This window comes from Sphingomonas sp. AOB5, from assembly GCF_029433115.1.
Taxonomy (GTDB): domain Bacteria; phylum Pseudomonadota; class Alphaproteobacteria; order Sphingomonadales; family Sphingomonadaceae; genus Sphingomonas.
The window spans coordinates 1-95,188 of the sequence record NZ_JARNTV010000011.1 but is presented as its reverse complement, the minus strand read 5'-3'; the positions used below and the strand labels follow the sequence as shown (position 1 = coordinate 95,188).

General features: G+C 65.5%; 111 protein-coding genes, 1 pseudogene and 1 riboswitch. Of the genes and pseudogenes, 50 read left to right on the top strand and 62 right to left on the bottom strand.

What is annotated here, in order from left to right:
* Positions 1-213, bottom strand: a 213-nt coding sequence (locus P1X14_RS07505; protein ID WP_277314711.1) for a GcrA family cell cycle regulator, incomplete at its 3' end; no start/stop codon positions are given.
* Positions 214-264: 51 nt separating this feature from the next.
* Between P1X14_RS07505 and P1X14_RS07500 the strand changes: the two genes are divergently transcribed.
* Positions 265-1,110, top strand: coding sequence for an ABC transporter permease (locus P1X14_RS07500; RefSeq protein WP_277314710.1), 846 nt, complete (start codon positions 265-267; stop codon positions 1,108-1,110).
* On the opposite strand, the gene P1X14_RS07495 is transcribed toward P1X14_RS07500, so the two are convergent.
* From P1X14_RS07495 to P1X14_RS07480, 4 genes are all read right to left on the bottom strand, one after another.
* Positions 1,107-1,826: a hypothetical protein gene (locus P1X14_RS07495; protein ID WP_277314709.1), complete on the bottom strand. Its 720-nt coding sequence runs from the start codon at positions 1,824-1,826 to the stop codon at positions 1,107-1,109. The genes P1X14_RS07500 and P1X14_RS07495 overlap by 4 nt on opposite strands.
* Positions 1,827-1,911: 85 nt before the next feature.
* The gene (locus tag P1X14_RS07490; protein ID WP_277314708.1) at positions 1,912-2,526 is read right to left on the bottom strand and encodes a tail fiber protein; all 615 of its coding nucleotides are present in this window, start codon (positions 2,524-2,526) and stop codon (positions 1,912-1,914) included.
* Positions 2,527-2,566: 40 nt separating this feature from the next.
* On the bottom strand, positions 2,567-3,178 hold the full coding sequence (locus P1X14_RS07485) for a tail fiber protein (RefSeq protein WP_277314707.1): 612 nt from the start codon (positions 3,176-3,178) through the stop codon (positions 2,567-2,569).
* A gap of 65 nt (positions 3,179-3,243) precedes the next feature.
* Entirely contained in the window at positions 3,244-3,846 is a 603-nt protein-coding gene (locus P1X14_RS07480; protein ID WP_277314706.1) for a tail fiber protein, read from the bottom strand.
* 281 nt (positions 3,847-4,127) lie between these two features.
* Between P1X14_RS07480 and P1X14_RS07475 the strand changes: the two genes are divergently transcribed.
* The 10 genes from P1X14_RS07475 (at position 4,128) to queE (ending at position 10,826) form a co-directional block, all read left to right on the top strand.
* Positions 4,128-5,324, top strand: a complete 1,197-nt coding sequence (locus tag P1X14_RS07475) for an aspartate aminotransferase family protein (RefSeq protein WP_277314705.1) — start codon at positions 4,128-4,130, stop codon at positions 5,322-5,324.
* A gap of 37 nt (positions 5,325-5,361) precedes the next feature.
* A complete protein-coding gene (locus P1X14_RS07470) occupies positions 5,362-5,535 on the top strand; it encodes a hypothetical protein (RefSeq protein WP_277314704.1) in 174 nt (57 codons plus the stop codon).
* The gene (gene argF / locus P1X14_RS07465) at positions 5,532-6,452 is read left to right on the top strand and encodes an ornithine carbamoyltransferase (protein ID WP_277314703.1); all 921 of its coding nucleotides are present in this window, start codon (positions 5,532-5,534) and stop codon (positions 6,450-6,452) included. The genes P1X14_RS07470 and argF overlap by 4 nt, the downstream gene beginning before the upstream one ends.
* A 5-nt stretch (positions 6,453-6,457) precedes the next feature.
* Positions 6,458-6,916 carry a hypothetical protein gene (locus tag P1X14_RS07460; protein WP_277314702.1) on the top strand — a complete coding sequence of 153 codons (459 nt, stop codon included), beginning with the start codon at positions 6,458-6,460 and terminating at the stop codon, positions 6,914-6,916.
* A 49-nt stretch (positions 6,917-6,965) separates the two neighbouring features.
* The gene (locus P1X14_RS07455; protein ID WP_277314701.1) at positions 6,966-7,382 is read left to right on the top strand and encodes a hypothetical protein; all 417 of its coding nucleotides are present in this window, start codon (positions 6,966-6,968) and stop codon (positions 7,380-7,382) included.
* Entirely contained in the window at positions 7,382-7,810 is a 429-nt protein-coding gene (locus tag P1X14_RS07450; RefSeq protein ID WP_277314700.1) for a hypothetical protein, read from the top strand. The genes P1X14_RS07455 and P1X14_RS07450 overlap by 1 nt, the downstream gene beginning before the upstream one ends.
* Before the next feature lie 102 nt (positions 7,811-7,912).
* Entirely contained in the window at positions 7,913-8,836 is a 924-nt protein-coding gene (locus tag P1X14_RS07445; protein ID WP_277314699.1) for an Hsp33 family molecular chaperone HslO, read from the top strand.
* 93 nt (positions 8,837-8,929) lie between these two features.
* Positions 8,930-9,328 (top strand): hypothetical protein, encoded by a 399-nt coding sequence (locus tag P1X14_RS07440; RefSeq protein WP_277314698.1) that lies wholly within the window; start codon positions 8,930-8,932, stop codon positions 9,326-9,328.
* A 185-nt stretch (positions 9,329-9,513) separates the two neighbouring features.
* Complete coding sequence (queC, locus tag P1X14_RS07435) at positions 9,514-10,197, top strand: 7-cyano-7-deazaguanine synthase QueC (RefSeq protein ID WP_277314697.1); 684 nt, start codon at positions 9,514-9,516, stop codon at positions 10,195-10,197.
* Positions 10,194-10,826: a 7-carboxy-7-deazaguanine synthase gene (gene queE, locus P1X14_RS07430; RefSeq protein WP_277314696.1), complete on the top strand. Its 633-nt coding sequence runs from the start codon at positions 10,194-10,196 to the stop codon at positions 10,824-10,826. The genes queC and queE overlap by 4 nt, the downstream gene beginning before the upstream one ends.
* 42 nt (positions 10,827-10,868) lie before the next feature.
* On the opposite strand, the gene P1X14_RS07425 is transcribed toward queE, so the two are convergent.
* The 3 genes from P1X14_RS07425 to lipB all read right to left on the bottom strand — a co-directional run bounded on the left by P1X14_RS07425 (position 10,869) and on the right by lipB (position 12,685).
* Positions 10,869-11,474: a hypothetical protein gene (locus P1X14_RS07425; RefSeq protein ID WP_277314695.1), complete on the bottom strand. Its 606-nt coding sequence runs from the start codon at positions 11,472-11,474 to the stop codon at positions 10,869-10,871.
* A 243-nt stretch (positions 11,475-11,717) separates the two neighbouring features.
* Positions 11,718-11,945, bottom strand: a complete 228-nt coding sequence (locus tag P1X14_RS07420) for a hypothetical protein (protein WP_277314694.1) — start codon at positions 11,943-11,945, stop codon at positions 11,718-11,720.
* 62 nt (positions 11,946-12,007) lie between these two features.
* Positions 12,008-12,685, bottom strand: a complete 678-nt coding sequence (gene lipB / locus P1X14_RS07415; protein WP_277314693.1) for a lipoyl(octanoyl) transferase LipB — start codon at positions 12,683-12,685, stop codon at positions 12,008-12,010.
* 100 nt (positions 12,686-12,785) lie between these two features.
* On the opposite strand from lipB, the gene P1X14_RS07410 reads away from it, so the two are divergent.
* On the top strand, positions 12,786-13,610 hold the full coding sequence (locus P1X14_RS07410) for a hypothetical protein (RefSeq protein ID WP_277314692.1): 825 nt from the start codon (positions 12,786-12,788) through the stop codon (positions 13,608-13,610).
* Positions 13,607-14,368 (top strand): hypothetical protein, encoded by a 762-nt coding sequence (locus P1X14_RS07405; protein WP_277314690.1) that lies wholly within the window; start codon positions 13,607-13,609, stop codon positions 14,366-14,368. The genes P1X14_RS07410 and P1X14_RS07405 overlap by 4 nt, the downstream gene beginning before the upstream one ends.
* Here P1X14_RS07405 and P1X14_RS07400 read toward each other — a convergent pair.
* From P1X14_RS07400 to P1X14_RS07390, 3 genes are read right to left on the bottom strand one after another with little or no spacing between them, the layout of a single operon-like run.
* Entirely contained in the window at positions 14,332-14,931 is a 600-nt protein-coding gene (locus P1X14_RS07400) for a GNAT family N-acetyltransferase (RefSeq protein WP_277314689.1), read from the bottom strand. The genes P1X14_RS07405 and P1X14_RS07400 overlap by 37 nt on opposite strands.
* Positions 14,932-14,935: 4 nt before the next feature.
* A complete protein-coding gene (gene hemF / locus P1X14_RS07395) occupies positions 14,936-15,787 on the bottom strand; it encodes an oxygen-dependent coproporphyrinogen oxidase (protein WP_277314688.1) in 852 nt (283 codons plus the stop codon).
* The gene (locus P1X14_RS07390; RefSeq protein WP_277314687.1) at positions 15,784-16,233 is read right to left on the bottom strand and encodes a tRNA (cytidine(34)-2'-O)-methyltransferase; all 450 of its coding nucleotides are present in this window, start codon (positions 16,231-16,233) and stop codon (positions 15,784-15,786) included. The genes hemF and P1X14_RS07390 overlap by 4 nt, the downstream gene beginning before the upstream one ends.
* A gap of 248 nt (positions 16,234-16,481) precedes the next feature.
* Here P1X14_RS07390 and petA point away from each other — a divergent pair, with 248 nt between their 5' ends.
* The 4 genes from petA to P1X14_RS07370 all read left to right on the top strand — a co-directional run bounded on the left by petA (position 16,482) and on the right by P1X14_RS07370 (position 19,769).
* Positions 16,482-17,051, top strand: coding sequence for a ubiquinol-cytochrome c reductase iron-sulfur subunit (gene petA / locus P1X14_RS07385; protein ID WP_277314686.1), 570 nt, complete (start codon positions 16,482-16,484; stop codon positions 17,049-17,051).
* A gap of 10 nt (positions 17,052-17,061) precedes the next feature.
* Positions 17,062-18,318: a cytochrome b N-terminal domain-containing protein gene (locus P1X14_RS07380; RefSeq protein WP_277314685.1), complete on the top strand. Its 1,257-nt coding sequence runs from the start codon at positions 17,062-17,064 to the stop codon at positions 18,316-18,318.
* A 15-nt stretch (positions 18,319-18,333) separates the two neighbouring features.
* Complete coding sequence (locus P1X14_RS07375; protein ID WP_277314684.1) at positions 18,334-19,170, top strand: cytochrome c1; 837 nt, start codon at positions 18,334-18,336, stop codon at positions 19,168-19,170.
* 62 nt (positions 19,171-19,232) lie between these two features.
* Complete coding sequence (locus P1X14_RS07370; RefSeq protein WP_277314683.1) at positions 19,233-19,769, top strand: adenine phosphoribosyltransferase; 537 nt, start codon at positions 19,233-19,235, stop codon at positions 19,767-19,769.
* Positions 19,770-19,811: 42 nt separating this feature from the next.
* Here the strand turns inward: P1X14_RS07370 and P1X14_RS07365 are convergent, their stop codons facing one another.
* Positions 19,812-20,291, bottom strand: a complete 480-nt coding sequence (locus P1X14_RS07365) for a hypothetical protein (RefSeq protein WP_277314682.1) — start codon at positions 20,289-20,291, stop codon at positions 19,812-19,814.
* Positions 20,292-20,363: 72 nt separating this feature from the next.
* Positions 20,364-20,813 carry a MaoC family dehydratase gene (locus P1X14_RS07360; protein WP_277314681.1) on the bottom strand — a complete coding sequence of 150 codons (450 nt, stop codon included), beginning with the start codon at positions 20,811-20,813 and terminating at the stop codon, positions 20,364-20,366.
* A 1-nt stretch (position 20,814) separates the two neighbouring features.
* Here P1X14_RS07360 and P1X14_RS07355 point away from each other — a divergent pair, with 1 nt between their 5' ends.
* Positions 20,815-21,444, top strand: a complete 630-nt coding sequence (locus P1X14_RS07355) for a hypothetical protein (RefSeq protein WP_277314680.1) — start codon at positions 20,815-20,817, stop codon at positions 21,442-21,444.
* Here the strand turns inward: P1X14_RS07355 and P1X14_RS07350 are convergent.
* The 6 genes from P1X14_RS07350 to P1X14_RS07325 form a co-directional block, all read right to left on the bottom strand.
* A complete protein-coding gene (locus P1X14_RS07350) occupies positions 21,441-22,718 on the bottom strand; it encodes a nucleotide pyrophosphatase/phosphodiesterase family protein (RefSeq protein WP_277314679.1) in 1,278 nt (425 codons plus the stop codon). The two genes, P1X14_RS07355 and P1X14_RS07350, sit on opposite strands and share 4 nt — an antisense overlap.
* Positions 22,719-22,887: 169 nt before the next feature.
* Entirely contained in the window at positions 22,888-24,255 is a 1,368-nt protein-coding gene (locus P1X14_RS07345; RefSeq protein WP_277314678.1) for a hypothetical protein, read from the bottom strand.
* Between the two features lie 43 nt (positions 24,256-24,298).
* A complete protein-coding gene (locus P1X14_RS07340; RefSeq protein WP_277314677.1) occupies positions 24,299-24,625 on the bottom strand; it encodes a hypothetical protein in 327 nt (108 codons plus the stop codon).
* Positions 24,626-24,719: 94 nt separating this feature from the next.
* A complete protein-coding gene (locus P1X14_RS07335; protein WP_277314676.1) occupies positions 24,720-25,547 on the bottom strand; it encodes an alpha/beta hydrolase in 828 nt (275 codons plus the stop codon).
* A gap of 112 nt (positions 25,548-25,659) precedes the next feature.
* A complete protein-coding gene (gene ychF / locus P1X14_RS07330) occupies positions 25,660-26,757 on the bottom strand; it encodes a redox-regulated ATPase YchF (protein WP_277314675.1) in 1,098 nt (365 codons plus the stop codon).
* A 122-nt stretch (positions 26,758-26,879) separates the two neighbouring features.
* Positions 26,880-27,587, bottom strand: coding sequence for a hypothetical protein (locus tag P1X14_RS07325; RefSeq protein ID WP_277314674.1), 708 nt, complete (start codon positions 27,585-27,587; stop codon positions 26,880-26,882).
* Positions 27,588-27,745: 158 nt separating this feature from the next.
* On the opposite strand from P1X14_RS07325, the gene P1X14_RS07320 reads away from it, so the two are divergent.
* The 3 genes from P1X14_RS07320 to P1X14_RS07310 all read left to right on the top strand — a co-directional run bounded on the left by P1X14_RS07320 (position 27,746) and on the right by P1X14_RS07310 (position 30,304).
* A complete protein-coding gene (locus P1X14_RS07320; protein ID WP_277314673.1) occupies positions 27,746-28,309 on the top strand; it encodes a hypothetical protein in 564 nt (187 codons plus the stop codon).
* Between the two features lie 174 nt (positions 28,310-28,483).
* On the top strand, positions 28,484-29,491 hold the full coding sequence (locus P1X14_RS07315) for a transferrin-binding protein-like solute binding protein (RefSeq protein WP_277314672.1): 1,008 nt from the start codon (positions 28,484-28,486) through the stop codon (positions 29,489-29,491).
* 126 nt (positions 29,492-29,617) lie between these two features.
* The gene (locus tag P1X14_RS07310) at positions 29,618-30,304 is read left to right on the top strand and encodes a hypothetical protein (protein WP_277314671.1); all 687 of its coding nucleotides are present in this window, start codon (positions 29,618-29,620) and stop codon (positions 30,302-30,304) included.
* On the opposite strand, the gene pth is transcribed toward P1X14_RS07310, so the two are convergent.
* From pth to P1X14_RS07290, 4 genes are all read right to left on the bottom strand, one after another.
* Entirely contained in the window at positions 30,301-30,873 is a 573-nt protein-coding gene (gene pth / locus P1X14_RS07305; protein WP_277314670.1) for an aminoacyl-tRNA hydrolase, read from the bottom strand. The two genes, P1X14_RS07310 and pth, sit on opposite strands and share 4 nt — an antisense overlap.
* Before the next feature lie 189 nt (positions 30,874-31,062).
* A complete protein-coding gene (locus P1X14_RS07300) occupies positions 31,063-31,674 on the bottom strand; it encodes a 50S ribosomal protein L25/general stress protein Ctc (protein ID WP_277314669.1) in 612 nt (203 codons plus the stop codon).
* A gap of 128 nt (positions 31,675-31,802) precedes the next feature.
* Positions 31,803-32,681 carry a TraB/GumN family protein gene (locus P1X14_RS07295; protein ID WP_277314668.1) on the bottom strand — a complete coding sequence of 293 codons (879 nt, stop codon included), beginning with the start codon at positions 32,679-32,681 and terminating at the stop codon, positions 31,803-31,805.
* 9 nt (positions 32,682-32,690) lie between these two features.
* A complete protein-coding gene (locus P1X14_RS07290) occupies positions 32,691-33,755 on the bottom strand; it encodes a TraB/GumN family protein (protein ID WP_277314667.1) in 1,065 nt (354 codons plus the stop codon).
* A gap of 130 nt (positions 33,756-33,885) precedes the next feature.
* Between P1X14_RS07290 and P1X14_RS07285 the strand changes: the two genes are divergently transcribed.
* From P1X14_RS07285 to P1X14_RS07260, 6 genes are all read left to right on the top strand, one after another.
* Positions 33,886-34,752 (top strand): glycine--tRNA ligase subunit alpha, encoded by an 867-nt coding sequence (locus P1X14_RS07285; protein ID WP_277314666.1) that lies wholly within the window; start codon positions 33,886-33,888, stop codon positions 34,750-34,752.
* Positions 34,749-36,965 carry a glycine--tRNA ligase subunit beta gene (glyS, locus tag P1X14_RS07280; protein ID WP_277314665.1) on the top strand — a complete coding sequence of 739 codons (2,217 nt, stop codon included), beginning with the start codon at positions 34,749-34,751 and terminating at the stop codon, positions 36,963-36,965. Before P1X14_RS07285 ends, glyS begins: the two co-directional genes overlap by 4 nt.
* Before the next feature lie 386 nt (positions 36,966-37,351).
* On the top strand, positions 37,352-40,018 hold the full coding sequence (ppdK, locus tag P1X14_RS07275) for a pyruvate, phosphate dikinase (protein WP_277314664.1): 2,667 nt from the start codon (positions 37,352-37,354) through the stop codon (positions 40,016-40,018).
* A gap of 1 nt (position 40,019) precedes the next feature.
* Positions 40,020-40,607 (top strand): hypothetical protein, encoded by a 588-nt coding sequence (locus P1X14_RS07270; RefSeq protein WP_277314663.1) that lies wholly within the window; start codon positions 40,020-40,022, stop codon positions 40,605-40,607.
* A gap of 11 nt (positions 40,608-40,618) precedes the next feature.
* Complete coding sequence (locus tag P1X14_RS07265) at positions 40,619-41,089, top strand: surface-adhesin E family protein (protein WP_277314662.1); 471 nt, start codon at positions 40,619-40,621, stop codon at positions 41,087-41,089.
* A 13-nt stretch (positions 41,090-41,102) separates the two neighbouring features.
* Complete coding sequence (locus P1X14_RS07260) at positions 41,103-41,573, top strand: surface-adhesin E family protein (RefSeq protein WP_277314660.1); 471 nt, start codon at positions 41,103-41,105, stop codon at positions 41,571-41,573.
* A gap of 40 nt (positions 41,574-41,613) precedes the next feature.
* On the opposite strand, the gene P1X14_RS07255 is transcribed toward P1X14_RS07260, so the two are convergent.
* The 8 genes from P1X14_RS07255 to P1X14_RS07220 form a co-directional block, all read right to left on the bottom strand.
* Positions 41,614-42,162 carry a hypothetical protein gene (locus P1X14_RS07255; protein ID WP_277314659.1) on the bottom strand — a complete coding sequence of 183 codons (549 nt, stop codon included), beginning with the start codon at positions 42,160-42,162 and terminating at the stop codon, positions 41,614-41,616.
* Between the two features lie 75 nt (positions 42,163-42,237).
* Positions 42,238-43,230, bottom strand: coding sequence for a type II secretion system F family protein (locus tag P1X14_RS07250; RefSeq protein WP_277314658.1), 993 nt, complete (start codon positions 43,228-43,230; stop codon positions 42,238-42,240).
* Between the two features lies 1 nt (position 43,231).
* Positions 43,232-44,212, bottom strand: coding sequence for a type II secretion system F family protein (locus P1X14_RS07245; protein ID WP_277314657.1), 981 nt, complete (start codon positions 44,210-44,212; stop codon positions 43,232-43,234).
* A gap of 59 nt (positions 44,213-44,271) precedes the next feature.
* The gene (locus tag P1X14_RS07240) at positions 44,272-45,570 is read right to left on the bottom strand and encodes a P-loop NTPase (RefSeq protein ID WP_277314656.1); all 1,299 of its coding nucleotides are present in this window, start codon (positions 45,568-45,570) and stop codon (positions 44,272-44,274) included.
* The gene (locus P1X14_RS07235) at positions 45,567-46,196 is read right to left on the bottom strand and encodes a CpaD family pilus assembly protein (protein ID WP_277314655.1); all 630 of its coding nucleotides are present in this window, start codon (positions 46,194-46,196) and stop codon (positions 45,567-45,569) included. Before P1X14_RS07235 ends, P1X14_RS07240 begins: the two co-directional genes overlap by 4 nt.
* 35 nt (positions 46,197-46,231) lie before the next feature.
* Complete coding sequence (locus P1X14_RS07230) at positions 46,232-47,911, bottom strand: type II and III secretion system protein family protein (RefSeq protein WP_277314654.1); 1,680 nt, start codon at positions 47,909-47,911, stop codon at positions 46,232-46,234.
* Between the two features lies 1 nt (position 47,912).
* Positions 47,913-48,950, bottom strand: a complete 1,038-nt coding sequence (gene cpaB, locus P1X14_RS07225; protein WP_277314653.1) for a Flp pilus assembly protein CpaB — start codon at positions 48,948-48,950, stop codon at positions 47,913-47,915.
* Between the two features lie 54 nt (positions 48,951-49,004).
* The gene (locus tag P1X14_RS07220) at positions 49,005-49,475 is read right to left on the bottom strand and encodes a prepilin peptidase (RefSeq protein WP_277314652.1); all 471 of its coding nucleotides are present in this window, start codon (positions 49,473-49,475) and stop codon (positions 49,005-49,007) included.
* Between the two features lie 49 nt (positions 49,476-49,524).
* Between P1X14_RS07220 and P1X14_RS07215 the strand changes: the two genes are divergently transcribed.
* From P1X14_RS07215 to P1X14_RS07195, 5 genes are all read left to right on the top strand, one after another.
* Entirely contained in the window at positions 49,525-50,472 is a 948-nt protein-coding gene (locus P1X14_RS07215; RefSeq protein ID WP_277314651.1) for an alpha/beta hydrolase, read from the top strand.
* Positions 50,469-51,548 (top strand): FAD-dependent oxidoreductase, encoded by a 1,080-nt coding sequence (locus P1X14_RS07210; protein ID WP_277314650.1) that lies wholly within the window; start codon positions 50,469-50,471, stop codon positions 51,546-51,548. The genes P1X14_RS07215 and P1X14_RS07210 overlap by 4 nt, the downstream gene beginning before the upstream one ends.
* A gap of 13 nt (positions 51,549-51,561) precedes the next feature.
* Positions 51,562-52,269, top strand: a complete 708-nt coding sequence (locus P1X14_RS07205; protein WP_277314649.1) for a hypothetical protein — start codon at positions 51,562-51,564, stop codon at positions 52,267-52,269.
* Positions 52,270-52,341: 72 nt separating this feature from the next.
* Positions 52,342-52,512 (top strand): DUF1508 domain-containing protein, encoded by a 171-nt coding sequence (locus tag P1X14_RS07200; RefSeq protein WP_169555478.1) that lies wholly within the window; start codon positions 52,342-52,344, stop codon positions 52,510-52,512.
* 89 nt (positions 52,513-52,601) lie between these two features.
* Positions 52,602-53,024: a thioesterase family protein gene (locus P1X14_RS07195; protein WP_277314648.1), complete on the top strand. Its 423-nt coding sequence runs from the start codon at positions 52,602-52,604 to the stop codon at positions 53,022-53,024.
* 416 nt (positions 53,025-53,440) lie between these two features.
* Here P1X14_RS07195 and P1X14_RS07190 read toward each other — a convergent pair whose 3' ends face one another.
* The 4 genes from P1X14_RS07190 to ispH form a co-directional block, all read right to left on the bottom strand.
* Positions 53,441-53,923 (bottom strand): aspartyl/asparaginyl beta-hydroxylase domain-containing protein, encoded by a 483-nt coding sequence (locus P1X14_RS07190; protein WP_277314647.1) that lies wholly within the window; start codon positions 53,921-53,923, stop codon positions 53,441-53,443.
* A gap of 5 nt (positions 53,924-53,928) precedes the next feature.
* The gene (rnhA, locus tag P1X14_RS07185; protein ID WP_277314646.1) at positions 53,929-54,372 is read right to left on the bottom strand and encodes a ribonuclease HI; all 444 of its coding nucleotides are present in this window, start codon (positions 54,370-54,372) and stop codon (positions 53,929-53,931) included.
* Positions 54,369-55,325, bottom strand: coding sequence for a homoserine kinase (gene thrB, locus P1X14_RS07180; RefSeq protein ID WP_277314645.1), 957 nt, complete (start codon positions 55,323-55,325; stop codon positions 54,369-54,371). The genes rnhA and thrB overlap by 4 nt, the downstream gene beginning before the upstream one ends.
* A gap of 108 nt (positions 55,326-55,433) precedes the next feature.
* On the bottom strand, positions 55,434-56,384 hold the full coding sequence (gene ispH / locus P1X14_RS07175; RefSeq protein ID WP_277314644.1) for a 4-hydroxy-3-methylbut-2-enyl diphosphate reductase: 951 nt from the start codon (positions 56,382-56,384) through the stop codon (positions 55,434-55,436).
* Positions 56,385-56,492: 108 nt separating this feature from the next.
* Between ispH and P1X14_RS07170 the strand changes: the two genes are divergently transcribed.
* On the top strand, positions 56,493-57,140 hold the full coding sequence (locus P1X14_RS07170) for a hypothetical protein (RefSeq protein ID WP_277314643.1): 648 nt from the start codon (positions 56,493-56,495) through the stop codon (positions 57,138-57,140).
* Positions 57,141-57,242: 102 nt separating this feature from the next.
* Here P1X14_RS07170 and P1X14_RS07165 read toward each other — a convergent pair whose 3' ends face one another.
* Together P1X14_RS07165 and P1X14_RS07160 are read right to left on the bottom strand one after the other, a co-directional pair.
* The gene (locus P1X14_RS07165) at positions 57,243-57,722 is read right to left on the bottom strand and encodes a hypothetical protein (RefSeq protein WP_277314642.1); all 480 of its coding nucleotides are present in this window, start codon (positions 57,720-57,722) and stop codon (positions 57,243-57,245) included.
* The gene (locus P1X14_RS07160; RefSeq protein ID WP_277314640.1) at positions 57,680-58,072 is read right to left on the bottom strand and encodes an STAS/SEC14 domain-containing protein; all 393 of its coding nucleotides are present in this window, start codon (positions 58,070-58,072) and stop codon (positions 57,680-57,682) included. The genes P1X14_RS07165 and P1X14_RS07160 overlap by 43 nt, the downstream gene beginning before the upstream one ends.
* 214 nt (positions 58,073-58,286) lie before the next feature.
* Positions 58,287-58,379, top strand: a riboswitch (glycine riboswitch).
* A gap of 171 nt (positions 58,380-58,550) precedes the next feature.
* Here P1X14_RS07160 and gcvT point away from each other — a divergent pair.
* The 6 genes from gcvT to P1X14_RS07130 all read left to right on the top strand — a co-directional run bounded on the left by gcvT (position 58,551) and on the right by P1X14_RS07130 (position 64,605).
* Positions 58,551-59,690 carry a glycine cleavage system aminomethyltransferase GcvT gene (gene gcvT / locus P1X14_RS07155; protein WP_277314639.1) on the top strand — a complete coding sequence of 380 codons (1,140 nt, stop codon included), beginning with the start codon at positions 58,551-58,553 and terminating at the stop codon, positions 59,688-59,690.
* A 3-nt stretch (positions 59,691-59,693) separates the two neighbouring features.
* Positions 59,694-60,065 (top strand): glycine cleavage system protein GcvH, encoded by a 372-nt coding sequence (gcvH, locus tag P1X14_RS07150; protein WP_277314638.1) that lies wholly within the window; start codon positions 59,694-59,696, stop codon positions 60,063-60,065.
* 116 nt (positions 60,066-60,181) lie between these two features.
* Positions 60,182-61,540 carry an aminomethyl-transferring glycine dehydrogenase subunit GcvPA gene (gene gcvPA / locus P1X14_RS07145; RefSeq protein ID WP_277314637.1) on the top strand — a complete coding sequence of 453 codons (1,359 nt, stop codon included), beginning with the start codon at positions 60,182-60,184 and terminating at the stop codon, positions 61,538-61,540.
* Positions 61,537-63,108 (top strand): aminomethyl-transferring glycine dehydrogenase subunit GcvPB, encoded by a 1,572-nt coding sequence (gcvPB, locus tag P1X14_RS07140; protein WP_277314636.1) that lies wholly within the window; start codon positions 61,537-61,539, stop codon positions 63,106-63,108. The genes gcvPA and gcvPB overlap by 4 nt, the downstream gene beginning before the upstream one ends.
* Positions 63,109-63,190: 82 nt before the next feature.
* The gene (locus P1X14_RS07135) at positions 63,191-63,634 is read left to right on the top strand and encodes a phage tail protein (protein ID WP_277314635.1); all 444 of its coding nucleotides are present in this window, start codon (positions 63,191-63,193) and stop codon (positions 63,632-63,634) included.
* A 398-nt stretch (positions 63,635-64,032) separates the two neighbouring features.
* Entirely contained in the window at positions 64,033-64,605 is a 573-nt protein-coding gene (locus tag P1X14_RS07130; RefSeq protein ID WP_277314634.1) for a hypothetical protein, read from the top strand.
* Here the strand turns inward: P1X14_RS07130 and P1X14_RS07125 are convergent.
* The gene (locus P1X14_RS07125; RefSeq protein ID WP_277314633.1) at positions 64,602-65,063 is read right to left on the bottom strand and encodes an isoprenylcysteine carboxylmethyltransferase family protein; all 462 of its coding nucleotides are present in this window, start codon (positions 65,061-65,063) and stop codon (positions 64,602-64,604) included. The two genes, P1X14_RS07130 and P1X14_RS07125, sit on opposite strands and share 4 nt — an antisense overlap.
* A 93-nt stretch (positions 65,064-65,156) precedes the next feature.
* On the opposite strand from P1X14_RS07125, the gene P1X14_RS07120 reads away from it, so the two are divergent.
* Genes P1X14_RS07120 through P1X14_RS07110 form a run of 3 tightly spaced genes read left to right on the top strand, consistent with a single transcriptional unit; the run spans position 65,157 to position 66,872 of the window.
* Entirely contained in the window at positions 65,157-65,675 is a 519-nt protein-coding gene (locus P1X14_RS07120; protein WP_277314632.1) for a CcdC protein domain-containing protein, read from the top strand.
* Positions 65,672-66,259, top strand: coding sequence for a DUF938 domain-containing protein (locus P1X14_RS07115; protein ID WP_277314631.1), 588 nt, complete (start codon positions 65,672-65,674; stop codon positions 66,257-66,259). Before P1X14_RS07120 ends, P1X14_RS07115 begins: the two co-directional genes overlap by 4 nt.
* On the top strand, positions 66,249-66,872 hold the full coding sequence (locus tag P1X14_RS07110; RefSeq protein WP_277314630.1) for a TMEM175 family protein: 624 nt from the start codon (positions 66,249-66,251) through the stop codon (positions 66,870-66,872). The genes P1X14_RS07115 and P1X14_RS07110 overlap by 11 nt, the downstream gene beginning before the upstream one ends.
* Here P1X14_RS07110 and P1X14_RS07105 read toward each other — a convergent pair.
* The 3 genes from P1X14_RS07105 to P1X14_RS07095 are packed head-to-tail and all read right to left on the bottom strand — an operon-like array spanning position 66,869 to position 69,419.
* Positions 66,869-67,762, bottom strand: coding sequence for a DMT family transporter (locus P1X14_RS07105; protein WP_277314629.1), 894 nt, complete (start codon positions 67,760-67,762; stop codon positions 66,869-66,871). The two genes, P1X14_RS07110 and P1X14_RS07105, sit on opposite strands and share 4 nt — an antisense overlap.
* 60 nt (positions 67,763-67,822) lie before the next feature.
* A complete protein-coding gene (locus P1X14_RS07100) occupies positions 67,823-68,611 on the bottom strand; it encodes a hypothetical protein (protein ID WP_277314628.1) in 789 nt (262 codons plus the stop codon).
* Between the two features lie 25 nt (positions 68,612-68,636).
* Positions 68,637-69,419: a hypothetical protein gene (locus tag P1X14_RS07095; RefSeq protein WP_277314627.1), complete on the bottom strand. Its 783-nt coding sequence runs from the start codon at positions 69,417-69,419 to the stop codon at positions 68,637-68,639.
* Positions 69,420-69,511: 92 nt separating this feature from the next.
* Between P1X14_RS07095 and proS the strand changes: the two genes are divergently transcribed.
* Both proS and P1X14_RS07085 read left to right on the top strand, forming a co-directional pair.
* The gene (gene proS / locus P1X14_RS07090) at positions 69,512-71,044 is read left to right on the top strand and encodes a proline--tRNA ligase (RefSeq protein ID WP_277314626.1); all 1,533 of its coding nucleotides are present in this window, start codon (positions 69,512-69,514) and stop codon (positions 71,042-71,044) included.
* A gap of 4 nt (positions 71,045-71,048) precedes the next feature.
* Complete coding sequence (locus P1X14_RS07085; RefSeq protein WP_277314625.1) at positions 71,049-71,648, top strand: TIGR02466 family protein; 600 nt, start codon at positions 71,049-71,051, stop codon at positions 71,646-71,648.
* A 42-nt stretch (positions 71,649-71,690) separates the two neighbouring features.
* On the opposite strand, the gene P1X14_RS07080 is transcribed toward P1X14_RS07085, so the two are convergent.
* The 4 genes from P1X14_RS07080 to glpD are packed head-to-tail and all read right to left on the bottom strand — an operon-like array spanning position 71,691 to position 74,300.
* Positions 71,691-72,023 (bottom strand): PilZ domain-containing protein, encoded by a 333-nt coding sequence (locus tag P1X14_RS07080; protein ID WP_277314624.1) that lies wholly within the window; start codon positions 72,021-72,023, stop codon positions 71,691-71,693.
* A gap of 47 nt (positions 72,024-72,070) precedes the next feature.
* Positions 72,071-72,478: a DUF1801 domain-containing protein gene (locus tag P1X14_RS07075; RefSeq protein WP_277314623.1), complete on the bottom strand. Its 408-nt coding sequence runs from the start codon at positions 72,476-72,478 to the stop codon at positions 72,071-72,073.
* Positions 72,475-72,864 (bottom strand): hypothetical protein, encoded by a 390-nt coding sequence (locus P1X14_RS07070; protein ID WP_277314622.1) that lies wholly within the window; start codon positions 72,862-72,864, stop codon positions 72,475-72,477. Before P1X14_RS07070 ends, P1X14_RS07075 begins: the two co-directional genes overlap by 4 nt.
* Positions 72,861-74,300 (bottom strand): glycerol-3-phosphate dehydrogenase, encoded by a 1,440-nt coding sequence (gene glpD, locus P1X14_RS07065; RefSeq protein ID WP_277314621.1) that lies wholly within the window; start codon positions 74,298-74,300, stop codon positions 72,861-72,863. The genes P1X14_RS07070 and glpD overlap by 4 nt, the downstream gene beginning before the upstream one ends.
* 54 nt (positions 74,301-74,354) lie before the next feature.
* Between glpD and rnr the strand changes: the two genes are divergently transcribed.
* Positions 74,355-76,637: a ribonuclease R gene (rnr, locus tag P1X14_RS07060; protein WP_277314620.1), complete on the top strand. Its 2,283-nt coding sequence runs from the start codon at positions 74,355-74,357 to the stop codon at positions 76,635-76,637.
* A 55-nt stretch (positions 76,638-76,692) separates the two neighbouring features.
* Positions 76,693-77,031 carry a hypothetical protein gene (locus P1X14_RS07055; RefSeq protein WP_277314619.1) on the top strand — a complete coding sequence of 113 codons (339 nt, stop codon included), beginning with the start codon at positions 76,693-76,695 and terminating at the stop codon, positions 77,029-77,031.
* Here the strand turns inward: P1X14_RS07055 and P1X14_RS07050 are convergent.
* On the bottom strand, positions 77,018-78,190 hold the full coding sequence (locus P1X14_RS07050) for a saccharopine dehydrogenase NADP-binding domain-containing protein (RefSeq protein WP_277314618.1): 1,173 nt from the start codon (positions 78,188-78,190) through the stop codon (positions 77,018-77,020). The two genes, P1X14_RS07055 and P1X14_RS07050, sit on opposite strands and share 14 nt — an antisense overlap.
* Before the next feature lie 163 nt (positions 78,191-78,353).
* Positions 78,354-78,926 (bottom strand): DUF308 domain-containing protein, encoded by a 573-nt coding sequence (locus tag P1X14_RS07045; protein WP_277314617.1) that lies wholly within the window; start codon positions 78,924-78,926, stop codon positions 78,354-78,356.
* A 140-nt stretch (positions 78,927-79,066) separates the two neighbouring features.
* Between P1X14_RS07045 and P1X14_RS07040 the strand changes: the two genes are divergently transcribed.
* Positions 79,067-79,531 carry a MarR family transcriptional regulator gene (locus tag P1X14_RS07040; RefSeq protein ID WP_277314616.1) on the top strand — a complete coding sequence of 155 codons (465 nt, stop codon included), beginning with the start codon at positions 79,067-79,069 and terminating at the stop codon, positions 79,529-79,531.
* Between the two features lie 164 nt (positions 79,532-79,695).
* Here the strand turns inward: P1X14_RS07040 and P1X14_RS07035 are convergent, their stop codons facing one another.
* Positions 79,696-81,474: an ABC transporter transmembrane domain-containing protein gene (locus P1X14_RS07035; RefSeq protein WP_277314615.1), complete on the bottom strand. Its 1,779-nt coding sequence runs from the start codon at positions 81,472-81,474 to the stop codon at positions 79,696-79,698.
* Positions 81,475-81,687: 213 nt separating this feature from the next.
* Here P1X14_RS07035 and phaZ point away from each other — a divergent pair, with 213 nt between their 5' ends.
* Entirely contained in the window at positions 81,688-82,917 is a 1,230-nt protein-coding gene (gene phaZ, locus P1X14_RS07030; RefSeq protein WP_277314614.1) for a polyhydroxyalkanoate depolymerase, read from the top strand.
* Positions 82,918-82,936: 19 nt separating this feature from the next.
* Here phaZ and P1X14_RS07025 read toward each other — a convergent pair whose 3' ends face one another.
* From P1X14_RS07025 to P1X14_RS06960, 14 genes are all read right to left on the bottom strand, one after another.
* Positions 82,937-83,428: a hypothetical protein gene (locus tag P1X14_RS07025; RefSeq protein ID WP_277314613.1), complete on the bottom strand. Its 492-nt coding sequence runs from the start codon at positions 83,426-83,428 to the stop codon at positions 82,937-82,939.
* Complete coding sequence (locus P1X14_RS07020) at positions 83,421-83,789, bottom strand: YkvA family protein (RefSeq protein WP_277314612.1); 369 nt, start codon at positions 83,787-83,789, stop codon at positions 83,421-83,423. The genes P1X14_RS07025 and P1X14_RS07020 overlap by 8 nt, the downstream gene beginning before the upstream one ends.
* A 171-nt stretch (positions 83,790-83,960) precedes the next feature.
* The gene (locus P1X14_RS07015; RefSeq protein WP_277314611.1) at positions 83,961-84,440 is read right to left on the bottom strand and encodes a pyridoxamine 5'-phosphate oxidase family protein; all 480 of its coding nucleotides are present in this window, start codon (positions 84,438-84,440) and stop codon (positions 83,961-83,963) included.
* Between the two features lie 43 nt (positions 84,441-84,483).
* A complete protein-coding gene (locus P1X14_RS07010) occupies positions 84,484-85,434 on the bottom strand; it encodes a glucokinase (protein ID WP_277314610.1) in 951 nt (316 codons plus the stop codon).
* A gap of 98 nt (positions 85,435-85,532) precedes the next feature.
* Positions 85,533-86,045, bottom strand: a complete 513-nt coding sequence (locus P1X14_RS07005; RefSeq protein WP_277314609.1) for a DUF805 domain-containing protein — start codon at positions 86,043-86,045, stop codon at positions 85,533-85,535.
* Between the two features lie 56 nt (positions 86,046-86,101).
* Positions 86,102-87,280 (bottom strand): acetyl-CoA C-acyltransferase, encoded by a 1,179-nt coding sequence (locus P1X14_RS07000; RefSeq protein WP_277314608.1) that lies wholly within the window; start codon positions 87,278-87,280, stop codon positions 86,102-86,104.
* 124 nt (positions 87,281-87,404) lie between these two features.
* Positions 87,405-87,836, bottom strand: a complete 432-nt coding sequence (locus tag P1X14_RS06995) for a MaoC family dehydratase (protein WP_277314712.1) — start codon at positions 87,834-87,836, stop codon at positions 87,405-87,407.
* A 219-nt stretch (positions 87,837-88,055) separates the two neighbouring features.
* Positions 88,056-88,493, bottom strand: a complete 438-nt coding sequence (locus P1X14_RS06990; RefSeq protein WP_277314607.1) for a nuclear transport factor 2 family protein — start codon at positions 88,491-88,493, stop codon at positions 88,056-88,058.
* Positions 88,494-88,501: 8 nt separating this feature from the next.
* Positions 88,502-88,876, bottom strand: a complete 375-nt coding sequence (locus tag P1X14_RS06985; protein ID WP_277314606.1) for a VOC family protein — start codon at positions 88,874-88,876, stop codon at positions 88,502-88,504.
* 18 nt (positions 88,877-88,894) lie between these two features.
* Positions 88,895-90,061 carry a mechanosensitive ion channel domain-containing protein gene (locus P1X14_RS06980; RefSeq protein ID WP_277314605.1) on the bottom strand — a complete coding sequence of 389 codons (1,167 nt, stop codon included), beginning with the start codon at positions 90,059-90,061 and terminating at the stop codon, positions 88,895-88,897.
* A gap of 11 nt (positions 90,062-90,072) precedes the next feature.
* Positions 90,073-91,086, bottom strand: a complete 1,014-nt coding sequence (locus P1X14_RS06975) for a DNA topoisomerase IB (protein ID WP_277314604.1) — start codon at positions 91,084-91,086, stop codon at positions 90,073-90,075.
* Positions 91,087-91,096: 10 nt separating this feature from the next.
* The gene (locus P1X14_RS06970) at positions 91,097-92,179 is read right to left on the bottom strand and encodes an acyltransferase (RefSeq protein WP_277314603.1); all 1,083 of its coding nucleotides are present in this window, start codon (positions 92,177-92,179) and stop codon (positions 91,097-91,099) included.
* A complete protein-coding gene (locus tag P1X14_RS06965) occupies positions 92,176-93,537 on the bottom strand; it encodes a putative O-glycosylation ligase, exosortase A system-associated (protein WP_277314602.1) in 1,362 nt (453 codons plus the stop codon). Before P1X14_RS06965 ends, P1X14_RS06970 begins: the two co-directional genes overlap by 4 nt.
* On the bottom strand, positions 93,530-93,679 hold the full coding sequence (locus P1X14_RS06960; RefSeq protein ID WP_277314601.1) for a hypothetical protein: 150 nt from the start codon (positions 93,677-93,679) through the stop codon (positions 93,530-93,532). Before P1X14_RS06960 ends, P1X14_RS06965 begins: the two co-directional genes overlap by 8 nt.
* Positions 93,680-93,764: 85 nt before the next feature.
* Between P1X14_RS06960 and P1X14_RS06955 the strand changes: the two genes are divergently transcribed.
* Positions 93,765-95,003, top strand: coding sequence for a TIGR04063 family PEP-CTERM/XrtA system glycosyltransferase (locus tag P1X14_RS06955; RefSeq protein ID WP_277314600.1), 1,239 nt, complete (start codon positions 93,765-93,767; stop codon positions 95,001-95,003).
* Positions 95,000-95,188, top strand: a pseudogene (locus tag P1X14_RS06950) (hypothetical protein); the annotation flags it as partial. The gene P1X14_RS06955 and the pseudogene P1X14_RS06950, both read left to right, overlap by 4 nt.

Here is a 95,188-nt window from a genome sequence, read left to right as displayed (position 1 = left end):
AGCGGCGGCGGGGGCCGGGGCGGCTGTCGCAGCCTTCACCTTGTTCTCGTTCGGCTTCACCGGCGACGGGCGCGCGGGCAGGCCCAGGCGGTGCGCCTTGCCGATCACCGCATTGCGGCTGACCCCGCCGAGTTCCTCGGCGATCTGCGTGGCGGTCAGGCCGCTGTTCCACATCTTCTTCAGCGTATCGATACGCTCGTCGGTCCAGCTCATGTTCGTCCTTCAACTTGCAGGCGGCGCGGCCAGCGGTTACGCGAACGCGCCATGAGCAACCAGCCCCAAAACGCCGACTCCCAGATCCCCGAATTCGGGGTGCCGGTGATTCGCAACGTAAACTGGGCGGGACTCAGGACCCTCTATATCAAGGAGGTGCGCCGGTTCTTCAAGGTCCAGCTCCAGACGATCTGGGCGCCGGCGATCACGACATTGCTGTTTCTGGTGATTTTCACGGTCGCTTTGGGCGGTGAGGGGCGCATCGTCGAGGTGCAGCACCGGCAGATCCACTTCGCCGATTTCATCGCGCCCGGCCTGATCGTGATGGGCATGCTGCAGAATGCGTTCGCCAATGCCAGCTTCTCGCTGCTGGTGGGCAAGATCCAGGGGACCATCGTCGACTACCTGATGCCGCCGCTATCCACCGCCGAACTGCTGGCGGCGATGACCGGCGGCGCAGTGACTCGCGCCTTCTGCGTCGGCGCGACGGTGTGGCTGGCGATGGCGCTATGGCCGGGCGTGCACGTTACCCCCGCGCATTTCTGGGCGATCCTGTGGTTCGGGCTGCTCGGCTCGACCTTCCTGGCGCTGCTCGGCGTGCTGACTTCGATCTGGGCGGAGAAGTTCGATCATGCCGCGGCCGTGACCAATTTCGTGGTGGCCCCGCTCGCGCTGCTTTCGGGCACCTTCTATTCGGTCGAGAAGCTGGCGCCGCTGTTCCAGACGATCAGCCATTTCAACCCGTTCTTCTATATCATCTCGGGCTTCCGTTACGGCTTTATCGGGGTGGCGGATTCGCCGATCCTGCTTGGCAGCGGCGTGATCCTGGGGCTCGACATCGCGCTGGCCCTGCTGTGCTACGCGCTGCTGCGCTCGGGCTGGAAGATCAAGAGCTAGTCGAGCGACGCTGCCAGCTTGAGCAGCGCCTCGCGCGGGTTTTCGTCCAGCACATCGCCATGACTGACGATGATCCGCTTTAGCTCCGGCTCGGCGGCCCATGCGCGGAAGCGGGCGGCGAGCAGGGTCTTGTCCTCCAGTCCGCGTTTCACCGGACGCGGTACCTGCGGTTCGGTCACGCCGAAGCTGAACAGCCGGCCCATGATGTTCGCGCCGATCCCGTGGGGATGGGCGACATTGCCGATGATGTCGTTGGTCACCAGCGTCACGCCGTCGGCGCGGCGGATGTGCAGGAATGCCTCGTGCTGGCCGGTGCCGGGCACGACGCAGAAATTCACCTCCGGATCGTCGAGGATGTCGTGGGTCGCATCGACCGGCACGGCTTCCTCCACCATCGCGCGGGCGCCCGGCGGCGCGATCACCTTCGCGGCGGGATAGCGGTCCAGCCAGATCTTCGCGTCCAGCCGGTGATGATCGCCGGGCACGATCAGGAAGGAGGGCGCGCCCAGCGCCTCGATCTGCTGCATCTCCGGCTCGTCGAGCGCGATCGCGCTCCAGATTGCGGTGCGTCCGCCCTGCAGCCGCACTACCGTCATCCGCCTGGGAAAGTTTCCCAGCGGCATGGGGATATCGCCCGCGACGGTCAGGATGCCGTCGCCGGCCTCGACAAGCTGTTCATGGGGCTGGACTTCCCATTTCTCGAGTGTCGCCGGCATTCGACTTCTCCTCGCAGGTTCAACACCGCGATGGTCGAATCCGTTCCGCTCCCGGGCCCGCTAGCCCGGGAGCGTACGGTCCGGATCAGTTCCGGCTGGGGAAGCTGCCCGCTTTCACGACACAATAGCGCATCGCCAGATAGGGATCGCGCACCGCCAGCGTGCTGCCGCCGGCCAGATTGTCCAACAGCGTCACCGATCCGCCGTTCATGTTCACGGTCGGCGCGCTGCCATGGGCGTACATCGCCCGGCTCGTGGGGACGGTGGTCATTGCGGTGCCGTTCGGACCGGAAAACTGGGCGGGCGGCAGCGCAGCAATCGTCGTTGCGGTGTGCACATGTTCGGGCAACTGGTTGGCGGTCAGCTGGATCGCTTCCGCACCGGCCTTGTCGCCCTGGGCAAACAGCGCGGTGGTGTTCCCCTGACCGGGAGACACGGCGCCGCGTGAGCGCAGGTCGGGCGTGCTGAAGACGGTGTTGCTCGCCTTGCCATAAGTCTCGCCCAGCAGGATTGCCAGCGCCTGGTTGTTTGCGATCGGCATTTTCACGCCATCGGCCTCGAAACTGCCGGCGGGGCAGAAGCCGAAGGGGACGACGATGATCTCACTGACGTAAAATTCTTCCGTCTGCGCGGCCGCGGAGGGCGCCATAGCAAGCCCGGCAGCGGTGGCGGCGAGGGCGATGAGAGTCGTTCGGATCATGATATTCTCCAGTCGGATTGGATGGTTCGCCGGAACGCGATCATTGGTGGGGAACGACCTCGCTCATCACGACGCAGTAACGGATCGCGGTGAACGGGCTGCGATTGGGGATCGGTGCGTTTCCGCCGGCCGCCTGGGTCAGCACGGTCGCCGCGCCCATCTGGAGGGCCGGCGTGCCGGACGAATAGATGTTCAGCGCGGTCCCCTTGGCGAGCACGCCGTTCTCGGGGTCGCCGCCGGTTGTTCCCGCGGACGGCGCCGTCGTGGTTGCCTTCATGATCGCGCTATGGGTGTGGAGGGCGATGGCCGTGCCCATCAGCACCGTTTCGGTGCCGCCACGCTGCCCTAGCGAATAACCGCCAAGGCCCTCGCCCCGGCCGATGCCGATCGGCGTACGGCCGCGCAGATCGGGGACGTTGAACGTGTTGCCCGAGCCGCCATAGGTATATTGATAGAGGTCGAAGAGCACCGAATAGCTGACCTTCGACAGGCCCTGGCCCTCGGCCGGGATGGTGCCGCTGGGGCAATTGGGCGAGGCCATCATGATGATCTGACCGACAACATTCTGCGCCTGGGCCGGGGCGGCGGCCAGAAGCGACGTAGCGATTGCGAGCGGCAGGCCGGCCCGCCGGAAATGGGTTCGGAAATTCATGGCGAATCCTTGGATTGTGCCGCGCGCGGCGCGCGGACCCTGATGTCGTGAAGCCGTGACGGCGATCAGTTCGGGAAGAGGCCTTCGGTCGAGATGCAGTATCGCACCGCCAGTACCGGCGACTGGACCGTTACCGGTTCGTTGCGGCCGGCCGGCCCGATCGCGACAGTGCCGGGTGCCATCCCGACCGTCTTCTGCGGACTGTTGCTGTAGATCGGCATGTTCGACGGCGTGCCCGCCAGCGTCTTGCCGGCCGGATCGTTGCTGTTGCCCTGGCCCTGAGCGGCCATGATCAGGCCGCCATGCAGGTGGCGGGTCATCTGCTGTTCGATCAGCGGGAACGCGTTGTTTCCGCCCATATTACCGACATTGTGGTTGGTCAGCCCGGTCCCCTGGCCCGCGCCGATCGCGGTCCGGCCGCGCAGATCGGGCAGGTTGAACATGCCGTTGGTGCCGCCAAAGGCCGTGCCGATCACCACGAAGAGCGAGTAATATTCGCCGTTCTGCGACAGCAGGCGGCCGTCCGCGTCCAGCGAGCCGGCCGGGCAGTAGGTTCCGGCCATCAGGAACAACTGGCCGACATAGCGCTGGCCCTGCGCCGCGGCGGGCGCCGCTGCGCACAATGCACCGATCCCGGCAGCGATGCCGAGCAGTTTCCTATATTTCATGGATTGTTCCCCGTTCCGCGGTCCCGGTTCGGCCCGCCTGCATGTACGCCAGAACACGCCGCCCGACTCGGTCGACGCCGCAGGGTATCCCCAAAATGGGTATAACCTGCGCGATATTGCAGCCAATTTGATTGGTATTTCAGATGGCTCGCGCCGACACTTCACAGGTGTTGACGCCCCATGCCCGCCCCTCGTAAACACCCGTTTCAGGGCGGTCCTGTGGGACCGCCCTTGTTGTTTCCGGAGTTTCGTTTCGTTTCAGCCTGAAGGAGTATCGTCCGATGACCATCACCCCGCTCATGCCCGTCTACCCGCGGTGCGATGTGCGTCCGGTGCGAGGCGAGGGCGTGTATCTCTATGGCGAGCGCGGCGAGAAATATCTGGATTTCGCGGCGGGCATCGCGGTCAACGCGCTGGGTCATGGCCATCCGCATCTGACCAAGGTGCTGCAGGATCAGGTCGCGACGCTGATGCATGTGTCGAACCTGTACGGATCGCCGCAGGGCGAAGCGCTGGCGCAGCGCATCGTCGACAACAGCTTTGCCGACACGGTGTTCTTCACCAATTCGGGCGTCGAGGCGATCGAGTGCGCGATCAAGACCGCGCGCCGCTATCATTTCGCCAACGGCAATCCGCAGCGGCACAAGCTGATCACCTTCAAGAACGCGTTCCATGGCCGCTCGCTCGGCGCGATCTCGGCGACCGATCAGGCGAAGATGCGCGACGGGTTCGAACCGCTGCTGCCGGGCTTCGCCTATGCCAAGTTCAACGATCTGGAAGGCGCGCTGGCGCTGATCGACGACGAGACCGCGGGTTTCCTGGTCGAGACGGTGCAGGGCGAAGGCGGCATGACCGCCGGCACCCACGAGTTCATCACCGGGCTGCGCAAGGCATGCGACGAGCATGGCCTGTTGCTGGTGCTCGACGAGATCCAGTGCGGCTATGGCCGCACCGGCAAGATGTGGGCCTATGAGCATTACGGCATCACCCCGGACATTCTGACCGCGGCCAAGGGCATCGGCGGCGGCTTCCCGCTCGGCGCGTGCCTGGCGACCGAGGAAGCGGCCAAGGGCATGGTGTTCGGCACCCATGGCTCCACCTATGGCGGCAACCCGCTGGGCATGGCCGCGGGCCAGGCGATCCTCGATGTGATGCTGGCCGACGGCTTCCTCGAGAATGTCGTCAAGATGGGTGATAGGCTTCGGGCGAGCTTCGAGCAGCTGATCCCGAACCATGATCATCTGTTCGAGGAGATCCGCGGCAAGGGCCTGATGCTGGGCATCAAGATGAAGGACCCGGCGGTCAGCCGCGACTTCGTGGCGCATCTGCGCGACAATCACGGCCTGCTGACCGTGGCCGCGGGCGAGAACGTCTTCCGCGTCCTGCCACCGCTGGTGATCGACGAGGATCACATCGCCGAGTGCATCGAGCGCCTGAGCGAAGGTGCGCGGACCTATAAGGTGGCGGTGGATGCATAGTCGGGCTGCGGCATTCTCCATACTCGCTTTCGGCGGATTGGCACTGGCGCCGCTGTTGTTCGGCATTCTCATGGTGATGAGCAGTCCCGGGGATGTCGGGTCGGGTGAAAGCTGGATGCTTATCATCTTCAATCTGCTGGGCGTCGCCGGCGGCGCGCTCGTCGCCAGCGGCATCTGGATGCTTCGTGCCGTAAAGGGGGACCCGGTGTGACCCGCCACTTCCTCGACCTGTCCGATGCAGGCCCTGACGGCATCGCCGCGATGCTGGCCGATGCGCTTGACCGCAAGGCCGCCCGCGCGGGCTTTCCCAAGGGCAAGGCCGATGCCGACGCGCCGCTCGACGGGCACACGCTGGCGATGGTGTTCGAAAAGAATTCGACCCGCACCCGCGTCTCGTTCGACATGGCGATCCGTCAGCTCGGCGGCAGTTCGGTAATCCTCGACGCCGGCACCAGCCAGCTTGGCCGCGGCGAGACCGTGGCGGACACCGCCCGCGTGCTTTCCGGCTATTGCGACGCGATCATGGTCCGCACCGACGATCATGCGAAGCTGATCGAGATGGCCGACTATGCCAGCGTGCCGGTGATCAACGGCCTGACCGATGCGTCGCACCCGTGCCAGATCATGGCCGATCTGCTGACGATCATCGAAAGCGGCCGCTCGCTGCCGGGCCTGAAGGTCGCGTGGCTGGGCGACGGCAACAACGTGCTCGCCTCGTTCATCGAAGCCGGCGCGCTGATGCAGTTCGATGTGGTCGCGGCCTGCCCGCAGGGTTTCCAGCCGCCCGAGGCCGATGTGGCGCGCGGGCAGGGCCGGGCACGCGTGGTTGGCGATCCGCGCGAAGCGGTTGAAGGCGCCGACATCATCGTCACCGACACCTGGATCTCGATGGGCCAGCTCCACGCCGAGACCAAGCTGAAGGCGATGATGCCCTATCAGGTCACCGCCGATCTGATGGCCGGTGCCAAGCCCGACGCGAAATTCCTCCACTGCCTGCCCGCGCACCGCGGCGAGGAAGTGACCGACGAGGTGATCGACGGCCCGCAATCGCTGATCTGGCCGGAAGCGGAGAACCGCCTCCACGCGCAGAAATCGGTGCTGCGCTGGTGCTTCGGCCAGATCGGCTGACCCTTATGTCGCCGCTGCGCCTCTCGGCCTTCACGGTTCTGGCGGCGGCGCTACTGGTCACGCTCTGGATGGCGCTGGGGATATTCGGGATTTCGCCGACGCAGGGCGATCCTTTCTATCAGGCCGCCAGCAGCCGAAACCAGATCGTCTTTCCGATGGGATTGGCCGCGATTGCTCTGGTCGTCGCACAGGCTGCGTCGACCGGACTCGCAAAGCGCAGGCGCGCCGCGGCGGGCCTGTGGATGATCCTGATCGGCGCCGCGATCCTGCTGGTCTTCACCGGCGCCGAATATTGGGGACATTTGCGCGACGGGCCTCCGATGCGCGTGCGGACGGTAGAATATTCCGAACTCGGCTATTTCCTCGCCTATGGGCTTGGGGTGGGCGCCGCCGTCATCCTGCTGCTCGCGGGCGTTGCGCTCTGGATGAGCGCACGCTTGGCCGGTCGGCGAAATCGCACCTGACGGAAAAGCGGCCCGGGGAACGCGAGTCCATGCTAGGCTGTTGTTGCGGTTGGACCTGACGGGAACGGATATGCGGGCGGCTAGGATTGCGGCGGCACTGATTGTCCTCCTGCTCGCCGCGTGGCTGGTGGTCCATGTCGCCATGCGCAACATCTTCGTCGATCAGACTATCGAGTTCGTCGTGATCGCACTCGCCGCGGCGGTGTTCGCGGCGGGCATGGTCTTCGGACGGAGGTTGCGGACGGGCATTGTGGTGGTGGTCGTCGCAACCATCGCGTTCGCCGCCGGTTCTTTCGCCATGTCCCAGCCAGTTCCGCGCTATCCCCAGGTCGAAATGCATCATGTCTATGGCTTCGCCGCGGCGATGACCGCCATTTGTGTCGGCATCAGCGGCGTTGCGCTGATCGTCGTTTCGCTGTTCTGGAAGCTCATCGAGCGGCTGCGCCCGGCAACGATATCCGCCTGATGCGAGCGGTCCGCGCCGTTGCCTTCGCCGCGCTGGCATTTGCGGCCGCGCTTGCGATCTTCTTCACGATCGGCTGGTTCCAGTTTGATAATCTGGAGCCGGATTCCTTCATTCTCCTGCTCGCGATCCTAGCCTTCAATCTGGCCTGTGTGCCGTGGCTGTCGCGGCGCGGGCCGCAGACCAGGCTGGCCGAGGCGGGCCTCTGGCTGGTGATCTCCGGGGTCGGCATCGGATTCATCCTGATCCTGTCCGGCTTCTGGGTCGACCTGCTGTTGCCCCCGGTGGTCGGCGTGGAAACCGCGATGCACCGGCTCCTGCGCGCCCTCCAGATCCTCATCGTCTTCTCGTGGATTGGTATCGCCACGCTGGTCGTCGGATGGGGGCTTTGGCTGGCGGCGTTCCTGCTCGGCCGCCGCGCCGCAGCCTGAGTTGTTTCGGAAGCGGCGCTTCCTATCTATAGCGCAACCCCGAAAACCCGATCGCCCGAGGGTGTCCGCATGATGCGGGCGCCGGACGGGTGGAGATTTGCCGTGACCGATACCGTGACCAGCCCCGATCTTGACCGTGCCATCGGCTTCACGATCCCCGAGCGTCATGCCCGCGGCCGCATCGTGCGGCTCGGCCCGGTGCTCGATGCGATCCTGCACGCCCATGCCTATCCGCCCGCGATCGAAACGCTGCTGGCGGAGGCGCTGACGCTTGCCGCCCTGCTCGGCTCGACGCTGAAGGATGCCGGTGGCCAGCTTACGCTTCAGGCGCAGACGCAGAATGGCGTGGTGAGCCTGCTGGTGTGCGATTATCGCGGCGGCGAACTGCGCGGCTATGTCCAGTATGATCCGGACAAGTTGGCCGAGGCGGGGCCGAACCCGTCGCTGTTCGCGCTGTTTGGCACCGGCTATCTCGCCGTGACCTTCGACCAGGCAGCCACCAACGAGCGCTATCAGGGCATCGTGCCCCTCGACGGCGATTCGATGGCGGCGGCGGCGGAGAGCTATTTCATGCAGTCCGAGCAGATCCCGAGCCTGATCCGGCTGGGGATGCGGCGCGACGCGTCCGGCAAGCTGGTCGCGGGCGGGCTGTTCCTGCAGCATTTGCCCGAGGGCGAGGTCGGCCGCGAGCGGCTGCACACGCGGCTTGACCATCCCGAATGGGAGCATGTCGAGGCGCTGGGCCAGACGATGGGCGCGGACGAGCTGGGTGACGCTTCGCTGCCGCTCGAGACGCTGGTGTGGCGCCTGTTCAACGAGGAGCAGGAGGTCCGCGTGCTGGGCAATGTCGCGCTCAGCCGGGGATGCCGCTGCGACCCGGAATATATCACCTCCGTCCTGTCCAAGTTCGGCGAAGCGGAGCGGACGGACATGGCCGACGATGATGGATTCATCACCGTCGACTGTGCCTTCTGCGCCACCAAATTCCCGGTGGCCCTGTCCGATTTCACGACACCCACGTTGTAATGTGCCGAAAGCACGCCATATCGATGGGAATTGAACTGGATTATAAGCCGGCCGCAGAGCCGGACAGGGTTCCCCCGGGGGCGGGAGTAGCGAATGGTGCTTAGGCGAGTGTGGCGCCCGGCAGTTGCCGGACTGGTTATCCTGATCGGAGCCGGCGGTGCGGCGCCGCAGCGCGGGCTGCAGGCGCTCGGCACCGTCGAGTCCGGCCAGTGGCTGTTCAAGGAAACCGGCGGCGGTGCCAGCCGGATCTGCATCACCAATGCTTCGGCGCTGCTCCAGCTTCGCCATCCCGGCGCGCAATGCACCCAGGTGGTGATCGAGAACAGCAAGGACGTGGCGGCGGTGCACTATACCTGCCCGGGCCATGGCTATGGCCGCACCACCGTGACCGTCGAAACCGGTCGGCTGGTGCGCGTCGAGACCGCCGGCGTGGTCGACGGCGCGCCCTTCTCGTCCGAACTGGAAGGCCGCAAGACGGGCGCCTGCAACTGACAGGCTGCCCAATTGTGGCGAAATCTTGTTCACGCTTCATTTACCAATGCCGGGCTATACGGGGGACGTTCCTTCGCAGGAACATTCCTCTCTGGCGGGTTATCCCGAACTCATAGGGTCGCTTCGGCGGCCCTTTTTTCTTCCTCACGCTGGACGCGCGCGCAAAAACGGCTAGCCGTCTGGGCATGACTCAGACTTTTGCCGTGGTGCTGGTTTCGGGCGGCCTGGATTCGATGGTGTCGGCCGCGCGTGCGCGTGAGGACGGGCATCGCATTCTCGCGCTTTCGATCGACTACAACCAGCGCCACCATGTCGAACTCGCGGCTGCACGCCGGATCGCGCATCTGCTGGGGGCGGAGCGCCATGTCGTGCTGCCGCTCGATCTGCGTGCGTTCGGGGGATCGGCGCTGACCGCCGAGATCGACGTGCCCAAGACCGGCGTGGGCGACGATATCCCGGTCACCTATGTGCCCGCGCGCAACACCATCTTCCTTAGTCTGGCGCTGGGCTGGGCCGAGGCGGCGGGCGCGCGCGACCTGTATATCGGCGTGAATGCGCTGGATTATTCGGGCTATCCGGATTGCCGGCCCGAATTCATCGCCGAGTTCGAGAAGCTGGCCGAAGTGGCGACCAAGGCGGGTGTCGAGGGCGAGCCGTTCAAGATCCACGCGCCGCTGCAGCACATGACCAAGGCCGATATCGTCCGCGAAGCGGCGCGGCTGGGGCTGGACGCCGGGGTCAGCTGGTCCTGCTACGACCCAGCGCCGGGCGGCGTGCATTGCGGCATGTGCGACAGCTGCCGCCTGCGCTCGCGCGGGTTCGAGGAAGCCGGGATCGCCGATCCGACGGTCTACGCAGCGGCCGTATGACGTACGCCGTCAAGGAGATGTTCCTCACGCTGCAGGGCGAGGGGGTGAATGCGGGCGCGCGTGCGGTGTTCGTGCGCTTCGCCGGCTGCAATTTGTGGACCGGCCGCGAACAGGATCGCGCGATCGCGGTGTGCAAATTCTGCGATACCGAGTTTGTCGGCACCGATGGCGTGGGCGGCGGCAAGTTCCGCGATGCCGAGGCGCTGGCTGATGCTGTGGCGGGGCATTGGGGTGAGGGCAGCGAGGCGCGCTTCGTGGTGCTGACCGGTGGCGAGCCGATGCTCCAGGTCGACGATGCGCTGGTCGATGCGCTCCACGCCTGCGGCTTCCGTATCGCGATCGAGAGCAACGGCACCTTGCCCGCGCATCCCGGGATCGACTGGGTCTGCGTCAGCCCCAAGGCGGGCAGCGACGTGGTCCAGCGAACAGGAGACGAGCTCAAGCTGGTCTGGCCGCAGGACGGCACCGATGTCGAAACGCTGGAAGGCTGGGATTTCAGCCACTTCCTCGTCCAGCCGCTGGACGATGCCAGCGCGCTGGAAAACCAGCAGGCCGCGGTCGATTTCGCGATGGCACGTCCGCACTGGCGCCTGACGCTGCAGACGCACAAGATGCTGGGATTGCGTTAGATTTTCCCTCTCCCGCTTTCGCGGGAGAGGAGAAGATAGAACCTACAGCAGCGGCGGAACCGGGCCGCACTTCTTCGCGACCCATTCGTCCTTCTTCCAGCACTTCACATTGGCGAAGTCCGGCAGGCGATAGCTGTAATAGAGCGGGCGGGCCTGCTTGCTCAGGAACTGCTGCTCGCCCCAGGGCGACAGGCTGCGGCGCAGTTCGCGCATGCGGTCGTGCGCCAGTTCGCCCAGCGTGCCGGGCTTCAGGAACAGCGCGTCATGGCCGATATCGCCCGCGACGGTGCAGAAGGACAGCTGCGCCGAAACGGTCGAGAAGCCCGAATAGACCCGCGTGTTGAAGCGGTCGAACGAGGTCTGGCCGGCCTTCTTGTTGTTCTTTTCCATGCGGATGAAATAGCGTTCGAGCGTCGCGTAGGAGGTGGACAGCTCCTTCGAATGATCGCGCAGGATCGCGTTGTAATTGTCACGCGTCAGCAGCGTCGGCTCGAACTCGCACTGCAGCGCGGCCACGTTCAGCGCGGCGCGCAGGTTCCACACCATCGCGGCACGCAGCTCGGCGGGCGAAGCGTCGGGCAGGGCAGGGCCCACCATGCCCGGCTCGATGCCGGTGGCGCGTTCGCTGCGCAGATCCGCAGGCTTCATGAAAAACTGGGCGGAAGCTGGCATGGCTGCCAGCATTCCGGCGGCGACAATGGTCGCGGAAACAATACGCCGAACGAGCATCTTACCCCTCTCGAAGCTTTATGCCGTGTTGGTTACGGACTTTTTAGGGCCGCCCCAAGTCCCTTTTTAAAGTTAACCCGTTCGCCCCGGCCCCTTTCTGGAACGGAAAAGGCCGCCCGGTTGCCCAGGCGGCCTCTTCGTCGTCACTTCGAAAAGCGAAGATTACATCGCGTTCGAGGTCTCGACGGTGTTCGAGGTCACCGTGGTCTCGGTCGTCGAGTTGGCCGCATCGACGGTGCCGGTCATCTCGTCGGTCACGTTGACGGTCGAGACTTCCTCGACGGTGTTGTTGACGGTGGCCGTGGTCTCGGTCTTGCCGCAGGCGGTGACGAGCAGGCCGGCGCCGGCGATCATCGAAACCGCAGCGACCTTCGAAAGAATTGCACGCATTTAAAGCTCCCTAGATAACAGTCCGGACGGCAGAACCGTAAATACCCGAACATTAGTGGATATTAGACCTTTCGGTTCGGCCTCTCAAGACCAATCTCGCCCAGATTGTCCAAAAATGGCAAAAATGTGGCGAGTAAGGCAGAATCAAGGCGAGCCGAGGAGATGTCGAGGCCAAGCGCCGCGGCGCTGGTGACCGGATATTCGGCGATGCCGCAGGGCACGATGCCGGTGAAGTGGGTGAGATCGGGATCGAGGTTCACTGCGAAGCCGTGCAGCGTCACCCATTGGCGGATGCGCACGCCGATTGCGCCGATCTTCGCTTCCTGCCCGCGGTCCAGCGTCCAGATGCCGATCCGGCCCGGCGCGCGGAACGCTTCGATATTCAGCTCGCCCAGCGCTGCGATCACCCAGCCTTCCAGGGCATGGACATAGTTGCGCACGTCGCGCTGCCGTTCGCGCAGGTCCATCACGACATAACCGATTCGCTGGCCCGGCCCGTGATAGGTGTAGCGCCCGCCGCGCCCGGTGCGATGGACCGGGAAGCGCGGATCGAGCAGCTCGGCCGGATCGGCGCTGGTGCCCGCGGTGTAGACCGGGGGATGCTCCAGCAGCCACACCAGCTCCTGTGCCTCGCCCGCGCGCACGGCATCGGCGCGTGCCTCCATCTCCGCCAGCGCTGCGTCATAGGGAACGCGCTCTGGCGAGACGCGCCATTCGATCCGGTCCGAAGTCGTTGCCATCATTGGCCGATTGCGCGCATCACGGGTTTTGCGCAAGCATTGGCAACAAAGTTGCGCACGGCTAAACGCATGCCAACTGGGGTGGAGGAAAGTGCGGGTCATGGTGAAGATGGGCACCGTCTGGGATCGGACGGCGGAATTTCTGACCGACAATCTGCCCTCGATCATGCCGATCGCGCTGGTAGCGTTCTTCGTGCCCTTCTCGGTCATGGGCAGTTTTCAGCCGCTGATGAGCGAGTCGAACGCCGGGCTGACGCTGGTGCTCGAACTGCTGACGCTCGGTTTCGTCGTCGTGGTCAGCTGGGGCATGCTCGCGCTCACCGCGATGGTGCTCGATGGCGGGCCCGACGCGGGCAAGATCGCGGCGCGGCGGCTGGTGCCCTCGCTGCTGGTCAGCGTGGCGATCTTCCTCGCGATGGCCCTGCTCTTCGCGCCGGTGGTGCTGACCCTGCTGGTCAGCGGGGTCGATCTGTTCGCGTTGATGCGCGGCGTCCCGGTCGATCTTTCGCTGCCGGTCAGCGTGGGCTGGGCGATCTGTATCTACAGCCTGCTCGCCGTTGGCGTCGCGGCATGGATCTCCGCACGAGTCGCGGTGGCGAACGCGGTGATCGTGCGCGAGAAGCTGGCGTTCGGCGCCATCGCGCGCAGCTGGACCCTGACCCGCGGCGTGGTGTGGCGGATCGTGGGCGTCGCCTTCCTCTATATCGTCGTATCGAATGTTGCGGCGCTGGCCGCGCGGCTGGTGTTTGGATCGATCTTCACGCTGATCGCCGGGGCGGGGGATAGCGTGATGAGCCTGTCGGGCGTGCTGACTTCGGTGATCGTCGCGGCGGTGCAGACCGGGTTCACCGTCCTCGCGCCGCTGTTCACCGCAAAGCTCTATGTGGCGCTGGTCACCGAGCGCGAGCGCGCCACCCAGTCGTGAGGCCTGGCATTACCCAGATGTTCCGGGATGCGGCGGCATTCTGGCATGCCGATCGCGACCTGCTGCTGCGCATTGCCGGCGTTTTTTACCTGTTGCCGTCGCTGGCGATGAGCCTGTTTCTGCCGAACCTTGTCTTCACTGCGGCACCGACTGCCTCGGGACTGAGCGAGGCGCAACAGGCTGCGGAACTAGCGGCGCAACAAGCCGAGCTACTCGCCTGGTTCGGCAATGTCTGGCCCTGGCTGATGTCCGGGCTTGCGTTCCAGCTTCTCGGCACCACCATCGTGATGACGATGATCCTGTCGCCCGATCGCCCCGTGCTTGGGGATGCGATCCGCCGCGCGCTGGTGCAATGGCCGAATGTCGTTATCGGCTGGCTGCTGGCGAGCATCGCCTGCACGCTTGGCCTTTTCGCCTTCATCCTGCCGGGCTTCTATCTGGCGGGGCGCACCTATCTGACCAGCGCGGCGATCGTCGCGGAAAAGCTTGGCCCGGTCGGCGGACTGTTCCGTGGCGTCCAGCTCTCGAAAGGGCATGGCTGGCTACTGACCAGCGCCTATCTCGCGATCCTGTTGCTGCAGATGTTCGCGGCGCAGGTGCTGGGCGGTGCCCTGGCCGCGGTGCCGAGCGGCTCGGTGTTCTTTTCGGGGCTGATTTTCCTGCTGGCATCGATGGTGTCGGCGGCGGCCTCTCTCGCCTCGACGCTGGTTCAGATCGCCGCCTATCGCACGCTGTCGGCACCCAGACAGGGAATGTGAGGCGCCGCCTCGCGCGGCATCAGTCCTGACAGGCGCGGATCGGCAAAGGTCTCGATCTCGCGCCGGTACGGCACGAAACCGTGCCGCTGGTAGAAGCCGAGCGCGGCGGGATGATCGAGCGTGCAGGTGTGCACCCACATCCGGCCGATCCCCTGACGCCAGCCCAGCGACAGCGCATGGCCCATCAGCCAGCCGCCATTGCCCTTGCCGGTCAGTTCGGGAACGAGGCCGAAAAAGGACAGCTCGCATGTCCCCGCGGCACGGAAATCGAGTTCGAGCATGCCCAGTTCGATTCCGGCGCGATTGGTGACCGCATAGACCTCGATCCCCGGATCATCGAGGATCGCGCGCAGCCGTTCCTCGGCCATGACCAGCCGCGAAAACCACATCCACGGCTCGCCGACGCGGCGGAACAGCGTGCGGTACCGGTCCGAATCGGGCGCTGGCCAATGCACCAGCCGGAACGGCGAGGGCGGGGTAGGGCGCAGCACCGGCTTCGCCACCATCTCCAGCGAGGTGACGACCGTGGCGATCTGGTCGTTGGGGACCCCAATCAATCCCATGGCGTCAGTCCCATGCGGCGAGCGGGGGCAGGCTCATCAGGATCGCGTCGATATTGCCGCCGGTCTTTAGGCCGAACAGCGTGCCGCGGTCATAGACCAGGTTGAACTCGGCATAGCGGCCGCGCCACACGCGCATCCGCTGGATATCCTCGTCGCTATAGGGCGTGGCCATCCGCGCACGGACGATGCGCGGATAGGTGTCGAGGAACGCGCGGCCCACGTCCTGGGTGAAGGCGAAATTGGCGTCCCACGCATCGCCTTCGCTTTCCAGATGATCGTAGAAGATCCCGCCGACGCCGCGATGCACCTGGCGGTGGGGGATGTAGAAATAATCGTCGGCCCATTTTTTGAACCGCGGATAATGTTCGGGATCGTGCGCGTCGCACGCGGCCTTCAGCGTCGCATGAAAGTCCGCCGTATCGTCCGCATAGGGAATCGGCGGATTCAGATCCGCGCCGCCGCCGAACCAGCGCTTCGTGGTCACCAGGAAGCGGGTGTTCATATGCACCGCGGGCACATGCGGATTGGCCATGTGCGCGACCAGGCTGATGCCGGTGGCGAAGAATTTCGGGTCCTCGGCCGCGCCATGGATGGTTTTGGCGAAATCGCCTTCGAAGGTGCCGCCCACGGTCGAGACGTTGACGCCGACCTTCTCGAACACGCGGCCCTTCATCACCCCGCGCACGCCGCCGCCGCCCGGCTCGCCCGAGGGATCGGTGCGATCCCAGCCCAGATATTCGAAGCTGGCGTCGGACCCGGCCTCACGCTCGATTCGCTCGAATTCGGCGCAGATCGAATCGCGCAGCGATTCGAACCAGGTCCGTGCGGCCTGCTGCTGGTCGTCGAGGGGAGTCATTCGGGCCATCCATTCGTCTGTCGGAGCGCTTCGGCGAGCGCGATGCCCGCGGAAACGCCCAGATTCAAGGACCGCAGGCCCGGCCGCAATGGAATCCGGACCCGCAGATCGGCCCGGTCGTGCACCGAATCCGGTGCGCCCGAGCCTTCCGAGCCGAATAGGAGTATGTCGTCGGGCAGGAATTGCGTTTGATCAATCCGCGTCGCGCCGCGGGTGGTGAACAGCACGATCCGCCCGGTCACGGTCGCCACGAACGCATCCCAATCGGCATGACGGGTGATGGGGACGTGATCGATATAGTCCATCCCCGCACGCGCGACCTTGCGGTCGCTCCATGCGAAACCCATCGGTTCGATCAGGTCCACGCCCGCGCCGAGGCACGCCGAAAGCCGCAGGATCGCGCCGACATTGCCCGCAATCTCGGGCTGGTAGAGAACAATACGCATCGCGGCCCTATAGGCCGCCATCCGCCCATGAAAAATGCCGGAAAATTTGCGAGTGATTCGCAACAAGCCGTGGCGTCGGCGCTCACGTCACGGATGCGTCAAAATGCTGTTGGCAAACGCGCATTCCCGCGTCTATCAGCGCCCCGAGCCACCGGGGGCAACCGGGCGGCTAAGGGCGTGCAGGTCGCGCCCGTGTCCGTAATTTTCCGCGCGTCCGCGCCCAGGGTTCGAAGTGCAAGGGCTAAAGCATGGCAACGCTTGAAGATGGTGTCCCGAACGATCAGCATGCTGGTCTCGAGAACCCCCGTCGTCGCGATTATCTCCAGATCGCCGCTGTCTCGTTCGCGGGCGTCGGCGCTGCTGTAGCGGTTCTTCCGCTGCTCAACTCCATGTCGCCTTCGGCCGACGTGCTCGCGCTGTCGACCACTGAGGTCGATCTGTCGGCGATCGAGCCGGGTCAGGCGATCAAGGCCAGCTTCCGCAAGCAGCCGCTGTTCGTCCGCAACCTGACTGCCAAGGAGATCGAGGAGGCAAACGCCGTTCCGGTCGGCAGCCTGCGCGATCCGCAGACGCTCGCCGAGCGTACCAAGGAAGGCAAGGCCAACTGGCTGGTCACGCTGGGCGTCTGCACCCATCTCGGCTGCGTTCCGCTGGGCGCCGCCGAGGGTGAGAATCGCGGCGATTTCGGCGGTTATTTCTGCCCGTGCCACGGTTCGCACTACGATACCGCCGCGCGCATCCGTAAGGGCCCGGCACCGCTGAACCTTGCGGTTCCCGATTATGAATTCACGTCCGACACCGTGATCGTGGTGGGTTGAGGAAACAGAGATGAGCTTCCCCTGGGCACGCCATTACGAGCCGAAGAATCCGGTCATGAAGTGGGTCGACGAACGTCTCCCGCTCCCGCGCTTCGTCTATAACGCAGTCGGCGCCGGTTATCCGGTCCCGCGCAACCTCAACTATTTCTGGAACTTCGGCGTCCTTGCCGGCGCGGCGCTCGCGATCCAGATCGTCACCGGCATCGTGCTGGCGATGCACTTCCATTCGAGCGCGGCTGAGGCGTTCAACTCGGTCAACATCGGCATCATGCGCGATGTGAACGCCGGCTGGTTCCTCCGCTTCGCGCACGCCAACGGCGCGTCGATGTTCTTCGTCGTGGTCTATCTCCACATGTTCCGCGGCCTTTACTACGGATCGTACAAGGCGCCGCGCGAGATGGTGTGGCTGCTGGGCGTCGTAATCTTCCTGCTGATGATGGCCACCGCCTTCATGGGCTATGTCCTTCCCTGGGGTCAGATGAGCTTCTGGGGCGCGCAGGTCATCACCGGCTTCTTCTCGGCGATCCCGCTGGTCGGCGACTTCATCCGCGTGTGGCTGCTCGGCGGCTATGCGCCGGACGATGCCGCGCTGAACCGCTTCTTCTCGCTCCATTATCTGCTGCCGTTCGTGATCGCGGGTGTCATCATCCTGCACATCTGGGCGCTGCACATCCCCGGCTCGTCGAACCCGACGGGCGTGGAAGTGAAGGGCGAGCAGGACACGGTGCCGTTCCACCCCTATTACACGGCGAAGGACGGCTTCGGACTGGGCGTGTTCATGGTGATCCTGGCGGCGCTGATCTTCTGGGCGCCGGACATGCTGGGTCATCCGGACAATTATATCCCGGCGAACGGCCTCTCCACGCCGGCGCACATCGTGCCTGAATGGTATTTCTGGCCCTTCTACGCGATCCTGCGCGCCTTCACCTCGGACTTCATCCTTCCGGCGAAGCTTTGGGGCGTGCTGGCGATGTTCGGCTCGATCCTGATCCTGTTCTTCCTGCCCTGGCTGGACAAGTCGCCGGTTCGCTCGGCCAATTATCGCCCGCTGTACCGGATCGCCTTCTGGGTGCTGATCGTCGACGTGCTGATCCTGGGCTATTGCGGTGGTGCGGCGGCGACCCCGTTCTTCATCATCATGAGCCAGATCTGCGCCGCTTATTATTTCGCGCACTTCCTGATCATCGTGCCGATCATCTCGCGGATCGAGACGCCGAAGCCGCTGCCCGGCTCGATCACCGAAGCCGTGCTCGGCAAGAGCGCGTAAAGGGGAATTTGAGACATGCTTCCGCTTTTCGTTCGCTCGATCAAGTTCCTGGTCGGTCTCGCCTTTGTCGGCGTGCTGGCATGGTCGCTGCTGTGGACCGTCGTCGGCCTCTGGACCGAGCCGGCCCAGCCCACGGCCGAGCATGAATTCCACAAGCACCCGGAAAAGGTGCAGTTCGCCTCGGACGGTGTGTTCGGCAAGTTCGACAAGGCCCAGCTGCAGCGCGGCTACAAGGTCTATGAAGAGGTTTGCGCGGCCTGCCATTCGCTCAGCATGGTCTCGTTCCGCGAGCTGGCCGATCTCGGCTACAACGAAGCGCAGGTGAAGAACCTCGCCAAGAAGTTCGACGATCACGCCAAGCAGCCGACCTACAACCCGGTCTCGGGCGATCGCGGCGAGCGCGGCAACCTGCCGTCCGACCGTTTCCCGCACATTCCGTATGCCGGTGCCGGCGTGCCGCCCGATCTCTCGCTGATCACCAAGGCGCGTCATAACGGCGGTGCGTATGTCTATTCGCTGCTGACCGGCTATCAGGCACAGCCGAAGGAACTGCTCGAGAAGTTCCCGGGCTCGAAGACTCCGGACGGGCTGTTCTACAACCCGTACTTCGCGAACCTGAACCTCTCCATGCCCGCCCCGCTGACCAGCGATGGCCAGGTGACCTATGACGATGGCACCCCGGCGACCGTGAAGCAGATGGCGAAGGACGTCTCGGCCTTCCTGATCTGGTCCGCCGAGCCGACCGCACAGAAGCGCAAGGAAGTGGGCTGGGCCGTCGTGCTCTTCCTGCTGATCACCACGCTTCTCGCCTATGGCGCTTACCGAAGCGTCTGGGCAGGCGTGAAGCACTGATCCAATGAACAGACCCCGCGGAGGCCCCGGCCTCCGCGGGGTTTCTCTTTGAGCGGGAGCCGATGATGGCGAACGACGATATTCGCGCGCGCATCCGCACCATTCCCGATTTCCCCAAGCCGGGGATCATGTTCCGCGATATCACCACGCTGCTGCTCGATGCCGAGGGGCTGGCGCTGTCGATCGATCGCATGGCTGCGGCGGTGGACGGTCCGGTCGATCTGGTCGCGGGGATCGAGGCGCGCGGCTTCATCTTTGCCTCCGCGCTGGCGGTGAAGCTGGGCGCGGGCATGCTGCTGATCCGCAAGGACGGCAAACTTCCTGGCGCGACCATCGCCGAGGATTATGCGCTGGAATATGGCACCGACCGGATCGCCATCCATGCCGATGCGCTGGCGCCCGGCGCGCGCGTGCTGCTGGTCGACGATCTGATCGCGACGGGCGGCACCGCCCGCGCCGCGGTCCGTCTGCTGCACAAGGCCGGCGCGGAAGTGGTGCAGGCCAGCTTCGTGGTCGACCTGCCCGAACTGGGCGGCGCGGACGCGCTACGCAGCGACGGCATCGCGGTTAACGCGCTGGTGGCGTTCGAGGGGCATTGATCCCTGCTAGCCCTCTCCCGTCTTCATGGGAGAGCTAGGGCCCTACTGCCCCGTTGCGCGATACCGGTTGATCCGTACGTCGATGTCCGGGAACACTGATCGTTCCGCTGGCACGATACCGTTGCAGGCCAACTCCAGTTCATAGGCGGCGGCCAGGTTGCTCGCGGTGATGTCCTGCCATTCTGCGTCGGGTCGCGGGATCACCTTCAGCAGCGCGTTGTCCATGCCGCGCGCCGCGATTATCGTCGGGCGCATCTGAGCCTTCTCGCACTGATATTCCATCATCGTATCGAGCCGGCCGACCTCGACCCCCTCGATCTCGCGCACCCGCGTGAACATCACGATGCGCGTCATCTGCGCCACATCGCCTTCGCGCTTGGCGGTGCCTGCTGCGGCAAAGCTGAACGCGGCGTCGTTGCCGCCGGTATTGTAGAACGGTCCGCCCACCGGCGGGGTGAAGTCCTGCGCCAGCGCGGGGCCGGCGGCGATCAGCGAAGCCGCAAGGGCAGCGATCATACGCATGGGTCTACTCCTTCGGGCACGATCCAAACGCGAAGCCCGCCGGCAGTCAATGATCGCTGATCGTGGCAGCAGTCAGGCGGTAGGGCGGCGGCGCATCAGCCCCAGCGCAATGAAGCGCATCACCGGCTCGTCATTCTGGTTATAGACGGTCATCTGGTTGCGCATGCTGCCCATCTCGGGCCGCTTCTCCGACGCGCGCTTCTCCAGCAACTCGGTCTCACAGCGCAGGACATCGCCCGGGAACACCGGCTTCAGCCAGCGCAGTTCGTCCACGCCCGCCGCGCCGAGGCCGGCCGAGGGGTGCGCCTTGTTGTGCGCCACAAACATCGACATCGTCATCGCGCAGGTGTGCCAGCCGCTGGCCGCTAACCGCCCGAAATGGGTCTTGGCGGCCTCTTCGTCGGAAAGGTGGAAAGGTTGCGGATCATATTTCTCCGCGAACGCGAGCACTTCCTCGCGGGTCACCTCATAGCGGCCAAAGCTCGCTTTGGTCCCGACTTCCACATCTTCGAAATAGATCATGATGTCCGTTTCGTATGAAAACCTACATTTGGCAAGTGCGCTGCATGCGGTTCCGCGCGATACCCGTGGCATGAAACGCATTCTCGTGACTGCGATGATGGCAATCTCGTCGTGCAGTCCTGCGCCCGTCAAGCAAGTGGCACGGCCGCCGCAATCGCCGTGTGATGTGGCGGTGGCGTGGCTCGACGAGACGCTACGGGGGGTGCCGCAAAGGAAGCTGGTCTTCGACGATCATGATCGCGCGCTGCGTGAACCGGGGCCGCGCGCGATATGGAACGCGCCGGGCACGGACCAAGTGGTTTCCGGCCCTGATCTGGCGAAATTCGCCGGCATTCCGCAGGAAACGGCGAAGAGTGCGGTTGGCGCGTGTCCCACCGTTCGTACGATGCTCGACCGTCGAAATATCGCCCATGGCACGAAAGCCGTAGATGCCGTCGCGAGCCCTTATGGGTTGAAGGCAACGGTCATCAATTTCTCCCTGCCGCTACTAAGCAAGCAAGGAGATGAGGCGATTGTGATGGTGAGCCGCCAATATGAGCCCCTGAATGGCGGCGGCTATCTCGAACATCTGAAGCGTCGGCCCGACGGTCGCTGGACTGTGGTCGCCGTCACCGGCCTCTGGGTCTCCTAACGGCCGGTCAGCACGTCGCGGAACACGGCATCCGTCCCGTCCTTGCCCCCAACCGGCGGCAGGCCGATCAGGCGGCGTAGCAACGGGTAGACGTCGACATTGTCGAACGCGGGCAGGGTTGCCGCGCGGAAGGCCGGGCCGTGTGCGATGAACAGTGCCAGCATTTCCGGCGCGAAATTGTCGAAGCCGTGGTTGCCGCCCTTGTACTGGCTGGTCGGGGCCTTTTCCTTGATCTCCCAGCCGGTCTCGGCGAGGCACAGGATCGGCGGCACGCGCGGGTTCTTGCCATAGTGGAAGCGCTCCGGGATCTCGCCGCGGCGCCAGCATTCCATGTGGGGCTTCTTGCCGAGGAAGGCCTGCTCGACCACCGCTTCCTTGCCCGGCATCGCCTCCAGCGTGGCATAGGGGCCGTTCTCGACCACGCGATAGGTGTCGGCGGGCGCCAGGATCGCATCCAGCGCCACGGTGCGCTCGGTGCTGGTCGCCGCCATGCCGTGATCGGCGACGATCACGATGTTCGCGGGCTGGCCCATCTCGGCGAGGCCCGCGACTAGCTGGCCGACCCATTTATCGACATCGGCGACGGCATCGGTGGTACGCTTGTCGTCCGGACCGAAGCTGTGCCCTGCGGTGTCGACCGTGTCGAAATAAGTGGTGATGAACTTCGGGCGGATCGCCGCGGGGCGGCGCACCCAGTCGAGCACGCCGTTGACACGCTGCTCCCCGCTCAGCACCTGGTTGAACTGCGCCCAGTCGCTCGGACGCGTACCGCCCTTGATCTCATAGGGCCATTTGTCGGCCTTCTCGCCGCCCACCGCGACGTTCGATCCCGGCCAGAACAGCGTGCCGGTGCGGATGCCCGCCTTCTCGGCATCGACCCAGATCGGCGCGGCTTCGCTCCACCAGAAGGGATCGTCGCTCGACATGGTGAAGACCTCGCCCGGCCGGGCCTTGTCCTCCATCTTGTTGGCGGTGATCCCGTTGCGGTCGGGCCGCAGGCCGGTGACCAAAGTCCAGTGATTCGGGAAGGTCTTGGACGGGAAGCTCGGCCGCATCGGCCCGGTGGCGCCCTCGGCAGCCAGCCGCGACAGGTTCGGCGTCACGCCGCGGTTGAGATAGTCCGGCTTGAACCCGTCGATCGAGATCAGGATCGTGATCGGCGCGCGCTGCTCTACGGGAGCCGAGGCGACGGTCTGAGGCGGTGGAGTCGCCGGGGTGCAGGCGGCGGCGAGAGCGGCAAGGGCCGCGGCGGCGAGCTTTGTGGTCCAACGCATCACTGCCGCATGCCAGCTTTCGGTTACGGGTTAAAGGCGGAGCGGCCTTCTTAAGCCCCTCCCCTTCAGGGGAGGGGTTGGGGTGGGGCAGTCGTCACGGGCGACAGTCTCTGCGAGAACTCCCCCACCCCCCAGCCCCTCCCCTGAAGGGGAGGGGAGTTTCTACGGATCAATCTCCCAGCGAGAAGCGCGCGAACAGCGTGTAGCTGAACGGCGAGCGCCCGTAATACGGGTCCAGCGCCGCGGGCTTGGCATAGGTCGCCACCGAACCACCCAGCGCCAGATTGACGTTCTCCGTCAGCCGTAAGCGATGGGCATAGCCCGCCTCGAACCGCGTCACGCGATATTCGCGGTCATGCAGCGGGTGGCCGTGGTCGGGGAACAGCTCGTCATTGCCGACATTCTCAAGTCTGCCGAACAGATTGTGCCCGCCCGCCGGGTTCCAGTTCGCCTCGGCCAGCCACGCGGTCAGCGTCCCGCCGGGCAGCCTTTTCTTGGCGGAAAAGGCGAGGCCTGCGCTCAGCCGGCGGTCGGCATAATGGACGCTGGCGGTGGTCCGTGCCTCGTCCTGCCCCGGATGCATCGCTTCCGGCTCCTTCAGCCGCCCATGGCTGACCTGCATCGACCAGTTGGCGCTGGGATTGAAGGTTGCCCGCACGCTCCAGCTATCGAGGCTTGGCGTCTCGATGTTCCAGCGCCGCTCGTCCGGCTCGCGCCCGCGGAATGCAGAGGCCTCGATTTGGAACAGCCGGGTCGAAAAGCCCGCGGTCACCACGCCATAGGTGATGTGGGTGCTGTCGAACCAATGGTGCGTGATCGGTGCCTGCACCAGATAGCGTGCCGAGCGCCGGTGCATGAACGCACTCGGCCCAAGCGCCGGTTCGCCGACCGGTCCGCCATAGAGGAAGACGGTGTTGCCATCGCCTACCGGCACGTCGATCCGCGCGCTCAGTTCCATGAACAGGTCGTGCGGATGCTGGCGGTCGACCAGTGGGAAGCCGTTCGCCGTCTCGCCGGTCGCGAACAGATTGGGATAACCCGGCGCGCCCATCGCGGGCTCCAGGCTCATCATCGTCTGCAGCCGCAGCCTGGCGCCGTCCGCGAACTCGCGCTCGCCGGTCAGCATCGCCATGGTCTGCAGGAACGCCATGTCGTCGCCGCGCGGCCCGCCCTGATCGGTATAGGACGCCCAAGCATAGCCATGCGCCATCACCATCCAGCTGCCCGCGTTCAGGTGCAGGCCGGTCATCCCGCCCTCGGCTGCTGGCAGGCGAGACGTGCCCGATCCACTGGCAGGCGGCGGGGTGAGGCGCGTAGGGGTTGGATGGCCGATCCCGGCTTCCTCGCCGGTGGGGTCTTCGGCGGGTGGTGTGCCATGGCCCTGATGCATCGAATGATCCTGCGCGGGAGCAGGCGTCGGCGTCGGCGCAGGGGAGGGCGTATCGTGGCCCTGATGGCCGCTATGGTCTTGCGCAGCGGCGGGAAACGCCATCAGCGCGCCCGCGGTGCTGGCCGCGAGCAAAATGGTCTTCAACATCTGAATTCTCCAAAGTCGTGAGGATGCGCGGATGCGCACGGGATCACGCTTCGGATCGTGGAGGGGGCGTCTCGGGCGCATAGGCCGCCAGCGGCTCGCCGCCGATCAGCCGGGGCGAGGAGAGGGGCAACGCATGCGCCACCGGCGCAGCCACGCGCGGCGGCAGGATCGTCGCAGGCGCGACACAGCCGATGCAGAGATGTTCGGCGGGTAGTTGCTTCACCGGCTCCGGCTCGGCAGGCGCATGATGCTCGTGCCCGGCCATCGCCATCGCAGCCATGTCGTGCTGCACCGGCGCCGGATGGCACGCCGCCGCCATCGCCGGCATTGGCAGCGCGATCAGTAGGGCAAGGAGCAGGCGGAGCAGCATCGGGTGCTACTCTAGTGCGGCGATGCGCGCCCTGAAAGCGCGAAAGCGCGGGACAGCAGCAGCCGTCCCGCGCTTTCGTTGGACCAGAGGCCGTTCAGCTCTGGATGAACGCTAGCAGATCGGCGTTGATCCGGTCGGAATGCGTCACCGGCATGCCGTGCGGCAGGCCCGGATAGGAGATCAGCTTGGCACCTTTCACGATCTCCGCAGACAGCTTGCCGGTGGTGGGGAACGGCACCACTTGATCGTCCTCGCCGTGCATCACCAGAGTCGGTACCGCGATCGCCTTAAGGTCTTCGGTGAAGTCGGTCTCGGAAAAGGCCTTCACGCCCAGCGTATGCGCCAGCGCGCTGCCCATCATGCCCTGCCGCCACCAGTTCAGGCGGACGGCTTCCTTCACTTCGGCGCCCTCGCGATTGTAGCCGAAGAAGGGCAGGGTGAAGTCGTAATAGAATTGGGAGCGGTTGGTCGCGGTTTGCTCGCGGACCATGTCGAACACCGACATCGGCACGCCGTTCGGGTTGGTCGGCGTGACCACCATGATCGGCGCGACTGCGCTGACCAGAACGGCCTTGGCGACGCGGCCCGGCTTGGCGCGGGCGACATAGCGGGCAACTTCGCCGCCGCCGGTCGAGTGGCCGACATGGATGGCATCCTTCAGGTCCAGCGCATCGGTCAGCGCGATCACGTCGGCGACATAGGTGTCCATGTCGTGCCCGGTGGCGGACTGCGACGAACGGCCATGGCCGCGGCGGTCATGGGCAACGACGCGGAAGCCCTTCGACAGGAAGAACATCATCTGCGCGTCCCAGTCGTCCGAGCTCAGCGGCCAGCCGTGATGGAACATGATGACCTGGGCGTCGCGCGGACCCCAGTCCTTGTAGAAGATTTCGGTGCCGTCCTGCGTGGTGATCGTCGCCATGATGTGTCTCCCTCTTGCCGAAGCGCGTCGCTTCGATGGGAGGAATGTGCATCAGGCTTATTGGTGAATATATAGAAACATTGGCATCGTTCAGTTTCTAAAAATGCACAAATCAGCTGTGCAGGAAGTGCATCACGTCGCCGTCATGCACGACATAGGCCTTGCCCTCGGCGCGCAGCTTTCCGGCTTCACGAGCTTTCGCTTCCCCGCCCAGCGCGACGAAATCGTCGTACGCGATGGTCTCTGCGCGGATGAAGCCCTTCTCGAAATCGCTGTGGATCTCGCCCGCGGCATTGGGGGCGGTGGCGCCCTGATGCACGGTCCAGGCGCGGGCTTCCTTGGGGCCGACGGTGAAGAAGGTCAGCAGGTGCAGCAGCTTGTATCCGGCGCGGATCACGCGGGCCAAGCCGGTTTCCTCGAGGCCCAGTTCCGCCAGGAATTCGCCGCGTTCCTCCATCGGCATGGTCGCGATATCGGCCTCGATCGCGGCGGAAACGACCACCGCTTCGGCACCCTCGGCCTTTGCCTTGGCGAAGACCTTGGCCGACAGTTCGTTGCCGTTGGCCGCGTCTTCCTCGTTGACGTTGCAGACATAGAGGACGGGCTTGCCGGTCAGCAGCTGCGCCTGCGCGAACACGCGGGCTTCCTCGTCGTCCTTCGGCTCGGTCAGCCGCGCGGGCTTGCCGTCGCGCAGCAGTTCCAGTGCCTGCCCGAGCACGCTCGCGCCGATCTTGGACTCCTTGTCGCCCTGCTGGCCCTTCTTGATCAGGTTGGGCACGCGCTTCTCGAGGCTTTCGAGATCGGCGAGCATCAGCTCGGTCTCGACCGTCTCGGCGTCGGCGATCGGGTCCACCTTGTTGTCGACATGCTGGATGTCGTCATTCTCGAAACAGCGCAGGACATGGACGATCGCGTCCACCTCGCGGATATTGCCGAGGAACTGGTTGCCCAGACCTTCGCCCTTGCTCGCGCCGCGCACCAGGCCGGCGATGTCGACGAAACCCAGCTGGGTCGCGATGATCTTCTGCGAACCGGCGATCTTGGCCAGCGTGTCCAGCCGCGCATCGGGCACCGCGACGTTGCCCACGTTCGGCTCGATCGTGCAGAAGGGATAGTTCGCCGCCTGCGCCGCGGCGGTCTCGGTCAGCGCGTTGAAGAGCGTGGACTTGCCGACGTTCGGAAGCCCGACGATGCCGCAGCGGAAACCCATGGGAAAATGCCTGTTCGTAATTCCGGAAGAAGCGCGCCCGATATAGGCTTCGCGCCCGGATTGCTAGGATCGGTTTGAGGCGGCACCGGCCCGCACCTGCTTCGGCTCAGCCGAAGCAGCAACTAGGCAAAGGAACGCGTACGTGCCGGTGCGACATGACGGCTGCGCGAGAACATCAATCCTGCCGTCCCCAGGACCAGCGCCAGCAGCGCATGCGTCGTCAGTTGCGGCAGCACCTCGACGATCCCCAGCGCGCCATGCGCCTTGGCGATGTAGAAGGAGAGCGGGGCTGCGGCATGGCCGAGCGATGGGATCATCTCCAGTCCCAGCAGCCAGTCCGGCGCATTTACGAATGCCGCCGCCAGCGCCGCGAAGCCCAGCAGCACTTTCCATGCACCGCTCGCGCCTTCGTCCTCGTCGCCGGCCACGCTCAGCGCCACCAGCATCACGAACAGATAGAGCAGGGGCATCACTGCGGGCAGCGCGACCAACTCATCGAAGAAACCCGGATCGCGGAAATGGTCGAGCGCGAAGAATAGCGGCATCGCCCCGGCGATCATGATCAGCGCGAAGGGAAAGGCAAAGGCGAACATGCCCACGGTCAGCGATCGCGCCGCGATCGCCAGGATCAGCGGTATCAGCACTACCGCCAGCACCACCCAGTTGCCGTACAGTTCCAGCGCGCCGCCCAGCTTCGTACAGGCGCCGCTGGTATCGCCACAGCCGGAATTGCCGACCACCGTCTGGATCAGGAAGGGGGAGAAGACCACCAGACCGGAAAGCAGCGCAAAGAGACCCAGCCAGCGGCGGATGAAAATCTCGGCGCTCATGCGCCGCGCTTTGCTTCGGTGGTCATGCGAACGGTCCCCAGCCCGATGACAGAGTAGAATCAATCACTTGCTTTGCGGTTGCGCGGAAGGGTTAGCGCGTCGTTGACACTTTGGCGGGCCATGCCAAAGTCGCCGTCAATAATTGAGGGGAGGGTTTCATGAACAAGACCATCGTGCTCGCGTCCGGCCTGCTGCTTGCGCTCGGCGCCGCGGCCTGCACCGATCAGGCCGCAGTCGCGAAAGCGGAAGCCGATGCGCGGGCTGCGTCCGCGAAGAAGGCCGCCAATCGCGCGCGTGACGACAAGATCGCCCGCAACGTCACCTGCCTCAGCGCGCTGCGCTGGCAGGAAGGCGCCCTGTCGCGCGCAGGCATCGGTCCGGTGAAGCTCTATACCGATCATTATCGCGAGGAACTGGCCAAGGTCATCGGGTCCGACACGGTCGAGGCCCCACCCGCACCGGCGCTCAGCGCCGCGAGCATGGATCCCTATCTCGACTGGGCCTATCCCGAATCGGTGAAGGGCTTCACCGCGGGCAAGGATGCCAATGGCGATGGCGAGATTTCGGGCAACGAACGCAGCGCGGCCGGCTTCTCCACCGTGCTGGCCTGCGTCCAGTTCGTCGCGGAGTTCGGCAAGGGTCCGCTGGCGGGCAAGGACAAGGTCGCCCGCATGTATCGCATCCAGGATCTTCGTACGAAGCTGAAGGACAAGGACGCCTGATCGCCGCGAAGACGGAGCGTAGCGCGACTTCGGGCGTTATGCGGTAAAACGGGAATCCTGCGTGCCGAAACGTGGGATTCCACCCATTCTTCATGACTCGACGCGGCTCGTTCATCCAAGGTACAGGAGCCGGAGGCCTTTCCAGTGCCAGAGTTTCCTAAGGAGCAGGGTTTTATGATTCGCCGTTCGTTTGTGATGAGTGCCGCCGCGTTGTCGATGGCGTCGATGGCGCTCGCGGGCTGCGGTAGCAGCGGCAACACGCCCACCCCGACTCCTTCGCCTACCCCGACGCCCACGCCGACGCCTACTCCGGTTTCCTACGGGAACTTCCCGGTCACCGCGCCGCTCGAAGTCGCGTCAGTCAGCGCCAGCACCAGCTTCACCGGCGATCTCGCCGTCGGCCCGGTCACGCTCGGCGCCACCGGCACCGAAGGCCTGTCGAGCCGCCTCAGCATGACCATGCAGGCCGATCCGGCGGCGACCACCACTGCCGCGCCGCATGTCGTGCGTGAGAATACCGAGGAAACCCGCTTCGTTGCCGCCGACCTGCTGACTGCCCCGGCGACCGGCGTCATCGAATATGTGTTCCGCAACGTCACGGCAGCAACGCCGGGCAAGTACAGCCAGCTCGAGCTGCAGAACAACACGATCAAGGACAAGGTGACGACCGATACCGGTCTGAACCAGTCGCGCGTCAGCTATGCCAACTGGATCCGTGCCGACAGCCTGACCGGCCAGACGCGCATCTCCACGTCGGTGTTCGGCTATTACACGCTGGCCGGTGACGTGCCGACCACCGGCACCGCGACCTATTCCGCGCGCATCGGCGGCAAGATCGTCCGTGTCGGCGCAGGCGGCACCGGCACGCTCGCGCCGCTGCGCGGCACCGTGACGATTACCGTCAACTTTGCCACCGGCGAAGTCACCGCGACGCTGAACACCACCGTCGTGGTCGGCGGTACCGAGACCGCCTACGGCACCTTCACCGGCACCGGCGCGATCCCGACCGGCGCACAGTCGTTCAGCGGCAGCTTCGGCCCGACCAGCCCGATCCCGGGCACCTTCCAGGGCCGCTTCTACGGCACGCAGGGTGAGCAGATCGGCATCGCCTTTGCCGGTCTGGGCTCGGTGGGTGGCTTCGACACCCGCGTCGTCGGCGGCATCGTCGGCAAGAAGAACTGATTTCGCTCCCTTCCATCCGGAAGGGACGGACAGCGGAAGGGTCCGGGGCGCAAGCTCCGGGCCCTTTCTCTTTGTGCAGCGGGGGCGTCCGATTGATTTCCGGCCGGCGCGTGGCAGGTTGTGGTGATGCGCCTGCTGCTCCTACTCGCCTTCGTGCTTCTATTACCTGTGCCGGCCGCACAGGCTCAGGTCATCGGCGCTTTTCAGACCGATTGCCGTCTGGGCGGCGAGCAGACGGAGGGCAGCTATCAATTTGTCGTGGAATGCCCCGGCAAGGCCTGGTCCCCGGACCGCCGCTTTGCCGTGGTCCAGCGTCCCTATCGTCAGAAGCAGCCGGTGGTCGAGCTTCAGGACGCCCGCGGCCGGACGCTGACGCGCTTTCCCACTCTGACCGACGAAATGCCCTTCACGGTGCATTGGGCACCCAATTCGCGCAGGTTCTTCGTGAACCATTATGTCGGCTCGTCCATGAGCGTGCTGCGGGTGTTCGAGATTGTCGGCCAGCGGGCGGTCGAGCGCCGCGCGTTGCCCGATGCAGCGGTGCGTATCGCTACCCGCCGCTACCCCTGCCTGCCGCCCCACCAGGTGTTGCCAAACGGCGCGCGCTGGACGCGTGACAGCCAGCGGATCGTGCTGGTCACGATATCGCGCCCCGATGCGTGCGGCGACTTCTACCAACCAAGGGGTGACTGGCAGTCCTTGTGGATGATCGGCGACATGGCGACCGGCCGGATCGATCCGGCGTCGATCCGGGTAGATCGGGGAAACACTGGACTGACGATGCCGCGCGATGGCGCCTATTCGCGCCCCTAATCCCGTGCCAGCCGCAGCGCCACGTCGTTCATGAACCGCGTATCGTCGCCATCGGCCAGCCACGGCGCTTCGGCGGCGATGGCGCCCAGCATGTCGCTCAGGTCCTCGATCTCGGCCTTGGCGTAATTGCCCAGCACATATCCGGTCACCCGGTCCTTGTGCCCCGGATGGCCGATGCCCAGCCGCACGCGGCGAAAGTCCGGGCCGATATGCTGGTCGGTCGAGCGCAGGCCGTTATGCCCCGCGGTGCCGCCGCCCTGCTTCACCTTCACCTTGAACGGCGCCAGATCCAGTTCGTCATGGAACACGGTCACGTCGGCCGGGGTCAGCTTGTAGAAATCCATTGCCGCGCGGATCGATCGGCCGCTTTCGTTCATGAAGGTGCCGGGCTTCAGCAGGATCAGCTTGTGGTTGCCGATCCGCCCTTCCTGGGTCCAGCCTTGGAACTGCTTCTTGGGCGCGGTGAAATCATGCACTTCGCCAATGGCGTCGAGCACCATGAAGCCGACATTGTGCCGGTGCATCGCATATTGAGGCCCGGGATTCCCGAGGCCGACCCAGAGCTGCATCTGCCGTCCTTGAATTGCGGCACCGACCCGCTCCCCCACCCGGCCTCCCATCCAGCATATTCTGTGGGAGGCCGGGTGGGGGAGCGGGCCGGCGCCGGTTCAGCGTAGCTGAACGAACATCAAACAAAAATCGCCTCCGCACCTAGGATGCGGAGGCGATTTTTTGAACCGTGAAGTTCGGGGAGGCGATTACTCGCCTTCGCCCTCCGCTTCGGTCGTCGCGGTATCGCCTTCGCTCGACTTGAGCGCCGACGGAGCCACAACGGTCGCGATGGTGAAGTCGCGGTCGGTGATCGCCGACTTCACACCCTTGGGCAGGGTCACCGCCGAGATGTGGATCGAATCGCCGACTTCCACGCCCTTCAGCGAGATAGTGATGTCGTCGGGGATCTCAGCCGCGTCGCACACCAGCTCCAGCTCGTGGCGGACGATGTTGAGCACGCCGCCGCGCTTGATGCCCGGGGCTTCTTCTTCGTCGGTGAAGATGATCGGCACGTTAACGTGCACGGTCGAATGCTCGCCGATGCGCAGGAAATCGACATGGATCGGACGATCGGTGACGACGTCGAAAGCGACGTCCTTCGGCAGCGTGCGCTCGCCGTTGATCATCACGACCGAATTCATGAAGTGGCCGGTCATCAGCAGCTTGTAGAGTTCACGCTCGTTGACGGAGATGCCAACGGGATCCTTCTTGTTGCCATAAATGACGGCGGGGACGCGGCCTTCACGACGCAGCGCCCGGGAGGCTCCCTTGCCAGCCCGGTCGCGCGTCTCGGCCGACAGCGTAAGCGTATCGCTCATGTGTCGTTTCCTAATGCGCTAAGTGTTTCAGTTCTCGTTGCCGGACAGGCCTCCAGGGATGACCCTGCCAAGCAAGCGCGGGCGCATAGCGGAAAGGGGCGGGAAGGGCAAGCGCGGCGGCTTCCCGCTCAATAGTTGACGCGCATCACCCGGAAGCCGTGCCGCGCCAGTTCGATCTGCAATCCCTGTGGCCCGGCCAGATGGCCCGCGCCGACCGCGACGAACACCACGCCCGGCCGGTCCATCCGCGCCGCGATCAGCGCCGCCCAGCGCTGGTTGCGCGCGGTCAGCAGCGTGCGAGCCAGTTCGGGCGATTGCGTCAGTTCGTCGTTCATCAGCTTCGCCAGCGTATCGGTATCGCCCTTGCTCCACGCTGCGACGATCCGCGCGACCGTGAAGCCCATCTCGTTCGATCCGTCGACCGCTTGCGACAGCAACAGTTGTTGCGCCGCGGGCGACAGCCGGTCGAACATGCCGAACTGTTCGCGCGCGGTCTCGAGCCCCGTCACCGGCTTGCCCGATGCCTTGGCGGCTTTGGTCAACACCGCCTCGACACCGTCTTCGCTGTCATAGCCCTGGCTGCGCGTCGGCAGCACCGCGAGCTGGATCGCGGCCAGCCATGGCTCATACCCGTCCAGCATGTCGGGCTTCTGCCCCGCGCGGACCAGCGCAGCGCGCACCTGCGCATAAAGTTCGGGCGGGACATGCCGTGCCAGCGTGTCGCCCGGGGCCAGCATGCCAAGCTCTTCCAGCATCGCCGCGATCTCGGCCTCGGGCGGCAGCACCAGTTCCAGCGTCAGCTCGCCGCTGCGGTCGAACGCGGTCTTCACCTCGTCGTCGAACCAGCCGGTGCCGGGCTTCAGCGCATGCACACTGCCGAACAGATAGATGGTGGTGTCATGGTCGCGTATCACCCACAGCGCCGGATCGGCATCCTGCGCAGGCTGGGGCGCATTGCAGGAAAGCAGCGCCAGCGGCGCCAGCAGAAGCAGCAATCGACGGAGCATGCGAGCTTCCTACTGCACCCGCTCGACCCGCACACCCCGCTTTTCGAGCAGTTCGATCACCGATCCCGGCCCCACGAAATGCCCGGCGCCCGCGGCGAACAGGATCACGCCCGGCTTCTTCTTCAGTCGCGCGACCAGATCGTCGACCCAGGCCAGGTTGCGCTGGGTCAGCAGCGGATCGGCCATCGCGGACGAGGGATCGAGCTGTTCGGGAAAGATGCGCAGCGGCGAATTCGGCCCCACATCGCCGCGTGCCCATGCGTGCGCCGGCCGGTCCAGCTCGTCATGCGTCCGGTCGGGCGCGGCCAGCGCGCCTTCCAGCATCAGCCGCTGCGCGCGTTCGGGGATCGCGTTGATGTTGGCCATCACCGACTTGCTGTTCTCGATCGCCTCGACCGGGCGGCCTGTGGCGGTGAAATGCTTTTCCAGCCAGTCGTCGGCGCCCTGGGCAGGGATGTCGCCCATCAGCATGTCGCGGATGTAACCGATCCCGATCGCCGCGATCCAGGTCGGCATCTTGTCCATCGTCGCCACGGTCTCGGGCGGCAATTGCGATTGCAGCGCCGCCAGCTTGCCGCGATGGCGCGCCGATACCCGCTCGATCAGCGGCGGCAGCCCGGCATCGCCCTGCGGCAGCCCTTCGAGGAAGGTCGTCTGGTCGTCATCCTCTTCGGTCGATTCGAGCAGCAGCGAATCCGCGCGTACGATCACCGCCTCCAACCCCGGATTGCGCCAGCGGAAGCCGGGCGGCAGGCTGTGGACGGTGCCGAAGATATAGATGGTCGTGTCCGCGTCCGCGATCTTCCAGATGGCGGGCCGCACCACGTAATTCTGTGCCCGGTCGATCCGCACCATCTCGGCGCGGATGGCGAGGTCGCGCTTCTCCTCCGATACCGGGCGGACCAGCTTTCCGGCGGCGGTCAGCCGCTCGTCATTGCTGTATGCGGTATAAGGCAGGCGGGGCGATGTGCCCGGCACATCCTGCGCAACGCCGGCGGTGGAAACCAGGAACAGCCCGGCAAGCGCCCACACGACGCTCCACTTACGACCCCCCGGACGAGTGATTCTCCCCATGCGTCGAGGAAGCATTAACCTTTTGCGGGTGTCAACGCGCCCGATTGACCCCTATCGGCCTCTGCGCCAAAGCGGGCCAACTTCCCAAGTTCCGGTAGCGAAATTGTCCGAACCACTCAGCTTTCAGCGCATGATCCTCAAGCTCCACGATTACTGGAGCGATCGCGGCTGCCTGATCCTTCAGCCCTATGACATGCGGATGGGTGCGGGCACCTTCCACACCGCGACGACGCTGCGCGCGCTCGGACCCGAGCCGTGGAACGCCGCCTTCGTCCAGCCCTGCCGCCGCCCGACCGACGGCCGCTATGGCGAGAACCCGAACCGGCTCCAGCATTATTACCAGTATCAGGTGATCCTGAAGCCCAGCCCGCCCAATTTGCAGGAACTGTATCTGGGCAGCCTCGCCGCGATCGGCGTGGACATGCAGACCCACGACATCCGCTTCGTCGAGGACGATTGGGAATCGCCCACGCTTGGCGCCTGGGGGCTGGGCTGGGAAGTGTGGTGCGACGGGATGGAAGTCACCCAGTTCACCTATTTCCAGCAGATGGGCGGCTTCGATTGCAAGCCGGTCTCGGGCGAACTGACCTACGGCCTCGAACGTCTGGCGATGTACATCCAGAACAAGGACAGCGTGTACGATCTTGCCTTCAACGATGCAGGCGTGACCTATGGCGACGTGTTTCTCGAAAACGAGAAGCAGATGTCGAAGTATAATTTCGAGGTCGCCGACACCGAGACCCTGTTCGACAGCTTCCGCAAGGCGGTGGCCGAGTGCGAGAACTGCCTGGCGAACAACGTTCCCATCGCCGCCTATGAACAGGCGATCGAGGCCAGCCACATCTTCAACCTGCTTCAGGCTCGCGGCGTCATCTCGGTCGCCGAGCGCCAGGCCTATATCGGCCGCGTCCGCGATCTGGCGAAGGGCAGCTGCGAGGCATGGATCGCGCACATGACGCCCGAGTGGCAGGCAAAGTATCCGGAGTGGAGCCTGTGACCGACTTCCTCCTCGAACTCCGTTCCGAAGAAATCCCCGCCCGCATGCAGGAAAAGGCGCGCGCCGATCTGGCCGCGTTGTTCGAAGGCCGCGTGCGTGCGCTCAACCTGTCGTTCGACAGCGTCGAGACCTATGCCACCCCGCGCCGCCTGACGCTGATCATGCGCGGCGTGGCCGATGGCGCCGCGGCGATGACCGAGGAGCGCAAGGGCCCTCGCGCCGATGCGCCCGATCAGGCGATCCAGGGCTTTCTGCGCTCGACGGGCCTCACTCGCGAGCAACTGGTCGAGCGCGACGACGGCAAGGGGGGCAAGGTGCTGTTCGCGGTCATCGAACGCCCCGGCATCCCGGCGCCGTCGGTGCTGGCCAGCGCCGCGACCGCCGCGATCCACGCCTTTCCCTGGCCCAAGTCGATGCGCTGGGGCGAAGCCTCGTCCTCGACCGAGAGCCTGCGCTGGGTCCGCCCGCTTCAGGGCATCGTCGCCCTGTTCGGCGACAAGCTGGTCGAGATCGAAGTGGCGGGCGTGCAGAGCGGCGCCACTACGGTCGGCCATCGCTTCCACCATCCGCAAGCCGTCACCATCGGCGGCGCGCATGACTATGCCGACAAGCTGCGCGACGCCTATGTGATCGTCGACGGCGCCGAACGCCGCGGCATCATCGCGCTGGGCGCCAAGATGGCCGCGGCCAAGGCGGGCCTGACGCTGATCGAGGATGACGGGCTTCTGCACGAGAATGCCGGCCTGACCGAATGGCCGGTGCCGCTGCTCGGCCGCTTCGACGAAGCCTTCCTCGAAGTCCCGCCCGAAGTGATCCAGCTCACCGCGCGCGTGAACCAGAAATACTTCGTCTGCACCGGGGCGGATGGGAAGCTGGCCAACGCCTTCGTCTGCACCGCCAATATCGATGCGATCGATGGCGGCGCGAAGATCGTCGAGGGTAACCAGAAGGTGCTGGCGGCGCGGCTGTCGGATGCGCGCTTCTTCTACGAGACCGACCTGAAGACGCGGCTGGAGGATTTGACTCCGAAGCTCGAGAAGATCGTGTTTCATGAGAAGCTCGGCACGGTTGCCGACAAGGTAGACCGCGTGGCGAAGCTTGCGCGGTGGCTGGTCGAGGAAGGCATCGTCAAGACCGACCCAGATATGGCCGAACGCGCCGCGCACCTCGCCAAGGCCGATCTCGTCACCGGCATGGTCGGTGAGTTCCCCGAGCTTCAGGGCCTGATGGGCGGCTACTACGCCGCCGCTCAGGGCGAACCCGCCGAAGTCGCCGAAGCGATCCGCGACCACTACAAGCCGGTCGGGCAGGGCGATGACGTTCCCACCGCGCCGGTGACGGTGGCGGTGTCGCTGGCGGATAAGCTGGATACCCTAATCGGTTTCTTCTCGCTTTCTCTTCCGCCCACCGGGTCTAAGGACCCTTTTGCCCTTCGCCGTGCGACTCTTGCAGCATTGCTGCAAACGCAGTTGGCGAACGTTCGCATGCGTTTGATCGATGTGATTGAGTTGCATTCTCTTCACTTTGAGGCTCTGAAGTTAGAGGATCTCCTAGCTTCCGACCGTGAAGGACTGATTGAGCGCGCGAGAAACACGCTTCGAGTAGCTAACCTGCTCGGCCTTTCTATAGCGATCGACCAACAGCCACAGTTAGTACGTCTCGCAATTCAAGGAATGTTACTTGGGGCACGGAAAACGACCGGCGAGCTTCTCGACTTCTTCGCCGACCGCCTCAAGGTCCAGCAAAAGGAAGCCGGTGTCCGCCACGACCTGATCGACGCGGTCTTCGCGCTGGGCGGGGAGGACGATCTCGTCCGCCTGCTCGCCCGCGTCCATGCGCTTCAGGCGTTCATGGCCACCGAGGACGGCACCAACCTGCTTGCGGGCTACAAGCGCGCCGCGAACATCCTCAAGAAGGAAGCATTCGACGGCACCGAAACCGGCGTCGGCGGAAATGTCTATGAAGCCGAACCGGCCGAATCCGCGCTGAAGGAAGCGCTCGACGCGGCCGAACCGAAGGCGGAACAGGCCGTCGCGGACGAGGATTTCGAAGGCGCCATGGCCGCGCTCGCGGGTCTCCGCGCGCCGATCGATGCGTTCTTCACCGACGTGATGGTCACCGAACCCGGCAAGCGCGAGGCGCGCTTGGCCCTGCTCGATCGCATGCGCGCCGCGGTGCACAAGGTGGCGGACTTCTCGAAGATCGAGGGCTGAATCACTCCTCCCCCCGAGGGGGAGGGGGACCGCGAAGCGGTGGAGGGGGATCGCCACGAGCGATACCGCTTGTGGCCTCCCCCACCGTCAGCTGCGCTGCCACCTCCCCCTCCGGGGGAGGATTTAAGCCGTTGCAATGTTGGATTCCGCCTGCTTGGCTTGGAGCGCGCCGTCATCCGGGCCGCTCTTTGACAGAGCCCATCCACCCCAATCCGGCACCCCGCCACAAATACGCGGCAGGGCCGCATCAGTGTGAAGTTCCGCGTCCGCTTGTGCAGCCGCAAAGCAAATCTTCTCGCCGACAACGCGGTCTGAGTCTTCCCCCTTGTTCGCACCTGCGGTAGGCGGCTGTTAGCCGCGCGGGGGCGGCCCAAAGGGACGATCGAATGACGCAATATGTGTACCGCTTCGGCGGCGGAGTGTCTGACGGCGGGAATGGCGACAAGAATCTGCTCGGCGGCAAGGGCGCCAATCTCGACGGCATGGCCGGTATCGGCCTTCCGGTTCCCCCCGGTTTCACGATCAGCACCCCGATGTGCGCGGTCTATTATGACGAAGGCGGCAAGTTCCCCGATAGCCTGAAGGCCGAAGTCGCCAATGGCATCGCCCATATCGAGGGGCTGACGGGCAAGAAGTTCGGCGACGTGACCGATCCACTGCTGGTCTCGGTCCGCAGCGGCGCTCGCGCTTCGATGCCCGGCATGATGGACACCGTCCTCAATCTCGGCCTGAACGACGCGACGGTCGAAGGGCTGGCCTCCAATTCGGGCGATCCCCGTTTCGCCTGGGACAGCTATCGCCGCTTCATCCAGATGTATTCGGACGTGGTGCTCGAGCTCGATCACGGCCGGTTCGAGGAAGCGCTGGAGATCGCCAAGGAAGACCGCGGCTATCACCTCGATACCGACATGACCGCAGCCGACTGGCAGGCGCTGGTCGCGGAGTACAAGGCGCTGGTGGTCGAGCTGTGGGACGGCAAGCCCTTCCCGCAGGACGTGCATGACCAGCTCTGGGGCGCGATCGGTGCAGTGTTCGGATCGTGGCAGTCCGAACGCGCCAAGGTCTATCGCCGCCTGAACGACATTCCCGCCGCATGGGGCACCGCCGTCAACGTGCAGGCGATGGTCTTCGGCAATATGGGCGACACCTCGGCGACCGGCGTGGCCTTCACCCGCGATCCCTCGACCGGCGAGCGCGCCTATTATGGCGAGTTCCTGATCAACGCGCAGGGCGAGGACGTCGTGGCCGGCATCCGCACGCCGCAATATCTGACCAAGGCCGCGCGCGAGCGGGCAGGGGCGAAGCCGCTGTCGATGGAAGAGGCGATGCCGGAGGTCTATGGCCAGCTCGCCGACGTGTTCGACCTGCTCGAGCGCCATTACCGCGACATGCAGGACATCGAATTCACCGTGCAGCAGGGCAAGCTGTGGATGCTCCAGACGCGCTCGGGCAAGCGCACCGCCAAGGCTGCGCTGAAGATCGCGGTCGACATGGCGGGCGAGGGGCTGATCACCGAGGAGGAGGCGATCCTCCGCGTCGATCCGATGGCGCTCGACCAGCTGCTCCACCCGACGCTCGATCCCAAGGCACCGCGCGACGTGTTGACCAAGGGCCTGCCGGCCTCGCCGGGTGCAGCCTCGGGCATCGCGGTGTTCGACAGCGATACGGCCGAGAAGCGCGCCGCGGCGGGCGATGCGGTGATCCTGGTCCGCGTCGAGACTTCGCCGGAGGACATTCACGGCATGCACGCGGCGAAGGGCATCCTGACTGCACGCGGCGGCATGACCAGCCACGCGGCGGTGGTCGCCCGCGGCATGGGCCGTCCCTGCGTCTCGGGCGCCGGTACGCTCGCCATCGTGGCGAAGGAAAAGCTGTTCCGCGTGGGCAGCCGCGAAGTGCGTGAGGGCGATCTGCTCACCATCGACGGATCGACTGGCGAAGTGATGTTCGGCGAAGTCGCGACGGTCCAGCCCGAACTGTCGGGCGATTTCGGCAAGCTGATGGAATGGGCCGACAAGGTCCGCCGCCTGAAGGTGCGCACCAACGCCGAAACCCCGCTCGATTGCCGCACCGCGCGCGATTTCGGCGCGGAGGGCATTGGTCTCTGCCGCACCGAGCATATGTTCTTCGAACCGTCGCGCGTCACTGCGGTGCGCCAGATGATCCTCGCCGCCGACGAAGCCGGCCGCCGCACCGCGCTCGACAAGCTGCTGCCCGAACAGCGCAGCGACTTCATCCAGATCTTCGAGGTCATGGTCGGGCTGCCCTGCACGATCCGCCTGCTCGATCCGCCGCTTCACGAATTCCTGCCGCACGAGGAAGAGGAATTCGCCGAGGTCGCAGCGGCCGCGGGCCTCGACGTCGAGACGCTCAAGCGCCGCGCCGCCGAGCTGCACGAGTTCAACCCGATGCTCGGCCATCGCGGCTGCCGCCTCGGCGTGACGTACCCTGAGATCTACGAGATGCAGGCCCGCGCGATCTTCGAGGCTGCCGTGGCGGTCGCGGAGAAGTCGGGCGAGGCGCCGATCCCCGAAGTCATGATCCCGCTGGTCGCGACGCGCCGCGAGCTGGAACTGATGAAGGCGGTGGTCGACAAGGCCGCGCAGGCCGTGTTCGCCGAAAAGGGCCGGACGATCGAGTATCTGGTCGGCACCATGATCGAGCTGCCCCGCGCCGCGCTGCGGGCTGGCGAGATCGCCGAAGTCGGCGAGTTCTTCAGCTTCGGCACCAACGATCTGACCCAGACCACTTTGGGCGTCAGCCGCGACGATGCCGGCCGCTTCCTGACCACCTATGTCGAGAAGGGCATCTATGCCCGCGATCCGTTCGTCTCGATCGATGTGGAAGGCGTGGGCGAGCTGATCGCGCTGGCTGCCGAACGTGGTCGGGCGACCCGTCCGGATATCAAGCTGGGCATTTGCGGCGAGCATGGCGGCGATCCGGCCTCGATCGCCTTCTGTGAGGAAACCGGCCTCGATTACGTCTCGGCCTCGCCTTATCGTGTGCCCATCGCGCGGCTGGCGGCAGCACAGGCGGCGCTCAAGGGAAGCTGATGTGACGGGAGGTCGGGCATTGGGTGTGGTGGTGTCCGGCGCTGCGGTGATGCTGGCGGCGCCGGCCGCAGCCCAGGATGTGACGGCCGAGCGAGCGCTGATCGACGAACTCGATCAGCGCCTCCTCGCGAGCCCGACTGCGACCGGCACCCTGACCCGGTGGTGCGCCGAACATGGCCTTGCCGATCCGGCCCGCATCCATGCCGAGCTGGTGACGGGTGCCATCTCCCCGGCGACCGCCGAGCAGCGCACCCGGCTGGGTGTCGGCCCCGATGAACCGCTTGGCTATCGCCGGGTGAAGTTGATGTGCGGCACGCATCTGATGTCCGAGGCGGAGAACTGGTACGTGCCCGCGCGCCTGACCCCGGCAATGCGCGACCTGCTGGCGACCAGCGACACGCCCTTCGGCACCGTCATCCGCCCGCTGAACCCCAGTCGCCGCAATCTCGAGGCGGTGCAGCTGTGGCGCGAGGGCCCGTTGCCTCGCGACATCCTGCGCCATCGTGCGCTGGTGCTGGGCGGCGATGGGCAGCCGCTTGCGGAAGTCGTCGAAACCTACAAGAGTTCGGCTTTGCCGGTCCGGCGCTGAGGGAGGATGTGATGCGAGTGAAGGCGATGATGGCCGCCGCGGCGTTGCTGGCGGCACCAGCTGCGATGGCGCAGGCTTCGGACTGGCGCAGCGTCGACGAGTTCGGCAGCGGCGACCGGCAGTCGATGATGTTCGTCGATGCGGCTTCGGTAAAGCGGCCGAGCGCGACCACGCGCGAGGTGATGGTGATGTCGCACTTCATGGTCGCGCGGCAGTTCACCAGCGGCCAGCGCTACACCGCGATCCGGATCAGCTACCGGATCGATTGCTCGGCCAACACCTTCCAGACCTTCAAGTCGACGGCCTATCTGGAGGAGCAACCGCTGTTCAGTTCGGACACGTTGACGCCCGCGGCGCCGATCAATGAAGGCACGATCGTCGGCCGCGTCGCCCCGATGGCCTGCTCGGGCAATTTCAGCTCGGTGCCGAAGATCACTTCCGCGACGCCCAATCTAGAAGGCAAGCGCATCTTCGGTCAGTGAAGAGGGGACGGGAATGCATATCGGGCTGATGATCTCGGCGGCGGCGCTGGCCGTCGCACCCGCGGCGATGGCGCAGAAGGCGGACTGGCGGAATGCCGGCGCGATCGGCACCGGAGACGCCGCCGCGCTGTTCATGGTCGATGCGAGTTCGGTCACGGTGGTGAGCGGCGACGTCCGCCAGGTCCTCACCGCGACGCATTTCGCCCAGCCGCGCCAGTTCGATTCGGGCGTGCGCTACACGGCGATCCGCATCGCCTATAATTTCGATTGCCGGGCCAACACCTTCCAGGCGCAGAATGCGAATGTGTGGGATGGCGAGAAGTTGGTCCTGTCGGGCGGCAGCCCGCGGGCGGTGAACCCGGTGAACGCGGATTCGCCGGTCGCGGCGGTTGCGCGTGCCGTGTGCTCTGGCAACTTCGCTGCGCTTCCCCGGATCCGGGCGGCCACGCCCAACCTCGAGGGGCTCGCGCATTTCGGCCAGTGAGTGATCGAACGGCCCGCCCTTGCCGGGCGGGCCGTCCGGATCAGCCGAACTTCTTTGCGTGCTCGTCCTCGTTGCCGGCGCGCAGCAGGGCGGCCTGCTCGCGCCAATGGCCTGCGGCGATCCCGCCCTTTTCCATTTCGAGCCGCTGCTCCAGCGCGGCTTCGTCCTCCGCGGTCATCTTCTCGATCTCGCGATAGGTCTTGATGCCCAGCTCATTGAGCCGCTTCTCGCGCGCCTCGTCGATGCCCTTGATCCGCGAGAGATTGTCGCGGCCCCAGCCGAACCATCCGCGCCAGCCGCCGCCCGCAGGCTCCTCGGCCTTGGCGGCTGCGGCGACTGCGACGGGGGCAGTGGCTGCCGCGGCGACCAGCTTGGCATTCTCCGCCTCGAGATCGCGGACGCGGCGATTGGCGTCCTTCAGGTCGGACTCGGCCTGATGGCGATAGTTGGCGAGGTCGACGCTTTCCTCCTCGTACAGCTCACGCCATTTGCGCCCGCCTGGCGCGCTGGCCATGCCGAAGAACCAGCCGGCGACCAGCGTCAGCCCCAGACCCGCGAATTGCGACACCGTTTCGAACGGTAGCGACATGATCAGAATCCCCTCTGCTTTTCGAGGGAAACTATCGTGCGCGGCGGCTTGACGCCACCGCGCATGTACGACGCGTCAGCGGTTGATGAAGCTGTCGTTGATCGAGCACGCTGCCGGGCCGAGAATGACGATGAACAGCACCGGCAGAATGAAGCAGATCAGCGGGATCGTCATGATCGCGGGCAGGCGCGCGGCCTTTTCCTCGGCGCGCATCATGCGCTCGTTACGGAACTCGGCGGACAGCACGCGGAGCGCCGACGCCAGCGGCGTGCCGTATTTCTCGGTCTGAATCATCGTGGTGACGACGCCGCGAACGGCTTCCAGATCGATGCGCATCGCCAGATTCTCGAACGCCATGCGGCGATCGGTGAGGAAGCCCAGCTCGATCGCGGCGAGCGAGAATTCCTCACCCAGTTCGGGATAGGCCTTGCCCAGTTCGCGCGACACGCGGCCGAACGCGGCATCGACGGTGAGTCCCGCTTCGGCACAGATCACCAGCAGGTCGAGCGCATCGGGCAGGCCCTTGCGGATCGCGTGGCTGCGCTTGGTGATCTTGTTCTTCAGCCAGATGTCCGGCGCCTTGTAGCTGACGATGAAGCTGATCGCGACGAGGCCGTACTGCTTCATCGGCGACCAGTCGGCAAAGGTTTCGGTGCCGTAGACGAGATAGGTGATCGGCCCGCCGATCAGGATCGGCAGGATCAGGCGGCCGAAGATCACCGCGGGCGCCCATTCCTTCGAACGGATGCCTGCCTGCATCAGCTTGAGCTGGGCCTGCTTGACCTGACTGTCCTGCAGCACCTTCAGCGAGGAGAGGAACGAGCGGATGCGATCCGCGCTTTCGTTGCGCTGGACCAGCTTGGCACGGCGCTTCGAAGTGGAGGCGGTGATGCCGGCCTTCAGCTGCTCGCGGCGCTCGTTCAGCGCCTTGACGCGCTTGGTCATCGGATCGCGCACGGTGGTGGCCGCATAGACGGCGAGCATCACCGAGAAGGCAGCCACTGCCGAAAGCAGGGTGGCAACCCAGAGGACGTCGACGCCGAGGATGGTGGGTCCGGTGCTTTCCATCTCAGATCTCGAAATCGACCATCTTGGCCATGATGAAGGCGCCGATCGCCATCCAGATCAGCCCGCCGCCGCCGGCGACCATCAGCCGCTCGTCCTGGAAGAACTTCAGCATGTAACCGTTGTTGATGAACCAGATCATGCCGAACACGATGAAGGGCAGGGCGCCGACGATCAGCGCCGATGCCTTGGATTCCGACGACATCGCCTTGATCTTCAGCTTCATCTGCGCGCGCATGCGCAGCACCGTGGCGAGGTTCGACAGCGTTTCGGCGAGGTTGCCGCCGGTCTCGCGCTGGATCGCGATGGTGATGGTGAAGAACTGGAACTCGGGGGTGCCGAGGCGGTCTGCAGTTTCCTGAAGCGCAACGTCGAGCGTGCGGCCGATCTTCATCTTGTCGGAGATCGAGCGGAATTCCTCGCCGACCGGTCCATCGAGTTCGGCCCCGACGACCGAGATGGTCTCGGTGATCGGCAAACCCGAACGCAGGCCGCGCACGAGCAGTTCGATCGCATCGGGGAATTTGGAGGTGAAGGTGGCGACACGCTTCTTGATGAAGAAGTTGACCACCCAGTGCGGAAGGCCCGCGCCGACGAACAGGCCGACGAACAGCGCCAGCCAGATCGGCGCGCCGCGCAGCCAGAGCAGGGCGGCGGGAACGAGGAACAGGCCGAGCGTGGCCATGCCGTATTTGCCGACGGTCCAGTTCTTGCCGGTCATCGCCAGCCGCTTCTTGAGCAAAGCGGGGTTGGGCAGGATGCGGCCTGCGACCGTGTCCATCCGCGTCGCGCGCGAAGCCGAGATCTTGCGGAGCTGGGCCTCCATCGCGTTGGCGCCGACGGCGCTGACGGTGTGGCGTTCGTTGAGGCTCTTGAGACGGCGCGCGCCGGCGCGCTCCACCGACGGGCCGGAGAAGGCAAAAACCATCAGTGCAAGCACCGTGAAGGCACCACCACCGAGCAAGATATACGGCAACAATTCCATGCCGTTCCCGTCTCCGACCAGCTACTCGATCCGCCGCGCGGAACCCCGCGCGAACGGCGTTACTTCCCCTTGCGGGGCAATTTGACCTTGAACTTGTCCAGCAGCGATCCGCCGCCCGATCCGTTCGGCTTGGCGCCGCCGCCTGCCTTGCCCTTGGGCACCGTATCGTCGCGCTCACCGGAATCGGTGATCGACGTGATACGGCTGGCGAGTTCGCCGAGCGGGGCGAGCGATTTCACGCTCTTGCCGGCTTCGGCGAACGGCTTGCCCAGCTTGGCTGCCTGTGCCGCGACCTTCTGTTCGAAGGGCAGCAGGAAATCGATCTTGCGCTCGATCGAGCCTTCGAAATCCTTGCGGGTGATTTCCAGCATCGCCGCGGGCTGCACCCGGTTGGCGAGGACGATCACCTGCGTCTGCGGCGCGTTCGACTTGAACCACGACAGGATACGGATCGCATCGCGGGCGGCGGCCAGCGTCAGTTCGGTGACCAGCACCGCGATCTGGACGTCGGTGATCAGATGCGGGTGGAGCACCAGCATGTTGCGCGGCAGATCGACGATGGTCGCCTCGAACGCACCGCGGATTTCCTCCTGCAGCTGATAGAAGGCGGCGCCATCGGTCAGCACCGGCGAGTTGATCGGCGCTTCGGCGGAAAGCACCGCCAGATTGTCCGATGCCTTCACCATCGCTCGTTCGATGAACAGGCCGTCGATACGGCTGGGATTCTCGATCGCGTCGGTCAGGCCGCGGCCCGGCTCGAGGTCGAGCGCCAGCGCGCCGGTGCCGAAATGGACGTCGAGGTCGAGCAGCGCGGTGGAGCGCTTGTGCTTGTCGCTGAGCAGCCAGGCGAGCGAGGTCGCCACGGTCGATGCGCCGACGCCGCCACGGGCACCGATCACCGCGATGGCGCAGTGCGGGCGGTCCGAGGATGGGTCGGCCAGCTTCGGCGCGTTCAGGATTGCCTGAGCGTTGGCAAAGGCCTCGCGCAGCGAATCCGGGTTCAGCGGCTTCAGCAGATAGTCCTGGATGCCGCTGGCCACGAGATCGCGGTACAGGCGGACGTCGTTGACCTGGCCCGACGCGATCACGACCGTGCCGGGTTCGCAGACTTCCGCCAGCGCGTTGATGTCGTTCAGCGGGTCGCCGCTTTCCGAGAGATCGACGAACAGCACATGCGGGCTCGCCGAGACCGACAGGGTCTGGACCGCGTTGCGCAGCCCACCCTTGTTCACCTTCTCGGGCGACCAGCCGAGCTCGACCGCGATCGGACGCAGCGCTTCCGCCGTCGTCTCGTCGCATACGAACGCGACGAACGGCTCACGATGGCCGGTGCGGCCGGGATTGAAAGGAGCGTTCACTTGCTGCCACCCGTGGCTTCGGACTTGAGACCGCCGGCGCCGGTCGGCTGGGCGTCGCGATAGACCTTGATCGCCTTGCTGGCGGCCGCAGGATCGCTGATCGACGTGCCGGGCGCGCCGCGCACCAGATCGGCCGGATTGGCGATCATCGCCGCGAGGTTGGCGTTGGTTGCGCAGCCATAATTGGAGGTGGTGCTGGCGCTGTAATCGGGCTGATAGATGCGCGAATGATCGGGGCAGTTGGGCACCGTGGCGCTCATCCGCGTGACGACGACGCGCACCGTGCCCGGTGCGATCTGGCCGACCGTGGCGGGTGCCTTGTCCGACAGCAGCAGGCCGAACTGGCCGGCGGCGGAGGTCACTTCCTCGCGGCCGGTCGCGCCGTCGGCGCCATCGTCGATCGAGACGCGATCGCCGTAACGCAGCTGCATCGCCTGCATCCAGCCGGACAGGCGGGCCTGTTCGCCCGGCGCCAGGCCGTAGCCGTTGGTCTGGAGATCGAGCACATAGTCGCTGCGCTGGACGACCGGCTGATACACCGAGTCCACGCCGCCATTATAGGTGCCGCACGCGCTCAGCAGCAGGGCCGGCGAGAGCATGATGGGGAGGGCGATGCGCTTCAACATGGGATACTCCCTGACGTTCCTAGTCACTGGCCTGTTCACTCGCCGAAGCCCGGCGCTGCACTCGCGACGGCCTTGGTCTTCCGGTTCGATTGCGGACGGCGTTCCTCGCGGCGCTGATCGGGCACCGGCACCGGCGTGACCGCGGCCTGCTGGCGCGGCGCCTGACCCGGCAGCATCGGGCCGCTCAGCGAGCCGACCGAGGGGGCGGCATCGGGTGCGGTTTCCATGCGCGGCTTGGGCCGGTCGTTGTCCTTGCCCTTGCCGCTCAGCTGGCCGCCAAGGATGCGCTCGAAATCGTTCGGCGCGGCATAGCCGTCGGTCGGCAGGACGATGTCGTTCGCGTTGACCGGCTTCACCAGATACGGGGTGATCACGATCACCAGCTCGGTCTCGTTGCGCTGGAAGGCGTTCGAGCGGAACAGCGCGCCGAGGACGGGCACGTCGCCCAGGCCCGGGGCCTTGTCGATCGAGTTGTCGTGGCTGTTCTGGACCAGCCCGGCGATCATCATGCTCTCGCCCGAACCCAGCTCGATGCTGGTCTCGGTGCGGCGCGTGGTGAGCGCGGGAATGGTGGTGCCGTTGAGCTGGACCGCGCCGGCAGCCGAAAGCTGCGACACTTCCGGGCGGACGCGCAGCGAGATGCGGCCGTCGGACATCACCGTCGGGGTGAAGGCCAGGCTGACGCCATATTGCTTGTATTCGACCGACACGGCGCCAAGGCCCTGGCTGATCGGGATCGGGATCTCGCCGCCGGCCAGGAAGGTCGCGGTCTCGCCCGAAAGCGCAGTCAGGTTCGGCGTGGCGAGCGTGGTCACCTGACCGATGCGCTCGCCCAGATCGATCGCCGAAAGGACGTCGAGGCCGAGCAGGCGGCCGGCAATGCCCAGCGAAGTGAAGGTCGCCGGGTTCTTGAGGAAGGTGTTGGTCGTGCCCGTGCCCGGATAGACGAAGTCGCCGCGTGCCGGATCGAAAGGCAGGCTGATCGTGCCGGCCGGGAAGCCGAACTTGGACGAGGCATCGAGCACCGGCAGGTTCGACAGATCGGGCGTGCCGATCGTGCCGGGGGTGCGGGTGCCCGAACCGACGCCGACCGAGATGCCGTTGCCCTGATCGCGGGTCAGCAGGTTGACGCCGACATTCTTCAGGAAGCTGCGGCTCACTTCGGCGAAGCGGACCTGCAGCATCACCTGCAGCGGCGTTGCGGTGCGCAGGCGGCTGACGATCTTGACGTTCTCACCGACAAAGGCCTGGACGAGGCGCTCGGCCTCGGCGGCATCGCCGGGGCTGGCGACGGTGCCGGTCAGCAGCACGAGGCCGTTCATCGGCGTGGCGACGATCTGGGCTTCCGGCATGGCGAGGCGCAGCATCGAATCGATCGAGTCGATGTTGTTGCCCACGCGCACGGTGGTCGCGAAGATCACGCGACCCTGCTTGTTGGTGATCGAGACGGTGGTTTCGCCCGGCGACTTGCCGAAGATGTAGATCTGCGTCGGCGAACGCACCTGCACATCGGCAATGGCTTCGTTCGCGACGAATACGTCCGACATCTGCGTGTCGAGGGTGACCAGACGGCCGCGGCCGGTGTTGAGCTGAAGCACGCCGGCGGAGGCGCTGGCGGGAACGGCCTGCGCGGCGGCGGGCGCCGCGACCCCGCCCATCCCGGCGGTGGCCGCCAGGATCGCGAGCGTCAGCCGCAAGGGCTTGATGGTACGCATCTTAATTCTTCCCCCCGACCGGAACCACGGTCACATTGTTGCCGCGCGAGACGTTGACGGTGGGTCCCGTTGCGACGGGTGCAGGCGCACCCGGATAATTCTGCTGAGAGCCGGACGACGCATTGCCGCGGTCTTCCTTGGGCTTGCCCGGCACGGTGCTGCGCTGGAAACGCGACACGTCGGCGCCGGTCGAGACCGAGCCGCGGCCTTCGCTGGGGCGGGCATTGACCCGCGCCATCATCGCGCGCTCGGCGGCCGGATTGTTGCCCTCCGGCACGTTGATCGCGCCGCTGGCAATGGCTTCCTCGAGTTCGCCCTGATTGTCGGCGATCGAACGCAGCGACAGCGAGAGGCTGCCGACGGTCTGCATGACCGCGATCTTTTCGGCGATTTCGGGCGTCGCTTCGATGGTGACGCTGGAATAGGTGGTGACGACCGAGTTGCCCTTTTCGTCGGTCTGCTTGTCGGTGCGCTGGTCGGTGGCGAGGATGCGCACGTTGCGCAGCACGGTCTCCGAAGCCTTCAAGGGAGGCCCGTCGCCGCCGCCGGCGACTTCCTGCGTGAGAATGAGATCGACCCGGTCGCCCGGGAAGACGAAGCCTGCGACCGACGATTTGGCGTCGACCGGCACGGTGACGGCGCGCATGCCCGGCCCGAGAGCCGCAGCGAGGAAGCCGCGGTCGCCCGGCTTGACCAGCGCGCCCTGGGTCAGCGGCTGGCCCGCGGGAATCGCGAAGCGCACCACGGTGCCCTGAAGATTCTTGGGATCGCTTTCGCCCTGCTGGAAATAGGCGCCTTCGATCAGGTCCTTCGGCCAGGGGACGAACTTCATCGCGTCCGGGCCCAGGATCGTGCCGACCGGCAGCGGGCGCGTCGCGACCAGCACCTGCACGGTGTTCACGACGGGCTCCTGACCGACGACCGGGGCAGCCCCGGCGACCGGCGCAGGCGCGCCGACCATGAGGTTGCGCGCCATGAACGCGGTGATCGCAGCAACGACGAGCGCGCCTACGAGGAGAATGATCTTCCGTGCATCCATGACGCTTCAGTTCCCAAACACAAACAAAAGGCCGGTGTTGATCCGGCCTATCTCTCAACCGAAATGGTTAATTATCGGTTCGCGAATGACGATCAGCGTCGCGATTGCGATCGCCACGCCATAAGGAATTTCCACAGGGTTCCCGTTTTTCCGCAGCCACTTCTCGACGACCATCACGATCGTGAGCACGCCGCCGAGCAGCGACATCAGCACCAGCATCCAGATCAGAGGCTGGACCGGCAGCCACAGCGCGAGCGCGCCGATCATCTTGACGTCGCCGCCGCCCATCTGTCCCAGCGCAAAGGCGCCGGCGAAAAAGGCGAAGACGGCAAGGGCGACGCCGACCTGAAGCGCGACGTCGGGCCACAGCGACAGGCCGTTGGCCCACCACCAAAGCGGCGCCATCAGTGCGATCAGCGCGTTCTTCCAGTTGGCGATTTCGCGGATGCGCGCGTCTTCTATCCCCGCCGAAACGAGGAGAAGGCCGAGCGCGACCAGCAGAAAGGTGACAAACAGTTCCCCCATCCCGCCAAATCCCTAGACGGAACGGCTTATCAAAACGTAACCAAGCCGGATGAGTGCTTCCCCTTATGACCGCCGCGCGATTCCCCAGGGCGCGACCATCCACAGCTGGAACGCCCCCGACGGGTGGCAGCTGCGTGCCTTTGCCTGGCCCGCGGCCACCGCGACCCCGCGCGGCAGCATCCTGTTCCAGGGCGGACGCGGCGACATTTTCGAGAAGTATCTCGAGGTATTCGGCCATTGGCACGATCAGGGATGGACCATCACCTCGTTCGACTGGCGCGGGCAGGGTGGCTCCGGCCGGCTGACCGACGCTGCCAATTGCGGGCATATCGAGGATTTCGGGCAGTTCGTGTCCGACCTGCAGGCCTTCTATGCCCAGTGGGTCGCGGCGACGCCGGGGCCGCATGTCGCGATGGGCCATTCGATGGGCGGGCACATCCTGCTGCGCGCGCTGACCGAAGGCGCGATCGCGCCCGACGCCGCGGTGCTGGTCGCGCCGATGCTGGGCGTGAAGGGGCCGCTGGGCCAGTCGATGGGCGAGCGGCTGGCCAAGCTGATGGGCGGTGTCGGCGACTCGTCGCGTCCGGCGTGGAAGGGCAATGAGAAGCCCTACACCACCGAGACTCGCGCCAATCTGCTGACGCATGACCGCGATCGCTATGAGGACGAGATCTTCTGGCAGCAGACCAATCCCGGCAACGTCACCGGCCCGCCGAGCTGGCGCTGGGTGATCGAGGCGTTCAAGTCGATGCGCGAGCTGCGCAATTCGCCACGGCTCAAGACGATGAAGGTGCCGGTGCTGATGCTGATCGCGGAGGCCGACGGGCTGGTCGAGCCGAAGTCGGCGCTGCAGATCGCGCCGAAGCTGCCCGACGCGCGCGTCGTGCGATTCGGCAAGGAAGCTGCGCATGAGGTGCTGCGCGAGGTCGATCCGGTGCGCAACCGGGCCATCGGCGAGATCGACCTGTTCCTGGCGGCGAGGGCGCAGAAGCGTTGAGCCGGTACGATATCGCCATTGTCGGCGCGGGGATCGCAGGCGCGAGTCTCGCCGCCGAGCTTGCGCCGCATGCCAGTGTCCTGATCCTCGAAGCCGAGGAGCAGCCGGGCTATCACTCGACCGGGCGCTCGGCCGCCTTCTGGTCCGAAACCTATGGCGGGCCGGATATCCAGCCGCTGACCAGCGCTTCGGAACCGGGACTGCGCGATTATCTCGAGCCTCTCGGATCGCACCATATCGCGAGGGCCGACGAGCGTGCGTCGGTGGACGAATATCTCGCCGAGTTCGACGGCAGCGGGGTGACCCTGCTGGAAGTCGATCCGCGTGAGAGCATCCCCGGGCTGCGCGACGAATGGGCTTACTGCGTCTACGAGCCGAGCTGCGCCTATATCGATGTGGGCGGGCTGCATGGCGCGTACCTCAAGACTGCGAAGCAGGCCGGCGCCGAGCTGAAGCTGTCGGCGGGGATCGAGGCGATCGCGCGCGAGAATGGCGTGTGGAAGCTGCAGACCCGTGCTGGTGCGTTCGAGGCCGATCTGCTGGTCAATGCCGCGGGTGCATGGGCCGATCCGCTGGCGGCGATGGCGGGGGCGAAGCCGCTGGGCATCCAGCCCTATCGCCGCACCATGGTCCAGATCCTGACCGATCCGGCGCCGCCCGAGCGGCTGAGCCATGTCGGGCATATCGGCGGCAGCTTTTACTTCAAGCCCGAGGCGGGCGGGCGGCTGTGGCTCAGTCCACATGACGAGATTGTCACCGATGCCTGCGATGCGCAGCCCGAGGATATCGACGTCGCCATCGCCATCGACCGGTTCGAGCATTGCGTCGACTGGCGCATCACCAAGCTGGAGCACAAATGGGCCGGCCTGCGCAGCTTCGCGCCGGATCGGCGACCGGTCTATGGCTTCGACGCGCGGCAGGAGGGCCTGTTCTGGTTCGCGGGCCAAGGCGGGTTCGGCATCCAGACCGCACCCGCGGCGGCGCTGATCGCAGCTTCGCTGATCACCGGCAACGCGCCTGCGGATGTGGTCGCGGGAATCGATTTCGAGCGCTATTCTGCACGGCGATTTGGCTGATCGGAGAGTCTGTATGCGGTTCTGGCTGGCGGCGGCGTTGCTTCTCCCAGTTTCAGCTCATGCGCAGGCTGGCTGGGACCTCCAGCGGGTGCATCGCGAGGTCGCGGCGATCGCGTTCGACCCGGCGCGATTCTTCGAGACGGACAGCGAGTTCCGTGACCTGATCCGGATCCGCTATGTCGGCGATGACCGGAACTGGCCCGTCTATTCGATCGTGATCCGCGACGCCTGCAACGGCAGGCCGGCAGAGCAGTGTAGCCAGGGACGCATTGCGCGGATGGTTCGCGCGCCGGTTCCGCCGCAGGGTGCCGAACGGCCACGCTGGCGCGGATCGGCGCTGGTCATCGGCCTGACAGGGAAGGGAATCCGGAGCCGAAGCGATCTGGTCAATGCCCTCGACGGGGCCCGGCTCGACTGGGTCGAAGCCGATCTGACCACCTGCCCCGGTGCGATGGCGCAACTCGCCAAGGCCCGCGACGCCCAATGGGTACTGCCGGAACTGGTAAGCCCTCAGCCGGCCGATTCCATCGAACTGGTGATCCATGCCGACACGGTGCGCGTCGAATTTCGCTCGCATCTTCGCCGCTCCATTTATGATGGCCGCATTGCCGAAAAGTCCCCGGGGCAATGGGCGGCCGAGCTCGCCCGGACGCTCGAACCCTGCTGGAAACCCGCCAGCGCGCCGCCGCCGTGGCGGCTGCCGCCGAAAGCTGTGGATTGACCGCAAATCCGCTGTTGCGGACCGGCTTCCCGCGCTAGCGTTGCGGTCCCGAAACCACCGGAGTCGCGTGCGATGGCACACAAGTTCGTGATCGAGCAGAACAAGGCCGGCGAGTATGTCGCCAAGTTCAAGTACAACAGCGAAGTGATCTTCTGGACCGAGGGCTACAGCTCGAAGGCCAGCGCGCAGAACGCGATCGATTCGATCCTGAAGAACGGACCGGGCGCTCCCGTCGAAGGTTGACGCTACGGCAAGCTGGATAAAGCGGGAATCCGCAGTTTTCTGCGGATTCCTGTCGCCTTTACGTGCACGTCATGTTACGCTGCACCGCAATGACAGCCATCGCCATCCCTTATGATTTCCAGGTCGACGTCGCCGCCGACGATATCGATTTCATGGGGCATGTGAACAACGCCAGCTACCTCAAATGGGTGCAGGCCGCCGTCATCAGCCACTGGCAGGCGCTTGCCCCGGTCGAGGCGGTTGCCGGCCATCTGTGGGTCGCGCTGAAGCACGAGATCACCTATCGCCGCCCGGCGTTCCTCGACGACGATGTCGTGGCGACCGTGCTGCTCGAAAAGGTGCAGGGCGCCCGCGCATTTTACGAGACGATCATCAAGCGCGGCGGCGAGGTCCTTGCCGAAGTGAAGTCGAGCTGGTGCTGCCTCGATGCCGAGACGCTGCGCCCCGCGCGGCCGGCCAAGGATGTGATCGCGCGCTTCTTCGTGATGAAGGCGGACGACTCCGCCGTTTGAAGCTCCGGTCATTGGGCAAGACATCTCCGTTTTCGCCGACCGCCCCCGATCGACAAAGTCACAAGAGTCACAATGGCGGCGTGCATGCGCACGCCCTCGCTGCGCGCCCGCACGCGACGGGTCGCGGTGAGGCGGCCCGCATCTTGGCGATGCAGGAGCGATGGATGCCAGAAGGTGTTTGAAGCTTCGAGGAAGGCACGTAGAACAAAATAGGAACATTGTCAAGTGCAATGTTTGGGAGCGGTTAGAACGAAATTCAGCCAATCCTCCCCCGGGAGGGGGGGGGGTGGCAGGCGAAGCCTGACGGAGGGGGAGCGCCACAGGCGATATCGCTTGGGGCAAACCCCCTCCACCGCTTCGCGGTCCCCCTCCCCCTCCGGGGGAGGATTTTTAGTAACGCTGGATATCGATACGCCTTACCCCGCGGCCGTATCGAACAGCACCGTGATGCGGTCGGCTTGACTGCCATTGTGCACCGAATGCACCTTGCTCACGTCGATCTGCCACAACTCGCCGGGCTCGAAGCGGCGGGTCTCGCCGTCCACCACCAGCGCGACGCCCGGTTCGGACGCCAGCGCGAGCTGGTAGCGGCGGATCGTCACGCCATCGATGCCGTCGAAATGGGGCGGGATGCCTGCGCCCGGCGGGATCAGGCCCGCGCGGCAATAAGCGAGCATGCCGGTGTCGCCAGCCTTTGCGACATGGGCGAGGGCCGTATCGATCAGCTTCCACAGCTCCGGCAGCGTCGTTTCCAGCTCGCGCGCATAGTCGCCGCTCAGCAACGGGATTTCGAGCAGCGCGTTGGCATTAGGGGACATCCAGAACCATGGATTCGCGGCCAGTTCATCGAGCGCGGGGCCGATATCGAGGCCGTTGGCGATGGCGGTGAACGGCTGCACCGGGATCAACGCGCGGCGATTGCGGCGTCGCTGGCGAGCTGATCGGCGCGCTCGTTGTCCGGGTGGCCGGCATGGCCCTTCACCCATTTCCATTCGACGCGGTGCGGCTTGGCGGCCTCGAGCAGTTCGATCCACAGATCGGCATTCTTCACCGGCTTCTTGTCCGACGTCTTCCAGCCATTTTTGAGCCAGCCATGGATCCACTTGGTGAGGCCATCCATCACATAGCGGCTGTCGGTGGAGAGCGTCACGCGGCAGGGGCGTTTCAGCGCCTTCAGCCCCTGGATCGCGGCCATCAGCTCCATGCGGTTGTTGGTGGTATGCGCCTCGCCGCCCGAGAGTTCCTTCTCGACCCCGCCCATGCGCAGCAGCACGCCCCAGCCGCCCTTGCCGGGATTGCCCTTGCACGCGCCGTCAGTGGCGATCTCGACATGCTGGAGTTCGGTCATGCGAAGAGTGTGGACCCATGTTCGGTGTAGAAATCGAGGCGGCGCAGATAGGCGAGGGGATCCTTGCGCGTCACCATCGCGTCGGCGGGCGTGTTGATCCAGTCGAACGCGCGGCTGAGAAAGAAGCGCAGCGCGGCACCCTGAGCCAGCAGGGGCAGGGCGGCGCGTTCGGCATCGCTCAGCCCGAAGCTGGCCGAATAGCCTTCGATCAGCGCCTTGCCGATCTCCGGATCGTAATTCTCGCCCCTGGCATCGAACGCCCAGGCACCGTGCATGACGGCAAGATCATAGGCGCGCACATCGGTGCAGGCGAAATAGAAGTCGATCAGGCCGGTCACGCGATTGCCGAGCATCAGGACATTGTCGGGGAAAAGATCGGCATGGATCGCTCTGACGGGCAGATGGTTCGGCCATTGGCCGACAATGCGATCCACCTCGGAAAGAGCACGCTGGCTGAGGCCCGCGGCGATATCGTCGAAGCCGGTGCCGATGCGATCGGCGAGCGTCTTCCACGCGTCCGGTCCCATGCTGTTGGCGCGGGGTTTATCGAAATCGCTGACGGCGTGATGCATCTTGCCCATCGCTTCCGCCGCGGCGCGCGCCTGAGCCGGGGTGGGATGCGAGACCGAGACGCCCGAGAGGAACTGGATCAGGCAGGCCGGGCGGCCCTCCAGCTCATGGATGATCCGGCCGTCGCGATCGGGCACGGCAGGCGGCACCGGTAGCCCGCGGTCCGCAAGGTGATCGAGCAGCGCCATGAACCAGGGCAGATCGCCCGCATCGACGCGCTTTTCGTAGAGCGTAAGAATGAAGCGGCTCTTGGTGGTGTCGACCAGATAGTTGGAGTTCTCGACCCCCTCGGCGATGCCCTTGGCGGACACGAGTTCGCCGACGTCGAACTTCGCGAGGAAGGCGGAAAGCGCCTCAGCCGATACCTGTGTGTAGACCGCCATTCGAATGCCCCCTTTACAGCGTTATCCCAGCGCAAGCCGGGATCCTGGGCAACGAGCGAATGGTTTGCGGCGCGAGACCCCAGCTTTCGCCGGGGTGACGGAATTTCATCACGCGGCCTCGAGTCCGCGGGGCAGTTTGAAGACGACGTTCTCGGGCACCGTCTCGACTTCGCGCTCGGTCACTTCGTAGCGCTCGGCGAGTTTGCCGATCAGTTCGCGCACCAGCAATTCGGGCGCGGATGCGCCGGCGCTGATGCCCAGCGTCTTCACGCCATCGAACCATGCCCAGTCCAGATCCTCCGCGCGGGGGATCAGATAGGCGGTGGTGCCTTCGCGCTCGGCGACTTCGACCAGGCGGAGCGAGTTGGACGAATTCTTGCCGCCGATGATCAGCATCAGATCGACCGACGATGCGATCGCCTTCACCGCGCCCTGACGGTTGGTGGTGGCATAGCAGATGTCGTTGGGACCGGGCGCCAGGATCGCGGGGAAGCGGCGCTTGAGTACCTCCAGCGTCGCGGCGGTATCGTCGACCGACAGTGTCGTCTGGGTGAGGAAGGCGAGATTTTCCGGATCGGTGACCGTCACCTGTTCGGCATCGGCAGGCGTTTCGACCAGAGTCATCGCGCCTTCCGGCACCTGACCGAAGGTGCCGATCACCTCCGGATGCCCGGCATGACCGATGAAGAGGATGTGTCGGCCCTGATTCACCAGCCGCTCGGCCTGACGATGGACCTTGGAGACCAGCGGGCAGGTGGCGTCGAGATAGTCGAGTCCGCGCTCCTCGGCCTTGGCCGGTACCGCCTTGGGCACGCCGTGCGCGGAAAAGACGACAGGAACGCCGTCGGGCACCTTGTCCAGCTCGTCGACAAAGATCGCGCCCTTGGCCTTCAGACTGTCGACCACGAACTTGTTGTGGACGATCTCGTGCCGGACATAGACCGGCGCGCCATATTTCTCGATCGCCAGCTCGACGATGCGGATCGCGCGGTCGACACCCGCGCAGAAGCCGCGCGGGGCGGCGATGAGAAGGTCTAAAGGCGGCCTTATTCCGGACATGCGCCGTCCCTACGCGATTGCTTGCACCGGCGGAAGGCGCTTCCTATGGTGCCGCTCGTTTCGGGCCGGTGCGCATGCTCACGGCCCGTTTTGTCTGAAAGGTGCCCTGTGTCGATCGCCAAGTTCGCCGTCCCCGTCCTCGCCCTGATCGCTCTGGGCGGTTGCAACAAGACGGGTGAGATCGAAGCCATCGGCGGAGTCGGCATCACCGCCGTCCGCTCGCCTTGCCCGCATGTCGCGGTGCCCGCCGGAACCGGCGACATCACCAGCTTCAACCCGCCGGCGAGCCGCGAGGCGGCTGCGATCGACGTGGTTGCAGTACTGACCAACGTGACGTCGACCTGCGACGATTCGGGCGAGCAGGTGGTCACCACGATCAATTTCGACGTGCAGGCACGTCGCGCCAGCGCCGAGGGCGCGCGCACGGTTTCCTTCCCCTATTTCGTGACCGTGGTTCGCGGCGGCACTTCGGTGACCGCGAAGCGGATCGGCCGCGTGACGGTGAATTTCGAGCCGGGCCAGTTGCGCGCCTCGGCAAAGGGCACCGCGACGACGCAGGTTTCGCGCGCTGCCGCGACGCTGCCCGCCGATGTGCGCGAGCGCCTGACCCGCAAGCGCAAGCCCGGAGATACCGACGCAGCGACGGATCCGCTGGCCGATCCGGCGATCCGCCAGTCGGTGCTGTCGGCGACGTTCGAGGCGCTGGTCGGCTTCCAGCTGACCGACGACCAGCTGAAGTATAACGTCACCCGCTAAGCGGCTTCGCGACGAGAAACAGGAAAGGGCCGGGAGCGATCCCGGCCCTTTCTCGTTCCGGCAGGGGTGCACCCGCGGAAGGCATGATGACGTGAGGTCGGTTCAGCTCCAGTCGCTGGCCGAGAGCCAGAGTCGGGCGGCCGATTCGGAAACGAAGTAATTGTGATGCCGGGTGCCGAGGATGCGGCGCATCTGCATCTTGGCCAGCGATCCGGGGACCAGCAATGCCACCCGATCGCCGTCGCGATGGCAATCCCTTGTGCCATGAGCGAGCACACGCGTGACTTCGGGCGTCTGGATCGCGGCATCCTTCAGATCGACGAGCACGCGGATGCGGATATGCTGGCGGCGCAACTGATCGACCAGATCGGCAAAGTCGCGCAGATGCTCGTCGAGCTGGCGCGGCGACCACATGCCGTTGCCCGATACCAGGATGAAGCGGCTCTCGGTCTCGTAGGACAGAGTGAGCGCGCCGGGCATCAGCGTGGCCGGATCGTTGCCCAGGTCGCGGCGCGGGCGCGGGTGCTTGAGCAGCGCGGTCATGCCGCGACCCGCGGGATGAACATCCGCCAGCCGAGCCATTCGATCGCCTGTTCGCGCGTATCGAAAATCTGGTGCTCGATCCCGTTCAGCAGCCGGCGGCACTGCATCCGCATCAGATAGCTGGGGACGACCAGCGCATATTTGCTACGGCGGATACTGCGGATCTCGTTGACGGTGATCGCCACGCGCTCGGCAATCGGCGCGGTGTGCAGGACGAGACCGTCGAGATCGGCCAGTATCGATACGGTGGCCTCGCCATTGCGATCCGCCCATTGGCGAACGCCGAGCATCTGCCGATGGAAATCATCGGCATCCTCCATGGTCCATTGCCCGCTGGCGCAGACTTCGAGGCGATTGTGGATCGTGTCGAGAGTGCAGGTACTTTTCATGGCGGCTCGCAGATCTGGCGATTTGTTCTGCGCCCTTTTCGGGCTGTTGGGTTAACTCTTGAAAGAAGCCGGGGTGCGTAGAACTACAGCCACGTAGTTTACCGGTAGCGTGGGCGCGGCAATGTGCCGGTGCAGCGTGTTTATGCTGCAAGTGCGATTGACTCGAATCGGGGGCATGGCCAAGGCTGCGCTTGTCTGTTGCGGCTTGCCGTGACGGACGCGCGAGGGAGAGTGTTCGCCGCGAGGCGGGCCGCCGAAGGAGCAACCGCCCCGGAATCTCTCAGGCATCAGGGACCGCGCGCGTCAGGACACTCTGGAAAGCGCCATCCGCCCGGATTCGGGAGGGGATGGCCACCGAAGGGGTAAGCCGTTTTGCAGCGGCGAAAGCTCTCAGGTTCCCGTGACAGAGGGGGCGATGGACCCAAGGCGTGCTTATGGCGCGCGGTGTTCCGTCGATCCTCGAAGCCGGAGTGCCGTGATGAGCCAGGACGTCCAGACCGATACCGACGGCGAACCCGAACTGATGACGCTGGCGCTGGATGCGTGGCACCGCGCGCGGGGCGGCCGGATGGTGCCGTTCGCGGGCTATGAGATGCCCGTCCAGTACGAAGGCATCATGGCCGAGCATCTGTGGACGCGGGAGAGCGCCGGGCTGTTCGACGTGAGCCATATGGGCCAGCTGATCTTCACCGGCGAAGGTGTGGAAGCCGCGCTCGAGGCGCTGATGCCGGCGGATATCGCCGCGGCGAAGCCGGGCCACCCGGTCTATTCGCTGCTGCTGGCCGAGAATGGCGGCATCCTCGACGATCTGATGCTGACCCGGCGCGACGACGGGTCGATCTACATGGTCGTCAACGGCGCGTGCAAATGGGACGATATCGCGCATTTCCGCGAGTTTCTGCCCGACGAGATCGAGATCAATTACCTGGACGAGCAGGCGCTGCTGGCGCTGCAGGGTCCCAAGGCGGTCGATGCGCTGGCGCGGGTGATCCCGGGCGTCGAGGCGCTGGTGTTCATGCAGGGTGCGCTGTTCCAGTGGCAGGGCCATGATCTGTGGATCAGCCGCTCGGGCTATACCGGCGAGGACGGGTTCGAGATTTCGGTGCCTGCCGAGGCGGTGACGGCGCTGGCCGATGCGCTGACCGCGCAGGACGAGGTGAAGCCGATCGGGCTGGGCGCGCGCGACTCGCTGCGGCTCGAGGCGGATCTGCCGCTCTATGGGCATGATCTGGATACCGAGACCACGCCGGTCTCCGCCGCGCTGGGATTCGCGCTGAAGAAGCGCCGCCGCGAGGAAGGCGGCTTCCCCGGTCACGAACGCATCATGGCCGAGCGCGAGAACGGGCCGATCCTGAAGCGCGTCGGTCTGATCGTCGAAGGCCGCCAGCCGGTTCGCGAAGGTGCGGCGGTGCTCGATGGCGAAGGCAGCGAAGTCGGCAAGGTGACCTCGGGCGGGTTCGCACCGAGCGTTCAGAAGCCGATCGCCATGGCCTATGTGCCGCTGTCGCTCGCCGAGCCCGGCACGAAGATCACGCTTGCCCAGCGCGGCAAGGTCCACACCGCGGAGGTCGTGAAGATGCCCTTCGTTCCCCATCGCTATGTCAGAAAGGGAGCCTGACACATGAGCCGTTACTACACCGAAGATCATGAATGGGTCGAAGTCGAGGGCGATATCGGTACCGTCGGCATCAGCGAATATGCGCAGGGCCAGCTGGGCGACATCGTGTTCGTCGAGACCCCCGAGGAAGGCCGCGACGTGACCAAGGGCGACGAAGCCGCGGTGGTCGAAAGCGTGAAGGCCGCGTCCGACGTCTATTCGCCCGTCTCCGGCACCGTGATCGAAGGCAATGCGGCACTGGCCGACACGCCCGAGCTGGTGAACGAGGATGCCGAGGGCGATGGCTGGTTCTTCAAGCTGACGCTAAGCGACACCAGCGAGCTGGACGGCCTGATGAACGAGAGCGCTTATGCCGAGTTCGTGAGTAAGCTTTAAGTCCCCCTCCCGCTTGCGGGAGGGGCTAGGGGAGGGCGTGTCCGCACACGCCGTCCTCGATTTTGACAGGCCCTCCCCCGACCCCTCCCGCAAGCGGGAGGGGAGAAGGAAAATCGATGCGCTACCTGCCCCTTACCCACACCGATCGCCAGGACATGCTGGGCGTGATCGGCGCGAAGACCATCGACGACCTGTTCGTCGACGTGCCCGAGGCTGCGCGCTTCGATGGGCCGATTGCCGGCCTGCCGCTGCATGCCAGCGAGCTGGCCGTCGAGCGGCACATGACGAAACTGGCCGCGAAGAACCTGTCGGCGGGCAGCGCGCCGTTCTTTCTGGGGGCGGGCGCCTACAAGCATCATGTGCCGGCCAGCGTCGATCACCTGATCCAGCGCGGCGAGTTCCTGACCGCCTATACGCCGTACCAGCCCGAGATCGCGCAGGGCACGCTGCAGATGATGTTCGAGTTCCAGTCGCAGGTCGCGAGGCTGCTCGGCTGCGATGTGGCGAACGCGTCGATGTATGACGGCTCGACCGCCTGTTGGGAGGCGATCGTGATGGCGCGGCGTGTGACGCGTCGGGGCAAGGCGATCCTCTCAGGTGGGCTGCATCCGCATTATGTGTCGGTCGCCAATACCATGGCAAAGTATACCGGCGACGTGCTCGACACGCGCCTGCCGGTGCTGGGCGCGACGCCGGACACCGACGATCTGATCGCGCTGATCGACGACGATACGTCGTGCGTGGTGGTGCAGTATCCCGACATTCTCGGGCGCATCGCCGACCTGTCGAAGCTGGCCGAAGCAGCGCATGCGAAGAAGGCACTGCTGGTTGCGGTCGTGACCGAGCCGGTTGCGCTGGGCGCGATCAAATCGCCGGGCGAGATGGGCGCGGACATCGTGGTGGGCGAGGGCCAGTCGATCGGTGTCGGCCTCCAGTTCGGCGGGCCGTATGTCGGCTTGTTCGCCTGCTCCGAGAAGCTGGTGCGGCAGATGCCGGGGCGGCTGTGCGGTGAGACCGTCGATGCCGAGGGCAAGCGCGGCTTCGTGCTGACGCTCTCCACCCGCGAGCAGCATATCCGGCGCGAGAAGGCGACGTCGAACATCTGCACCTCCTCGGTGTTGTGTGCGCTGGCCTGGTCGATCCACATGACCCTGCTGGGCGAGAAGGGGCTGCGGCAGCTGGCCGCGGTGAACCATGCCGGGGCCAGCGCTGCGGCGGACCGTCTGGCCGCGGTGTCGGGCGTCGAGCTGGTCACGCCGACCTTCTTCAACGAGTTCACGCTGAAGCTGTCGAAGGAAGCGCGTCCGCTGGTCCGCCAGCTTGCCGATCAGGGCATTCTGGCCGGCGTGTCGCTGGGCCGCCTGTATCCGGGCGAAGCGGGCCTTGAGAACGGCCTGATCGTCGCGGTCACCGAAACCACCACCACGGAGGACGTCGAAACGCTTGCCTCCGCGCTCGAGGAGGCGCTGGCATGAGCACCATCAACGCAAGCGGCTGGCGCCCGACCACCCCGGAAGCGGGCGAGAGCGACGCATCGACCTTCACTGGCAATCGCGCGCTGATGCTGGAAGAGCCTTTGATCTTCGAGATCGGTTCGGGGGAGACCACCGGCGTCGATTTCGGCGATGTCCCCGCGGGCACATCGCGTCTCGGCGGGCTGGAGCGGAACAAGGCCATCGGCCTGCCTGGCCTGTCCGAGCCGGAGACGGTTCGCCACTATACCCGCCTGTCGCGTCAGAATTACGCGATCGATCTGGGCCTGTTCCCGCTGGGCAGCTGCACGATGAAGCACAATCCGCGCCTGAACGAGCGGATGGCGCGGCTTCCCGGTTTCGCCGATCTGCACCCGCTGACTCCGGTCGATGCGGCGCAGGGCGCATTCGAGGTCATCGACCAGCTGGCGCACTGGCTGATCACGCTCACCGGCATGCACAGCGTTGCGATGAGCCCGAAGGCGGGCGCGCATGGCGAGCTTTGCGGCGTGCTGGCGATCCGCGCGGCGCTCGACGCGCGCGGCGAGCAGGCGCGCAAGATCCTGCTGGTGCCGATCAGCGCGCATGGCACCAACCCGGCGACCGCGGCGTTCGCAGGCTTCACCGTCGAAGATATCCCGGCGACCGACGATGGCCGTGTCGATCTGGAAGCGCTGAAGCGCCGGCTGGGGCCGGACATTGCCGGCGTGATGATCACCAACCCGAACACCTGCGGCCTGTTCGAGCGCGACATGAAGGCGATCTCGGACGCGGTGCATGACGCGGGCGGCTACGTCTATTGCGACGGCGCGAACTTCAACGCGATCGTCGGCCGGGTGCGTCCGGGCGACCTGGGCATCGATGCGATGCACATCAACCTGCACAAGACCTTCTCGACTCCGCATGGCGGCGGCGGTCCGGGTTCGGGGCCGGTGGTGCTCTCCGAAGCGCTGACGCCCTATGCGCCGCTGCCGTTCGTCGAGAAGGATGGCGATCATTTCCGTCTGGTCGAGGAAGAGACGGCGGGCGAGCATCATGCCGGCACGTTCGGCCGCATGACTGCCTTCCATGGCCAGATGGGCATGTTCACCCGCGCGCTGACCTATATCCTCAGCCATGGCGCCGACGGGCTGCGTCAGGTGGCCGAGGATTCGGTGCTGAACGCCAATTATATCCTGCGGTCGATGGACGATCTGCTCGATGCGCCGTTCGCAGCCTCGGGGCCGTGCATGCATGAGGCGATCTTCAGCGACAAGGGACTGCCCGAGGGCTTCTCGACCATCGACATCGCCAAGGGTCTGATCGACGAGGGCTATCACCCGATGACGGTCTATTTCCCGCTGGTCGTCCATGGCGCGATGCTGGTCGAACCGACCGAGACAGAGAGCAAGGCGACTTTGGACCAGTTCATCGGCGCGTTCCGTTCGGTCGCGGCGCGCGCGAAGAATGGCGATCCGGCGATCCGCACCGCACCGCACTTCGCGCCCCGCCGCCGCCTCGACGAGACGCTGGCCGCGCGCAAACCGGTGCTGGCCTATCACGAACCCGCGGTGGCGCAGGCCGCGGAATAAGCCGGCAAGCCGTCATTCCGGAGTCGATCCGGGGTGACGGCTGCCCGTCATGCTGCCACCCTCGCCGCGAGGGGATATCCGCATGACCGACGAGAGCGCCACCTGGCCGCTGCCCAAATTCTATTTCAGCGTCACACTGGCCGGACAGGCCGTGCCGTTTCAGGAAGTGAGCGGCCTGGAGACCGAAGTTCAGGTCATCGAATATCGCGGGGACAACAGCGGGATCTTCGCGCCGATCAAGATGCCGGGGCTGGCCAAGGTCGGGAACGTCACGCTGAAGAAGGGCATCTTCGCGACCAGCGACACGCTGTGGAGCTGGTTCGACCAGATCACGATGAACACGATCGCGCGGCAGACGATCCTTGTCGATCTGCTCGATGAAAGCGGCGGGGTTCAGTATCGCTGGACGCTGAACAACGCCTTCCCCACCAAGCTGACCGGCACCGACATGAAGTCCGACGGCAACGAGGTCGCGGTGGAATCGGTCGAGATCGCGTACGAGACGATCGTGATTTCGGTGCCGTAGGATCCGAGCGCAACCAGATTTCAGCTCAAGGCGCTGAGACCGGGGGACACACCCTTCTCCCTTGATGGGAGAAGGAGGGGCCCGCCGCGAAGCGGTGGGAGGATGAGGGTGACCTCTCCTCATTGGACAGTCTCATGAGGAGAGGTCACCCCCTCCCAACCATCATCGGGTAAACAGCGCCCCGCGCTGTTTAGGTCATGCTGGGGGCATGACCGGCCCGATGATCCCATCAAGGGGGAGAGCTATCGCTGAGACGCACGCTATCGAACCTGATTGAGCCCAGACCCTAAGCCGGCGTGTGACCTTCCTCCTCTGGTCGGTCGTCAACCCGCCCGTTTGAGGGGCATGACGCAGACAAGGGAATAGCGCCTTCATCCCGTTTCCCGCACGAGGAAGCCATGCCCGAGCTGATCCATATCCACGAAGACAATTGGGAGATGCGCCGGCTCTATCCGCTCGCGGCGCGGGCGGAGGCCGAGGCGGATATGCGCGCGGCGATTGCTGCGGCCGAGCGGAACCGGCTGCCTTCGGGTGGCTATAGCGACATGCATATCATCGGTGCCCCGGACCACACTTACGTCGATGCGGGCCTTCGCCTTGCCGATGCAGCGGCGGCGCTGGAAGCGGTGATGCCGCGTGTCCGCCGCTTCCATTCGACTGCGATGGCGGGGTTCGATCCGGCGTGCCGCGACGCGATGGGGTCGTACAATGAAGACGCCTGGTGTTTTGGGCTGGGCACGCATTGCTACGTCAAGATCGAGCCGCGCGGCGACCTGGTCGAGCGTATCTGGTTCGATATTGAGAGCGGGGATCAGGATGTTCTGATCACACTGCGCAAGGCGTTTCGGGCGATCGACGCACTCAGCCCCTCGATCATCACCGACTATTTTCTCGAGATGATGGGGGCGGTGACGGACCATGGGTTCATGGCCGATTATCTCACCACCTGCCGGGCGCTCTATTCGGCTTAGAACCAGCGGCGGACGCGGGCCATATAATCGCGATACGGTTCGCCGAAGCGGGCGATCAGATAGGCCTCCTCGCGCTCGATCACCTGACGCTGGATCACGAAGATGACGGGCACCAGCAGGGCCAGCGCGATCAGGCTGTCGCAGAGCAGCGCGATGCCGGCATAGGTGAGCGCCATGCCCAGATACATCGGGTTGCGCGTCCAGCGATAAACCCCGTCGGTGACGATCGCCGAGCTTTCGCGCCACGGCTCGGCACGGGTGCCGGCGCGGCGGAACAGGCCCAGTGCGGTCAGCACGATCGACATGCCCGCGACGATGCCGAACCAGCCGATCAGATCGCTCCAGTCGCGGTCCATCGGAATGCCGGGGCCGCCCAGCGCCACGCCGATCAGCAGCGTGCCGATGAACACCAAGGGCGGCGGAAAGCGCACGCCCGGGCTGTCCTTCTCGATGTTCATGCAATCCTCCCGATCAGGGGCCGGGATGCGCCCGAACGTGCGCGCGTGCAACGGCCTTGCCAAGCCGCTTGCGCTGCGGAACAAGCTGGGCTCATGAACAATCAGGCCATTCAGGCGGGCTGGATCAGCTACGCGATCTTCTTCGTGGTGCTCGTCGCGGTGGTCGCGTTCCGCATGCGGCGCATGTCGAAGGAACGGCCGCTGAAGATCGGGCAATTGTGGATCGTGCCGGGCATCTATGCGCTGCTCGCGGCGTTCCTCTATTACCGGTTTCCGCCGCATGGCATGGTGATCCTGTGGTGCTTTGTGGCGCTGGGGCTGGGCGCGCTGGCGGGCTGGTATCGCGGCAAGATGATGCACATCACCGTCAACCCGGAGACGCACGAGATCAGCCAGAAGGGATCGCTGGCGGCGATGTTCTTCCTGCTGGGCATCATCCTCGTCCGCTATGCCGCGCGCGAGATCGCGGTGCTCGGCGGGTCGAGCCTGCACCTCGACATCATGACGGTGACCGACGTGCTGATCGCCTTCGCGCTCGGCCTGCTCAGCGTCCAGCGGATCGAGATGTACCTGCGCGCGAAGCGGCTGCTCGAAGAAGCGCGCGCCCGGTGAGGCGCCACGCGCCGGCCACGGAGCGGAACCGCGATCCGATCGCGGCGGTGCTGGCGGAGGAATTGCCGGACGCGGGGCTGGTGCTGGAGATCGCCAGCGGGACGGGCGAGCATTGCGCTGCGTTCGCGGAACGGTTTCCGGCGCTGACCTGGCAGCCGAGCGATCCCGATGCGGATGCGCTGGCGTCGATCGCGGACTGGTGCGCGGGGCTGCCCAACGTGCTGCCGCCGGTTGCGCTGGATGCGTCGGCACCGTGGCCGGTGGATGCAGCCGATGCGATCCTGTGTATCAACATGGTGCATATCAGCCCATGGGCGGCGACGCTGGGGCTGATGGCCGGGGCGGGGCGGCTGCTCGCGCCCGGCGCGCCGCTGATCCTCTACGGACCCTATCGCCGCGCGGGTATTCCGACCGCCCCTTCGAACGAGCAGTTCGAGCTGTGGCTGAAGGAGAAGAGCTCCGAATTCGGCCTCCGCCATGTCGAGGCCGTGAGCGATGTGGGTGCGGCGCACGGGCTGAGCCTGCGCCGCACCGTCGAGATGCCCGCCAACAACCTCATGCTGGTGTACCGCCATGACGCCTGAAACGATCAAGCGAGTCGACAACTTCACCGACGCCTCGTTCGCCTTTGCCGTCTCGCTGATGGTAGTGGGGGCAGGGGGATCGGCCGCGGATGCGGCGACGCTGGAGAGCGCGGTCGCCGCGATCCCCAGCTTCGCGATCGGCTTCGCGATCATCGCGATGTTCTGGTTCAGCCATGTCCGCTGGCGGGCGCTGCGCGGGGCGGGCGATATACGCTCGCTGCTGTTGACGCTGCTGCTGGTGTTCCTCGTGCTGATCTACATCGTGCCGCTGCGGTCGATGGCGCTGTCGTTCGCGGCATTCCTGGTCGGCGATCGCAGCGCCTATCGCGGCAGCATGGGGCAGCTTTTCACCATCTATGGCTTCGGCTTCACCGCAATGTCGGTGCTGACCGCCGCGCTGTTCCGCGATGCGCTACGCAACGAGGCGCTGGATGCCGGGAAACGGCGCGAGGCGGCGGGGCAGAGCTGGATCTGGGTGATCCTGTCGGTCACCGGGCTTGCCTCGGCAGCGCTGGCGATGATCCCGGGGCCGCATTTCTACGCGCCGTTCCTCTATGCCACGCTGCCGGTATCGATCGGCCTGTTCTCGTGGCGCTGGCGCTGGACCAACTAAAGCGAAGGCTCGACCGGCTTCTCCTGGTGCCGCATCCGCTCGCGCCAGACGATGTACAGGCCGCTGGCGATGATCACCGGGGCGCCTAGCCAGGTTGCGGGCGTAGGCAGCACCGCGAAGAGCAGCCAGCCATAGACGGTCGCCCAGACGAGGCTGGAATAGTCCATCGGCACCACGGTCGAGACCGGTGCGAAGCGGAGCGAGGCGGTGAGCGCCAGCTGGCCGATGCCGCCGATCACACCGAGCGAGGCGAGCAACGCGAAGGTCGCCAGATCGTGCGGCTCTGCGACGAAGCAATAGGCGATAAACAGCGGCGGCAGCGACAGGGTAGAGAACCAGAAGACGGTGGTCCCCGCACTCTCGGTCCGGCCGAGCTGGCGCAGCTGGATCGCTATGATCGCCACCAGAAACGCCGCGGTGAGGCCGACCATCGTGCCGTAGAGCGGGAAATGCCCGTCGCCCGGCTGGGCCACGATCAGCACGCCGGCAAAGCCCACCGCGACCGCCACCCAGCGATGCCAGCCGACGCTTTCGCGCAACACCAGCGCGCCGAGGATCGTGGCGAAGATCGGCACGGTAAATTGCAGCGTCGTCGCCTCCGCCAGCGGCAGCAGTACGATCGCGCCGAAATTGAAGACCATGCCGATCACTCCCACCACGCTTCGGCCGATATGCGCGCCGATGCGATCGGTGCGGATGGTGGCGAGGCCGGGGCCGATCGCCAGCCAGGCGGTGACCAGCGGCACCGCGAAGAGCTGGCGATAGAACAGGATCTCGATCAGCGATGCGCCGCGCGCCTCGACCAGCTTGATCAGCGCCGCCATCGTCGCAAGGCTGGCGATGGCGAACAGGCGCAGGCCGATGCCGGTCAGGATGCGATCGGAGGACACGCCCCTGCGCTAGGGACAGGCGCGGCGCGGCTCAAGGGCGCGGGCGATGTTTATCGTGGTTCAATTGGCCTGGGTGATGATCATCGCGGTCGCCATGTCGGCCTTGTCCGCCGGCAACGCATCGAGTGCGGTCCACAGATAGACGCCGATCGCGCATTGCCGCCATGCGGGCGCGGACTGCATGCCATAGGGTGAGGCGAACACCTGAAGATCGACGTCGCTCATCCCCGCCTTGCGCATCGCCTCGATCAGCATGGCGCCGTCGTCCTGGCCCCATGTCTTGGGAATGGCGCGCTTCGCCGGACGGTCGCGGCCTGCCGCGGCGGCTTTCCACGCGGCGATGCTGGCGTCGATCAGCAGCGGGCGGATTTCGTTCTGGGCGCTGTTGACAAACACCGATCCGGTCATGGCGAAACGGGCGCAGAGCATCACGTCATGGCTTTCCAGCTCGGTCAGCAGCGCCTTCTGGGTCTTGCGCACCTCGGCCAGCTCGGCATGCGGCGCCTGGACGATCTGCGCGACCTGACCCTCGCCGGTCTTGCGCAGGAACTCATAGGATTCGGTCCGGATATGATCGAGGCTCGATCCATCGCGCATCAGCTTCGACATGCGCCGGGTGAATTCGGCCAAGTCCTTGGGATGGGTCTGCTTCATCGTCGCGAACAGCCTGCCCGCAAAGGGATCCTTGACCAGCTCGGCTTCGATCGTCTCGGGCGCGGTGCGGCGATGCTTCTCCGCCGCCTGCCACCAGAAGGCTCCGATCAGCGCCGCGATCAGCAGCACGACGATGCTGATCCCGAAAATCACCGATCCGCGCGATGCGGACCTGCCGGAACGATGGTCGTCCATTTGCCTGTCTCCTGGTTCCGGCCTGTCAGCGCTGCGCGGGTACCGCGGGCTCCTGCGACAGGAGCCAGCGCGTGAAGCGCAGTTCCTGCTCGTCCGGCATCGCGATCAGCGCCTGGGTAAGGTGATAGACGACATTGCATTGGCCTGCAGGCGGCAGTGTGGCGGCGCGTCCGTGCTCGAATGCATCCAGATCGCCCGGGGCGAGGCCGCCCCGCCGCATGCCTTCGGCAAGCGTGCGATACTCGTTTTCCGGCAGTTCTGCCGCGATCTTGATGTTTGCCGGGCGGTCGCGTCCCGCCGCCGAAGCCTTCCAGCGTGCGATGGCAAGTTCGGTGGAGAGCGCGTCGGCGCTGGCGGGGAGGGTTGAGCCTGGCCGGAACCCGCCCTGGCTATATTGCGCGCAGATATCGATCGAATTCTTCCGCAGATCGGCAACCATCAGCGCTTCGGCGCGGTTCATGGCGAGAAGGTCTGCAGCCGGGGCCTGGATCAACGCGCGAACATGCCGTTCTGCGGCGGCGACCATGAATTTCTGGTTCTCCGCGCTCAATTCGGTGCCGGACGCACCGTTGCGGATCAGTGCCGTGACGTGATCGACGAAGCGGCGCATCTCGTCGGGATAGGTTTCCTTGATCGTGGTCAGGAGGCGGCCATATTTCGCGTCGGAGAGCAGCGTGGCCTCGACGCTGGCCGGTGTCGCCATCCGGTTGGAGCAGGAACTCGGGCGAACGAAGATCACCAGCAGCAGCACCACGGCCACGACGGGAATCCACACCGACCGCTTATAGCCGCCTTCGCCATACGCCATACAGATATCCCCCTGTGACAACGGGGTAGATCATCCCCGCGCCGCTTCGCAAGCGTTGCGGGAAGGGGGCTGTCCTCCTAAGAGCGCTCCCCATGATCAAGCGCGCACTCAACGTCACCCGCGAAGGCGACTTCGCCCAATGGTATCAGACCGTCATCACCGAAGCCGACATGGCCGAGGAGAGCGGGGTTCGCGGCTGCATGGTCATCCGGCCGTGGGGCTATGGCATCTGGGAGCGGATCCAGCGCCTTCTGGACGATCGCATCAAGGCGACCGGCCATGACAATTGCTATTTCCCGCTGTTCATCCCGCTCTCCTATTTCGAGAAGGAAGCCGAGCATGTCGACGGCTTCGCCAAGGAAATGGCGGTCGTCACCCATCACCGGCTGATCCAGAAGGACGGCCGGCTGGTTCCCGATCCCGAAGCGAAGCTGGAAGAGCCGCTGGTCGTGCGTCCCACGTCGGAGACGGTGATCGGTGCGGCGTTCAGCCGCTGGGTCCAGTCTTGGCGCGACCTGCCGGTGCTGATCAACCAGTGGGCGAACGTTGTCCGCTGGGAGATGCGCACCCGCATGTTCCTGCGCACCGCCGAGTTCCTCTGGCAGGAAGGGCACACCGCCCATGCCAGCATCGAGGAAGCGCGCGAAGAGACGATGAAGATGCTCGAAGTCTATCGCAGCTTTGCCGAGGAATGCGTGGCGATGCCGGTGATCGCGGGCGAGAAGCCCGAGAATGAGCGCTTCCCCGGCGCGGTCTCGACCTACTCCATCGAAGCGATGATGCAGGACGGCAAGGCGTTGCAGGCGGGCACCAGCCACTTCCTGGGCACCACCTTCTCGAGCGCGCAGGACATCAAGTTCCAGAACGCCAATGGCGAGCTGGAACTGGCGCAGACGACCAGCTGGGGCATGTCGACCCGGATGATCGGCGGGCTGATCATGACGCATGGCGACGATGACGGCCTGCGCGTGCCGCCGCGCGTCGCGCCGTGGCAGATCGTGATCGTGCCGATGCTGCGCGACAATGACGAGGATGTCGCGCTGGTGGAGTATTGCAAGGGCGTGCAGGCGGAACTCGCGAAGCTGTATGCGTTCGGCGAGCCGGTGCGTGCGCTGCTCGATCTCAAGTCCGTGAAGGCCGCGACCAAGCGCTGGGGCTGGGTCAAGAAGGGTGCGCCGATCGTGATCGAGGTGGGTGGCCGCGACATGGCGGGCGGCAATTTGTCGGTGATCCGTCGCGACCGGCTGTATCGCGAGGACGGCAAACTCGACAGCGCCGTGGTGGCCAAGGGCGACTTCGTGGCCGGTGCGGTAGCGTCGCTGGAGGAAGTCCAGCAGTCGCTGTTCGATCAGGCGAATGCGCGGATGCAGGCGAATATCCGCCGCGACGTGACCGAGTTCGCGGAGCTCCAGACCTTCTTCGAGCAGGGCGGCAAGTTCCCCGGCTGGCTGGAAGTCAGCTGGTCGAAGCCGAGCGGGGCTGCGCTGGACAAGGTGGTCGAGCGGCTGAAGGCGCTGAAGCTGACCTTCCGCAACGTGCCGACCGACGCGGCGGCAGCGACGGGCACGTGCATCTTCACCGGCGAACCCGCGGTTGAACGCATCCTGGTCGCGAAGTCCTACTGAGCCGGTGCGGACGCTCTTCGTCACGCAATTGTACGAGCAGCCGCTGGGCGACGAGGACCTTGTCGCCGAGCTTGAGCAATCGTGCCTCCAACTGGCCGAGGACGACGCAGCGGGCCGGCGCTGGTGCCGCGAGCATGGCTATCGCGGCTATACCAGCTACGCGTCGCTCAACGACTTGCCGATCCGCGATCCGGCCTTTGCCGACCTGAAGCGGCTGCTGGACAAGCATGTGGCGAAGTTCGCCGAAGCCTGTGCGTTCGAACTGCGCGGCCATAAGCTCAAGCTCGACAGCCTGTGGGTCAACGTGCTCGACGGCAGGAGCGGACATAGCGGGCATATCCACCCGCACAGCGCGGTTTCCGGCACGCTGTATATCGCCTTGCCCAAGGGTTCGCGCGGGCTGAGGCTGGAGGACCCGCGGCTGGCGATGCTGATGGCCGCCCCGCCGCGCCGCGAGGACGCGCCGGAGCCGCTTCAGGCGTTCGTCGAGGTGACGCCGGAGGTCGGCACGGTGCTGTTGTGGGAAAGCTGGCTGCGGCACGAGGTGCCGGCAGGTAACGCAGGCGCCAAGCGGATCAGCATCAGCTTCAACTATCGGTGGTGATTGGCTTACTCTCCCTCTCCCCTCTAGGGGAGAGGGAATCTCTCAGCAGATCACCAGCGTGAGCGCGCGCATCAGGCTGCGGTCGATCGGAGCGTCGAAGCGGCAGCCGAGATATTCGCCGTCGTTCCAGGCAACCGTTGCCGAGACCGGCTGGTCGGCGCGCAGGCGGAGCCAGATCTTCTCGCCGACAGTGTGGGTCGCCTGACAGGCGAGGCGGCAGCCATAGACGGAGAGATCGTGGAGCATCGCCTCGACCGGGGATTTGTCACGGCCGCTGACCTTGGTGCGGGTCAGCAGGATGAGGTGACGCGTCGTCGCGCGCTGCTCGACCAGCGCGGGTGTGACCGTCCTGAATTGCGTAGCCCGAGTCGCCATAACCCTCCGCCCCGGCGCGAGACTGAGGTTCAGGCTTTAACAAGGGTTTAAGGCGCTGGCGCCATCGCTGCGATCCATTGACGCAGGATTGCGGTGAGCGCCGCGCGGCGGGCCTCGAGGGCGGCGGAATCACGGAAAACCGCGATGGCGCGGTCCTTTGCGGGCCATTTGAGGAGCGACTCGGGATCGTCGATGGCCGGCGCGAGGCCCTTTGCCTTGACGCCGGTATGCAGCACGAGACCGATGCCTGGCGGGCGCAGGTGCATCGTGGCGAAATCGTCACGGCGGTAGAAGCTGGGGGCGTTCCATTTGATCCGTTCGGTGATGCCGGGATGGGCGGCCAGCACGATCTGGCGCAGCAGCAGGATGCCATCCTTGTGCGGGTGATCGAGTGTCGCGAGATACGCGGCAACGGCCTCGGCATCCTTCGCAGTAGGCAGTCCGGTCTTGCTCATCTTGCGCCGCCGTAACCGCGATGATTGCGCTCTGCGATGACCAGCCGCCGGTAGCCTGTCACCCACACCGGTTGCTGATAGCCGAGGCGGCTGGGCGCGAGTGCACAGACGCGGAAGTCGGCCCATAGATCGGGGGTGAAGGCATCGCCCCGCATCCGGTCGAACGTCGCGCGCAGCACTCGCGGCGCCGCTTCGTCGGGCTGGTCGCCGTCTCCGCGGACCCCCAGCATCCGGTTGGTGCCGACGATCCAGATCCGCAGGGTCGGATTGCCGTTATACCCCGACATGCGCCCGCGGACCCAGCGGCACTCGCCGGTGCGTTGCGGTGGCGTCGTCAGATCCTGTGTGGGCGCGGCGGCGAGCATCAGTGCGAGGAGCGCGATCACGGCTTTTCCTCCAGGATCGCGGTGACCTTCGCCGCCGCTTCGGGCGCATGCAGTCCGATCTTGGAGCGGCGCCACAGCACATCCTCGGCGGTGCGGGCCCATTCGCGGTCGCGCATCCAGCGGACTTCGGTGGTGCTGAGGCCGCCGCCGAGATCGTCGAGTTCGGTGACGCCTTCCAGCATCTCGCCGAGCGCTGTTCCATAGGCATGGGCCATGCGCCGCGCGCGGGCTTCGCCGAGGAAGGGCCACCCGGCGGCGACCTTGGCGGCGAACTGGTCGAACCCGGCGATGGCGCCGCCGGGGAAGATGCGGGCGCGGGTCATGGGCTGGGGCGCGATGCCGAGGATCGGGGCGAACTTCTCCATCGCTTCCTCGGCCAGCGCGCGCGCCGTCGTGATCTTGCCGCCGAAGACCGAGAGCAAAGGCGCGCCGGCCTGATCGATCTCGAGGACGTAATCGCGGGTCACGGCCTGCGCCTTGGCGGCGCCGTCATCGTGCAGGGGGCGGACGCCGGACCATTTCCAGCGGACGTCGGCGGGCATCACCTGCTTCGTGAAATAGCGGTTCACCGCGTCGAGCAGATACTGGACTTCCTCGTCCGAGCAGACCGCATCCTCGGGCTTGTCGACCTGGATATCGGTGGTGCCGATCTCGGTGAAACCGCCTTCATAGGGGATGGCGAAGACGATGCGGCGGTCGGGCTGCTGGAGGATATAGGCGTGGTCGCCCTCGAACAGGGTGGGCACGACGATGTGGCTGCCCTTGACCAGCCGGACCTCGGAGCGCGGATCGACATCGACGCGATCGAGCAATGAGCGGACCCATGGCCCGGCGGCGTTGATCAGGCCGCGCGCGGTGACGGTGCGGCCGTCGGACAGGTCGGCCTTCCACACTTCGCCCTCGCGCCGGGCGTCGAGCAATTCGGTGCGGGTGGCGATCTCGGCGCCGTTGGCGGCGGCGTCGAGTGCGTTGGCGAGGGTGAGGCGGGCATCGTCGACCCAGGCGTCGGAATAGACGAAGCCCTTGTGATCGCCTTTCAGCGGATCGGTGAATTCGGTGTCGCCGGCATGCAGGCCGCGCGAGCGGGGGAGGGAGGATTTTCCCGCTAGCAGATCGTAGAGATAGAGTCCCGCGCGGACCATCCACCATGGCCGCAGCGCATGGGCATGGGGCAGGACGAAGGTCATCGGGCGGATCAGGTGCGGAGCGGCGGCGAGCAGGCGTTCGCGCTCGTGCAATGCCTCGCGGACCAGCCGGAACTCATAGGTTTCGAGATAGCGCAGGCCGCCATGGATCAGCTTGGTCGAAGCCGAACTGGTATGGCTGGCGAGATCGTCCTTCTCGACCAGCAGGACCTTCAGGCCGAGCAATGATGCTTCGCGCGCGATGGCGCAGCCGTTGATGCCGCCACCGGCGATGAGCAGGTCATATTCCACGCTTGCACGCTACGCAGTTGGATTGTGGGCCGCGAGTCCCTATCTTCAGGGCCAATGAAAAACCAAAAACCGAAAAACGGGCTGCCCACGCGGCAGCAGATCATCGATTTCATCACCAATTCCGATACCCCGGCCGGCAAGCGCGAGATCGCGCGGGCGTTCGGCCTGCATGCGCAGGACAAGATCGCGCTGAAGGCGCTGCTGAAGGACATGAGCGACGAGGGGCTGATCGACAGTGCCCCCGGTCGTGCCTTCCACAAGATGGGCGGCGTGCCCAAGGTCACCGTGCTGCGCATCACCGATGCCGATGGCGACACCGTGTGGGCGGTGCCCGAGCGCTGGGAAGCCGATGGCGTTCCCATGCCGCGGCTGCGCGTCCGCGAGAAGCGCGGCAAGGGCAATGCGCTGGCCGTTGGCGACCGCATCCTGGCGCGGACCGAAGAGGCCGGGAAGGGCTGGATCGCGCAACCGATGAAGAAGCTGGCGCGTGGCGAAGAGCTGATGCTCGGCGTGCTGCGCGAGGAAGGCGGCAAATTGTGGCTGCAGGGCGTGGAGAAGAAGGAGCGCCGCGACTTTCTGGTCTCCGACGCGGGCGGCGCGGAACCGGGCGATCTGGTGCTGGCCGAAAAGGCCGGGCGACCGCCGCGGATCACCGCGAAGGTCACCGAGATCCTGGGCGATCCGTTCCAGCCGCGCAGCTTCTCGCTGATCGCGATCCACAAGCATGGCATTCCGAACGTCTTCTCGCAGGAACTGCTCGACGAAGCGGCGAAGATCGCCAAGCAGCCTTTGGGCGACCGCGAGGATCTGCGGCATCTGCCCATCGTCGCGATCGATCCGGCCGATGCGCGTGACCATGACGATGCCGTCTGGGCGACGCCCGACGACGATCCCAAGAACGAGGGTGGGTGGAAGGCGATCGTCGCGATTGCCGATGTCAGCTTCTATGTCCGCCCGGGATCGGAGCTGGACCGTGAGGCGCGCAAGCGGGGCAATTCGGTGTACTTCCCGGATCGGGTGGTGCCGATGCTGCCCGAGGTGCTTTCGGCGGACGTCTGTTCACTGAAGGAAGGCGTGGATCGCGCGGCGCTGGTTTGCCACCTGCAGGTGGCGAAGAGCGGGGACCTCAAGTCGTGGCGGTTCGCTCGATCGGTCGTGCGGCTGATCGGCAATGTCGCCTATGAAGACGCACAGACGATCATGGACGGGCCGGGGTCCGAGCGGGCGCTGTTGAGCGACAAGCTGGCGCCGGGGACCGAGAAGCGCGCGGTGATCGAGGCGGCGCTGAAGCCGCTCTGGGATTGCTGGGCTGCGCTGAACAAGGCGCGGGCGAAGCGCGAGCCGCTGGACCTCGATTTGCCCGAGCGGCGGATCGTGCTGGACGAGAAGGGGCGAATCCTGTCGGTCGCGCCGCGCGAACGGCTGGATGCGCACAAGCTGATCGAGGATTACATGATCGCGGCGAACGTCGCGGCGGCCAAGGCGCTGGAAGGCAAGAAGGCGCCGGTGATGTACCGCATCCACGAGCCGCCCGCGCGCGAGAAGCTGGTGGCGCTGAAGGATTATCTCGAGACGTTCGATATCGCCTTTGCGCTGGGTCAGGTGATCAAGCCCGCGACGTTCAACCGCATCCTCGACAAGGTGGGCGATGCGGACTTCCGCGACGAGGTGATGCAGCAGGTGCTGCGCAGCCAGACCCAGGCCTATTACGGCCCGGCGAACCATGGCCATTTCGGGCTGTCGCTGGGCAGCTATGCGCACTTCACCTCGCCGATCCGGCGCTATGCCGATCTGGTCGTCCATCGCGCGCTGGTCGCGGCCTATGCGCTGGGGCCGGGCGGGGCGATCGAGGACGATGCCTCGATGGAGAAAACGGGCACGCACATCTCGCAGCTGGAACGCCGCGCGATGGAGGCTGAGCGGGATACCGTGGACCGCTATGTCGCGGCCTATCTTTCGGCGCATGTCGGCGAGGTGATGGAAGCGAAGATCACGGGCGTGACGAGCTTTGGCTTCTTCGCGACGGTGGATGGCGTGGGTGGCGACGGGCTGGTGCCCGCACGCGACCTCGGCACCGAATATTACCGCTATGACGAAGCCGGACAGCGGCTGGTGGGCGAGCATAGCGGGGACGAGTTCAAGCTGGGCCAGCGGCTTCAGCTGAGGCTGGCCGAGGCCAATCCGGTCAATGGTGCGCTGCGCTTCGAACTGCCGGACGGAAAGGGTTCGGCCGGTGGTGGGGAAGACCGGCATCGTCGCGGCGGGCCGAAGCGGGTGATCAAGCATCGCGGGCGGCCGGCGAACATCCGGCATCAGGGCGGCAAGAAGCGGCGCTGAATTGACCTGAGGCCTTGGTTCCCTATCCTTGGGCGGCACTCAGGGAGGAAACGAGATGGCCGGTCCGGCCCGTGTCCAGATCACCGCACCGCGCAATCCCGATCAGCGGGCGGTCACCGCCTATTTCATGGCGCAGGGCGCGGTGCTGCCCGGCGATGCGGTACTCTATTCGCCTGCCAAGCCCGCGGAGCGCGAGCAGTTCGAGCTGATGGTCCGCAGCGGCGTGATCAAGCAGGCGGGGCAGGGCGGTTATTACTGGCTCGATATCGCGGCCTATAACGCAGACAGCCGCAGTCGGCAGGCGAAGCTGGGCGCCGCCGCGGCGCTGATCGCGGTGATCCTCGCCGTGGCGTTGATGTTTCTCTACCAGGGCGGCTCGCTCACTCCACCGTAAAGGTCAGGCCCGCACGTTCCTCCAGCCGCTTCTTGAGCGGTTCGGGCATCAGCGCGCCGGGGGTCCAGATGCCGCCTTTGCCTTCGGGCACATCGTGGATCAGGCAGATCGCGCTTTCGGCGATCATCTTGCTGGTCGAGCCATAGCCGGGATCACGATCGCCCTTCACCACCGCAGTGACGCGCTGGCCATCGGGCATCTCGGCGATGAAGGCGATGTCGTAGAAGCCGGTCTCGCGCTCTTCCTTCGACGGGCCCTCGCCGGGGGCGGGGCCCTTGTCCGCGTTCATCGGGTTCATCTTGGCGATGGCTTCGGCCGCGGCCTTGCCCATTTCGCCGATGCCGGGGGCGACCATCATCTCGTCGTATTTGAAATTCTCGCCATAGGGATGGCCGGCGAGGAAATTGGTGCGGTGGACATTCTTGGTGTTGATCACCGCCATCATGAACGGCGCGACCCAGCCGCCGACCGCGTCGTCATATTCGGGCAGCATGCCCTTGGGCTGGTCCGGCCCTGAAAAGCCCGGCGTGAGCGCGAAGGGATCGAGCAGGACCTTGAACACCGCGGGGTTCTTTGCCGCTGCCATGGCGGTGGCCTTTCCGCTGGCGAAGGTGCCGCCCGAGAAGGTGCCCTTCATCGCGCGGACGCGGCCCTTCACGCGCGGCGCGGGCTTGCCGAACTTCGCGATGGCGGCCTGTTCCGCCGCCCAGACGCCGAGGTCGAACGGGATGGAATCGAAGCCGCACGAGAAGACGATGCGCGCGCCGCTGGCCTTCGCGTCCGCATCGTACTTGGCGATCATGTCGTGCATCCAGTTCGGCTCGCCGCACAGATCGACATAGCCGGTGCCCGCGGTGACGCAGGCGGCCAGCAGCGCTTCGCCATAGAGCTGGTACGGACCGACGGTGGTGATGACGACCTTGGCCCGCGCGACCATCTCCAGCAGCGCCTGCGGATCGTCGGCATTGGCGGTCAGCAAGGGGGTGTCGGCGGGCGCGCCGATCTCGTCGCGGACCTCGTGCAGTTTGGTCAGCGAGCGGCCGGCCATCGCCCAGCTGATGCTGCCATCGGCGTAGTTGTTGACCAGATACTCCGCGACCAGACGGCCGGTGAAGCCGGTGGCGCCATAGACGATGATGTCGAAATCGCGGTTGGCCATGGCATCCTCTCCTGTTCGCGCTGGCGGAAGTTCACACTAACTTCACACTAATCCACGCTTTTCGCAGTGAGCATACCCGATTTTCGAAAGAGCGGAAGGGGTACCCGCCGCGATAGCAGCAAGAAGATTCCAACATTGCAACCGCGACGGCTACCCCCACCGATCAGGCATGCTGCTGGGCTGTTTTTCTGGACGAAATCGCCAGCAGCAGCGCGGACAGCAGGAAATAGAAGGCGCCGAAAGCCGCATAGGGCGCGATCACGCGGATGTTCGGGACGGCGGGGGCGAGCGAGCCCATGATGAAGAAGACGCTGGCGGTCATCGACTGCGCGCCGCTGAGGATCATCGTCCATTGCGCACCCACCGATTTCCGGCGCCGCACGCCCGTGGCCAGCTGGAGCAGGCCGGACAGTCCCGCCCAGACGCCGAAAATGGCGAGGACCAGGTTCATGCTGTGCCCGATGGCCAGCGCCACGCCGAACGTCGTGGCGACGCTGATCCAGGTGTTGAACGCCTGGGAAGGGTTGCGCGTCAGGCCGCCGCTGCGTTGGGCGTCGACCAGATTGGCCAGTGCATCCCATGCCGGATAGGCGATCAGCAGCACGGTCGCGAGCACGGGATTGCCGGTCGCCAGCGTGAAGGCCGCGGCGACCCATGCGGCGGAAAACAGTCCGCGGGTGAGATAATAGCGGGTCAGCCAATGCTTCGACGCATCGGGGGGCAGGGTGTCATCCATCGGGGGAACTCTCTTTCTATATATATCGCGATAATAATTATCGCGATATGAAATTCCGCTACGAGCGAGCGCAGTGCTTGTCCAGAGAAAAGTTATCGCGATATATAACCCGCGACCTTCCGATCATGAGATCCTGCCGAATGCCCACCAGACCCATGCTGACCCTCGACCAGATCCTGTGCTTCTCGCTGTATGGCGCGAGCATTGCGATCAACCGCGCCTACAAGCCGCTGCTCGACGAGCTGGGGATCACCTATCCGCAATATCTGGTGCTGAACGTGCTGTGGGAGCGCGGCGAGGAGACGATCGGCGGCATTGCGGAGCGGCTCGCGCTGGAATCGAGCACGATCACGCCACTGGTCAAACGGCTCGAGCAATCGGGGCTGGTCGAGCGGCGGCGCAATCCCGAAGACGAGCGGCGGGTGATGGTCACGCTGACTGCCGCGGGCGCCGAGATGCAGGCGCGGACGCAATGTCTTGGCGAGACTCTATTCGCCGCGGCGGGGCTGCCGGTGGAGAAGCTGATTGCGCTCAACCGGGATGTGAAGGCGTTTCGGGATTCGGTAGCGAGTTACACGGCCGAGCGTGAGGCGGATGGGGGCTAAGGGCGTATCCGACCTTCAAATCCTCCCCCGGAGGGGGAGGTGGCAGCCGCAGGCTGACGGAGGGGGAACGCCACAGGCGATATCGCTTGCGGCATCCCCCTCCACCGCTTCGCGGTCCCCCTCCCCCTCCGGGGGAGGATTTGACGCCTGAATGTCGTTTGGCCCTAAGCCGCTTCGCTGAACTGCAGCGCGGCGAGCCGGGCATAAAGACCGCCCTCGGCCACCAGTTCGGCATGGGTGCCGGTCTCCACGATCTTGCCGTCGTCCATCACGATGATGCGGCCCGCGGCGCGGACGGTGGCGAGGCGGTGGGCGATTACCAGCGTGGTGCGATCGGTCATCAGCTTTTCCAGCGCGTCCTGCACCAGCTTCTCGCTTTCGGCGTCAAGCGCGCTGGTGGCTTCGTCGAGCAGCAGGATCGGGGCGTCGCGCAGCAGGGCGCGGGCGATGGCGATACGCTGGCGCTGGCCGCCCGACAGCCGCGCGCGGGCTTCGCCGAGGAAGGGCCAGAGGCCCTGGGGCAGTTCGCGCAGGAACTCGGCGGCGTTGGCGGCCTCCGCCGCGGCCCAGATCGCCTCGTCGCTGGCATCCCAGCGGCCGTAGCGGAGATTGTCGCGCGCGGAGGCGGCGAAGATCACCGTCTCCTGCGGCACCATCGCCATGCGCGCGCGGATATCGCCGGGATCGGCCTGTTTCACCGGCACGCCGTCGATGCGGACTTCGCCTGCCTCGGGATCGTAGAAGCGCTGGACGAGCTGGAACAGGGTCGACTTTCCCGCGCCCGAGGGGCCGACGACCGCGACCGTCTCGCCCGGATTGACGATCAGGTTGAACTCCTGAAGCGCCGAGACTTCGGGACGGGTGGGATAGCGGAAGGTGACGTGATCGAACACGATCGCGCCCTGTGGCGGTTCGGGCAGCTTCACCGGATTGGCGGGCGGCGCGATGTCCGGTTCCTGACCGACCAGTTCGGCGAGGCGGCTGGCGGCGCCCGACGCGCGCATCAGGTCGCCATAGACTTCGGTGAGCGCGCCGAACGAACCGGTGACGAGGCCCGCGGTGATGACGAAGGCCGTGATCGATCCGCCGCTCAGCCGCCCGGCGGCGACTTCGGACACGGCGTTCCACATGATCAGGGTGATGGCGGTGAAGAGCAGGCCGATGACCAGCGCCGTCATCACCGCGCGCACGGCGAAGCGGCGCTTGCCCGCGGCGAAGCTGCGCGCGACGGCATCGCTGAAGCGCTTCGCCTCGCGATCCTCCTGCCCGAATGCCTGCACGATCCGCATCGCGCCGAGGGTTTCGGACGCGAGCATGCCGATATCGGCGATGCGATCCTGGCTGGCGCGCGAGAGATTGCGGACGCGCCCGCCCAGCCACATGATCGGCAGCACCACGAGCGGGATGCCGACGATCAGATAGGCCGCGATCTTGGGCGCGATGACGAACATATAGACCACACCGCCCGCGCCGGTGAGCAGGTTGCGCAGCGCGATCGAGACGGTGGAGCCGACCACCTGTTCGATGATCGCGGTATCCGAAGTGAGGCGCGAGGCGATTTCCGACGGGCGGTTTTCCTCGAACCATTTGGGCGGCAGGCGCAGCAGGTTGCGCTGCACCGCGACGCGCATGTCCGCGACGGTGCGCTCGCCGAGCCACGAGACGAAGTAGAAGCGCACCGCGGTCGCCAGCGATAGCACCAGCACGACCAGCAGCAGCCCTTCGAAATAGACGCCGATCTTGCTGGGATCGGCGTTCGCCGCAAAGCCCTTGTCCACGATCTGCTGGAAGGTGCGCGGGATCCACAGGGTGGCGAAGGACGAGGTCGTCAGTGCCAGAATCGCGATGCAGAGCTGCAGCGGATAGCGCCGCGTGAAGCTCCAGACGATCAGGAGATTGCTGAGCTTGCGTTTCGGCTGGGGCTGGGGAGCAGGGTCGGCCATGTCGCGTGCGCAACTAGCGCGATTGCGGGCCGGGGGGAACTTAGAATCCCGCACTGAGCTCCCTCTCCCAATGGGAGAGGGATTCATGGACTCGAAGAATGGGTATGACAGCGGGATCAATTGGTATTGCTACGGCGTTGCACTGCACAAACCCGGCGCTATAACCCCAACTCCCCCATGGTCGCCGGGGGCAAAGGCGGGGTGGGAAAACCGATGCTGTATAACGCGTATGAATTTCAGCGCTCGCTGCTCGCAAGTGCGAGTGCGATGGCCAATTTCGGGGCCGGGCTGCTCAACAATCCCGCCAATCCCTTCGCCTATCTGGGCGGCGGCACGGTGCTGGCTTCGGCGCTGGAAGTGTTCGCCCATGCCTCGGCGCCGCGCGGCAAGCCCGAATTCGGGCTGGATCGCACCACCATCGACGGCAAGCAGGTCGATGTTCACGAGGAAATCGTGCTGCGCAAGCCGTTCGGCCAGCTGAAGCGCTTCGTGCGCGAGGGTAGCGATGCTGCGCCCAAGCTGCTGATCGTCGCGCCGATGTCCGGCCACTACGCCACGCTGCTGCGCGGCACGGTCGAGCGGATGCTGCCGAGCTGCGACGTGTACATCACCGACTGGCGCGATGCGCGTCAGGTGCCGATCAGCGACGGCCGCTTCGATCTGGACGACTATATCGATTATATCGTCGAGTTTCTCGATCACATCGGCGAAGGCAAGAACCGGCCGCACATGCTGGCCGTGTGCCAGCCCTCTGTGCCCTGCTATGCCGCCGCGGCGCTGATGAGCGCGGACAAGCATCCCTGCCGTCCGCTGACGCTGACCATGATGGGCGGGCCGATCGATACGCGCGAGGCGCCGACCGCAGTGAACACGCTGGCGACCGAGCGGCCGCACAGCTGGTTCGAGAACAATGTCGTGACCACCGTGCCGATGACCTATCCGGGTGCCGGCCGCCGGGTCTATCCGGGCTTCCTGCAGCTTGCCGGGTTCATGACGATGAATCTGGGCAACCACATGATTTCGCACTGGGAGATGTTCAAGCATCTGGTGCAGGGCGACGACAGCAGCGCGGAATCGACGATGTCCTTCTATGAGGAATATCGCTCGGTCTGCGACATGACCGCCGAATTCTATCTCCAGACCATCGAAGTCGTGTTCCAGACGCACGCGCTGCCCAAGGGTGAGATGAAGCATCGCGGCCGTGCGGTCGATGCGGGTGCCATCACCGACATCGCGATCCTGGCGATCGAAGGCGAGAAGGACGATATTTCGGGCCTGGGCCAGACCAAGGCTTCGCTGACGTTGGCGACCAGCCTGCCCGAGGCGATGAAGCAGTATCACATGGCGCCGGACGTGGGCCATTACGGCATCTTCAACGGATCCAAGTGGCGCAACCGGATCGCGCCGGTGGTCGAGCAGTGGATGGCCGCGCACAGCGGCTGAGCTTCCGGAACCGGCTGCCTCACGGCTTCGGTAAGCAATGCTCCTTCGCGACCTTGGTATAGATCAGCGTCGAACTGTCGGTCGTGACCTTTGTGAACCGCCGGAGGTTGCCGAGGTCCGACGTCCGGCTTCCGTCCGGTTCGACGAAATCGAGAAAGGTGCCGGTGGCGCCTTCCGGCGCGAAGTAGCTCCGCTTCGGCTCAAGCGGCGGCGTCGAGATATGATAGGTATAGCGATCGCCATCCGGCCTTAGCGAGAGGGTTGCTTCGGCAGTCATCACGATTCGGGATCTGATCTCCTCGAGATGGAAATCGACCCGGTCGGGCTCGTCCTGCAGGATGTGCATGCCCGTCTCGTCCAGCAGGATCGGCGCGGCTTTCGCCGTCGTGTAGCAGCCGAATGCCCGGCTTTTGTCGAGTTCGGCTGTCGGCATGACGGTAAAGATGATCGCCGCAAGGACGAATCCCAGCCATGCGCCGATGACGAGCCGTTTCTTGAGGCGGTCAGTCATAGGCGAAACTGGCGGCGCTCCAGATCAGCCAGGCGGCCGCGGCCCAGATCGCGACCACAATTGCTATGCCCCAGCGCGATACCGGCCGCTCGGCGGCGGTCTGTGCGGTGGCGCGATGCTCGGCGAGGATCGCCGGCGGCACCATCTTCTCGAACAGCCAGACGCCGAGCGGGATCAGCACCGCATCGTCGAGCAGGCCGAGGATTGGGATGAAATCCGGGATCAGGTCGATCGGCGACAGCGCATAGGCGGCGACCAGCAGGCCGAACAGCTTGGCAAGCAGCGGCGTGCGGGAATCGCGGACGCTGAGCCAGACGGCGTGCGCTTCGATGCGGATGCGATGTGCGAGGGAAGGGCCCATGGGGCGGGGATGGGGATGAAGACACGGCGGGTCAAGCATGTGCGATCCTCCCCCGGAGGGGAGGTGGCATGCGAAGCATGACGGAGAGGGAGAGCCCCAAGCGGTATCGCCTGCGGTAATCCCCCTCCACCGCCTTCGGCGGTCCCCCTCCCCCTCCGGGGGAGGATTGCGTTACAGCGCAGTCTCGACGTGCCTGCCGGCTTCCTCGCCGCTGATCTTCTGACCCGTAAGCATCTTGAACTTGCCGAGCAGGGATTCGTCGCCTTCCCAGATTTCGGCATCCTGAAGCTCGAAGCGAAGCATCAGCAGGTTCGGATCGTTGCGGCCGCCATCGAACCAGGCCTCGACCATGTTCGACCAGTATTTGTCGACTACGGCCTGATCGGTCTCAGGCGTCAGATTGCCGCGGATGCAGGCGAAGACCTTGTGATCCTTCGACGTGAACTGGGCCATGGCAGGGCCGCCGGGGGCGACGCGATTGTCGCGGCGGGTGTAGAACCAGAATTTGCTGCTGGCGTCCTCGTCGAGGATCGCGGTCATCGGTTCGGCATGCTGGTCCACGCCGGTGAGGGAGACCATGACGAAGGGGCTCTTCGACAGTTTCTCCCACATGCGTTCGCGGACATCGGCTGGGTTGGCGGTTTCGTCCATTGTCTGCTCTCCTAAGGGGTTGGAGGCAGAACGGGCGGGCGGATCAGGCGTTCCCCAGCGCAGCCGCCGCGCCGATCAGCTCGAGGTCGCTATGGTTGACCAGCGCGACGGGCACTTCGCCGAGCTGGCGGCGGAAACTGGCCTTGGCCTCCATCCGCTGGCGGAAGCCGGGTTCGGTGAGGTGGCTACGCAGCGCGCGGCCGATCGCGCCGGTGACGAACACCCCGTCCCACGCGCCGAACGCCAGCGCGAGATCGCCGGCAAAGGCGCCGAGATATTCGGTGAACATGCGCACCACCGCGGTGCAGGTCGCGTCGCGGCCGGCGCCGCCGGTCACGTCCTCGGGCCTGAGCAGCTTCTTGCCGCCGCTGAGTGCCTCATGCGCGAGCAGCAGGCCGAGCGCGCTCAACAGCGTTTCGGCGTCGACGGCGATGCCGCGCGACTTGCAGAAGTCGGCGAATTTGCGCTCGTCGGCGGTGATCGGGGAGAAGGCGATATGGCCCGCTTCGCTCTGGACGGGGACGAGGCGATCGCCCGCGGTGACAAGCGCCGCGACGCCCAGCCCGGTGCCGATGCCGATCACGACATAGTTGCCGCCGGGCCTGACATCGCGGGGCATCGGGCCGCGCAGGGGCGTGAAGGCGCTGGCGGGAAGCTGCGTCAGCGCGAGCGCGTTGGCGGCGCATTCGTTGAGCGCGCGCGGGCGTTCGCGCAGCACCGCTTCGACGCCGGAGAGCGAGATGTACCAGCGGCTGCCGGTCAGGTTGATCAGGTCGCCCCGCGCCGCGCCGGCCACCGCAAGGACGCTGGGCAGGCGGGCATCGCGCAGGTTCATGGCGGTGAGATAGGCGATCAGCGCGCTGGTGAAGGTGGGATGCTCGGCGGTCATGAACTTGCGGACTTCGTGCGGGCCCATGCCCAGCTCGCCGCCGGTCAGCCCGAACCGCACCGATTGGCGGCCGATATCGGCCACCAGCGCCACGCCTTCGCGCATCGCCTGTCCTCCCCATATGCCGCCCGCGCTTGTGCGAGGGCTTGCATTGGTAACGCTAACAGGGGTGGGTCAAATGACAACGAGTATTTGCGGGCGGGTCAGCCGGTGCGCGGATCGGGGCCGTAGCGGTTGGGGCCGTCCTGGGGCGGGATCAGGGATATGACCAGCATCGCGCCGATACAGGCGATGTAAGCCACGGAGAGGAGGGTCGTCGTCACGCTGCCGACGGGGTGAAAAGTCCACAACAGGAATCGGAATGACGTGCCATATTGCTGCTGTGGTTGCGCAGCGACGCCGAGGATGATCAACCCTGCCAGGCCGTACAGCGCCAATGCCCACCGGGCCGAGCGGCCCTGATCGTGCAGACGGCGGACGAGGAAGGTGGCCCAGAGATAGCCCACCACGCCGTTAATGATCATACTGACCGCGTTCGGCAGCACCACGTACAGACCGGCAAAATGTAGCAGGGGGATGGGCAAGGAGAGAACGATGCCGATCAGCCACAACAGGACCAGATCGCTTCGCTGCGCACGCCCGGTGAACAGGAACAGGCCGAGAAACCGTTCGAGATACGGCCGGGTCGCTGGTGCAGGATTCTGAGCGGCATCCATGACCGGAACGTGCCGCGTGGGCGCGTTCCGGTCAAATCAGATGATGCAGGTTCGGATCAGAGGACCTCGAACAGCCCCGCAGCGCCCATGCCGCCGCCGATGCACATCGTCACGACGACGTACTTGGCGCCGCGACGCTTGCCCTCGATCAGGGCGTGGCCGGTGCAGCGGGCGCCGGTCATGCCATAGGGGTGGCCGATCGAGATCGAGCCGCCGTTGACGTTGAGCAGTTCGTTGGGAATGCCGAGCACGTCCTGGCAGTACAGCACCTGCACCGCGAACGCTTCGTTCAGCTCCCACAGGCCGATATCGTCCATCTTGAGGTTGAAGCGCTCGAGCAGCTTGGGGATGGCGAAGACCGGGCCGATGCCCATCTCGTCGGGCTTGGTGCCCGCGACCGCCATGCCGACATAGCGGCCGAGCGGGGTCAGGCCGCGCTTCGAGGCGAGCGACTCTTCCATCAGCACGCTGGCCGACGAACCGTCCGAAAGCTGCGAGGCGTTGCCCGCGGTGACGGTGCCGTTCGGCAGCACGGTTGCGAGCGACTTCAGGCCTTCCAGCGTGGTGTCGGCGCGGTTGCCTTCGTCCTTGGTGAGGGTCACTTCCTTCTGGGTGACTTCCTTGGTCTCCTTGTTGACGACGTTCATCGTCGCGGTGACCGGGACGATCTCGTCGTCGAACTTGCCCGCGGCCTGGGCGGCGGCGGTGCGCTGCTGCGACTGGAGGGCATATTCGTCGCAGCGATCGCGGCCGATGCCGTAGCGCGCGGCGACGACTTCGGCGGTCTGGAGCATCGGCATGTACACGTCGTTGTGCATCGCCAGCAGCTCGGGATCGGGCGCGACGCGCATCTGCGGGGTCTGGACGAGGCTGATGCTCTCGAGGCCGCCGCCGATGGTGATGTCCATGCGATCGACGATGATCTGCTTGGCGGCCGTCGCGATGGCCATCAGGCCCGAGGCGCACTGGCGATCGAGCGACATGCCCGAGACGGTGATCGGCAGACCGGCGCGAAGCGCGACCTGACGCGCGATGTTGCCCGCGGTGCTGCCCTGCTGGAGCGCGGCGCCGAACACCACGTCATCGACTTCGGCGCCGTCGATCCCGGCACGCTCGACCGCGGCCTTGACCGAATGGCTGCCCAGGGTCGGAGCGGGCAGGTTGTTGAACGCACCGCGATAGGCGCGGCCGATCGGGGTGCGGGCGGTGGAGACGATGACTGCGGAGCGGGGCATTGGTTTTTCCTTCTTTCTTGCTCCCCTTCCGCTTGCGGGAGGGGCTGGGGGAGGGCTTGCCGCCGCTCCGTTACCTTTGAGGGACAGGCCCTCCCCTAACCCCTCCCGCAAGCGGGAGGGGGACTTAGACGTAGAACAGCGAGATCCATTCGGCGATCAGCGCCGGCTTCGGCTCGCCTTCGATCTCGAGGGTGTATTCGTTGACCTGCTCCCACACGCCGGGCTTGCGCTCGACGAACTTGAGCAGCTTGAAGCGGCCACGGACGCGCTTGCCCGAGCGTACCGGGGTGATGAAACGGGTTTTGTTGCCGCCGTAATTGACGCCCATCTTCACGCCCGCGACCTTGGGCGCATCCGTCATGCCGGACAGGACCGGCATCAGCGAGAGCGAGAGGAAGCCGTGCGCTATGGTGCCGCCGAACGGGGTCTTGGCGGCCATTTCGGGGTTCACATGGATGAACTGGTGATCGCCGGTCGCCTCGGCGAACTTGTCGATCATATCCTGGGTGACGGTAAGCCAGTCCGAGATGCGTTCGGTGCCGATGCTTTCGGCCATTTCCTGAACGGTGATCGTATCCACTAGGACTATCCCTCCCGGCGCCCTTCCGGCGCGCTATGGGCGTCATCTAGTGAGGGGTGGGGGTAGGCCGCAAGTCCCTCTAGACCCGAAACACGAAAATCATGCCGGACGTAGCGTCAGGGCGCCCATGTTCTCGGGCAGTCGAATTGCTCTTTCCGAACCCGAAATTCGAAAACTCGTCCGAGTCGCGTCGAATCAGTCCTGTGGGGTAAGTCCGGTGAGCGCCTTTTCGCTGCCGTCCATCGCCATCGGGACCGAAGTGTGGATATGGCCGATCTTCCATGCATCCTCGATCCGACGCAACATGATGGTGGCGCGGAACCAGAGGCTGGAGGGCGCTTCGCCTTTCTTGGTGCCGGTCATCAGCTGGAGGCAGTGGAGCACGGCGAGGTCGCCATCGTGGAAGATATGCACGCCGGTATGGGTGACGCGCAGATCGTCTTCCCAGGTGTCGAACCAGTCGCGGATGCCATCCGCGTCGAGCAGGGTCGCCGAATTGTGGAGCAGCGGCGGGGCGAGATCATAGCCAATCGCGTCCGCGGCATAATCGGCGACGATTGCCTCGGCATCGCGGCGGCGGATCGCATCCTCGTAGCGGGTCAGGATCGCCTTGATGGTGTCACGGTCACTCATGACGGGCCTCACATCGCGTTGAAGTGGAGGATGTTGCCGTCGGGGTCCTTGAACCAGACCGCCCTGAAGCTGCCCACGCTATGGACGCCGTCGTGCAGATCCATGCCCATGTCGGGATATTCCTCGAACCGCACGCCATTGCCGCGCAGTTCCTCGACCACCGTGTCGAAATCCTTGCCGGCGTCCCACGCCACGGCATTGGCGCGGTTGGTGCCGGCTTCGGCCGAGCGATAGACGCCCAACTGGGTCTTGCCGGTGCGGAAGGTGAGGACCTCCTCATTCTCGTCGATCAGGTCGAGGCCTAGCGTATCGGCGTAGAAGGCGCGGGCTCGCGCGAGGTCGGCGGTGGCGACGATGGGCGTTGCGGACAGGTCCTTGAACATGACGTCTCTCCTGCGGTTTCAGTCCTTCGCGGGCGGTGCCTCCAGCGGCGTTTCGAGCGGATAGGGCGGGATCAGCGTGCCGTCCGGCGCTGCGGTGAAGGCCGTCTGGGTGGGATAGGGGATCGTGATCTTTTCCTCGGCGAAGCGGCGGAGGATGCCGAACAAGATCTTGTCGCGCACCACCTGCGCCTCGGGCATGTCGTCGCCGGGCACGTCATATTCGATCATGAAATCGATCGAGCTGGCGCCGAACCCTTCGGTGCTGGCGCGCGACAAATGTCCACCTGCCGCCTCGACGATCTCCTTCATCATCGCGGGCAGCGCCTCGAGCTTTTCGAGCGGCGTTTCATAGGCCACGCCGATGGGCAGCTTGATCCTTGTGTGGTGACGCAGCGAGAGATTTTCGATCAGCTTGTCGAGCAGTTGCTTGTTCGAGACGATCAGCTCCTCGCCGATGAACGAGCGGATGCGGGTGGACATCAGGCCGATGGCGACCACCGTCCCGCTGCTGCGATCGAAGCGGATCTTGTCGCCGACGCGGAAGGGGCGGTCGAACAGGATCGTCAGCGCGGCGAACAGATTGGCGAAGATGCCCTGCGCCGCCAGACCGATGGCGATGCCGCCGACGCCGAGACCCGCGACCAGGCCGGTAACGTTCACGCCCAGATTGCCGAGCACCACCACCACTGCGATGGCGAACAGCACGACGGTGATCAGGATGCGGATGATGCCCAGCGCGCTGGTTAGGCCGCTGCCGTGGTAATTCTCGGCACTGGTCTTGTGCTCGATCGCGCCGAAGATCAGCTCGCGCACCCAGATCGCCGCCTGGAACACCGCCGAGATCGTGAAGAGGAAATTGATCGTCGTCGCGACCATCGCCGGCGGATTGGCGTAGCTGGTGACCAGCTTGATCGAGAGCATCAGGATGAAGAAATGCCCGGTCTTGCCGAGTGCGCGGCCGATCACCGCATACCAGGTCTGCACGCCCTGACCGCGCTCGCACAACTTCATTCCCCAGCGGCGCACCATGTGCAGCGCGAAGAACACCGCGACGGCGACGCCGGTGGCGATCACGATGTTCAGCCAGTGCGACTGCACCCAGATTGTCGCGTCCTGAAGGAAGGCCTGTGTTTGCTGGTGCAGGTCTTCACCCGTGGGGAGAGGGGCTTGGAAGTTGGTGGTCATGAAATTCTTTCTCAGGCTGCCCTGGCGATGGCCGGCGCTTCACCTTCGAGGAAGGCGATCAGGCCGCGTTCGGCACGGCTGAGGTAGCGCGTGGCGCGCGGGAGATGAAGACGCTCCCGAAACGAGTCTTGCGCATCGCGATCCCGGGCCAGCGCGATCAGCGCGGGATGGACATAGGATTTGCGGGCGATGGCAGGCGTGTTGCCCAGCGCTTCGGTGACGGGTTCGAGCATCGCCTTGAGGCCCAGATAGGAGTCCGCGTTCGCCAGCGCCTCGAACGCGATCACGCTGGCGCCCCAGGTGCGGAAATGCTTGGCGGTGAAATCGTCGCCCATCGCTTCGCGGATGTAGCAATTGACGTCGGTCGAGGTGACCGGATGGCACTCGCCGGCTGCGTCGCACCAGCGGAACAGATGCTGGCCGGGCAAATCCTGGCACTTCTTGACGAAGCGGCTGAGCGAGCCGTCGGTGATGGTGAGGATGCGCAGCTTGCCGGACTTGGCGCGGAACTGGAGGCGCAGGGTGCTGCCCTTCACCTTGGCGTGGCGCTTGCGCAGGGTGGTGGCGCCGAAACTCTTGTTGGTCGCCGCATATTCCTCGTTGCCGACGCGGATGCTGCCGAGATCGAGCAGGCGGACGACCGCGGCGACAGCCTTTTCCTTGCACAGGCCGCGGCGCTTCAGGTCGGTTTCGACCTTCGCGCGCAGTTTCGGGAGATGTTCGCCGAAGCCGGCGCAGCGGTCGTACTTGGCCGCTTCCTGCGCTTCGCGGAAGCCGGTGTGGTAGCGATATTGCTTGCGGCCGCGATCGTCATAGCCGGTCGCCTGGATATGGCCGCGCGGATCGGGGCAGAACCAGCAATCGCGATAGGCGGGCGGCATGCCGATGCGGTTGAGCCGGTCGATTTCGTCGCGATCGGTGATGCGATTGCCGTCGGCGTCCCAATAACCCCAGCCGTGGCGGACCTTCTTCCGGCTGATCCCGGGCTGCTGGTCGTCGACATAGAGGATGGATGGGGACGTCATGGGTCCCGGTTCAATGCGCGGTGCTGGCCTTCGTTCCGAAGGGGCGGGGGAGTTTGATCGTATTGATCCAGCGCTGCGCCGGGCGTTCGACACCGTGATAGAGTGCGATGGAGGTGACCAGCACCAGCGCGAGATAGAGGGCGACCAGCGGCCAGCCGACGGCGTGCGCGTCGCTGACGAACACAAGCTTGAAGGCGAACCACAGGAGATAATGGCCGAGATAGGTCGCGTAGCTGATCTCGCCGAGATAGTGGAGCGGGGCGGCTTCGAGCGGGTTGCCGCGGCGGCCTGCGCTCAGGGCCAGCGCGAGCAGCGCGGCGGCGAAGGCGGCGGGGACGGCGAGGGTTTCGGGCAGTGCGTCCGCCAGCCATCCGGCGAACAGGATGGCGGCGAGGGTGGTGGCGATCAGCGCGGGCTCGACCCAATGCTCGCGCCAGCGCAGCCACAGGGCGCACAGCGCGGTGCCCGCGGTGAATTCGAGGATGCAGCGGATCAGGCCGAGCTGGGGGATGAACTTGCCCAGCGTGTCCGCGCCCGCCGCGACGAAGACCATGTGGAGCAGCACGAACAAGGCGGCGATGGCGGCGAGGATCATCGTCGTCGGCACGCGGCGCCAGTCGATCGCCAGCGCGACGAAGGGGAAGACCAGATAGGCGCCCAGCTCGCACGAGATCGACCAGGCGGGATCGTTCCAGTTGAGCGTATCGGTGAGGCCCCAGTTCTGCAGCAGCAGGACGTGGAGCGGCAGCTCGGCGAAGGGGAAATGCGCGGCTTCGCGGCCTGTGGCGGCGAGCAGCAGGGCGAGGGCGACGCCGCCTGCCAGCACGAAGATGTGCAGCGGCCAGATGCGGGCGATGCGGCGCTTGAGGAATTCGGGGATCGCAGCGAGGCCACCGTCGCGGATGCGGTCGGCATAGCTCAGCCAGATCACGAAGCCGGAGAGCAGGAAGAAGAAATCCACTGCCAGATAACCCTTGGCGAAGAAGGCGAGCGCGGGGGCGGGCAGGCCGTCGACGGCCAAGCGGATATGGTAGAACACCACCAGCCATGCCGCGATGCCGCGGACCGAGGTGAGCGCGCGCAGCTCGTTCATGCGGTTGCCGCCACGGTCGCCGAGCGGACTTTGCGAAGCGGGCGCCACGAGGCGGCGGCGCGCTTCTTCGCGCAATAGACGTCGAGGCCGATCTGCGCGCCGATCAGCATGTAGACGAAGGGCTGGAAGGCGATGGCGATGAACACCGCGCCGAGCAGATAGATGATGTTGGCCGATTGCAGCGCACTGGCCAGCGGGGCGATCCACGCATCCTCACCCTCGGCCTTGCGGTATCGCCTTCGCAGGACTTCCATGCGGAAGATGCCGCCGACATTGATCAGCAGCCAGATGAACAGGCCGAAATAGCCCTGTTCGCCCAGCATCTCGAAATAGGCGCTGTGATAGGCGCGGGCGGAATCGACTTCCATCGTGCGCTCGACCGTGGCCTGCGCGCCGTCCTTCTCGACATTGACCTTTTCGTAGCGGATGCGGTTCTGGCGATAGGCTTCGAAGCCGCCGCCCATCGGGTGCGTCTTCACATAGTCCATCGTCCATTGCCACACGGCGACGCGGGTCGAGGCGGAGCTGTCGCCCTTATAGGTCTTGATCGTGCCCATCCGTTCGAGGAACGCCTGGGGCAGGAAGGGCACGGCGACGATGCCGAGCGTGATTGCCGCGCCGACATAGACCATCTTGCGCTTGGCATCGCGGAATAGCAGCAGCCCGAGCAGGCCGATGCACAACAGGCCGGTGCGGGTCGAGGTGCCGACCGGGATCAGCAGGCAGGCGAAGACCAGCGAGAAGCAGAAGATCTTCACCTTCCAGTCCGGCTTGAACAGCGTCCCATGCTTCGTGAACCACAGGATCAGCGGGATGATGCAGATCGCCACGGTGGAGATGGTCGAGCCTTCGTAGAGGCCCGAATTGTTGGTGATCATCAGGTTCAGCTCGCCATAGCCGCCGCCCGAGCCGAGCGTCTTGATGCCGCCGGTGATGATAATGGAGGCCGCGGACGCGACCATGAACAGCAGCAGCGCCTCGATCCGGAGGCGGGTGCGCAGGGTGAAGGGGAGGAAGAAGGCGAAGGCCAGCGCCTTCCACACCCAATCCCATTTATCGAGCGCCTCCACCGGGAAATCGGCGTTCTTGGTGGTGTAGAAGCACCAGGCGAGCAGAACGAGGATCAACACCTGTCGCGGGGCAATGCGCAGGTCCTTCTTGTCGTCCGCGACCAGCCATCCGCCGACCGCGAACGCCACCGCCATCAGCGATACCGGCACCGAATTGAGCAGGACATAGGTCAGCCGCTGGGGCGAGACGATGTCGATATAGGCATAGGCCAGCACGAACAGGAACGGCCGGTAGAAGCCGAACCCGAACAGCGCCGCCAGAAAGACGAGGAAGGGGATATCATGCACCGGGGCGGCCCCATCGGCGCTTCTTGGTCACGGCCTTGTCCTCCGGCGATTCCTCGCGATCGAGGTCAGGACGGCGCAGCAGCAGGATCGCGGCGAGCATCATCAGCCCATGGCTGACGGCTAGCGAAAAATTGTCGATCATCGGCCTGTCACGCGCTCCTGTGCATGAGCGGCATACGCGTGCGCGGTTGACGCGCCGTTAAGGAGGGTCGTGGCAAGGAAACGCCATGCGCGTTCTCCACCTTCTCGACCACAGCCTGCCGCTGCACAGCGGGTACACCTTCCGCACCCGCGCCATCCTGAAGGCGCAGATCGCGCGCGGATGGGATGTGGCGGCGGTAACCGGGCCGCGGCATGGCGATTTCGCCGATCCGATCGAGGAGATCGACGGGCTGCGCTTCTTCCGCACCGCTGCGGTGAAGCCCGCGCCGGCGCCCTTTGGCGAGATGCGCGAAGTCGCGGCGTTCGCGCGGCGGATCAAGCGCGTGGCGAAGGAATTCAAGCCCGACGTGCTGCACGCCCATTCGCCGGTACTGAACGCGATGGCGGGGCAGCGTGCGGCGAACCGGCTGAAGCTGCCCTTCGTCTACGAGATCCGCGCCTTCTGGGAAGACGCTGCGGTAGGCAATGGCGACGGGCGCGAAGGTTCGATGAAATATCGCGCCACCCGCGCGCTGGAGACGCGCGCCGTGAAAAAGGCCGATGCGGTCGCGGTGATCTGCGAAGGGCTGCGCTGCGACCTGATCCGGCGCGGGATCGATCCGGCGAAGATCTTCGTCTCGCCCAATGGCGTGGACCTGACCTTGTTCGGCGAGCCGTTGCCCTACGATAACGATCTGGCGAAGACGCTGGGGATCGAGGGGGCCGAGACGATCGGCTTTATCGGCAGCTTCTACGATTATGAGGGACTCGACGTCCTGATCGACGCGATGCCGCAGCTGGTGGCGTGGCGCCCGGCGATGCATCTGGTGCTGGTCGGCGGCGGCCCGTGCGAAGCGGCGCTGCGGGCGCAGGCCGCAGCCTCGCCGGTGGCCGACCGGATCCACTTTATCGGCCGCGTGCCGCACCATGAAGTCGAGCGCTATTACTCGGTCGTCGACGTGCTGGTTTACCCGCGCAAGCGGATGCGGCTGACCGACCTCGTCACCCCGCTGAAACCGCTGGAAGCGATGGCACAGCAGCGGCTGGTCGCGGCGTCGGACGTGGGCGGGCATCGCGAGCTGATCCGCGACGGCGATACCGGCACCCTGTTCCGTCCGGACGACCCCAATGCGCTGGCGCGCGCGGTGGCGGGATTGTTTGCCGATCGCGATCATTGGGAGGCGCGTCGGGCACGGGGCAGGGCGTTCGTGGAGGCCGAACGAAACTGGTCGCTGAATGTCGGCCGTTATGAATCTGTTTACCAAAAACTCGCCAATATCGCGCCCGTGAAGGACTCGTGGGCCAAGGCAGCGGTGAAGGCATGAATCTGGGCGTAGCGACGCTTGGCGGTATCGTGATGGGCGTGGCGGCTGCCGCGGCCATGGCGATCGCGCCTGCGCCGCTGATCGAAGGACTGGTGATGGACAGTGGCCTGCCCGCCGTCCTTGCCGCCGCCGAGCCGCCGTTGGGCATGACTGCGCGCGCCGGCCTCGCGCTGGGCGTGGGCGGC

Excerpts from the sequence above, each read along its gene's own strand:
- P1X14_RS07055 (WP_277314619.1), top strand. The coding sequence starts at position 76,693 with ATGGCCGGTCCGGCCCGTGTCCAGATCACCGCACCGCGCAATCCCGAT.
- P1X14_RS07025 (WP_277314613.1), bottom strand. The coding sequence starts at position 83,428 with ATGACTGACCGCCTCAAGAAACGGCTCGTCATCGGCGCATGGCTGGGA.
- P1X14_RS07310 (WP_277314671.1), top strand. The coding sequence starts at position 29,618 with ATGCGCCTGCTGCTCCTACTCGCCTTCGTGCTTCTATTACCTGTGCCG.
- phaZ (WP_277314614.1), top strand. The coding sequence starts at position 81,688 with ATGCTGTATAACGCGTATGAATTTCAGCGCTCGCTGCTCGCAAGTGCG.
- P1X14_RS06975 (WP_277314604.1), bottom strand. The coding sequence starts at position 91,086 with ATGACGTCCCCATCCATCCTCTATGTCGACGACCAGCAGCCCGGGATC.
- pth (WP_277314670.1), bottom strand. The coding sequence starts at position 30,873 with ATGCAGCTCTGGGTCGGCCTCGGGAATCCCGGGCCTCAATATGCGATG.
- P1X14_RS07410 (WP_277314692.1), top strand. The coding sequence starts at position 12,786 with ATGGTGAAGATGGGCACCGTCTGGGATCGGACGGCGGAATTTCTGACC.
- ppdK (WP_277314664.1), top strand. The coding sequence starts at position 37,352 with ATGACGCAATATGTGTACCGCTTCGGCGGCGGAGTGTCTGACGGCGGG.
- P1X14_RS07005 (WP_277314609.1), bottom strand. The coding sequence starts at position 86,045 with ATGGATGCCGCTCAGAATCCTGCACCAGCGACCCGGCCGTATCTCGAA.
- thrB (WP_277314645.1), bottom strand. The coding sequence starts at position 55,325 with ATGGCGGTCTACACACAGGTATCGGCTGAGGCGCTTTCCGCCTTCCTC.
- P1X14_RS07290 (WP_277314667.1), bottom strand. The coding sequence starts at position 33,755 with ATGGGGAGAATCACTCGTCCGGGGGGTCGTAAGTGGAGCGTCGTGTGG.
- P1X14_RS07320 (WP_277314673.1), top strand. The coding sequence starts at position 27,746 with ATGAACAAGACCATCGTGCTCGCGTCCGGCCTGCTGCTTGCGCTCGGC.
- P1X14_RS07340 (WP_277314677.1), bottom strand. The coding sequence starts at position 24,625 with ATGCTGCTCCGCCTGCTCCTTGCCCTACTGATCGCGCTGCCAATGCCG.
- P1X14_RS06985 (WP_277314606.1), bottom strand. The coding sequence starts at position 88,876 with ATGTTCAAGGACCTGTCCGCAACGCCCATCGTCGCCACCGCCGACCTC.
- P1X14_RS07235 (WP_277314655.1), bottom strand. The coding sequence starts at position 46,196 with ATGTTGAAGCGCATCGCCCTCCCCATCATGCTCTCGCCGGCCCTGCTG.
- P1X14_RS07360 (WP_277314681.1), bottom strand. The coding sequence starts at position 20,813 with ATGATCTATTTCGAAGATGTGGAAGTCGGGACCAAAGCGAGCTTTGGC.
- P1X14_RS07035 (WP_277314615.1), bottom strand. The coding sequence starts at position 81,474 with ATGGCCGACCCTGCTCCCCAGCCCCAGCCGAAACGCAAGCTCAGCAAT.
- P1X14_RS07020 (WP_277314612.1), bottom strand. The coding sequence starts at position 83,789 with ATGGGCCCTTCCCTCGCACATCGCATCCGCATCGAAGCGCACGCCGTC.
- P1X14_RS07375 (WP_277314684.1), top strand. The coding sequence starts at position 18,334 with ATGCTTCCGCTTTTCGTTCGCTCGATCAAGTTCCTGGTCGGTCTCGCC.
- P1X14_RS07345 (WP_277314678.1), bottom strand. The coding sequence starts at position 24,255 with ATGTTGAAGACCATTTTGCTCGCGGCCAGCACCGCGGGCGCGCTGATG.
- P1X14_RS06990 (WP_277314607.1), bottom strand. The coding sequence starts at position 88,493 with ATGAGTGACCGTGACACCATCAAGGCGATCCTGACCCGCTACGAGGAT.
- P1X14_RS07315 (WP_277314672.1), top strand. The coding sequence starts at position 28,484 with ATGATTCGCCGTTCGTTTGTGATGAGTGCCGCCGCGTTGTCGATGGCG.
- rnr (WP_277314620.1), top strand. The coding sequence starts at position 74,355 with ATGAAAAACCAAAAACCGAAAAACGGGCTGCCCACGCGGCAGCAGATC.
- P1X14_RS06980 (WP_277314605.1), bottom strand. The coding sequence starts at position 90,061 with ATGACCACCAACTTCCAAGCCCCTCTCCCCACGGGTGAAGACCTGCAC.
- P1X14_RS07255 (WP_277314659.1), bottom strand. The coding sequence starts at position 42,162 with ATGTCGCTACCGTTCGAAACGGTGTCGCAATTCGCGGGTCTGGGGCTG.
- P1X14_RS06960 (WP_277314601.1), bottom strand. The coding sequence starts at position 93,679 with ATGATCGACAATTTTTCGCTAGCCGTCAGCCATGGGCTGATGATGCTC.
- queE (WP_277314696.1), top strand. The coding sequence starts at position 10,194 with ATGACGTACGCCGTCAAGGAGATGTTCCTCACGCTGCAGGGCGAGGGG.
- P1X14_RS07335 (WP_277314676.1), bottom strand. The coding sequence starts at position 25,547 with ATGGCGACGATCACCACGCAGGACGGCACCGAAATCTTCTACAAGGAC.
- P1X14_RS07095 (WP_277314627.1), bottom strand. The coding sequence starts at position 69,419 with ATGGCGTATGGCGAAGGCGGCTATAAGCGGTCGGTGTGGATTCCCGTC.
- P1X14_RS07350 (WP_277314679.1), bottom strand. The coding sequence starts at position 22,718 with ATGCGTTGGACCACAAAGCTCGCCGCCGCGGCCCTTGCCGCTCTCGCC.
- ispH (WP_277314644.1), bottom strand. The coding sequence starts at position 56,384 with ATGTCCGGAATAAGGCCGCCTTTAGACCTTCTCATCGCCGCCCCGCGC.
- P1X14_RS07125 (WP_277314633.1), bottom strand. The coding sequence starts at position 65,063 with ATGAACATCGAGAAGGACAGCCCGGGCGTGCGCTTTCCGCCGCCCTTG.
- P1X14_RS07120 (WP_277314632.1), top strand. The coding sequence starts at position 65,157 with ATGAACAATCAGGCCATTCAGGCGGGCTGGATCAGCTACGCGATCTTC.
- P1X14_RS07440 (WP_277314698.1), top strand. The coding sequence starts at position 8,930 with ATGGTGCTTAGGCGAGTGTGGCGCCCGGCAGTTGCCGGACTGGTTATC.
- P1X14_RS07475 (WP_277314705.1), top strand. The coding sequence starts at position 4,128 with ATGACCATCACCCCGCTCATGCCCGTCTACCCGCGGTGCGATGTGCGT.
- cpaB (WP_277314653.1), bottom strand. The coding sequence starts at position 48,950 with ATGGATGCACGGAAGATCATTCTCCTCGTAGGCGCGCTCGTCGTTGCT.
- P1X14_RS07250 (WP_277314658.1), bottom strand. The coding sequence starts at position 43,230 with ATGGAAAGCACCGGACCCACCATCCTCGGCGTCGACGTCCTCTGGGTT.
- P1X14_RS07010 (WP_277314610.1), bottom strand. The coding sequence starts at position 85,434 with ATGCGCGAAGGCGTGGCGCTGGTGGCCGATATCGGCCGCCAATCGGTG.
- P1X14_RS07205 (WP_277314649.1), top strand. The coding sequence starts at position 51,562 with ATGCGGTTCTGGCTGGCGGCGGCGTTGCTTCTCCCAGTTTCAGCTCAT.
- P1X14_RS07075 (WP_277314623.1), bottom strand. The coding sequence starts at position 72,478 with ATGAGCAAGACCGGACTGCCTACTGCGAAGGATGCCGAGGCCGTTGCC.
- P1X14_RS07495 (WP_277314709.1), bottom strand. The coding sequence starts at position 1,826 with ATGCCGGCGACACTCGAGAAATGGGAAGTCCAGCCCCATGAACAGCTT.
- P1X14_RS07165 (WP_277314642.1), bottom strand. The coding sequence starts at position 57,722 with ATGGCTCGGCTGGCGGATGTTCATCCCGCGGGTCGCGGCATGACCGCG.
- P1X14_RS07490 (WP_277314708.1), bottom strand. The coding sequence starts at position 2,526 with ATGATCCGAACGACTCTCATCGCCCTCGCCGCCACCGCTGCCGGGCTT.
- P1X14_RS07370 (WP_277314683.1), top strand. The coding sequence starts at position 19,233 with ATGATGGCGAACGACGATATTCGCGCGCGCATCCGCACCATTCCCGAT.
- P1X14_RS07245 (WP_277314657.1), bottom strand. The coding sequence starts at position 44,212 with ATGGAATTGTTGCCGTATATCTTGCTCGGTGGTGGTGCCTTCACGGTG.
- P1X14_RS07230 (WP_277314654.1), bottom strand. The coding sequence starts at position 47,911 with ATGCGTACCATCAAGCCCTTGCGGCTGACGCTCGCGATCCTGGCGGCC.
- P1X14_RS07380 (WP_277314685.1), top strand. The coding sequence starts at position 17,062 with ATGAGCTTCCCCTGGGCACGCCATTACGAGCCGAAGAATCCGGTCATG.
- P1X14_RS07000 (WP_277314608.1), bottom strand. The coding sequence starts at position 87,280 with ATGCCCCGCTCCGCAGTCATCGTCTCCACCGCCCGCACCCCGATCGGC.
- gcvT (WP_277314639.1), top strand. The coding sequence starts at position 58,551 with ATGAGCCAGGACGTCCAGACCGATACCGACGGCGAACCCGAACTGATG.
- P1X14_RS07195 (WP_277314648.1), top strand. The coding sequence starts at position 52,602 with ATGACAGCCATCGCCATCCCTTATGATTTCCAGGTCGACGTCGCCGCC.
- P1X14_RS07265 (WP_277314662.1), top strand. The coding sequence starts at position 40,619 with ATGCGAGTGAAGGCGATGATGGCCGCCGCGGCGTTGCTGGCGGCACCA.
- P1X14_RS07050 (WP_277314618.1), bottom strand. The coding sequence starts at position 78,190 with ATGGCCAACCGCGATTTCGACATCATCGTCTATGGCGCCACCGGCTTC.
- P1X14_RS07325 (WP_277314674.1), bottom strand. The coding sequence starts at position 27,587 with ATGAGCGCCGAGATTTTCATCCGCCGCTGGCTGGGTCTCTTTGCGCTG.
- P1X14_RS07110 (WP_277314630.1), top strand. The coding sequence starts at position 66,249 with ATGACGCCTGAAACGATCAAGCGAGTCGACAACTTCACCGACGCCTCG.
- P1X14_RS07200 (WP_169555478.1), top strand. The coding sequence starts at position 52,342 with ATGGCACACAAGTTCGTGATCGAGCAGAACAAGGCCGGCGAGTATGTC.
- P1X14_RS07015 (WP_277314611.1), bottom strand. The coding sequence starts at position 84,440 with ATGGACGAAACCGCCAACCCAGCCGATGTCCGCGAACGCATGTGGGAG.
- gcvPA (WP_277314637.1), top strand. The coding sequence starts at position 60,182 with ATGCGCTACCTGCCCCTTACCCACACCGATCGCCAGGACATGCTGGGC.
- P1X14_RS06955 (WP_277314600.1), top strand. The coding sequence starts at position 93,765 with ATGCGCGTTCTCCACCTTCTCGACCACAGCCTGCCGCTGCACAGCGGG.
- P1X14_RS07040 (WP_277314616.1), top strand. The coding sequence starts at position 79,067 with ATGCCCACCAGACCCATGCTGACCCTCGACCAGATCCTGTGCTTCTCG.
- P1X14_RS07400 (WP_277314689.1), bottom strand. The coding sequence starts at position 14,931 with ATGGGATTGATTGGGGTCCCCAACGACCAGATCGCCACGGTCGTCACC.
- P1X14_RS07420 (WP_277314694.1), bottom strand. The coding sequence starts at position 11,945 with ATGCGTGCAATTCTTTCGAAGGTCGCTGCGGTTTCGATGATCGCCGGC.
- petA (WP_277314686.1), top strand. The coding sequence starts at position 16,482 with ATGGCAACGCTTGAAGATGGTGTCCCGAACGATCAGCATGCTGGTCTC.
- rnhA (WP_277314646.1), bottom strand. The coding sequence starts at position 54,372 with ATGACCGAACTCCAGCATGTCGAGATCGCCACTGACGGCGCGTGCAAG.
- P1X14_RS06995 (WP_277314712.1), bottom strand. The coding sequence starts at position 87,836 with ATGGCCGAAAGCATCGGCACCGAACGCATCTCGGACTGGCTTACCGTC.
- P1X14_RS07390 (WP_277314687.1), bottom strand. The coding sequence starts at position 16,233 with ATGCGTATTGTTCTCTACCAGCCCGAGATTGCGGGCAATGTCGGCGCG.
- P1X14_RS07300 (WP_277314669.1), bottom strand. The coding sequence starts at position 31,674 with ATGAGCGATACGCTTACGCTGTCGGCCGAGACGCGCGACCGGGCTGGC.
- P1X14_RS07450 (WP_277314700.1), top strand. The coding sequence starts at position 7,382 with ATGCGAGCGGTCCGCGCCGTTGCCTTCGCCGCGCTGGCATTTGCGGCC.
- P1X14_RS07500 (WP_277314710.1), top strand. The coding sequence starts at position 265 with ATGAGCAACCAGCCCCAAAACGCCGACTCCCAGATCCCCGAATTCGGG.
- P1X14_RS07260 (WP_277314660.1), top strand. The coding sequence starts at position 41,103 with ATGCATATCGGGCTGATGATCTCGGCGGCGGCGCTGGCCGTCGCACCC.
- P1X14_RS07365 (WP_277314682.1), bottom strand. The coding sequence starts at position 20,291 with ATGCGTATGATCGCTGCCCTTGCGGCTTCGCTGATCGCCGCCGGCCCC.
- P1X14_RS07215 (WP_277314651.1), top strand. The coding sequence starts at position 49,525 with ATGAGTGCTTCCCCTTATGACCGCCGCGCGATTCCCCAGGGCGCGACC.
- P1X14_RS07130 (WP_277314634.1), top strand. The coding sequence starts at position 64,033 with ATGCCCGAGCTGATCCATATCCACGAAGACAATTGGGAGATGCGCCGG.
- P1X14_RS07425 (WP_277314695.1), bottom strand. The coding sequence starts at position 11,474 with ATGAAGCCTGCGGATCTGCGCAGCGAACGCGCCACCGGCATCGAGCCG.
- ychF (WP_277314675.1), bottom strand. The coding sequence starts at position 26,757 with ATGGGTTTCCGCTGCGGCATCGTCGGGCTTCCGAACGTCGGCAAGTCC.
- P1X14_RS07080 (WP_277314624.1), bottom strand. The coding sequence starts at position 72,023 with ATGGCGACTCGGGCTACGCAATTCAGGACGGTCACACCCGCGCTGGTC.
- P1X14_RS07220 (WP_277314652.1), bottom strand. The coding sequence starts at position 49,475 with ATGGGGGAACTGTTTGTCACCTTTCTGCTGGTCGCGCTCGGCCTTCTC.
- P1X14_RS07355 (WP_277314680.1), top strand. The coding sequence starts at position 20,815 with ATGTCCGTTTCGTATGAAAACCTACATTTGGCAAGTGCGCTGCATGCG.
- lipB (WP_277314693.1), bottom strand. The coding sequence starts at position 12,685 with ATGGCAACGACTTCGGACCGGATCGAATGGCGCGTCTCGCCAGAGCGC.
- P1X14_RS06970 (WP_277314603.1), bottom strand. The coding sequence starts at position 92,179 with ATGAACGAGCTGCGCGCGCTCACCTCGGTCCGCGGCATCGCGGCATGG.
- P1X14_RS07480 (WP_277314706.1), bottom strand. The coding sequence starts at position 3,846 with ATGAAATATAGGAAACTGCTCGGCATCGCTGCCGGGATCGGTGCATTG.
- gcvH (WP_277314638.1), top strand. The coding sequence starts at position 59,694 with ATGAGCCGTTACTACACCGAAGATCATGAATGGGTCGAAGTCGAGGGC.
- P1X14_RS07135 (WP_277314635.1), top strand. The coding sequence starts at position 63,191 with ATGACCGACGAGAGCGCCACCTGGCCGCTGCCCAAATTCTATTTCAGC.
- proS (WP_277314626.1), top strand. The coding sequence starts at position 69,512 with ATGATCAAGCGCGCACTCAACGTCACCCGCGAAGGCGACTTCGCCCAA.
- P1X14_RS07460 (WP_277314702.1), top strand. The coding sequence starts at position 6,458 with ATGTCGCCGCTGCGCCTCTCGGCCTTCACGGTTCTGGCGGCGGCGCTA.
- queC (WP_277314697.1), top strand. The coding sequence starts at position 9,514 with ATGACTCAGACTTTTGCCGTGGTGCTGGTTTCGGGCGGCCTGGATTCG.
- hemF (WP_277314688.1), bottom strand. The coding sequence starts at position 15,787 with ATGACTCCCCTCGACGACCAGCAGCAGGCCGCACGGACCTGGTTCGAA.
- gcvPB (WP_277314636.1), top strand. The coding sequence starts at position 61,537 with ATGAGCACCATCAACGCAAGCGGCTGGCGCCCGACCACCCCGGAAGCG.
- P1X14_RS07285 (WP_277314666.1), top strand. The coding sequence starts at position 33,886 with ATGATCCTCAAGCTCCACGATTACTGGAGCGATCGCGGCTGCCTGATC.
- P1X14_RS07160 (WP_277314640.1), bottom strand. The coding sequence starts at position 58,072 with ATGAAAAGTACCTGCACTCTCGACACGATCCACAATCGCCTCGAAGTC.
- P1X14_RS07485 (WP_277314707.1), bottom strand. The coding sequence starts at position 3,178 with ATGAATTTCCGAACCCATTTCCGGCGGGCCGGCCTGCCGCTCGCAATC.
- P1X14_RS07295 (WP_277314668.1), bottom strand. The coding sequence starts at position 32,681 with ATGCTCCGTCGATTGCTGCTTCTGCTGGCGCCGCTGGCGCTGCTTTCC.
- P1X14_RS07100 (WP_277314628.1), bottom strand. The coding sequence starts at position 68,611 with ATGGACGACCATCGTTCCGGCAGGTCCGCATCGCGCGGATCGGTGATT.
- P1X14_RS07045 (WP_277314617.1), bottom strand. The coding sequence starts at position 78,926 with ATGGATGACACCCTGCCCCCCGATGCGTCGAAGCATTGGCTGACCCGC.